The organism is Acinetobacter sp. YH12249, from assembly GCF_013417475.1.
Lineage (GTDB): Bacteria > Pseudomonadota > Gammaproteobacteria > Pseudomonadales > Moraxellaceae > Acinetobacter.
Genome location: NZ_VPDX01000001.1, coordinates 115,343 through 230,685, shown reverse-complemented (window position 1 = coordinate 230,685; position 115,343 = coordinate 115,343). Strand labels below are relative to the sequence as shown.

Sequence of the window (115,343 nt, the reverse complement as noted above, 5' to 3'; positions counted from 1 at the left end):
TGTTCAGACCTGCGATATAACCCAAGATTGCAGCAGATGCAGTATTCACATCCACACCGACCGAGTTCACACAGTCTTCAACCACTGCTTCAAGAGTTTTTGCCAGACCGGTCTGGTTTACATCATGCTGGTACTGACCTACACCAATGGACTTAGGATCGATTTTCACCAGTTCTGCTAATGGATCTTGCAGACGGCGTGCAATTGATACTGCACCACGGATCGATACATCCAGTTCAGGCAATTCCTGAGAAGCCAGTTCAGATGCTGAATAAACAGAAGCACCCGCTTCTGAAACAGAAACACGAGTCAATTTCAGGTCGCCATTTGCAGCCATCATTTCAGCAATTAACGCTTCAGTTTCACGGCTTGCTGTACCATTACCGATTGCAATCAGGTCAACATTGAATTCGCGGCAAAGACGTGCCAATTCAGCCAGTGAACCTTCTTTATCATCTTTCGGTGCAAATGGGTAAATGGTGCTATGTGCCAATACATCACCTGATTCATTCACCACTGCCAGTTTTACGCCAGTACGGATACCAGGATCTACGCCCAGTGTCGTACGTGCGCCTGCAGGCGCAGAAAGCAGTAGATGACGCAGGTTTTCAGCAAAGACCTGCATTGCTTCAGCTTCAGCAGCCAGACGTTTTTCAGTCAATAATGAATGTTCGATCGTTGGACGAACTTTACCAAGCCAGAACAGTTTCGCAGTTTGCTTTAAGAAATCCTGACGAGATTGCGGCTGAATGGTATCCAGGTTGTATTCAGTTTCAATACGTGCCAATGGTGCATCATCTTCACCATCTACTTTAAGGCCCAGTACATTTTCCTGACGGCCACGTAGCATTGCCAATAAACGATGAGAAGGTACCTTGTTCAGATTTTCAGAGAAATCGAAGTAATCACGGAATTTTTTACCAACTTCTTTTTTCTCTTCGCTAGCGACCAGACTTTTCAGCACGGCAGTTTTAGCAAACATTGCTTTAAGCTCAGTGGTCAACGCAATATTCTGCGCCCAGTCATCAATCACGATATGCTGGATCGCATCGAGCTGACTTTCCTGATCTGGATAATCTTCATGGCTAAAGCCCGCCAAAGCTTCTGCTGGATCCACGGCTTCAGTAAAGATTTTTTCTGCAATCGGACCTAAACCAGCTTCTTTGGCTTTAAACGATTTGCTGGTACGTTTTGGACGGTATGGTGCGTAAATTTCTTCTAGGGCATTTTTAGTTTCTGCCGCATTCACCCGTGCCAATAAATCATCAGATAATTTATTTTGTTCTTTTAGTGATTCGATCACCTTTTCACGGCGTTCATACAAATCACGCAAATACGATAAACGTGTATCGAGCTGGCGTAGTTGCGTATCGTCTAAGCCCTGCGTTACTTCTTTACGGTAACGTGCAATGAAAGGAACGCTGGCACCCTCATCAATCAGTTTGATGGCAGCTTCTACTTGATTTGGACGTACGGCAAGTTCTTTTGCCAACTGCTGAACTAAGTCAGTCATCGTGTTTGATCCCACAAGGATAAGTACTAAATGGCATGATTATAAAGACCAGGTCTATAAAATCCACCATTGTTTTTATTAATTTATATAAGCTTCAGATAACCGTATACGATCGTTTTCCAGTTTTTCCACTAAAGTTTGCATGAACTTTGCATTTTATTCTTGTTCCGGGACGATTTTTTTCGCATATAGATGTATATATTTGGTATCTATGTCTTGATTTTAACTGCAATATTTGATGCTTTAGAGCATAGTCAATTAATAGTAATGAATCGTATACTCAAAGCATATTTCATTTTTTGTTTATGACGACAATAAAGAATAAAGGAGCACCTCATGAGTTTAGTGGTACCTGCTGAAAAACCCGATGCTGTACATACCGAAACCGACCGGGTCGAGCGCATCCTGGTTGTCGATGATGATGTGCGTCTGCGTACCCTGTTACAACGTTTCCTTGAAGATAAAGGCTTCGTCGTTAAAACTGCGCACGATGCTACCCAGATGGATCGACTATTACAGCGGGAACTGTTTTCTCTAATTGTGCTCGATTTTATGCTGCCTGTAGAAGACGGCCTCAGCATCTGTCGTCGCCTACGCCAGTCGAATATTGATATTCCAATTATTATGCTTACCGCACGTGGCAGCGATTCGGATCGTATTGCCGGTCTGGAAGCCGGTGCAGATGATTACTTGCCTAAGCCATTTAATCCAAATGAATTACTGGCACGTATCCGTGCAGTTTTGCGTCGTCAAGTTCGTGAAGTTCCAGGTGCTCCTAGCCAGCAAATGGAAGTGGTATCCTTTGGCCCATGGTCACTGGATCTGTCGACACGTACCCTGACTCGTGAGGGCCAGGTAGTGACCCTGACCACTGGTGAATTTGCGGTATTGAAAGCACTGGTTCAGCATCCACGTGAACCTTTAACGCGTGACAAACTGATGAATCTGGCACGTGGCCGTGAATGGGGTGCGATGGAACGTTCAATTGACGTTCAGGTATCACGCTTACGTCGTTTGATTGAAGAAAACCCTGCCCGTGCGCGTTATATTCAAACCGTTTGGGGTGTCGGTTATGTGTTTGTTCCAGATGGTGCTGAATAATTTTCTTATTAGAAGAAAGTAAAATATTCGTCCGTCTATCAATTTAGTTTTTAATTACGTGACAAATTCATTCGCAACTGTTTGAGGCAGGAGGTATTCATCTCTAATGTTTCTGCGATAAATTGATTACTTGCCGCAATTTGACGAGTTTTGCGAATGAAAATGGTTTTGCCTACTTTTGCCGAAACAAAAGTAGGTCGAACCGAAGGTTTTAACCTATATCTAAATTACAGATGGTTTGACTCCGGTGTGATAAGGCCTTTTAATCAACTCATAATAATTTGCTGAAGTCATAGCACAGGATTGCTCAGTGAAACTCGACCCCATCGACCCACAAAAATTTACCGATTTTGTCAGCTACTCAGAAAAAAAACGCACCCCTTGGGAACGCTTTCTGGACAAAATCAAACCGCGCTCTGCAGCAATGCGAACCACTGTACTGGTGGTCTTTGTGGTCTGTTTCAGCCTGTTCATGTCAATCTGGTTTTTCTGGCGCACACTTTATTTACCTGAAATTCAGCAACACGCGCGTTATCTGGCCATGGAGCTGGAAATTCTCAATAATCCGGACCTGCGTCTTTATCATAAAGAACAGGAAGTCGATATTGATACCTGGCTCAAAAACCGGATCGGAATCGAATATGTCACCAATCCGGCTGAATATCCGAATGTAAAAGACAAGGTCATTGCCGAATTCTTTACTAACCAGATTGAAACCAAACTGGCCAAAGAATTAAGAATCGAACAGGCAACCGTTTATTTTCAGTTCAAGCCAAGTCCACGCATCTGGATTCAAACTCCAGAAATGAATGGCAACTGGGTACGTGAGCCTCTTAAAACCTATGCCAACTATAGCCCTGAACTGATTCTAGGCTGGCTGCTTGGTACGCCACTCATTGCCGGAATTATTATCCTGACCCTGGTGCGTCAGCTGAACCGCCCTTTACGCCGCTTGCAGAATGCAGCAAACAGCTATAGTAAAAATGGTTCCGCTCCTTATCTGGATACCAATCATGGTCCGCTGGAAATCCGTCAGGTGAATCATGCCTTTAACCAGATGATTTATACCTTGGATCAAACCGAGCGTGATCGTCGAATCATGCTCGCGGGGATTTCACATGACCTGCGTACACCGTTGACCCGTATCCGTCTTAGCGCAGAAATGATGCCGGATGAAGACTTTCTCAAGGAAGGCCTGATTTATGACGTCGAGGATATGGATGCCATTCTGAACCAGTTCATTTCCTATATGCGGGATGGTTCCGATGAAGAGCTGCAAGAAACCAATGTCAATGTGCTGTTGCAGGAACTGGTCAAGCAGTTTAAGCCACTTGATATTCGCTTTACACCTCAAGAGATACCGCTGGTTGAGGTACGCAGCATGTCGCTGAAACGCCTGATTGGTAACCTGATCAACAACTCAAAACGCTATGGTGCGGAACCGATCGAGCTGGCTGCCTATGTGCAGGACCATAAACTGATGATCAGTGTGGCCGATCATGGTGAAGGGATTCCAGAAGACCAGATTGAAGCACTGATGCAACCCTTTGTTCGTGGAAATTCTGCGCGTACCGTACAAGGCAGTGGTCTGGGTCTGGCCATTGTCAAGCGTATTGTTGATATTCACTCAGGTGAGCTGCATATCCAGAATCGGCCTGAAGGCGGTCTGGAAGCCATTATTGCCTTACCTCTGAAATCAGCGGATTCAGAGGCGCCCGCTGCCCCAACCACCTTGGATAAAATTCGTCAAACGCTCACTGATCACTTCTAGTAAGTGATCATAAAAGCAACAAACGACTTTTTAGTATTTCTATATAATTCATTTTAATTTTTAATAATTCAATCATTTAAAAAACATCATTTTTCATTATACCTACATTTAGCTAAAAAATTAGACCTTAGCCTAACACCTATGCAAAATACATTTTTTGATCGGTACAATCCGTATCATTATTTAAGAATTTATGAGAGTTGAAATGTCTTTAGATCGTATCCGTTTAGCCTCCCTACACAACAAAGTCATCAGCCCTGAACAAGCTGCTGAATTCATCGAAGATGGTATGACTGTGGGTATGAGTGGCTTTACTCGCGCTGGTGAAGCGAAGGCGGTTCCTTTAGCTTTGGTACAACGCGCAAAAGCAAATCCACTGAAAATCACGTTGATCACAGGTGCATCACTCGGTAACGATTTGGACAAGCAACTCACTGAAGCAGGCGTATTGGCACGTCGTTTACCATTCCAGGTAGATAGCACTTTACGTAAAGCGATCAACAAAGGTGAAGTGATGTTCATCGATCAGCATTTGTCTGAAACCGTTGAACAGATGCGTAACCAGCAGTTGAAAAAACCTGATGTGGCGGTAATTGAAGCGGTTGCGATCACTGAAGATGGCGGCATCATTCCAACAACTTCTGTAGGTAACTCTGCAAGTTTTGCAATTTTTGCTGAGAAAGTGATTGTTGAAATCAACACGAATTTAAGTCCTGCATTTGAAGGCTTGCACGACATCTACATCCCGACTTACCGTCCAACACGTCAAGCAATTCCATTGACTCAAGTGGATGAGCGTATCGGTACACATGCAATCAATATTGATCCTTCAAAAATCGTGGGTATCGTATTCAACAATGAATTGCATGACTCTCCATCAACTGTAACTGCACCAGATGATGAGACTCAATCAATTGCTAACCACTTGATCGCTTTCTTTGAAAAAGAAGTAGCTGAAGAGCGTTTACCGAAAAACCTTGGTCCTCTTCAAGCAGGGATCGGTTCAATTGCAAACGCAGTATTGACTGGTCTGAAAGATTCAAACTTCGAAGACTTGATCATGTACTCAGAAGTACTACAAGACTGTACGTTTGAATTGATCGATGCCGGTAAAATGAAGTTTGCTTCAGGTTCTTCTATTACACTTTCTGCTAAATATGGCGAAAAAGTATTTAACAACCTTGAGCACTACAAAGACAAACTTGTATTACGTCCACAGGAAATTTCAAACCATCCTGAACTGGTACGCCGTTTAGGTATTATCGGCATCAACACTGCACTTGAGTTTGATATTTACGGTAACGTGAACTCAACTCACGTATGTGGTACCAAAATGATGAACGGTATTGGTGGTTCAGGTGACTTCGCGCGTAATGCCCACTTGGCGATCTTCGTAACCAAATCAATCGCGAAAGGTGGCGACATCTCTTCTGTAGTGCCGTTTGCTTCACATATCGACCATGCAGAACACGATGTTGATATCCTTGTGACTGAACAAGGTCTTGCAGATCTTCGTGGTCTGGCGCCACGTGAACGTGCTCGTGCGATCATCGACAACTGTGCCCACCCAATGTACCGTGATGCATTAAATGACTACTTCGACCGTGCATGTGCGAAAGGTGGCCATACCCCTCACCTGCTTCGTGAAGCATTGTCTTGGCACTCTAACTTTGAAGAAAATGGTCATATGCTTGCAGTAGAAGCTGCAGTCAAAACTGCTTAATTGACCGCTTCAGAAAACGCCCTACGGGGCGTTTTTTTATGGGAAAAATAATAAATAAACGAGGACAAATCCATCTATAAAAATCTAATCAGCTTAACTTCCTAAATATTTTGAATGATTAAACTGCACTTAGTCTGGATGCAGGGCTTTAAATTCCAGTTCTTCACCCTCATACTTCTAACAAGACAAAGATTAGAGACATGACATGCGCGTAGATATTTGGTCAGATGTGGTCTGCCCTTTTTGCTATATTGGTAAAAAACGGCTGGAAGCTGCTGCAAAGGAAAGCGGAATTGAACTTGAAGTCCATTGGCATAGTTTTCAGCTAGATCCTGAAGCGCCAGTCCGTCAGGAAGTTTCCAACTCTGAGCGTTTGGCACAAAAATATGGCCGTTCAGTGGCAGAAGTTGAAGACATGCAGCGCAATATCGCAGCCATGGCCAAACAGGAAGGCATTGAATTTAACTGGGAAGGTGCCAACTCTGGCAATACCTTGAATGCGCATCGCATCATTCACCTGGCACAAAGCAAAGGCTTGGGCAATGAAGCTCAGGAAGCTTTTTTCTACAGCTATATGACGCAAGGCCTGCCAATTGGTGAACGTGAAACGTTGGAAGATGTCGCGGCGCGTATTGGCCTGAACCCGGTTGAAGTAGATGATTTACTCGACTCGGATGAGTTTGCGGACTTTGTTAAATTTGACCAGGAAGTAGCACGTGACCAGCTCAAAGTTACCGGTGTTCCTTTCTTTGTATTTGATCAGCGCATTGCTTTGGCAGGTGCTCAGCCGAAGGAAGTTTTCTTGCAAGTTCTTGAAAAAGCTTTAGAGGAACCACAGCAACAGCCAGCAGCTGATCAGTGTTCTACAGATGCTTGTGATGTTCCGGCAAAGCCTGAATAAAAACTAAATCAAATCAAAAAATCCCCATTCAAGATGGGGATTTTTTTATGAATGATGTGAATTATTCAACCAGAAAACTGATCTTTAGATTGACACGATATTCGGTAATTTTATTGTCATTAATCACGACTTTCTGTTCATTGATCCAGGCACCTTGAACATTTTTAATCGTCTCTGTGACTTTCGCGATGCCAGTCTGAATTGCATCCTCAAAGCTTTTACTACTGCTTGAATTAACTTCTACCACTTTTGCAATTGCCATGATTCAACACTCACTCTGTGAAGATAGAAGCATTCATCTTAGTCGATTTAAATTTCTCTACAGCTCCTAGCAAACAAGTAATAGCAAAAACTTACAGGGAATGAACAAATACTGATCTGCCCTTACTGCTTTAAAAAAAATTTAAATCTGGATCTCTAGTTTTAAATAATCAACAAATAAATGTTTGCTTAAAAGCTTCTAAAACATCTAAAAAATGTATAAAAAACAATCCAAAACCATCTAGAGCAAATATTCTAATATATTGTTTTATAGAGTATTTTATCTAAATTTAGTTGCTTTTCTTGCCGATTTGATCATTTTTTATTAATTGCCATTTGATATTATTTTTCACGTGATTTAAGACTAATTTTTTCCTTGTTCAAGCTCTTGAACATCCAGATATCAAAAGGTCATGTTATGAAAACTGTTAAATTTTTATGCGCAGCAACTGTGATGGCTTTTTCTCTACAAGCTTCAGCACAAATGGCTCAAGTGGTTTATCTTCCAGATTTCCCTGTAAGCAAAGCACCAGTTGAAACTGTAGCTACAGATACTGCAACTGCAGAAACTGAAAAAGCGGCTTAAGTCTTTAAGCAAAATCTCCCAGCAGGCTGAATTATTCAGCCTGTTTTTATTTCAGGGCTTCAAAAATCTAACTCGTTCTTCTATTTAGAGAGCATTAAAAACCTCATTATTTTTTATTTTATTTTGATTTCGTTCACTTTTTATTCAAAAACAACTACCAATTTCGCTTAAAAAATACTCAAAATAATCAAGTATTTTGCCAATCAAATGCTTATAATCAAAACCTGATCTTTTATGGATTTCAGACTTTCTTGTTATGAACCAGCTTCAAGCATTAATACAGGGAAAAATTTCTCCGCAGGCAATTTCTGTGGATTTTTTGATTGAAATGGCTGAGCGTTATCCAGATCCCAACTCTACCGAATATAAATTGGTAGAACTTGCGGTCAATATGATCATGGCCAAGTCACTGGATAAAGCACTCAAATATATCTAGAGAGCTAAAATGAATGCTTTAGAAAAAGCAAAGTTAATTAAAGAATTAAATGAATTGGGGCAGCAACTAGAACATAAATCCCTCAGTTTATATGAAGCCGCCCGAACCAAAAAACGGCTCCAGGATATTTTTCATCTCTGTGATGAACCTGTTTTTAAAAATCAGATTTTAAGTTTTAAATCCCGTGTCCAGCCTGAGCTGGCAGCACATCAGTTTGCGGCGAGCACCGAGTTTCATCACTGTTATCGCGGTTATTTTAAGAATCCTGTCCAGCTGCAACAGGCACTCACTGCACATTCAGAAACAGGCTGGGCCTTTTTGCATCAGCCACAACAAGGCTGGCAAATCTGGCTGGGTCCTGTAGAGCAAACTGATTTTTTACATAGTGAATGGGATGAATTAGCAAATTGCCATCACTGGCTTTTGCAGCAACAGCAACAAGACGCATATTTTCCTCTCGATCCCCAACTGGATATTCCGGCTTTATCTGTTCAGGATGCCGAATTCAATACGCTTACCCTAGAAATCGCGCGTTATCATCAGGGCAGTTTGCAGATCCAGACCAAGATCACTGCACCTCAATTGTCTAAAACAATTAAACCTGATTTAGACAGAGCAACTAGCGAAACAGAAGAAGCTAAAACAGCTGAGCTGTCTATAGAAATAGACAACACGGATAGTTCATCCTCTATTTTGATAATAGATGAAAATATTAATTTTCCTGAATCTATACAGCTAGGTAAATTCTCTGCCCTGCTGCATCCCTTAGAACATGCTGGAGCGACTATACGGCGTCTCTGTGCCCTAGAATTACAACCGACTGTCTCCCAACCGGCCGATCTGGAAATAGCGCTATATTATGCCGAGGAAGAGCACTGGCAGGCACGTCCTGTTTATCTCTCCATGCAGACCGATCAGCAAGGGCAAGGTCTGAAATATCTGATGCTCTTAGGCGCACCGAGCCTCTTGCAGGCCAATTCCTGTATCCAGCACTGGGGCACGCAACGTGGACGGCGTTGTATAGAGATAAAATCCATATCATGGGCAGCTTTAGGTGCCTGTCTTGATCAGATAGATCTTTTCAGTGAAATATATCTGCAACAAGCCGAAACGGTCTGGATGCCTGAGGAAAGCTATGCCTATATTCCGGCTCGGTGTATTCATCAAAAGAAATTTATTACTTTTGAGGAAGCACCCGCTGATTTTTCTACTCCAATTTTATTACTACAGGAACATCAGAAAATTCGGGTGATTCATGGAGAACGTCGCCTGGCATTGTCCGATCAGGAAATCGCTTATCCTTATTTAATGCTCAAACGAGATAAGGATTTGAATTGGCAAAAAATTCATCAAATTGTTTTAGGATTGTCACAGCCGGTACGGGTTTTAGATCTTTATATGGCAATTCAGGCACAAATCATTAAATAATTGATGTAGTTATGTAGTTTATCCTTGCTTTTTTTCCTTATTTTTTAGAAAACTAGCGCAGTAAATAAAATACGATAAGAGCAAGAATCAACTCATGCGAATAAACCAAATTACTCGAATCTTATTGCTATCACTTGGCGTGGGATTAAGTAGTAGCCCAGTTTGGGCAGAAGCATCTCCTACAGAACCTGCAGAAACAGAACAGCCTACAGGTACAGGTACAGGTACAGGTACAGGTACAGGTACAGGTACAGGTACAGGTACAGGTATTTTAGATCAGATTCCACGCTTGATCGATGCCACGCCTACGATTTTACCTGAACAGTCAGACGAAGCGATGGTACCCACCACCGAAGAAACAGAAGATAAATCTTGGGCTGACAAAAAGCAGAAAAGAATCCGTGAATGGGCAGACCGCACCGCACATAAGATTGATAACTGGTTTGGCCAGACCAACCCGGATGAGCCAGCAACTGCGACTTTGCGAATCATCCTGGATAATAGCTGGGACAAATATGAAAACTATGAAATCAAGCCGAGGATTCGAGGAAAAATCAAGCTTCCAACCTTGGAACAAAAGTTAAGTCTGGTCTTTGGTGATGACAGCCTGGATAACGAACTGGATAGCAATGTCGCAATTACCAATGAAAATCCTGGCAATGCCCGGGATAAAAATCTGGATATTCGCCGTACCCGTGAAAACAACAGCTCGTTTGCACTCCGCTGGTCAGAATTTTCAAATGGCCTACCTTTCGATAGCGATCTGGATCTGGGGGTACGTTCTGGGGATGATATCTATGTACGGGCCAAAATCAGCAAAGAATGGGCGATGCAGAATGACTTCTCTTTTCATGCCGAACAGATTTATCGCTATGGATTGCAGAGTGAAAATTATTTGCGGACCAACCTGGAACTGATCCATGCTCGTCCCAATGAGGCCTTTTTTTCCAATCAGTTAAGTTTAACCTATGCAGATGAGCAGGAAGACGATTTGACCTGGGACAACTATACCTTCAGACAGCATCAATTTTTCCAGGGCAACCGCTTTAACTATGGCATCTATACGGGCGGCTATCTGGATGATAAAGATTTACGCTTAAATCGCTGGGGACCTTATGTGTCCTGGAGACAGCCTTTCTTACGTGAATGGTTCTTTGTGCAAGGCGACCTGAACTATCTGAATGATGACCGACTGGACCGAAGCCATTATCTGGGTGCGATGGTACGTCTTGAGGCCATTTTCTAAATTTGAACAAATCCGAAACTATAAAAGCCCATAAAATATGGGCTTTTTAATGTCTGAATCCAATAAGTTTTTATTGGCGGTGCTCAACCGTTGTAAAGGCAATTCGATCACTACGAATCATACGTTTTTGCTGCAAAGAAGGCTGTTCCATCTGTGGCATATTCCATACCGCGCGGTCGGTACGCTGCATTCGTTTTACTTTTGGCGCTTCTTTTTTCATGGGTGCCTGAAAACTAATACGATCGCTACGAGTCACTTTTTTGGACTCAGTATCGGCCAGTGTGGCTACGCTCATTGACATCAGAATGATTGTACTCAGACTCATCATCAGTGATTTTTTCATGGGAGAATTCTCTTAACTTAATAATCGTTATTATAAATTAATATTTTAATTATTATCTATTTTATAGATTTAAAACTTAAAGGTATTTTTTTATTCTGGCTATCGCTTTTTTAAATCATTAAAAGGGAATTCAAGCTTTAAAAGCTAAATTCAGAACATAAAAAATCCCTCCGTAGAGGGATTTTTGAAATATAAAAATTAACCCAACAATAGGCTGTTAATACGTTTTACATACTCAGCCGGATTTTCTGGTAGACCACCTTCTGCAATCATCGCCTGATCAAAGATAACATTGGCCAGATCATCAAACTGGGCAGAACCTTCCAGTTTTTTCACCAGTGGATGTTCCGGGTTGATCTCCAGAATCGGCTTCACATCAGGTACAGGCTGACCTGCATCTTTCAGCATACGGATCAGTTGTGGAGAAAGCTCCCCTTCCCCTGTGACCAGACAGGCTGGTGAATCAACCAGACGAGTTGTTACACGCACCTCTTTCGTTTTATCTTTCAGAGAATCAGTCAACTTTTCAACCACAGGTTTGAACTGTTCAGCAGCAGCTTCGAGTGCTTTCTTCTCTTCCGCATCTTGTAGATCACCTAGATCGACTGCACCCTTAGATACGTTTTGCAATGGCGTACCATCAAACTCATGCACGAAGTTCATTGCCCATTCATCGACGCGCTCTGACATCAGCAATACTTCAATGCCTTTTTTCTTGAACACTTCCAGTTGCGGTGAGTTTTTCGCAGCATTCAGGCTTTCAGCAGTAATATAGTAAATCGCTTTCTGGCCTTCCTTCATGCGTGCTTTATAGTCCGCCAATGAAGTGCTCACCTCATCATTGGTCGAAGTTGCATAGCGCAGCAGTTTCAAGATGCGTTCGCGATTACCGAAATCTTCACCCAGACCTTCTTTCAGCACCGCACCAAATTCGCGGTAGAAAGTTTTGAAGTTTTCCTGATCTTTTTCATCTTCAGATTTTGCCAGATTATCCAAAGTGGTCAGAATACGGCGAGTGTTACCTTCACGGATGGTTTTCACATCACGGCTTTCCTGCAGCAATTCACGGCTCACATTTAATGGCAGATCGGCACTGTCTACCACGCCCTGTACAAAGCGCAGATAGTTTGGAATCAGGTTATCCGCATCATCCATAATGAAGACACGTTTCACATAGAGCTTGATGCCGGCCTTGGCTTCACGAGTGAAAATATCCTGTGGTGCCTTGCTTGGGATATAAAGCAGTTGGGTGTATTCAGTACTACCTTCAACACGGTTATGCGCCCAAGCCAATGGTGCAGCAAAATCATGAGTCAGGTTTTTATAGAATTCGGTATATTGCTCTTCAGTAATCTCAGATTTATTCCGAGTCCACAATGCGCTGGCCGAGTTAATCGCTTCCCACTCATCGGTCTTCACATATTGACCGCCTTTTGGTGTTTCACCTTCAGCAGATTCTTCTTCCTGCCAGACTTCTTTTTGCATCTGGATTGGCAGGCTAATGTGATCTGAGTATTTATTGATGATCTGTTTGACTTTATAGCTTTGCAGATAATCCAACGCATCTTCACGCAGATGCAGGATAATATCGGTACCACGACCTTCTTTAGTGATCTGTTCAACTTCGAATTCACCAGTACCGCCACTGATCCAGCGCACCCCTTCTGAGGTATCCGTACCGGCACGACGTGATTCTACAGTAATCTTATCAGCCACAATAAAGCCTGAGTAGAAACCGACACCAAACTGGCCAATCAGCTGAGCATCAGCTTTCTGATCACCCGTCAGTTTTGACATAAAGTCTTTGGTACCAGATTTGGCAATTGTCCCCAAATTTTCAATGGCTTCTTGCTGGCTTAAACCGATCCCGTTATCTGAAATGGTAATAGTTTTATTTTCTGGATCGAGGCTGACACGTACGCGGAGGTCAGGATCATTTTCATAATATTCAGGATGGTTGATCCCTTCAAAACGTAATTTGTCACACGCATCTGAAGCATTAGAAATTAATTCACGCAGGAAAATTTCAGGATTTGAATAAAGTGAATGGGTCACAAGGTGCAGTAACTGCGCTACCTCAGCCTGGAAACTGTGTTTTTGTACGCTTAAATCGCTCATGAATCACTCCTATTATTTTAGATACAGATGTTAACTGTTGCCTATATGAATGGAGTGAGTTCAATAATTTTCAATAGCCTTAAAATAATTTTTTCGCAAAAAATATTTTTATGGCTTTCATTTTTATCAGTTTAATTGATGGGATGGACAAGACTTAATAAGGTCCCATCTTATAGATACGATCAAAATGCAGATCCAGCTGCTGCTGACGCATATTATAGACCTGACTCAAGCAGGATACAGATTCCTGACAGCGGTCACGAAATTGTAGCCATTTCACCTGATCGCGTTGAATCACCGAACGTGTTCCCATCGGCACCATACGGCGCAAGATGTTATAGCTGGTACTCATTTTGACATCAGCGTCATTCAGCAAACGATGTTCACAAATTGTTTTCTCAGTCGCGGTTGTCGCTTTCTGACAATTAAAACTGGCAGCATAACTCTGTGAAATAAACAGCGTGCTGAAGATCAAAAGGCTCTTCGACAAAAAACTCATGCTTTGATCTTCCTTATTATTAAGTCGTATTCAATTAATATTTACTTTATTCGTTTTAATATATTTGAGTATTGCCAATCTGCTCAATTTCAATACGTTATAAATCGTTGTTATTTTGAAAAAAAGCCCCATGCAGGATGAGGCTTTTGGAAAAAATGAACCAAAAAATTGGAGCTTAGAATTTATAGCTATAACCGATCGTATAAACCCAAGGATCGATTCCAAATTCACCTAAATTAATTTTTGTCCCATCAGCAGTCTTTGCTTCCAGATCTGTATCTAAGTCTGCATAACGTGCATCAACAAATACACCCCAGTTTTTTGCATCCGCTGGCTGGAAGTTAAAGCCGACTTGGCCAGCTACCCCATAAGCAACATCTGCATCAAGCTTTGCTACACCTAATGCGTCTTTTGCAGTTTGGCTAAATTCTTCATCCCATGGAATGAATACTGTAGCACCTACACCGATATATGGAGTAAAGCGGCTTGAATTTTTAAAATTATATTTGGCTGTAATCGTTGGTGGTAGATGTTTTAATGATGCAATTTTCACATCACCCGCCATCTCAACATCATGTTTAAATGGGGTAGCCAATAATAATTCGGCTGAAATATTGTCATTGAAGAAATATTCGACTGAAGGAGTAAAATTGAGTTCGCTACTTGCTTTAGCATCTTCAACTACACCAGGAATCAGGTCAGTTTCCTGAGTAGGCGCTAATACAGAAGCCCCCACTTTCACTTGCCATTGCCCTGCCATCGCAGATGCTGAAAGACCCATTAATGCAATTAGAGCTACTTGCTTTAACATTTTAAAATACCCCCAAGGGAAGAATAATTATTAAGAAAATATTTCTTAATTAATAATAAACACGGCTTAAATTAATATGCAATAGAGATTATAAAACTAATTTTTATTTATTATTTAAGTATATGTAATTATTAAATATTTATTTTAAATTGACTATATTGGTTGGCTTTAAATACCCAGTAAATTAATCAGATTAAAATAATAATATTCAGAGTAAAATAATCAGGTTTATATTAATTTTTTATTTAAATATATATTTTAAATACATCTTATAATTTATTTTAAATCTAGGCAAATCTGCTCCGATTTATATCAGAGCAGATTAAAATGAACTTACAGAACCATGGCTGCAATCCAGCCAAAAATGATAAGCGGAATATTAAAATGAATGAAGGTTGGAACCACACTATCCTTCATATGGTCATGCTGACCATCCATATTCAGACCGGATGTTGGGCCTAAAGTTGAATCTGATGCTGGAGAACCGGCATCGCCCAAAGCAGCCGCAGTCCCAATGATCGCAATAGTTGCTGCAGGACTAAAACCAAATTGAATACAGAGCGGTACATAAATAATCGCCAGAATCGGAATGGTAGAGAATGATGAACCGATACCCAGAGTAATCAGCAGACCAATCAACAACATTAAAAAGGCGGCAAGTGCCTGGCTATTACCAATCCAGTCAACCGACGCTTCAACCAGCGCAGGAACCTGTCCTGTTGCCTCAATCACGGCAGCAAAACCTTGCGCGGCAATCATGATAAAGCCAACCAGGGCCATCATACGCATACCGGTGATGATCACATCATCTGCTTCTTTCCATTTAAAGATTCCGGCACAACTCAAGATTGCGACACCGACCAGACCGGCAAGAATCATGGAATCTGAATAGAGCTGTACCACAAGAGTTGCAATCACCGCGATCGCTGCCATCCAGATGGTCAGTTTGGCAATTTGCGGTTTCGCTGATTTTTGTTCTACACCCAGTTCAGCAGAGATACTTTGCTGCTGTTCCACATGGATATCTTTATAGAGACGCGGCTTACGGTAGCTGATAAACATGGCCACCAGCAAACCCACGAACATACCTGAGACCGGAATCGCCATCGCAGCGGGAATCTGGTCATAAGTAATCTCAAAGCCATAAGGTTTACCAAAGGTATTGATGTTATGGCCCAGAATATCATTCAGGAAGATGGCACCAAAACCGACTGGAACCAGCATATATGTTCCCACCAGACCAAAGGTCAGCAGACAGGCCACCAAACGGCGATCCAGCTTCAGATGGTTAAATACCAGCAATAATGGTGGAATCAGAACCGGAATAAAGGCAATGTGTACCGGAATCACGTTTTGTGAGAAAACGGCAGCCAATGCCACTGTACAGAAGATCAGATATTTAACCTTGTTCTGTGCCTTTTCTGATGCCTCACCTTTTAAGGTGGTAATCATTTTATAGGCCAGCAAGTCAGGCAAACCGGAACGTGCCAAGGCCAAAGCAAAAGCACCCAAGATGCCATAAGCCAAGGCAATTTTAGCGCCGCCGCCCAGACCATTGTTAAATGCATCTAAAGTTCCCTGGAGGCCAAGACCTGCCAGCAAACCACCCGTAACAGCACCAATGACCAGGGCAAAAACCACAGGTACACGTGCCAATGAGAGTCCAAACATGACTCCAATAGCAGCAAGAATTGCGAACATAATGAATTGGGAATGAGAGAAAACGGCTATTTTATCAGAAAATCCGGATAAAAATTCTTCCACTTATCCCTTGCCGAGTCACGTTCCCAATCTCCATATTAAGTAGTTGCTGTTAATTTCTGCTGAATAAAATTATGAATCAGATGAGCCACCTGTTCCGGCTGGCTTAGGATAGCCCAGTGATTGGCATTCAGTTCTACCCGGGAAAAATCTTCCACCCATTTTGGCATTTCATCAATCAGATCCGGACCAACAAACTGGTCCTTTTTGAGCACAATTGCCTGTACCGGACAGATCGCAAAACGCTGTCTAGGTCGAGATAAACGCGGCAAAAAGTTCGCCCGATACAGATTGACGCCATATTTTCCATCTTTGACAATATTCTGGTTTAGCGGCAGATTTTCCTGCTGTTCCAGCTGACTGATCATTTTGCCCCAACGTTCTGCATTAAAGAAATTCCATGCGGTAGGTGCTATAAAAGGCAGCTGGAATACCGCGATATACCAAGACTTGGTCATCTGTTTAAAAAACTTGGCCTTATACTGTTTAAACTGTTCACGCATCCAGAAAGCAGCATGATCCAGACATGGACCTGACATGGTGCTAAAAGACAAAATCCGGCCTTTAAATTTAGGTTCGGTGACTGCTTCCCAAGCCTGGATTGACCCCCAGTCATGAGCCGCAAGGTGGAAAGCTCGTCCTGGCAAGACCTGATCGACCACTTGCTCTAAATCTGCACACAGACGTTCCAGACGATAATCCCGAATTTTCTTGGGAACGCTGGAGTCTCCTGCTCCGCGCACATCATAGGTCACCACAAAATAATCCTGAACGAGGTGAGAAATTACCGCTTCCCAAACATCCTGATGGTCAGGATAACCATGAACCAGCACCAAAGCCGGTCGCTCAGGCTCACCCCAGGTTTTCACATAGAGACGTTGATGATCGCTGGTATCTACCCACTGGCTATGTCTTTGCATAGATGTATCCTTATTCGCTGATTGACTCTTTTATTGTTGAAATAGGCACGATTTATCAATGCCAGCTTATTTTTGTTGTTCTAGTATGCATACAAGACCAGAAAAAAGAATATCCGCATGAGCCTATTACGAAAAATTCAGCAACTGCCTTTATTATCCAAATTTATCCTGAATCGCTATGCCCCTTATCGTGGAGCAGGCATTGTCATTGATGAAATGGACTTTGCCAATTATCACGTTCGCGTGAAAATGCCACTGACTCGCAAGAATCAGAATATTGTGGGAGTACATTTTGGTGGCAGCCTGTATTCCATGGTCGACCCTTTTTATATGTTATTGCTGATGCATCATCTTGGTCCGAAATACATTGTTTGGGATAAAAGCTCTACCATTCAGTTTCTGGCGCCAGGACGCGGAACAGTCTATGCTGACATCCGGATTTCCAAGCAGGAAGTACAAACAGTAAAAGAACTGGCAGCTAACCATAGTCCGGTTTATCGCCAGTATCAGCTTAATATTTATGATGATTCCGGTGTGCGTATCGCTGAGGTACAAAAGACCGTTTATATCCGCCTTAAACAGAGCAAAGGCAAGCCTCGAGAAGCTAAATAACGAAATTGAATAAACTAAAAGCGCCATTGAGGCGCTTTTAAATCGATCTGGAGGATAGTTCTGTCGATTAACGACGACGGTTATTCTGTTCGATCGCTGCACCAGCACCACCACCGATGGCACCACCAATTGCAGCCCCACCTGTACCGCCAAAGATGCTTTTACCCACTGCAGAACCTACAGCACCACCGACACCACTATAGGTCGCATTACGGTTTGAACCACCTTGAGCTTTACTACCGACTGCTGCACCGGCACCACCGCCAACTGCTGCACCAACACCACCACCTACTCTGTTACCTACACCACCACCCACTGCACCACCGAGCGCAGCTGCGCCAATACGCTGATCTTTAGCAGACATATTTTCACAGCCTGCCAACATAAAAGTGGAGATAGTTGCAACAGCCATTACGCTCATTAACTTTTTCATGATCTTGGCCTTCCTTCGTGCTTTGACTTAAGATTAACCTGATTTTAAGGAGCGATTCATAACAAGATGTTAAATCTTGAAACCCTCATGATTTATTTTGTAAAGAGCGCATGAAAGATCATGTTTTATTGATGATTTCTCCATATTTAGGACAAGTAACCACCAGATAATCTGATCTTTTCTAGCGATATAAATATGAATAATTTTAGGAAATAAAAAAGCCACCCGAAAGTGGCTTTTTAAAATGATTTAGCGGCTAATTACAGACCGTTAAATTCATCGCTGAATGCTTGGCTCAACGCCTGGTCTACATCAGAGAAGTCATTGTGCAATTCAAATTCTGCAGCTTCTGCTTCCTGACGACGACGTTCTAAGTGGTAAGCCAGACCTGTACCCGCTGGGATCAGACGACCGACAACTACGTTTTCTTTCAGACCGCGCAGATCATCTTCTTTACCTGTTACAGCCGCTTCAGTTAACACACGAGTGGTTTCCTGGAACGATGCAGCAGAGATGAACGAGTCAGTAGAAAGCGACGCTTTGGTAATACCCATCAATTGACGTTCAAACTTCGCAGGGAACTTGTTCTGCGCAAGAACAGCTTGGTTCTCTTGCATCACACGGATGTAATCCACTTGTTCACCTTTGATGAAGCTTGTATCGCCACCGTCAGTGATGTCCACTTTACGCAGCATCTGACGTACGATCACTTCAATATGCTTATCGTTGATTTTTACACCTTGCAGACGGTAAACGTCCTGAACTTCGTTCACGATGTAGTTAGTCAACGCCACTTCACCTTTCAGACGTAAGATGTCATGCGGGTTCTGTGGACCATCAGAAATAGTTTCACCACGGTTCACATGTTCGCCTTCGAACACGTTAATGGTACGCCATTTCGGAATCAGCTCTTCGTAGATCTCAGAACCATCATCCGGAGTAATCACCAGACGGTTTTTACCTTTGGTCTCTTTACCGAAGCTTACAACACCTGACACTTCTGCAAGGATTGCGTGTTCTTTCGGTTTACGCGCTTCGAACAAGTCAGCAACACGTGGCAGACCACCGGTAATATCACGAGTACGTGAAGATTCTTGTGGTACACGACCAATTACGTCACCCACACCAATTGTTTCGCCATCACGGACAGAAAGAATAGTGTTTTGTGGCAAGAAGTAGAACTGTTCGCCGCCATCTACTGTGTCAAGCACAACAGCTGGACGTAAATCTTTACCAGAAGCAGGACGTGCTGTTACAGGCAAGATTTCAACAGTGGTCATACCCGTTGCATCATCAGTTTTCGATGTTGCAGTTACACCATCAGCGATCTGGCTGAAGCGAACTTTACCGGCAACTTCTGTTACCAGTGGATGTGTATGCGGATCCCAAGTCGCTACGATACCGCCTGCTTCTACAGCTTCACCATCTTTCAGCAAGATAGACGCACCGTATGGCAGTTTGTAACGTTCACGTTCACGGCCTAAGTCATCTGCAATACCGATTTCACCTGAACGTGAAGTTGATACCAAGTGACCTTTGGCATGTTGTACAGTTTTTACGTTATGGAAACGTACAGTACCTTTATTACGAACTTGTACGCTGTTTGCAGCAGAAGTTCGGCTCGCAGCACCACCTACGTGGAAGGTACGCATGGTTAACTGTGTACCCGGCTCACCAATTGACTGAGCAGCCATAACACCCACAGATTCACCTGGGTTTACCAAGTGACCGCGTGCAAGGTCACGACCGTAACATTTCGCACAAACACCGAAAGTAGATTCACAAGATACCACTGAACGTACTTTAACTTCATCGACACCTTGCTCTTCCAGGTAGTTTGCAAGTTTTTCATCGATCAATGTGTTACGCGGCAGAATAACTTCTTCAGTACCCGCACGTTTCACATCTTCAGCAACTACACGACCCAGTACTCGAGTACCCAGGTTCTCGATCACGTCGCCGCCTTGAATGAACGGAGTCATGACAAGACCAGACAACGTACCACAATCCGGCTCAGTGATAACCAAGTCTTGCGCAACGTCTACCAGACGACGAGTCAGGTAACCAGAGTTCGCTGTTTTCAGTGCTGTATCGGCCAAACCTTTACGCGCACCGTGTGTTGAAATGAAGTACTGAAGTACTGTCAAACCTTCACGGAAGTTCGCTTTAATTGGTGTCTCAATGATCGAACCATCCGGTTTCGCCATCAGACCACGCATACCAGCCAACTGACGAATCTGAGCTGCAGAACCACGGGCACCAGAGTCAGACATCATGTAGATGCTGTTGAATGATTTCTGTTTCTCGTCTTCACCCTGTTTGTTCTTAACAGTTGTGAATGACAAGTTGTCCATCATCGCTTTCGCTACCTGGTCGTTAGTACGCGCCCAGATATCGACCACTTTGTTATAACGTTCGCCGGCAGTTACGAAACCTTGTTCGAACTGTTGTTCAATTTCACGAACTTCAGCTTCGGCTTTACCGATAATCGCTTGTTTTTGTGGTGGAATGACCATGTCTTCCATACCAACAGAAACACCAGAACGAGTCGCTTGGCGGAAGCCAAGGTACATCAATTGGTCCGCGAAGATAACAGTGTCTTTCAGACCCAGTTTACGGTAGCAAGAGTTGATTAACTTAGAGATGTTCTTTTTAGTCATCTCAACGTTAATTTGCTGGAAGTCCATACCTTCAGGCACAACTTCCCAAAGCAGACAGCGACCAGGAGTCGTATCTACGATAATCGTTTGCTGTTCACGTTCGCCGTTTTCGTTGATCACGGTTTGGTGTACACGTGCTTTCACGCGAGCGTGCATATCTACCTGACCAGTCGCAAGCGCACGGTTCACTTCGTCAGTATCCGCGAACACCATGCCTTCACCTTTGGCATTTACTGCATCACGAGTGATGTAGTAAAGACCCAAGACAACGTCCTGAGACGGTACGATGATTGGCTCACCGTTCGCTGGAGACAGAATGTTGTTAGTCGACATCATTAACGCACGAGCTTCTAACTGAGCTTCAAGTGTTAATGGTACGTGTACCGCCATTTGGTCACCGTCGAAGTCGGCGTTGAACGCAGCACATACGAGTGGGTGAAGACGGATCGCTTTACCTTCAATCAGAATAGGTTCAAATGCTTGAAGACCTAGACGGTGAAGGGTCGGCGCACGGTTCAACATCACTGGATGTTGACGGATGACTGATGCCAGTACGTCCCAAACTTCTGGAGTTTCGCGCTCAACCATTTTCTTCGCAGCTTTAATGGTTGTAGCCTGACCAGATGCTTGCAGTTTCGCAAAGATAAATGGCTTGAACAGTTCAAGCGCCATTTTCTTAGGAAGACCACATTGGTGTAAACGCAGGCTTGGACCTACGGTAATTACCGAACGACCAGAGTAATCGACACGTTTACCCAACAAGTTCTGACGGAAACGACCTTGTTTACCTTTGATCATATCTGCCAAAGATTTAAGCGGACGTTTGTTCGAACCTGTAATTGCACGACCACGACGACCGTTATCCAGCAATGCATCTACAGATTCTTGCAACATACGTTTTTCGTTACGTACGATGATATCTGGAGCCGCAAGGTCAAGAAGACGTTTCAAACGGTTGTTACGGTTGATCACACGACGGTAAAGGTCGTTCAGGTCAGAAGTCGCGAAACGACCACCTTCAAGTGGTACAAGCGGACGAAGATCTGGTGGAAGTACAGGAAGTACGTTCATCACCATCCATTCTGGCTTGTTGTTCGAATCGTTGAATGCTTCCATCAATTTCAGACGTTTAGAGGCTTTTTTAAGCTTAGTTTCTGAAGTTGTGTTAGGGATTTCTTCACGAAGACGCGCAATTTCAGCTTCAAGATCGATATCTTTAAGCAAGTCTTGAACCGCTTCTGCACCCATTTTCGCAGTGAATTCATCACCGTGTTCTTCTAACGCATTGAAGTATTCTTCATCGTTCAGAAGTTGGTATTTCTCAAATGGAGTCATACCTGGGTCAGTTACAACATAAGATTCGAAATACAATACGCGTTCGATATCACGTAGCGTCATATCTAATAAAAGACCGATACGGCTAGGCAATGATTTCAGGAACCAGATGTGCGCAACTGGAGAAGCCAGTTCGATGTGACCCATACGCTCACGACGAACTTTCGCAGTTGTTACTTCAACGCCACATTTTTCACAAATGACGCCTTTGTATTTCATACGCTTGTATTTACCACACAAGCATTCGTAATCTTTTACTGGACCAAAGATTTTGGCACAGAATAAACCGTCACGTTCTGGTTTGAACGTACGGTAGTTAATGGTTTCTGGCTTTTTAACTTCACCATGAGACCACGACTTAATCATTTCTGGTGACGCAAGACCAATACGGATGCGATCAAACTCTACAGGAGCATGACCGTCGGAATCCGTCTTTTTGCGCATGATATCGAGCAAGTCTTTCAATTTTTTTCTCCGTGTGTCGAGGAGATTTTCACTTCCCGACTGGGTCACAAATATTGTTTTTTACTGAAATTCGGGAATCTCAAGAATCCCCCTAAATCCCCCTTTATAAAGGGGGATTTTCTCCCCTCTTTCTTAAAGAGGGGTCGGGGGAGATTTCTTAGTCACCATTTTTCAGTTCAATGTTGATACCTAAAGAACGGATCTCTTTGGTCAATACGTTGAACGATTCAGGCATACCTGGGTCCATATAATGGTTACCATCTACAATGTTCTTATAGATACGGGTACGGCCTTCAACGTCATCCGACTTCACAGTAAGCATTTCTTGAAGCGTATATGCTGCACCGTATGCTTCCAGTGCCCAGACTTCCATCTCACCGAAACGCTGACCACCGAATTGTGCTTTACCACCAAGCGGCTGTTGCGTTACTAGAGAGTAAGAACCAGTAGAACGCGCATGCATCTTGTCGTCAACCAAGTGGTTCAGTTTCAGCATGTACATGTAACCTACAGTTACAGGACGGTCGAAACGTTCACCAGTACGGCCATCATACAATACAGTTTGACCCGTACGTGACAAGCCAGCAAGCTCAAGTAATTCTTTGATCTGACCTTCTTCAGCACCATCAAATACTGGAGTTGCCAGAGGAACACCTTTACGCAAGTTACCAGACAGTTTCAAGATTTCTTCATCAGTCAGGCTGTCAAGATCTTCTTGCTGACCGCCAACCTTATTATAAATCTTGTCTAGGAAATCACGCAGTTCAAGAACTGTACGCTGTTCTTTCAGCATCTTATCGATTTGATCGCCAAGACCTTTAGCAGCCATACCCAAGTGAGTTTCCAGAATCTGACCGACGTTCATACGTGATGGTACACCGAGCGGGTTCAGTACGATATCTACTGGTACACCATTGGCATCGTGCGGCATGTCTTCAACAGGCAGGATGTTAGAAACTACACCCTTGTTACCGTGACGACCCGCCATCTTATCACCAGGCTGGATACGACGTTTAACGGCCAGGTAAACCTTAACAACTTTCAATACGCCAGTTGTCAGTTCGTCACCTGTAGAAAGTTTGCGTTTTTTCTCAGCAAATTTCTCATCAATTTCAAGGCTCTTCTCTTTTAAGAACACTTGAATTTGAGTTAAACGTTCAGCAATTGCTTCATCACTTGGTTGGATATCAAGCAGATCAACCAGCTCTAAACCCGATAACAATTCTTCAGACAGTTTGTCACCGCGTTTAGTAGTACCGCCACCGTTAGATTCCTGACCTTTCAACAGACGGACAATACGTTCGCGTGCTGCTTCTTCGAAGATTTTGTATTCTTCTTTCAAGTCTTTACGGTAAGCATCAAGCTGAGCTTTTTCAATTGCCTGAGCACGTTCGTCTTTCTCAAGACCGTCACGTGTAAACACTTGAACGTCGATCACAGTACCTTTAGTACCCGATGGAACACGTAAAGAAGAGTCTTTTACGTCAGCCGCTTTTTCACCGAAGATTGCACGAAGCAGTTTTTCTTCAGGAGTTAACTGAGTTTCACCTTTAGGCGTTACTTTACCTACCAGGATGTCACCCGCGGTCACTTCAGCACCGATGTAAACGATACCTGACTCGTCCAGTTTAGAAAGCGCTGCTTCACCCACGTTCGGGATATCGGCAGTAATTTCTTCAGCACCCAGTTTGGTATCACGTGCAACACATGAAAGTTCCTGGATGTGAATAGACGTTAAACGGTCTTCTTGAAGAACACGCTCAGATAACAAGATCGAGTCTTCGTAGTTGTAACCGTTCCAAGTCATGAACGCTACACGCATGTTTTGACCCAATGCTAGCTCACCACCATCAGTTGATGGACCGTCAGCCAGAACGTCGCCACGACCTACTTTATCGCCCAGGTTCACAAGAACTTTCTGGTTGATACAAGTGTTCTGGTTAGAACGTGTGTATTTGATCAGGTTATAGATATCTACACCTGCTTCGCCTGCAACCATTTCGTCTTCGTTGACACGAATCACGACACGCGAAGCGTCAACAAATTCAATACGACCACCACGTTTCGCGATTACACATACACCAGAGTCATGTGCTACGTTCGCTTCCATACCGGTACCAACCAGTGGTTTGTCAGCGATTAACGTAGGAACAGCCTGACGTTGCATGTTCGAACCCATCAATGCACGGTTGGCGTCATCGTGCTCAAGGAACGGAATCAGTGATGCTGCTACAGATACAACCTGTTGAGCAGATACGTCCATATGCGTCACTTTTTCAGGAGGCATACGTACGAATTCACCTTGGTGACGTACAGAAACGAATTCTTCAGACAGGTTGCCGTCTTTATCTACTGCAGAGTCGGCCTGTGCAATCACAGTACCTACTTCTTCAATCGCAGACAGGTATTCAACGTCATCAGTTACGCGGCCATCAACCACTTTACGGTATGGAGTTTCCAGGAAACCGAAGTTGTTACATTTGGCGTAAACAGACAGAGAGTTGATCAAACCAATGTTTGGACCCTCAGGAGTCTCAATTGGACATACACGACCATAGTGAGTTTGATGTACGTCACGTACTTCGAAGCCCGCACGTTCACGAGTCAAACCACCAGGCCCAAGTGCTGATACACGACGCTTGTGGGTAATTTCAGATAACGGGTTGTTTTGGTCCATGAACTGAGACAACTGGCTTGAACCAAAGAATTCTTTGATTGCAGCAGCCACTGGCTTCGCATTGATCAGGTCTTGCGGAGACAGATTATCAGTTTCAGCTTGAGACAAACGTTCTTTAACAGCACGTTCTACACGAACCAGACCTACACGGAATTGGTTCTCAGTCATTTCACCCACAGAACGAACACGACGGTTACCCAAGTGGTCGATATCGTCGACTTCACCTTTACCGTTACGGATTTCTACTAATGTTTTTAATACATCAGTGATATCTTCATTCGAGAGAATGCCTTCAACTTCGCGTGACTTCTGATCAGTACCCACTTCGTAAGGACGACCCAAACGACGGTTGAACTTCATACGGCCGACTGGAGACAGATCATAACGCTCAGAAGAGAAGAACAGGTTGTTGAACAGGTTCTCAGCAGCTTCTTTTGTTGGTGGCTCACCTGGACGCATGACTTTGTAGATTTCTACAAGTGCTTCATCACGGCTTACTGTGGTATCAGCACGTAATGTATCCGCAATGAATGGACCACGGTCGATATCGTTAGTGAACAGGATGTTGAACTGTTTCACGCCGCCTTCTGCAATTTTCACCATAATTTCATGGCTTAGAACAGTATTGGCTGCAATCACATCACCATCTTTCAGTGGGATGTCTTCAGCAGTGATACGTTCGTACAGGTATTCATCAGGAACAGAAAGCTTCTCAAGACCAGATGCTTCCATTTGACGTACATGACGTGCGTTAATACGTTTACCTTGTTCAACAATGACTTTGCCGTCTTTGTCAGCAATGTCGAACTGTGCCATTTCGCCGCGCAGGCGCTCTGGAACAAGGTCAATCTGGTAGCTACCCATGTCCAGATACACAGGTACTTTCTCGTAGAACATGTCGAGAATTTGTTCGTTGGCATAACCCAGCGCACGAAGCACCACAGTCGCAAGCAATTTACGACGACGGTCAATACGTACGTAGACCAGGTCTTTGGCATCGAATTCAAAGTCTAACCATGAACCACGGTAAGGAATGATACGAGCTGAATAAAGGACTTTACCGCTTGAGTGAGTTTTGCCTTTATCGTGGTCAAAGAATACGCCCGGTGAACGGTGCAATTGCGATACGATTACACGCTCGGTACCGTTAATGACGAAAGTACCGTTGTCTGTCATAAGCGGCATTTCGCCCATGTAGACTTCTTGTTCACGTACGTCTTTGATTGATTTAGTTTCGCGATCTTTCAGGATCAAACGAATTTTTACGCGCATTGGTGCTGCATAAGTTGAGCCACGAAGGATACATTCGCGTACATCAAACTCAGGCTTACCAAGACTATACTCAACGAATTCTAAAGCAGCATTGCCAGAATAACTTTCAATAGGAAAAACTGAACGAAATGCGGCTTGGAGACCGATATCTTCGCGGTTTTTTGGTGATTTGCCATCTTGTAAGAATGTTCTGTACGAGTCGACTTGAATCGCGAGCAGGTACGGAGCATCCATGACGCTAGGCAATTTACCAAAATTCTTACGGATCCGTTTCTTTTCGGTATATGAGTATGCCATCTGGAGTCCTCGGAAAGTGTAAACCAAGCCCGCCTGCAGAACGGGCTCAGAAGGAATTACGCTGGCCGATATGGCCACCACTCTTTACAAATGCTGCAATTTTTAGTGGTATTAAAACGCTTAACAATATTTTTTTAATGAAAAATATTGGTAAGCGTTTGTTCATTATGTTTATTTTTAATTTGTATGAATTTTATATCATGCAAACAAAAATCGAGCCGATTATTGTAACGCAAAAAGGCTGATGACCCAAGAGCCATCAGCCAATTTTTGGAGCCGATTATAAAAAAACCGGCTCCTTTAAGAAATTACTTAAGAGTAACTGTAGCACCAGCTTCTTCAAGTTTTTTCTTAAGCTCTTCGCCTTCTTCTTTAGAAACGCCTTCTTTAAGAACTGTAGGTGCGCCTTCAACCATGTCTTTAGCTTCTTTCAAGCCAAGACCAGTAGCTTCACGAACTGCTTTAATTACAGCAACTTTGTTACCACCGAAAGAAGTCAACTCAACGTTGAATTCTGATTGTTCTTCAGCAGCAGCAGCAGCGCCAGGAGCAGCAGCAACAGCAACAGCAGCAGCAGATACGTTGAATTTCTCTTCGAAAGCAGAGATTAGTTCAACAAGTTCAAGAACAGTTTTTTCTGCAACTGCGTTTAGGATTTCTTCGTTAGTTAAAGCCATGAGAATAACTCCAAATGGAAATTGAATGGTGTGGAAATAAATTTAAGCTTATGCAGCTTCTGACTCGTTTTTCTCTTTGAGCGCAGTAATAAGGCGACCCAATTTCGAAATAGGAGCTTGAAGAACGTTTGCAAGCATAGTAAGCGCTTTTTCTTGGTTCGGAAGGTTCGCGATTACGCTAACTTCAGCACCTTCGTAAACTTTGCCATCAAATGCAGCAGCTTTAAGTTCGAATGCTTTGTTAGTTTTTGCGAATTCTTCGAACAAGCGTGCAGCTGCACCCATGTCGTCTTCAGAAGTCGAGAAAGCTAAGATTGTTGGGCCAACAAGGCTGTCGTTCAAGATATTGAATTGAGTATCTTGAAGAGCGCGTTTAGCCAGAGTGTTACGCACGATACGTGTTTTAACACCTAGTTTACGAGCTTCAACACGAAGAGCAGTTAATTGCTCAACTGTTAAACCTTGGTAGTCAGCAACAACAGCGGCAAATGCAGTAGAAGCAATTTCACTTACTTCAGCTACGATCTGTTTTTTGCCTTCAATAAGAAGAGCCATTGTAAAACCTCCTAACGGTGATTTATGTGCCTGATCACAAGCACACTCCCAATTCGTGAATTCATCTCTGAAATCACACGCGGAGGATGAACAAATCACACCACCGCGTCTACGCAGGCTGGAGTATTAAGAGGAAAGCATAAAACTCCCCTCGCCTGAGGTCTTTGACGCTGATAAATTTACATTTATCAATTCAAAGTCTGCCTAAGTTCGCAAGTAGTCCGAAACCGGTTTCTTCTTGCGTAAGTTTTAAAGCAGTGCTTTAAAACTTACTCAGGGCTTTAAAATTCTGTATAAGTTTATAACTTATTTAGAAACGTTTGCTACATCAACGATCAGACCAGGACCCATAGTAGAGCTTAGAGTGATCTTTTGAATGTAAACACCTTTAGAAGTAGCAGGTTTTGCTTTCTTAAGGTCAGCTACAAGAGCTTCAACGTTTTGACGAACAGCTTCAGCAGAGAAACCTACTTGACCGATCGCAGCGTGGATAATACCTGCTTTGTCTACACGGTAACGCGCTTGACCAGCTTTTGCATTTTTAACTGCAGTCGCAACGTCAGGAGTTACAGTACCCACTTTAGGGTTTGGCATTAAGCCACGTGGACCAAGAATCGTACCCAGTTTACCAACAACGCGCATTGCATCAGGAGCAGCAATCACTACGTCGAAGTCAAGGTTTCCGCCTTGGATGCTTTCAGCAAGATCGTCGAAACCAACAACGTCTGCACCAGCTTCTTTCGCAGCTTCAGCAGCAGCGCCTTGAGCAAATACAGCTACGCGTACAGTTTTACCAGTACCTGCAGGAAGAGTAGTCGCACCACGAACAACCTGATCAGATTTACGAGGGTCAACACCCAGGTTTACAGCGATGTCCAAAGATTCTTTGAATTTCGCAGCTGGAAGGCTAGTAAGAACTTCTACAGCTTCTTCTAAAGTGTAAACTTTCTGTGCTTCTACAGCAGCAGCAATGGCTTTTTGACGTTTAGTTAACTTTGCCATGTCTTATAGCTCCACTTCCAAGCCCATAGAACGTGCAGAACCAGCGATGGTACGTACACGCGCGTCTAAATCAGCACCAGTTAAGTCTGGTTCTTTAGTAGTCGCGATTTCTTCCAATTGAGCACGAGTCAACTTACCAACTTTAGTTTTGTTAGGTACAGAAGAACCCTTTTGGATACCAGCAGCTTTCTTAAGAAGAACAGCAGCAGGTGGAGTTTTCATGATGAATGTGAACGACTTGTCGTTGTACACAGTGATCACGACTGGAATTGGTAGACCAGCTTCAACTTTTTGTGTAGCAGCATTGAATTCTTTACAGAATGCCATGATGTTAACACCACGTTGACCTAGTGCAGGACCAATCGGTGGAGATGGATTCGCTTTACCAGCTGGAACTTGCAGCTTGATATAGCCGTCAATCTTCTTAGCCATTTCAAATTACCTCTGGGTGCAAACGCCGTTAGGCTCCCCAATGATTTCAAGTAACGATACCGTTACAACAACAATGCCTGATTTGCACGCAAATCAGGCGTTTTCAACCCGAACAAATTAAACTGTTTTTTCGACTTGGCGAAATTCCAGTTCAACCTGAGTTGGTCGGTTAAATACGTTAATCGTCAGCGTTAAGCGTGACTTGTCGTAAAGCACTTCTTCCACTACACCTTTAAAGTCAGTGAATGGACCGTCAATTACGAGTAATTCTTCACCTGGTTCAAACATGGTCTTAGGACGCGGTGCTTCACCAGTATTGCGTACACGTGCAAGAATTGCATCAGCTTCTTTTTGCGTAATTGGAGCCGGTTTTTCAGCCGTACCACCAATAAAACCAAGCACTTTTGGACACTCTTTCACGATGTGCCAAGTGTCATCGTTCATTTCCATTTCGACTAATACATAACCAGGAAAGAACTTACGCTCTGATTTACGCTTCTTGCCATCCTTCATTTCTACCACTTCTTCGGTAGGAACAAGGACTTCACCAAAGCTATCGGCAACAGCGCTACGCTGGATTCGATCATTAAGCGAACGCATCACTTGTTTTTCATAACCTGAATAGGCATGAATAATGTACCAACGTTTCATAGCTCTCTTACCCGATAATAAACTTCATTAACCAGCCTAAAACATAGTCAAAGCACCATAGAACAATGGCTGCAATCACTACAACAGCAAGGACTTGCCAAGATGTGGTCACAGTCTCTTGTTTGGTAGGCCAGGTCACTCGACGTAACTCGATTCGTGCATCCTTAAGAAGACGAACAAAGCCTTTGCCTTGATGGGTGGCGTATAATAAACCGAATGCCACAACGATACAAGCCAAAATTACCCCAACGCGCACCCAAATATCATTCGCAGGCGCCCAGTATGCAGGTAAATATTGGTTTACCATCATAGCACCGACCAATAAAATCAAGGCGATAACCCATAGAACAATGTCTAATGGAGAACCAGAACTTACATCTACAGCAGGATTATTTCTTTGAGGAATTGCCGCTTCGCTTAATGCGTCGCGTGATTTATCATTCGACATTTTTGTACTCGTCGTAGGTTTCGCGACTTATTATATGACCAGTTTTGCCGACATCAAGCGTCTTTTGAAAAAACTTGGCAGGCCAGGAGGGACTCGAACCCCCAACATTCGGTTTTGGAGACCGACGCTCTACCAATTGAACTACTGGCCTGTAGATAAACTGGAGCCGAAACTCCAGCTTATTTTCTATTCTATGATTATGCAGTTACTTTAGCAACTACACCAGCACCAACTGTACGACCACCCTCACGGATCGCAAAACGTAGACCTGGGTCCATTGCGATTGGGTGGATCAGTTCTACTGACATTTCTACGTTGTCACCAGGCATAACCATTTCAACGCCTTCTTTCAAAGAAATCGCGCCAGTTACGTCAGTTGTACGGAAGTAGAACTGTGGACGGTAACCGTTAAGGAATGGAGTATGACGACCACCTTCGTCTTTAGAAAGTACGTATACTTCTGCATCGAATTTAGTGTGCGGTTTGATAGAACCTGGTTTAGCAAGTACTTGACCACGTTGTACGTCTTCACGTTTAGTACCACGAAGCAAGATACCACAGTTCTCACCAGCACGACCTTCGTCAAGAAGTTTACGGAACATTTCAACGCCAGTTACAGTAGTCTTAACTGTGTCTTTGATACCCACGATTTCAACTTCTTCACCAACTTTGATGACACCAGTTTCAACACGGCCAGTTACAACTGTACCACGACCAGAAATTGAGAATACGTCTTCGATTGGCATCAGGAATGCTTGGTCGATTGCACGTTCTGGTTCTGGGATGTAAGAGTCAAGAGCTTCAACAAGCGCAACTACTGCTGGCTCGCCGTATTGGCTGTCATCACCATTAAGTGCAAGAAGAGCAGAACCACGGATTACAGGAGTATCATCACCTGGGAAGTCGTAAGTAGAAAGAAGTTCACGAACTTCCATTTCAACCAGTTCAAGAAGCTCTTCGTCGTCTACAAGGTCGCATTTGTTCAAGAATACAACGATGTAAGGTACACCTACCTGACGAGAAAGCAGGATGTGTTCACGAGTTTGTGGCATTGGACCGTCAGTCGCAGCACATACAAGGATCGCGCCGTCCATCTGAGCAGCACCAGTAATCATGTTTTTAACATAATCGGCGTGGCCCGGGCAGTCTACGTGAGCGTAGTGACGAGTTGGAGAATCGTATTCTACGTGTGAAGTATTAATTGTAATACCACGTGCTTTTTCTTCTGGTGCAGAGTCGATTGCAGCGTAGTCTTTCGCTTCACCACCGAATTTTTTAGCACATACAGTTGCAATCGCAGCTGTTAAAGTTGTTTTACCATGGTCAACGTGACCGATTGTGCCCACGTTAACGTGTGGCTTATTACGTTCAAACTTAGCCTTAGCCATGTTAATCTTCCTCGTTTACGTCGAACACAATTCTGAGTAAAACCCAGCTCCGACATATCGTTTAAAAAAAATCAAACACCAAATACTTGAAAAGCAGACTAAATAGCCTGCTTTTGAAATATTTTTGCAACCACGTTGCCAAACTGTAATCTGGAGCTCTTATCGAGATTTGAACTCGAGACCTCTCCCTTACCAAGGGAGTGCTCTACCACTGAGCTATAAGAGCAAATATTAGCACTTCAAACAATGGAGCGGGAGACGAGGATCGAACTCGCGACATGCAGCTTGGAAGGCTGCCGCTCTACCAACTGAGCTACTCCCGCACGATGTTGGTACTTACCACTTTGAAGTCTTAAAATTGGTGGTGAGGGAAGGATTCGAACCTTCGAAACTTTCGTAGCGGAGTTACAGTCCGCCCCCTTTGACCGCTCGGGAACCTCACCATTTTTACACTTACATCAGTGTCGTTCTTTACTTCGCACTCCAAACTCTCTAAGATGGTGCCGGCACACGGATTCGAACTGTGGACCTACTGATTACAAGTCAGTTGCTCTACCAACTGAGCTATGCCGGCGTTTCTTAGTGTTTCGTACGTTTCGTATCGGAACGGTGTGCAGTTTAGCAAAACTCAGAATCCATGCAAGTGTTTTTTTCAAAAAAAACGCCAAAAACTCACAAAATCAATCCGTTTGATGATAATTCAACCGCTTTGATCACTGCACGAGCTTTTATTTGGGTTTCATTCCATTCTGACTCAGGATTTGAGTCCGCAACCAGCCCTGCTCCAGCCTGAACATAGACCTTATTTTCACGAATCACGCAGGTACGAATGGCAATCGACATGTCCATTTCACCATGCCAGCCTAAATAACCAACAGCGCCGCCAAAAATTCCGCGTTTCACTGGCTCAACTTCGTCAATAATTTCCATGGCACGGATTTTTGGTGCACCAGAAAGTGTTCCAGCCGGGAAAGTTGCCTTAAAAACATCCAGCGCATCCACATCATCCTGCACTTCACCTTGTACATTCGACACAATGTGCATCACATGCGAGTAACGTTCGATCACCATTTGATCAGTGACTTGCACTTTACCGATTTTGGATACTCGACCGACATCATTTCGGCCTAAGTCAATCAGCATTAAGTGCTCGGCAATTTCTTTTTCATCAGACAGTAAATCTTTTTCCAGTGCCAGATCTTCTTCCTTGGTCTTGCCACGTGGACGCGTACCCGCCAGTGGACGAACAGTCGCAATGCCATTTTCCAGACGTGACAGAATTTCAGGTGAAGAGCCGACAATATGGAACGGCGTATTGTCTTCTAGGGTCTGCCCTTGCACGAGGAACAGGTAAGGTGATGGATTAAGATGACGTAATGCGCGATAGACCTGTAAAGGCTCACCATCGAAATCAGAAACCATACGATGGCCTGGAACGACCTGCATCACATCTCCGGCACGGATGTATTCTTTGACCTTTTCAATAGAGGCAATGAAGTTGTCATGCCCAGTTAAAGACTCAAAATGCGGTGCTGTATGTTTTTCTGCTTTCAGGCTTACCGGTGTCGCCAGAATATTTTCCAGCTCATCCAGCTGCTGCTGCGCTTTTTCATAAGCCGCCGGATCAGCTGCATCGGCATGTACAATCAGGAATAGGGTATCTTTCAGGTTATCAAATACGATGACCGTCTTGGACAGCATCATCCAGATATCTGGCAAGCCTACAGGGTCGGCTTCAGGCACATTTTTTAGCTTAGGTTCGATATAACGTACTGAGTCATAACCAAAGTAACCGACAAGACCACCGGTAAAGCTTGGTAAGGCTGGAAGTTCTGCCTGGGTCGGTACTTTAAACTGTGCCTGAAAGTCACGGATATACTGGAATGGATCGGCACAGTGCTGTTTTTCAATAGAGCCATCTGGATGTTGAACAGTAAGTTCACCCGCATTACAGGAGAATACAGTGGATTCACCCAGACCGATAATTGAATAGCGCGCCCAGTTTTCTCCCCCTTCCACAGATTCGAACAGATAAGCCTGTTGGTGCTGTTTTAGACGGGCAAAGATAGATAAAGGAGTATCCGTATCGGCCAGACGCTGACGGTATACAGGAATCAGGTTATAGCCTTGAGATGCAAGTTGCTGGAATTGAGCTGAAGTTGTCATTCGGTTTTTCTCTTTAAATTGGGGTTACTCAGTATGAAAATGGAATTGAACTGAGCGACGCCATCGAAAAACCTTACAACTATTCATCTTATTTCCTTCGTACCCTATTTAAGCAAGCAACTCACGTAGATCATCGACAATTTCTTGAGGATCACAGTCTGCTATATTTTCACCATGATTATAGCCATAGCTGACTACAATACAATCTATACCCGCACGGCGTGCAGCTTCAATGTCATTGACCGAATCACCAATCATCAGTATCTGATCTTTGGTCACGCCATAATGTTCTACACAATGCAACAACTGACGCGGATCTGGCTTACGCTCGGCAAAGCGATCACCACCAATCGTGTCATCAAAGTATTGCGCCATTTCCAGAATATCCAGAATACTGCGTGCCGGTTCTTCTGGTTTATTGGTCACACAGATCAGTTTTTTATCGTTAGCCTTACCCCATTCCAGAAACTCGATAATTCCGTCAAATGGCTTGGTATCTACACAAGGATCGGCATTATAAATTTCCAGGAACGTCGCAAGTAATTCCTGATGCTGGGCGGGTAATACTTCTCCCACCAAATGCTGGAGTACGCTTTCACAGAACTTGGACGTTCCTTTACCGATCCACACCCGTACCTGCTCCTCAGTCACCAGGGGTAGCTGCAAGACATTCAGGCTCATATTCATGGCTCGATACAGATCATGGGCTGAATCCACCAAGGTACCATCCAGATCGAATAAAATCAGCTTACGTTGTTCCAGTTGTGCAATTGACATCCTGCCCCTCATTTTCTTTATTTGCAGCCATAAAAAAGGCATGCGTGATGCATGCCTCGATTGTAACCAATCATGGGCTTATTTAAACAACACCCAGGCGATAATCGCCAAAATAATCAGAACGATTAGTGAAATCAGTCCAATAGATGCATTTTTCTGTGCTTCTTTTTCCTGCTCTACACGAGAAACAGGCTGTTCCACCGGAATCGGTGCGGGTTCTGGCTTAACCGAGCTCAGGTCTACCCCTTCAGCAATAGGCGCAGGTTTTGGAATACCGACATTGGTCGGCATACCATCACGGGTCAAGTTGACTGAAGCATCACGCTCTTTCAATTCTGGAATGCCCTGCTCATTCATCTGCTGGGCAGGAGTTTTCTCAACCGTTTCGATTTCTTCAACCACTTGCTCTGCTGTTTCTTCAACTTCTGGCGCCACTTCAACAGGAGCTACAGGTTCAAGAACCAGAAATTTCAAGCTGGCAAACTGGACCACATCATCCTGCTTTAACTGCGTTTCCTGCTCAATACGTAAATCATTCACAAAAGTGCCATTAGATGAGCCTAGATCCTGTACCCACAGTGCATCGTCTTTCAGCAGAAAAGCAGCATGCTTACGCGAGATTTCCGCGGCCTGCAACACAATATCAGCTGCCTGATGACGCCCCACCAGCATGTCACGGTCGATCGCTATTTCCTGTCCAGTCAAATCATCGGTAATTGCCTGTATTTTCCAAGTCATGAAATCTACTTCTCTATTCTCTTTGACATTATCATAACATGCTGTATGCAAATGCGAATGGCCTAGCTTTTGGGTCTAAGTGTGGTTGTTGTAACGGTATTTCTACTTTTTTCAACCTGCTGGACTGGCTGCTGTACCACTTGTCGCTGAATCCCCGGCTCAATTGCTACCGGTGTAGCTACTGCTGTAGCTGACGGCGTTGGTGCTGGGGCACTTGGGACATTCTGGTAGGTCGAATTCGTCAGTGGTGTCTTGGAAACTGGAATACGCTGCTGATACACATCTTCAACACTTTCCGGCAGCTTGGCAAAATTACCGTCTGAATCGAGTGCCAATTGCAGGCTATAGAGTTGACCATAACGTTGCTGCGTCAGTTTACGCACTTCATTTTTATCCCCCACAATCGTTGGATGGATAAAGATCAATAAGTTACGTTTCTGATTAGACTTACCTTCAGCGCGAAATAAGCGTCCTATACCTGGAATCGCTCCCAGACCTGGAACAGCCTGACGTCCATACGTAGTATTATCCGAGATTAAGCCACCGAGTACGATGGTTTGCCCATGTTCAGCCAGAATCGAAGTTTTAATTGCACGCTTGCTGGTCACCAAATCCTGTGCTTGTCCACGATCTCGATTGACCGCAGAGACTTCCTGTTCAACTTCCAGACGTACCGTACCATCTTCACCAATGTGCGGTACGACTTTTAAGGTTACGCCGACATCTTTACGCTCAATGGTGGTATAAGGATTAGCCACGCCTGAGCCACTGGTCGAAACCGAACCGGTCACAAAGGGCACATTTTCACCCACGACAATATAAGCTTCCTCATTATCCATGGTCACAATCGACGGCGTAGATAACAGGTTAGACTTGGTCGTTTCTTTTAAGGCCTGAATCATCGCGCCGTATAAACGGCGTGAACCATCACTGCCTTCACGGTAATCACCAATCACCAGTGAACTGCCTGCACCGACAGTACTCGCCGCACCTGCACCACCGCCAGTCAGATAACCTGCTGCAATATTTTTCAGACTGGTGCCAAAATTATCAAAATTGATCAGACCAATTCCGCTGCTGATATCACCTAAGGCCCATTGCACACCCAGCTGATCTGCATCTGTCCCTTCTACTTCAATAATTGCAGCTTCAATCAGAACCTGTTGACGGCGTACATCTAACTGACCAATGGCAGATTCGATTTCACGCATCAGTTGCGGGTCAGCCTTGACCACCAATGAATTTTGTGTGGCATCTGCAATGATGCTGACGCCATTGGCATTAAAGCTGCTAATCCCGCCCTGCTCGGTTTTCATGCCAGTATTGAGCTGAATATTGGATGCGGTTGAGCTGTTTGAGTTAGTAGTACTGTTGGTATTCAGGTTATTAGTCGAATTATATGAAGACGAGCTGGAAGAAGAATTATCCAAACCCATATTGACTGCCTGCCCTGTCACTAATCCCTGCAAAATTTCCGAAAGATTCTTGGCACTGGCATATTTCAAACGGAAGACTTTTAAGCCACCCAGACGGTCTGCTGCAGGTACATCCAGCGTTTCAATAATCTGACGAATACGCTTACGTGTCGCTGGATCCCCTTTAATCAGAATCCGGTTAGTACGCACATCTGCCATGACCCGCACCCGTGAACCACGCAAATCTTTAGCTGCACCTGTTGCTGCCATAGAGTCAATCAGCTCGATCATTTCTTCGGCCTGACTGGATTGTAGGCTAATGGCTTCAATATCGTTCTGGCCTGTGCCATCCAGATTACGGATGATGGTTTCCAGCTGATAGATATTAGTGGCTCGGTCCGACACAATTAGTGCATTGGTGCCCGGAACGGCAGCCAGATGGGCAAACTGTGGCATTAACGGACGCAGGGCTGGAATCAGGTCATTCGGATTGGTATTTTCCAGCCAGATCACGCGAGTAACAATCTGGTCACCGGTCGCACGATGACGAGCATCATAGGGAATCCCGGAGCTTTTAACATTGCTGTCTGGTACCAGCTTGATGGTATTTCCTGAAGGGATGGCCACTACACCATTGACATTCAAGACGCCTAAAAACAGGTCATAAACTTCATTTTTATTCAGTGGCTTGTTGGAAATGACCGTGACATTGCCTCGAACCCGTGGGTCTACCGCAAAATTTTTACCGGTAATATCCGCCACTTCATTAATGAATGCGGTTAAGTCTGCATCCCGGAGATTGATTTTCCAGGTTTGCGCATAACTTGCCGTACTGACCATAGCAACCAATGGTGCGGCCACACAGAATGCCCATGCTGATTGATTATTATTAAATAAAGCCATAAACTTTTGTGTTTCCTAACCCTATGCGTGATGACACATCACTTCAAATCCTGTTGTATGGTCATCACCTGATCACCACGTTTTATTTCTAGTTTGACCTGACCTTCACGTCGAGCCTGTTCCAGTAATTGTGCTTCGGTTTGTCCCTGTGACAGGGTCTGACCATTCAAAGACAAAATCCGGTCTCCCGGTCTTAATCCCAAGCGATTACGCAGTGCAGCCGGTGTCCGTGAAGTGACTTCATAACCACCCTCTGCTGCACTTACCCCCATATTCTGTAAGTACTGGTCCTTATTTTCCTGCATCTGCTGGATGGCCCGATTGATTTCACTCTGTGGCGAAGGTTGTTCGGGCATACCACTTTCCGTATGCATCGGAGGCATCGGATTTGAAGATGCTGAGGTATCCGGCACGATTGGCTGGTTTAAACCATTTTCCAACCCTTTAAACAGGATTTCTTGGGTCGCACCGCTTGATTTACGCAAAATCACCCGGTCCCAATACACTTCAGCCAGTGTAAAACCGCTATTCCCCAATACTTCTCCGACCCGATAACGGTCAGACTGGTCATTAATTTTCAAGACTGCTGAAGAGTTATAGCTTGGGCTCGCCACCACAACCCCCTGCAAGACAATATTGGCAGTTTCAACAGTGTTCGCTGCGTAAGTATTTTCCTGAAATAGTGAAAAGGCACTTATATTTGGCACTTGAGCCTGTTGTGACCCCAGTTCTACCTGATCAATCTGCATCGCTTGTGGAGGAGCCACCAGAAGCCAGAATAAAGCAGCCAATTTCCAGCATAGATACAGAATCAGCAGAAACAGTAAAATTGGAGCAATACGCTCTGTCTGTTTCAGATCAATGTTTTTAAAATAATCGAGTGGGCTTGCCATCAGTTAAAGCCCCCCATCAAAGGCTGACGGGTACTAATCACATAAGTATCCAGCCCAGCTTTACCGGTATAAGAAGGAGCATTAAGTAAAAAGCGTTGTGTCAGCTGAATATCCAGCATTAAGGTTGGATCCAGTTTAATATTCAACATACGTTGATCACGATTGTCACGTACATCCAGCAGCAGCTGCCCATTCTCATCGGATAACTGACCACTCAGAACCGGTACATTCATGCGCTCCTGACGCTGAGCAAACGTGTAAATCAGTTCACCACCGCTCCATTGCATCTGACCGTCTACATGACTAAAGCCTTGCTCTTTTTTATATTTAAAATCGAGTTCTTTAAACTGAATCGGGTTGGTAGGCCATTGCCAGTCAGCAATCTTCTTTAAAGTTTCAGGTGCAAGCTGTCCCTCAAGATTTTTAACGGTTAAAGTTTTATTCAAGCCATAGCCCATCACACCCGAAAACTGGGTATTACCGCTATGCAGATCAATATTTGCCCCTAATCTCAGCAACAACAGGTCCAAAGGACGAACCTGCCAGTTCAGACTTCCCCGAAGATTACCTTTTTTCCAGTCCGCACTTCCCTGCCAGATATTCCCGCTTACATTATGCAAGACCTGATTATTTTTATAAAATTTTGAAATTAACCAAGCTGCAGGAACTTGCAGAATTACAAAGACAAAAAAGGCTAGAATTGCAAATATCAACCATTTTAATGTTTTCGGCTTATTGCTCATCCCGCCACGACCAACCTATCCAATCGAAACCCCTAAATTTATAGTTTTGTCATTTTATAATCACATTATGCACACTTTTTCTCTGACGCCAATTCATAGGCATAAAAAAACCAAGCAGGATGTGCTTGGCTGATCAATCACAGGCCGTATGCATAACAGCCTGATGATGAATAATGCGGCAGAAGGATTAGATCACGAAATCTTCCAGTTTTGCGCCTTTCTCTAATTCAGCAACTAACCAGCGTGGCTGTTTACCGCGACCAGTCCAGGTGTCTTCCGGATTGCTTTTACTGCGATAACGTGGCTCTACGGACTTACGTGCAGTTTTTTTACGTTTAGAAGCACCAAATTCAAGAAGCTGTTCAATCGTTAAGCCTACTTTGTCGGCAATATCCAATACCTGATGATAAGCATCTTCAATTTCCTGATCTTTTTTCAAAGCAATTAAAGACTCAGCTTCTGCTTGTAAACGTTTTAACTCTTCAACTGATAAATTTGTAATGTCTGGCATCATGTTCTCCAATAAATAGCATTATTTCTTTTAATAAATAACGAACCCATCATATTTATATTAAGTGTAATATTCAATATAAAATTTTAAATGTATAACAATAAACTTAAGGGCCATTACAAAATTAATCATTAAATTAGAGATAAAAACTCTAATATTAAATTTCATGTTGTACAGTTAATTCTAGCGATTTTATTTTTTCTCGAATATGTTCAGGTATTTCAGTTTTCTGCATATTTTTATTTATACATACAATTACTGCTTCTGAAGTGGCCACGATACTTTGCTGCTGTTCACTCCATAATAAATAATGCATTCTGACTGCACTATTCCGAATTTCATCAATTCGTGCCGCCACTTTTAATTGATCTGGATAAACTACAGGTTTTAAATAACGGCATTGATTTGAAGCCACTACTGTTAAAATATCTTCATCAAAAATATTTAATTTACCCAAATAAGCCAAACGGGCACTTTCTATATAACGGTAATACATCGCATTATTAACATGCCCAAACGCATCCATGTCTCCCCATGCAACAGTTTGCGAATAAATCACCGGATATTGTTGTAATTCTGACATTATTTCCTCAAATTCTGATTTCGATAAAATTAACATTCGATTCAAATACGGCATTTAACTGCTGTATTAAATCATCTCTTCCCTGCAATACAGATTTAATTCTCAAATAGCTCATGCGGATGTCATCTGGATAGAGATCCAGCAATTGCTGAGCTTCTTCTACCCGGCCAGTTGCCTGTAGAATATGCCATTTGGCAAAACTTAATATTGGCAGTGCAGTATATTTTGCATCCCAAGCTGAGATCTGCTGCTCAATATCTGCATAATCTGGAAACTGCTTTAATAACTGCTGCTGGAACCATAAATAAAATACATCCTGATTAAATTGGAGTTCCAGTAAATGTTTAGCAAGGCTTTCATGCTCAACACTCATTTCCGGCATTCTAAATAACAGTTTCAACCATAATAGCTTGACTTCATAGTCACGGTTAAATATGTCCTGTTTTAAATCTAGATAACGTTGTTTTAAATATTCCAAATCGTCTTCAGTAGCCTGGTCATAAGCTATTAATAATTGCTGCAGCCATATTTTTTTTACTTCTTGGTCTAAATGTCCATATTTGGTTGAACGTAAATATAACCAGGGAAACTGTAAGGCGAATTGCCCCCATAAAGCATTTAAACGCTGCTCATAAGCGGTTTTGACCCGTCTTAACCAAGGAGATAACTCATGCTGATTTAAAAATTCTAGGTGAGTTAATGCCTGCTGACCATCCTGCTGCGATAAATAGATTTCAATCCGCTGTAATTCTGCCAGTTCAAATGCCATAGGATTAGACTGATTTAAACTACTCAATGCTTCGCTATATTGTTGCTGTCCCCAGGATAATCGGGCATCAATAATATGCTTGAGCAATCCTGACTGATTAAAAGACTGCTGGATAAAATCCCGTTGATCCTGTGCAGCATTTAATAACCAAACCACAGCTAACTGCTCATAAGGATGCAGGCGGGCAAAGCTGAATACCGTTTCATGTTTACGCCGTTTAAAGCTGAGATAACGCTTGGTCGCATACCACAGCATATGCATCATGAAGCTGATTACGATAAGCAAGCCCACCAGAAACCAGAAAGTGGTCTGGATCTGTAGTTCGCGCCAATACAGATAGACATAGCCCGCACCATAACCATAGCTCAGTACACTCAAGATCGCTAAGCCCAGCAAACCAACCAGTAAATAAGCAAGTAAAATCTGTTTCATAAGCAATTAACCGATCAGGGTACGCGTATTGAGCTGAGGAGTAGGCGTTTGAGGTGCTGCCTTAATTTGCTCCAGTCGTTGAATCCATTGTTTGCTTTGCGCATCCGGAAGTTGAGCCAATACCTCGATCACACTTTTCAGGGCTTGCTGGAAAGCTACCTGCTGTCCTTGTTGCGCACTATTTTCTGCAATCAGTAAACGCAGCTGAGCTTCTTTTAAGACCAGATTACGCTGCATTAAGACTGCACTCGGTTTCTCGACTGATTCAATCTGAATCCAGCGCTGCCAAAATGAGCTTTGGGCTGTAGCGCGGTGCTGATGCTGCACCTGGATTTCCTTTTCCATCTCAATATCAATCTGTTGCAGTAATTCTTTTAATTTATTCTGTTGTACTAAACGATTGTTGATGAACTGCTTAAGGACTTCCCGATCCTTGTCAATCGCCTGATTCAGGCTACCCAGAAGAGCAGGTGCCAGTTCTAGATGTTCAAGCTGATTGGATAATTGGTTCAACTTTTCCATCGCCATTGCATATTGTTGCTGCTGCAAGGCAAACTCAACCAGATCCAGATATTGCTCAACTAAAGGTAGATCATCCTGCAAGTTAGCCCTAGGAGTATCCTGAACTATCCCCTTGTTCGGTGTTTCAGGGTTTGCTGCTTGGCCCGTAGCAACCTGACGTTTTAAGGCCACCAGCTGATCATTCAGATTGGCATTCTGCTGTTGCAGCTGCTTAAAATTCTGGGTCAATTCAGTCTGTGCTGAATTTAAGCCAAACAGGTCATAGCTCAGCTTGGCAATCCACGCCAAGCTCAAGATGAAAAAAACAATGAATAATTTTTTCATGCGTTTCCTAGTACATCAGTAGCTGCTGCAAAATCGTCGATCCGCTTAAGTCCTCTAACTGAGCGAATTGAAAACCAGCCTGATGTTGCTGTTGATATTCCCCAAGCATGGCAGCCAAACGCGGCCCCAAAACCAAATACAATGCCCGATTGATGAGATGCGGATACGGCTGCATCAAGGCTAGCCAGTTAAGCCAGCTCGCTTCACTGCTGACCAAGACTGCATAACGGGGATTAGCTTCAAGGCTCGTCAAATGTTTAGCTAATATCTCGGAAGTCACTGGCGGACACTGACGATCATATAAAATGAAATTCAATATATGAATTTGCTGATCCTTTAAATGCTGCATCATAAACTGACGCCCACCTTCACCTCGCCAAAAGGCGACAGTTGATCCGGTAGCTAACTGCTGTAGCACAGGCAATTGCAGCATCCCTTCCGAAGTCTCCACATCAGGCACATAACTCTGGATACCGAAGCTTGCTAAAGCCCGCTCGGTAGCTTTACCCACAGCGACCCACTGGACACTTCCAAGATCATGCAATGATAGGCCTGCCTGCTGCAAATATTGCATGCCAATTTGGGCAGCGGTCGGACTCACTACGACAATCAGTTTTGCTTGGGGTAGCTGCCTAAATAAACTGGCTAGCTCATCCGTATAAGGCTGCTGTACCAGTTCTAGCAAGGGCAACTCTATCACCGGAATTTGCGCTGTCTGTAGAGCTTGCGTTAAATTTGCAGCACGATCACTCGGACGGGTATTAATGAACAACATTATTTTGAATAAAGGGCTTTCAGTAACTCGCCTGCACCCTGATCTAGTAGATCTTTGGCCAGCTGCACGCCCAATTGCTCTGCATCTGCCATGGTTCCACTTTGCTGTGCGCGTAGCAAAGTTGCGCCATCTACGCTACCGACCCGGCCTTCAATCGAAATGACACCTTCATTTAAAGTGGCATAGCCTGCGATTGGCACCTGACAGCCACCTTCCAGATAGGCATTAAAGGCACGTTCGGCACGGACACAGGCATCAGTTTCTACATGTAACAGAGGCTGGATTAAATCTAATACCGCTTGATCTCCACTCCGGCATTCCAGGCCCAGTGCACCCTGTCCTACTGCGGGTAAACTTACTTCAGGCACAATACTATGACGAATACGATCTGCAAGGCCCAAGCGTTTTAAACCGGCACTGGCCAGGATGATTGCATCATACTGACCTGCATCCAGTTTGGATAAGCGTGTACCCACATTACCGCGTAAATCGATAATCTCAAGGTCCGGACGCTGTTTTAAAATCTGGGTTTTACGGCGCAAGCTGGAAGTTCCAACTTTGGCACCTTGAGGCAATTCGTCAAAACTGGCATAAGTATTTGAGACAAAAGCATCCAGTGGATCTTCACGTTCACAGATGACTGCCAAAGATAAGCCTTCAGGCAAAGCCATTGGCACATCTTTCATTGAATGGACTGCCAGATCAGCACGACCATCTAGTAAGGCTGCTTCTAATTCTTTTACAAATAAGCCCTTACCGCCAATTTTAGCCAATGGCGTATCAAGAATTTTATCACCCTGTGTAACAAAAGTGACTAACTCGACCTGAAGTCCAGCATGCAGGTCCTGTAAGCGTGCACGGATATGTTCCGCCTGCCAGAGCGCAAGTGGACTTTGTCGAGTAGCAATTTTTAGGGTCTTCATAAATTTCAATAAACAGTCAATGAGAACAATAGTCTAAACTTAACCTGCTCACTTGAAAATGCAAGCGAATTTATACAAGTTTCAATACTGGTCCAGACGAACTCATTGATCCGTTTAGAGTTTCTGAATCCGTTCCCGCAAGAATGGCAAATGACGCCGGCTGACCGCCAGACGCTCTTCCAGTTCACGACAACGCACCTGATACTGGCCGGAACTCACCACTTCCAAGCCTTCCAGATAGTGAACCGAAACCAGTGCATTACGGTGAATCCTGATGAACTGATGTCCAAACTCCTGTTCCAACTCCTTCAGGGTTTCATCAATCAGGACACTGCCGTTTTTATGGCGTACGGTCACATATTTTTGATCCGCCAGAAAATAATAGATATTTTCAACTGGCACCAATTCGACCCCGCGATAGGTCTTTGCCGCAATTTGATGGCGGCTGATATTGATTTCTTCCATATTTTCTTTTTGTTTTAGTTGGCTCATTTGAGCTTGGGTAAGTTTAATTAGATGCTCTAAAACCTGTGCCAATTCCTGTTGCATCACCGGTTTAAGCAGGTAGCCGTCTGCATTAGACTTGAATGCATCCAGCGCGTGTTGGTCATAGGCCGTACAAAAGACAATAGCCGGCATCGGGTCGAGCTGACGCAAATGCTGCGCACAGGTCAAACCATCCATTTCAGGCATTTGAATATCTAATAAGATGACATCAGGTTCATGCTGGTGAGCCAGATCAATTGCTTGACGACCATGCGTAGCTGTTGCAACCACATCATGCCCCAGTTGAGAGACTAAACGTGATAGTCGCTCGACAGCCAAAGGCTCATCGTCACAAATCAGGACGTCCATTTCTCCTCCTTAATCCAGTCAACATTATTCATTTGATTATAAGTTAACTGTGATTTCCTTGATTTCTTTTTATTTATAGCGATATTGCACAACCGTGGTAAACACCCCTCCACCGGCGAAAGTTTGAAACGTCATCGTAGGTCCGTAATAAGCTTCCAGACGCTGTCTGACATTTTCAATTGCAATACCATGTCCCTTTTTTAATGTTTTATTATCCTGCGTATAGGGGTTTGTTATGATGATATTAATTTGATTTTGCAAGATTTCAATCAATATGCTTATGGTACTCTTTGTCAAAATTTTTTCAACTCCATGGAAAATACTATTTTCCACTAGGGGTTGTAAAGTCAATAATGGAATTTGGACTTGTGAGTATAAGTCTTTGTTTTCTAATTTCCATTCGACCTGCAAACGCTCTCCCAGACGAATCTGTTCAATCTCCAGATAGCGCTGGCAGAGTTCAATTTCTTCCTGCAACTTGACCAGCTTCAATTCCTGAAAACTGGCCCGAAAAAGACGGGACAAATTCAGCAACATTTGTTCGGCTTTGTCCGGGTCAATACTGATCAGGCTAATCACGCTATTGAGACTATTAAACAGAAAATGCGGATGAATCCTGGCCTGCATGGCCTGAATCCGTGCATGTAATTCACTGTGCTGCTGCTGCGCCCATTGTTCACGCAAATACAGATAGCGAAAACAGAACATGCCTAACAGGATACCAAAACTCAGATGTAGGCCGACCTGATCCAGTGCGACTGCCAGACTCAGTCCCTGAAAATTCAAATTGCTGCCAAAATAAGTCAGCACATTCAGACTGGTCGTAGTTACCAAAACAATCGCCTGTAATAGCAAAAATCCGCAGATTAATGCCAGCTTAATCCCCATACGTTGAAAGTGCTGATGAAAAAGCTCGACTAGCGCTGCAAAACATAACAGTATCCAGTTGATATACAGCATATATTGAAGTAGATCTGCCAGATTAAGCGCCTGCCAGGACTGTGCTTTTGCCAAGGCTAAGACCATGGCCAGCACATTGCCGCCAATAAACATTTCCAGCAAATAGTGCAGCTTGCCGATCTGGCTAAAAAAATAAGAGCTTTGCACTGATCCGGTCGGAGATGTAAAAGATTGATCGACTTGGACTTCGGCAACGGGCTTTGAATTTGTTATACTCTTTTTCGTTCTACTGCTTTTAATCTGATTGAGCCGACATGACCACATCTTCTAATTCCTCAAATCCATCACAAGCCCAGACTTCGGGTATGTGGGGCGGTCGTTTCTCTGAAGCGACTGATGCTTTTGTTGCTGAATTTACAGCATCTGTTCAATTTGACCAACGTTTTTATAAACAAGACATTGCAGGCTCGATTGCACATGCAACCATGCTGGCAAAAGTTGGCGTACTGACCGAACAGGAACGTGATGACATTATCGAAGGTCTGACTGCCATTAAAGCAGATATTGAAGCAGGTAACTTCGAATGGCGCATTGACCTTGAAGATGTGCATATGAACATTGAGTCGCGCCTGACTCAGCGTATCGGCATCACCGGTAAAAAATTGCATACGGGCCGTAGCCGTAATGACCAGGTTGCCACAGATATCCGTCTGTATGTCCGTGATGAAATTGATGCCATCCTGGAATTACTGAAAAAATTGCAAAAAGGCATCCTGGGCCTGGCAGCTAAAAACACCAATACCATCATGCCAGGTTTTACCCATCTGCAAACTGCACAGCCAGTGACTTTTGGTCATCACTTGATGGCTTGGTTTGAAATGCTGGTACGTGACTCTGAGCGTCTGATTGATTGCCGTAAACGTGTTAACCGTATGCCACTCGGTTCTGCTGCTCTGGCAGGTACGACTTACCCGATTGACCGTGCTTATACTGCTGAGCTTCTAGGTTTTGAAGCTGTTGCTGAAAACTCACTTGATGCTGTTTCTGACCGTGATTTCGGTATTGAATTCAATGCTGCGGCATCTTTAATTATGATGCACCTGTCACGTATGTCTGAAGAAATGATCCTATGGACATCGGCTCAGTTCAAGTTCGTAAATATTCCAGACCGTTTCTGTACTGGTTCTTCGATCATGCCACAGAAGAAAAACCCGGATGTACCTGAACTGATCCGTGGTAAAACCGGCCGTGTATATGGTGATCTGATGAGCTTGTTGACCCTAATGAAAGGTCAACCGCTTGCTTACAACAAAGATAACCAGGAAGACAAAGAACCATTATTTGATGCGATCGATACGGTTCGTGGTTCATTAATGGCATTTGCTGACATGATTCCTGCTCTAGTACCAAATATTGAAATCATGCGTGAAGCAGCGCTTCGTGGATTCTCAACGGCTACTGACCTGGCAGATTATCTGGTAAAAAATGGCGTGGCTTTCCGTGATGCTCATGAAATTGTGGGTAAAGCGGTAGCTCTGGGTGTACAGGAAGGTAAAGACCTGTCTGAACTGACACTTGAGCAACTGCAACAGTTCTCTGATCTGATTCAGGCAGATGTATTTGAAAAAGCTCTGACTTTAGAAGCATCTGTGAATGCACGTAATCACATCGGTGGCACTGCACCTGCACAGGTTGAAGCTGCGATCGAACGTGCGCATGCTCGCCTAGAGAAACTTTACGCTTAATTGCTTTCGCTTTAAATTGGAGTATTGATATGTCTCGACAAGTTTTTTGCCGTAAGTATCAACAAGAAATGGAAGGTTTAGACTTTGCACCATTCCCGGGTGCAAAGGGTCAGGAACTGTTTGATACGATATCTAAACAGGCTTGGCAAGAATGGCTGAAACACCAGACCACGCTGATCAATGAAAAGCGTTTAAACGTGTTTGAACCGGATGCGAAAAAGTTCCTTGAAGAACAACGCGAGAAGTTCTTTAACAATGATGAATCATTGGAAAAAGCTGAAGGTCTAAAGCCTGAAGAAAAATAAGGCGCTGCCTTATTTTTCTTCAAGACAAGCACCGAAGGTGCGCGTAGGTCAACATTTGAAAAGCTCCATAAACGGGGCTTTTCTTATATCAAAAGCACTGCTCCGCCACGCCGCAAGACAAGCAGCTATGCTGCGCGTAGGCTTTAAAAAGAATCTCCGTTATGGGAGATTCTTTTTTATGTACTGCTCTAAAAATTACTCAAGACAAGCGAAGCGCGTAGTTTCAAATGTCAAAAAAGAGCCTGACAAGGCTCTTTTTTTTATGAATACTGCAAGAGCTAAACTGCGTTTTAACTAAGCAAGACAAGCGCATAATTTTACTTGTCAAAAAGGAAATCTATGAAAGATTCCCCTTTTAGTTTAAAGCTCTACTCTTTTTGTTTTTTACACAAGACAAGCAGCTATAAGTTCATAGAATAAAAAAACTCCTTACATGGAAATTTTTTTATCTAAGCTCAAGCTTTTCTCTTACGTAAATTAAGCGAAAGGTATCACTTCAAATGCTATAAAAAAGTAACCTATAAAAAGAATTCCCTTTTTAATTTGAAAATTACTTCTTCATCAGATCATGAGTTAAATACCTGACAAGAGACTCCTCGGATATTCTTTTTCTATAGATACTCTATTTCTCTTAAAAGCACTCTAAAAACTATTTTAACTTTCATGAAATCGAAAATTATTGACCTAAAAAACAGGCTCAAAACCTGTCATTTTCCTACCGTGTTTTTTAAATTTAAGCAGCCATTATCTTACTGAAAAGCAATCAGATTTGTATCAAAATAATCAATTGTAAATTTTGTATACATTGCTCTCACAAAACACAACATTCAGCTACAAGAAACCACATGATTTTGTGGAAGGTGCTCCCTATAATGACCAGCAAGAAGATGAGATATCTTTGAATAACTATAATAATAACTGAGAAATACCCCCGATTTCATCCCAGTTCTTCCCCCAAAGGCTGGGTATTTTTTTGCCTGCTATTTTTATATTTCCTATTTCAGCTATAAAAAAAAGCCCCTTTAAGGAGCTTTTATTGATTAAGGCTGTTTCAGATATGGCCAGGCTGCTTTTAGATAAATAAACATTGACCATAAGGTCAGTACCACAGCTGTATATAGCAAAGCATAAGCCAGCATTTCTAGCGGTGGCCAGTTCAGCAGGAAAACCGTAATTGCGATCATCTGGAACGCGGTTTTGTATTTACCCACTGTCGACACCGCCACACTGGTACGCGCACCGAGTTCAGCCATCCATTCACGTAAAGCTGAAACTGTAATTTCCCGTGAAATAATCACAATCGCTGCAAAAGCCATCGAGATCGAAGGTTGCCATTGCACTAAGACAATAAGCGCAGCAGCGACCATCAACTTGTCTGCAACTGGATCCAAAAAACGACCAAAAGCAGACGTCTGATTCAGAGTACGCGCCAGATAACCATCAAACCAGTCAGTGACTGCAGCCACTACAAAAATTGTCGTTAAGATAATATGCCGCGTCACATCAGGACTGGTTTCATTAAATCCCATTGCCGGTGGCCAATATGCGACCAATAAAAAAACCGGAATCAGGATAATACGAGCCAAGGTCAAGATATTTGGAATATTCAGGATACGACCTGTAGTCATAGACACCGCCAATTGTTCCCCTCATGTACGATGAAAATGCACACTTTTTTCGAGGTTTAATCCATCATTAATACGCTTCACTTTATACGAATTGACTTGAAGTGTCACTAGGCAAACACCGTCACTGTCTGTCTGGCCATCGCAATCAGCCGATTTTCTACATCCCACAGATAGGCATGTTCTGTTGAATAACCGTCAGCCGCATGGTCGGTAATCACTTTATATTTAAACCAATCATGTAGCTGATGCTGCACTGGATGCACATAGGTTACAGTCCAGGTCAGGCTGCTCGCTGGGGCCAGTGTCTGAAACATCGGTAACACCCCAGGTGGCCAGATGTCAAAAATGGCCATCAGGTCAGCTAATTGAAATTCACGGTCAGAATGTTGATCTGGATGGAAGCGGCACCAGCCTTCAAAATCAGGACGTACACTTGAACTGCACGGCAGATTCAAATCCGCCCATCTGAGTTCAAAATGATCAAAACACTTTGGAAGCTTGAACTGTGCAGGAATCTGGAACAGGGTTTCAGGAGGAGCATAATCCGGAGCCTGGATTTCCTGATGTACCTGAATGCTAGAATCGCGCGCTACGCCGAAACTGGCAATCAGAATGCTCTGAACAGCCTCATCCTGCCATAGACGCACTTCGATGGTAGTGACCGATTTGCCTTCACGCAGAATTTCCGCAGTTAGGCGTGCTTTGCCTTCCTGTACCGGGCCAACAAAAGTCACACTGGTACTCAGCAAACGTTTAGTAGGATCATTGATTATTACCACGGCTTTTTGCATCATGACTGCAGCTGCAAGTCCACCGTAGATGGTTCTTCCTTGTCCCCAGCCTGGCGGCATTTCAATCCATTCTTGCTGCGCAATTTGTGCGTACAGTGTTTGCAAAGACATATCGATCCTTCAACTTTGTCTGATGAACCGATATATTGCTGGAAAAATCTATGAATAGAAATGACCTTTGACTCGAAGGTCAATGTGCATTTTTGCACTTGTAATTGATATAAAACGATTACTCATGCAGAACTTTATAAATCATCCGGGCCATGACCGAACCCAGACCCGGTACCAGTTGCAGATCTTTTTCTGAAGCTTTAAGCACACCCTGAATCCCACCAAAATGGGTCAATAAATCACGACGGCGCTTCGGCCCTAATCCTGGGATCACTTCCAATACGGATGAACCCCGTTTTTTATCGCGTTTGGCCCGATGGCGGGTAATGGCAAAACGGTGAGCTTCATCACGTACCTGCTGGATCAGATGCAGGGCCTTATGATCTTCTGGAAGCTGGATCTTGCTGCCATCGGTAAAATGCAGGGTTTCCAGACCCGGCTTACGCCCTTCGCCTTTAGACACACCGACCATAAAGGCATCCAGCCCAAGTTCCTGCATGACTTCCATCGCCATATGCAATTGCCCTTTACCACCGTCAATCAGCAGCAAATCTGGCAGCATGGCTTTTTTATAACGACGGGTTAAGGCCTGACGCATCGCGGCATAGTCATCACCCGCCTGAATATCATTGATAGAAAACTGGCGATAATCGCGTTTGCGCGCGCCTCCACTATCAAAGACTACGCAAGAAGCAACCGTATCTTCACCCATGGTATGCGAGATATCGAAACACTCAATCCGATCTACCGGCCGTCCTACGACCTCCTCTAACTGATGGAAACGTTCATTCAGCTCAAAGTGATTGGCCAGCTTGCCCTGAATGGCATGTTGCACATTCATCTGTGCAAGTTCCAGCCATTCGGCACGGGTTTCCCGAACTTTGGATTTGATCTGAATTTTCTTGTCAAAATGTTGAGAAAGTGCGGCTTCCAGCTCCTTCCGATCTGGCATTTCAATATTTACGATCAGTTCAGAAGGAATTTCATCGGCAACCTGGAAGTAGAAGTTGGCAATAAAATCCGAGAGCATTTGTCCCAGATCGTCACTCAGCATATCCGGAAAATAGCCTTTACCGCCGAGCATCTTGCCATTACGCACATGCATGATCTGCACACAAGTTACTCCTGCCTGGTAGGCAATCGCCAGAATATCTGCCTCACCTTTGACTTTATAAATCGCCTGCTGGGCCTGTACGTCACGCAGTAATGCCATCCGGTCACGATAAAATACCGCCTTTTCAAATTCCAGATTTTCTGCGGCTGCTTCCATCTTGGCAATCAGTTCCTGATTCAACTCTTTGGTATCGCCTTGCAGGAAGCGAATCGAATTATTGACATCTTCCTGATAATCCTCAGGTGAAATCAGGCCGACACAAGGGCCGGAACAGCGCTTGATCTGATATTGCAAACAAGGTCGAGTACGATTGGCAAAGAAACCATTCTCACAGGAACGTACATTGAATAATTTTTGCAGAATAACCAAAGTATCGCGGGCATTGTAAGCACTCGGATAAGGTCCAAAGAACTTGCCGACCTGATGTTTGCCCTTGCCACGACCGCTGGCAATCCGCGGATAGGGCTTGTCTACAGAGACAAAAATATAGACATAGGATTTGTCATCACGCAGCATGATGTTATACGGTGGACGATGCAGCTTGATCAGGTTTTGCTCTAGCAATAAAGCTTCAGTTTCTGAACGCACCACCAAGGTCTGAATGTCATAAATCCGTGCCACCAAAGCTTGAGTCTTGGGATGATCAAGGGTTTTGACAAAATAACTAGATACCCGATTTTTCAGGTTCTTGGCTTTTCCCACATATAAGAGTTCGCCATCTTTGCCATACATCCGGTAGACCCCGGGTAAGGTGGTCATATTGGCCAAGATTTTTTCAATATGAGGGCGTGCGTTCTCGTTCACCTAAAACCTATTTTTCACCTGCAATATGCAGATATATGTGATGTTTAATGTGTCATTTTCAAGCGATGACACAAAATTCACCCGAACTGTCATCGAAAGTGAAACAGGTTATGCCCAGACCGCCGTATTTATAAGCAACCCAATATGGTCTGATTGCTAAAAGCTATAAGTCGCCTGAACTAACTTTGCTATGCTCGACAGGTTCAATCTCGAGATGATCCAAGATGACAAGTTCCCAATCCGGTATTCATGTTGTGCAACCTGCCACTTCTAGCCATAGCCAGTCTGAGCGTGACCGTTTAATTGGGAAACCGCGTTTTCATTTTGAACCTCTGGCTGTGATGCAGTTGCTACGGGAACGGATCATCGGTCAGGATGCCGCCTTAAATGAAATTGAAAAAATGCTGCATGTGGTCAAGGCTGACTTTTCCAGTCCTGAACGTCCGCTTTCGGTTACCTTAATGCTTGGCCCGACCGGTGTCGGCAAAACCGAGACCGTGCGTCTGATTGCCGAAGCAATTTATGGCCGTCCTGATGCTTTCTGCCGGATTGATATGAATACTTTGGCGCAGGAACATTATGCAGCTGCCCTGACTGGCGCGCCTCCGGGTTATGTGGGCTCTAAAGAAGGCCATAGCCTGTTTGATGAAACCGCTATTGCCGGAAGCCATACCCGTCCCGGCATCATGCTGTTTGATGAACTGGAAAAAGCCAGTACTGAAGTGATTCGTGGTCTGATGAATGTACTGGATACTGGTCGACTGACGTTGACTGCTGGTACCAAAACCATCGATTTTCGTAACTGCATAATTTTTATGACCAGTAATGTCGGTGCACAGGCCGCGCAACAATATCTGGAAAAACTCAGCTATCTGCCGCAAAAAATGCAACAATTATGTCTGAAAAAAGTACCGACCCAGCAGATCATTGAAAAAGTCATGCAGCGCAAGTTCGATCCCGAATTTTTAAACCGGATTGACCGTACCTTGCACTATCAGGCCGTCCAAAATGATACCCTGCCACGACTCGTTGAGATTGAGCTGGATAAATTAAATCAACGTCTGCAACATCAGAAACGACAGATTCACCTCACTGATGCAGCCAAGGCCCATTTTTATCAGGGTCATGACATCCGTTATGGCGCCCGTCATCTGGGCCGAAAAATACGGACTGAACTGGAACCCATCTTAGCGATTTATTTCCTGAACCATCCAGAACAACTGCAACTCCATCTGGACTGCATTAATGGTCAATTGCTAGTTCAGCCTCAAGCCTCCGATTCCAATTAAACTGTTTGATGTGCTTGAATCGCCTGAATCAATGCATCCGGGTCTTTAGGTGAAATCAGGACATACTTTTGTTGATCTGCCAGCATATAGCTAACTTTTAAACGCTTGAAAGACAAAGCAGGTGCAATTTCTGAGTGATCTGTAGGCTGGATATTCTGAATCGAACCAAGCGGAATTTGCCAGGTCAGCCACAAGCTTTTGATAATCAACTGCCCATCCTGCACGATATAACGGGTACTCCAAACCGGCCACCAGACCAAGAGGATTGTGAGTATATAGACTGCGGTATGCACCGGATATTGAGCCATCGTCCCTTTGGCCTGCATGGTCAGTAATAATTGCAATAACAAACCGCTCATACAGATCAAAAATGCCAGCAGCCACCAGTCTTTTTTGGAACGAAATACACGCATCATCTTCCCCCTATTTTGTTTTATCTTACACAAAATCAGAATGATGTGGTGAATCTCTGCAAGTAATAAAAAACGCCCATGTGGGCGCTTTATTTTTTATGTTGCAGCTTAGGCAAACAGATAAGGACGAATAAAGATCAGGAAGAAAATACCCAGCATCAGGAACCATTTCAGGAAATAGTACAGCTGGCGGTTCTGTGCTTTTAAAGCTTTGGCTTTTACCCGGAGTTGATAGACATAACCAAAGACTTTGTTTAAGCCACCAGTCTGATCCCCAACCTCATTCGGTGAACTGGCTGCTGTCATCACTTTTTTACCAAACCAGTGATTGAAGCGTTCCATCCAGCGGGTTTTTAAAGGTCGCTCGACATCAGCAAAGAAAATGATCCGGTTCTGGTCAGTCTTGTTTTCGGCATAATGAATATAGGTTTCATCAAATACCACGCTCTCGCCGTCGCGCCAGGAATAACGCTGACCATCGACATCGATAAAGCAGCGGTCATCATTCGGGGTCATTAAGCCCAAGTGATAACGCAATGAACCGGCATAAGGGTCACGATGACGGACCAAACGGCTATCGGGTGCCAGCTCGGTAAACATGGCCGCTTTAATGGTAGGCAAAGTTTTGAGCAAGGCGGTAGTTTTTGGGCAGAGTTCTGCTGCAGAGGGATGCGCCGAGTCATACCATTTTAAATAGAAGCGTTTCCAGCCAGTCTTAAAAAATGAGTTAAACCCCAGGTCATCATATTTGCTCGAAGCCTTGATCCCGCCTTTCTGATAGAGTGCCTGTGCTTCGTCACGAATCATTTCCCAGTTTTCATCCAGCACTTTTAGGTCTTTAAAATGCTGCGTATCGATATAAGGCTGATTCGGTACGCGTGAAAAGGCGTACATCAGAAAATTGATCGGTGCAAACAGGGTCGAATGGTCAAAAAACTGGCGATAAAAAGAATGCCGAACTGTGCCACGTCGCTGAATATATAACGCTGAGATGACAAAGATGGCCAAAATAATCCACTTAAGCATATCAATACCCAAAAAATCCTAGCCCTAAAAAAGAACGGGGAAAAATAAAAAAGTCACATCTGGGCCGCATTATAACAAAGCTGCTTTTGCTCTCCCTACCCGCTTGTAGAACACAGCGTTGCATACATTTTCTTACATCCGTATCGAATAATTTGAATCTCAATTGACTATTTTGACCAAAACACCACACAGCAAACATTCCCTATCTGGTCAATTTACGTTATAAAAACAGCGCGACAGCAATAAAAAAGTGAAATTGAAACAATAACTTCATTACACTGCGATAACGGTTCACTGTATTCCGGACATGACAACACCTTGATTGAGCGATGAAAATTGATGACCCTTGCGTCACGGCTTGATACAACTTGTGTTGTTCTTTTTGGATATAGTTATCGTAAGATTAGCGAAGTAAAAAAGTGCGCGGGAAATGCGCGCTTGCTTCACAACATCAACTTAGAAGTCCTCCAAAATAAAGGAGATCAGGGCATGATCCACGCTGGCAATGCCATTACCGTCCAAATGCTTGAGGACGGAATTGCAGAATTCCGCTTTGACTTACAAGGTGAGTCGGTTAACAAATTCAACCGTGCAACGATTGAAGATTTCAAGGCTGCGATCGACGCAGTTTCCGCTGCTGACATTCAGGGTTTAATCGTGACTTCAGGCAAGTCTACATTTATTGTAGGTGCTGACATTACTGAGTTCGGCGATAACTTTGCTCAAGGCGAACAGGCAATTGTTGACTGGGCACTACCAGTTCATGAAATTTTTAACAGCTTCGAAGACCTGGACATTCCTAAAGTTGCCGCGATTAACGGTATGGCACTAGGTGGCGGTTTCGAGATGTGCTTAGTCTGTGACTACCGTGTGATGTCAGAACAGGCGCAAGTCGGCCTGCCTGAAATCAAACTTGGTATCTTCCCTGGTTTCGGTGGTACGGTTCGTTTAAGCCGTCTGATCGGTATCGACAATGCAGTTGAATGGATGGCCATGGCTACTCCGAAAAAACCGGCTGCTGCACTGAAAGATGGTGCTGTTGATGCGGTTGTGGCTGCAGACAAACTGAAAGATGCTGCGATTGACCTGTTGAAACAGGCAATTCACGGTCGTTTAGACTGGCAAACAAAACGCCAGGAAAAACTGGATCCAATCAAGCTGAACATGCTTGAGCAAATGATGGCGTTCAATACGGCGAAAGGTGCGGTTCTTGCAAAAGCAAACCCTGCTCAATACCCAGCGCCAAAACTATTGCTTGATTCTCTTCAGGCAGGTGCAAGCTTACACCGCGATGAAGCGTTAAAAGTTGAAGCTCAAGGCTTTGCGAAAGCTGCGGTAACTCCACAAGCAGGTGCGTTAATCGGTCTGTTCCTGAACGACCAGGTTGTGAAGAAAACTTCTAAGAAATATGAACAAGGTGCACATCCAGTGAACCAGGCTGCCGTTCTAGGCGCAGGGATCATGGGTGGTGGTATTGCTTACCAGGCGGCAAGCAAAGGCACTCCAATCATCATGAAAGACATCGGTAACCAGCAACTTGCACTGGGTATGTCTGAAGCAAACAAACTGCTGACCAAGCAGGTTGAACGCAAGAAGATGAAGCCGGCGCAAATGGGTGAAACCCTTGCTCGCATCCGTCCTACTTTAAGCTATGACGAGTTTAAAGAAGTCGACATCGTGATCGAAGCAGTAACTGAAAACCCGAAAGTGAAAGGCATCGTATTGAAAGAAACTGAATCTAAAGTACGTGAAAACACAATTATTGCGTCGAACACGTCTACGATTTCAATCACGCGTCTGGCTGAAAATCTGGAACGTCCTGAAAACTTCGTCGGTATGCACTTCTTTAACCCGGTACACATGATGCCACTGGTAGAAGTGATTCGTGGTGAGAAGACTTCTGCTGAAGCGATTGCAACGACTGTTGTTCTTGCTCAGAAAATGGGTAAAACACCAATCGTAGTGAATGACTGCCCGGGCTTCCTGGTAAACCGCGTACTGTTCCCTTACTTCGGTGCATTTGACCTGTTACTGAAAGATGGTGCTGACTTCCAGCAAATCGATAAAGTGATGGAAAAATTCGGCTGGCCTATGGGTCCTGCTTACCTGATGGACGTGGTTGGTATCGATACTGGCGTTCACGGTGCAGAAGTGATGGCTGAAGGCTTCCCGGATCGTATGAAACCTGATTTCAAAGGTTCGATCCAAGTGATGTACGAAAACAACCGTCTGGGTCAAAAGAATGACGTTGGTTTCTACAAATACGAACTTGACCGTAAAGGCAAAAAAGCCAAAGTGGTTGATCCAACCGCATACGAACTTGTGGCATCTGTTGCAACTGCTGAAAAACGTGAATTTGATCCTCAAGAGATCATTGACCGTATGATGCTGGCTTTCTGTAACGAAACTGTTCGTTGCCTGGAAGACAACATTGTTGCAACTCCGGCTGAAGCAGATATGGCGATGATCATGGGTGTAGGCTTCCCTCCATTCCGTGGTGGTCCATGCCGTTATATCGACCAAACTGGTGTAGCTGAGTATGTTGCACTTTGCGACAAATACGCGCACTTAGGTAAGGCTTATGAAGCGCCGCAATCATTGCGCGACATGGCTGCTAACAACAAAAAATTCTACGGTTAAGGAGTGACGTGAATGGCTACTTTAAATCCACGTGACGTTGTGATTGTTGATGGCGTACGTACTGCCATGGGCAAATCGAAAAACGGTATGTTCCGCAATGTACGTGCCGACAGCATGTCAGCTGAACTTATCCGTGCGTTGATGGTTCGTAATGAATTCGATCCGAATGAAGTCGAAGATGTGATCTGGGGCTGTGTGAACCAGACTCTGGAACAAGGGATGAACATTGCGCGTAACATCGCATTGTTAGCTGACCTTCCTAAGACTGTTGCAGGTCAAACGGTTAACCGTCTGTGTGGTTCTTCTATGCAGGCAATCCACACTGCGGCTGCACAGATTGCGACTAACCAGGGTGATATCTTCATCATCGGTGGTGTAGAGCATATGGGCCACGTAGGTATGATGCACGGCATCGACCTGAACCCTGCTGCATCTAAGCACTATGCAAAAGCATCAAACATGATGGGCCTGACGGCTGAAATGCTGGGTCGCATGAACGGCATTACTCGTGAAGAACAGGATGCGTTTGGTGTTGAATCTCACCGCCGTGCCTGGGCTGCAACTGAAAATGGTCTGTTCCAGAACGAGATCGTAGGCATTGAAGGTCATAATGCTGACGGTTACAAAGTTCTGTGCGATATCGATGAAGTGATCCGTCCGGATGCCAACATTGAAACTTTCCGTGCTTTGCGTCCAGTATTCGATCCTAAAGGCGGTACAGTGACTGCTGCAACATCTTCAGCATTGTCTGATGGTGCATCTGCAATGCTGTTAATGTCTGCTGAACGTGCTCAAGCGCTTGGTTTGAAACCACGTGCTGTGATCCGTTCTATGGCGGTTGCAGGTTGTGATGCTGCGATCATGGGTTATGGCCCTGTTCCAGCAACTCAAAAAGCATTGAAACGTGCTGGTCTGACCATTGAAGACATGCAAACTGTAGAGTTAAACGAAGCGTTTGCCGCACAAGGTCTGTCTGTTCTTAAAGGCTTAGGTCTATACGAGAAACAGGACATCGTGAACTTGAGCGGTGGTGCGATTGCATTGGGTCACCCATTGGGCTGTTCTGGTGCGCGTATTACTACTTCCCTACTAAACATCATGGAACAGCAAGATACTCAAATCGGTCTTGCAACGATGTGTATCGGTCTGGGTCAAGGTATCGCGACAATCATCGAACGTGTTTAATTCTTAAATAATTCGAGACAGAAAACCCCGCTTATTGCGGGGTTTTTTAACAAGTAGTGAACTCTTCATCACTAAATGCTGTAAAACTAGTTGGCCAAGGAGCTTTCAATTCACATAAAATTTTAAACTGAGATGGTGCATCTTTATTAATCTTTTCAATAGAAATCTCAATTTGTTCATCGTTTAAATAGTTTCTAAGATTTTTTAAATCCTTGCATAAATAATGAGGTAAATAACCTACTTTCATATTATCTTCTTTAAGAAGAATCGTAGCATCAGGATTAATATCATTAAACTTATCTATTTGATAATTTAATCGATCATGAACTTTCAATTCAGTAAGTTTCGCTTTCTCTTCATCATTAAGATAATTAATACTACTTACAAAGAACTTGATACGATAGAAACCATCTTCATTCTTAGGAATATTTACAATCCTAAAATGATCTGTCTTTTTCTCCCCACCAGAGATAGCCAATAGTTCTAAGTAATCTTTAGATTCTGCTGATAAACCAGACCACTCAAACATACTGTCATGCTCTGGACGACTTTCTGGAATTAACCTATTTCTAAAAAAGCTAAACAAGCGTGGTGAAGTATAACTTTTCGAAGTATCTTGCATGCTTGGAAAAGATGAAAACTTCTTATGTTGCGCTCCCTTAGTATATTTTAAAATATAATTAAGAGAGTCGTCTTGAGTCAGCTTTGCAACAGGATGCCACATTCTTGTGCCTGTTGAATCTTGCCACATTACGAATACACTTTTCATGATGACAATTACTCACTTACTCTAGTTTATAAGTTAGGACTTAAAGCTAACAAATTTGATTTGTTGCATTGAATCAATTTAAATGTGAAATCTTTGGCAACCTGAGTCATTAATTCCTCTGGCACTCTAGATATTAAAAGACGAATTTCCTCATCATCTAACTCTTTTAATATTTTTAGCCAACTTTTCGCTGCTTCTCTTTCCATTAAAGCATATTCATTAAAAGCATCAAGTAGCTTAATACGACTGTCTATTTCTCGATTTAAGAACCATGATTTAGCTTTAAGAACGAATTGAGAAACTTGTTGTCCTCTATCCTTTGAAGTAAGTCTTTTTGTTCTCATCTCATCACTAATATTTCTAGCTAGACTGGCACCATGATCATAACTAGGAGCCAAGTGATTGACACCTTTTACTGTTATTATTGCTCCCCAATTTTCATTATGTCTGTCTTGATTTGAAATTAAAGCATCAAACATTAAATAACCTATAAAAAACTCACTTGCAGTTTTAATATCTTTTAAGCTACTAAAACCAATAGGTTTATTAATAACTGTATTTAACATTATTTGGTGAACATCATCTACGTATTGAATATTAGGATTGTTGCCATCTTCAGAGCTAACAAATGTTTCGAGCAATTCATTCCCTAGAATGAGTTGTTCACCACGTTCAGAAATAAAATTCTTAGTAATAACTCCTCTTTTACCCTTATAAACAGCCAATTCATAATGAGCATGAGGTAATCCTAATAAAGCTGCTAATTCACAAGCTATTTTTTCTGCCCAATCTTCACCTAACCGAATACCATTATTAGATTCAACACTCTTAAATAAGAATTCTTCACCATCAGAGGAATACCAAAATTTACTTTTTGTTCCTAAAGGTTCTAAAAGATCTGATTCCACATGAGAAATATCGTAAATTTCATAATCTTCTAATGCTTCTTCCATGTTACCCCAAGTTAATTATTAAAACTGAATTTGAAATTTTTACTGCGACACCCATTGTCGTAATTCTTCTTTCATAGGTATTTGATTTAATCATATATGTAGAGTTTAAAACTGAAAATAGAAATGTTATCCCTTTGTAAATTTAGTTGAATATTCAACCAATAAAAACTTATCCATCAGCCACTTATATTTGACAGGCGTATCATAACCTCACATTTCTCTCCTTTATTTATGGGGTTATGCATGAAAATGCTTAAAACACTTCTAGCAACTGCAATCGTTGCAACTTCAGCTTCTGCTATGGCTTCTGCAACAGTTTCTCCTGTTGCTGCAATGAAAGAACAAGCAAAAACTGTTGCCGCTCAAACTGCTCAACAAGCAACTGCGCCTGCACAAGCAAAAGTAGCGACTGCGACTGTTAAAGCACAAGACTCTGCTGCCAAAGCTACTGCTGAGAAACAAGCGGCTGTCGCTAAAGTAGAAGCAACTCAACAACAAGCTGCTCAAACTAAAGAAGCAGCAAAAACTGAAGCGGCTCAAAAAGTAGAAGCTGCAAAAGCTGCACCTGCAGATATGAAAAAAGTAGCGGATTCTAAAGTAGAAGCCGTGAAAACCGATGCAGCTGTAAAAACTGCTGAAGTAAAAGAAGCAACTGTAGCAAAAGCTGAAGAAGTAAAAGCAGCACCTGCCGAAGCAGCTGTAAAAGCCGAGAAAAAAGGCTGGTTCTCTTGGTTTAAAAAATCTGCTTAAGATATTTTAAATCCATAAAAAAAGATGTCCGAGTGGCATCTTTTTTTATTTTTAGCTCTTTCAGATTTAAAGCCAAAAATTTAAAGACCTATAAATCTCTTATTCAACTTTTTGGGCTAGCATGGTCGCAAAATGCTGCTTGATCCGGTTGCCCTGTTCATCTACACGATGTAATTCACCGACATTTTCATTATATTTCACCAGATTCCAGCCTTCATAATAGGTACTGAGCTGCTCCGGCTTAAAACTAAATGGAAAGTCTGGCTGTACCGGAATATCATCGGTATCCATCGCACAGACAATCAGGTTATAACCGCCCGGCACTGTCGCCTGCTGCATCTGTGCAATAAGTGGTGGAATGGTATCGGCCTGCAGGAACATCATCACCACTGTACAGCAAATGAAGTCATATTGACCCTGAATACTGGGGTCAAGATTTAAATCCCGTTGCTGAACCTGAATATTCCCGATTTCTTCATTCTGAATGATCTGTCTTAAGGTCTGTAGACTATTTTCATTCACATCCCAGGCGTCGACTTCAAAACTGTTCTGACTCAAATACAACGAATTGCGGCCTGAACCACAACCGACATCCAGCGCACGACCACCCTTTAAATACGGCATAGCCGCCAGAATTTCCGAATGGGTCGGGCTTAGCTGATATTTCTTAGTGAAGTAATCCTCAGGTTTGCAGTAAAAACGCAGCTGACATTCTGCATCTTCACTAGCCGCAACGATCTTATGCCAGACCTGTGGCTCAATGAACGGCGGTTGCTGCTCTGGCGTAAATACATGTTCAGACTGTACATGACCTGACGGATCCAGCATGGCAAAATGCAGCTCACCTTTAAGAACGGTCAGCTTTGCCCAAGTGCCTGCTTTGGTATTGTGTGGCTGCTTGAACCCTTGTGGGATAGCTTGCTGCGTCCAGACCGGAAATTCTTTATAACATTTCAATTGTTGCATAAAAGATTGTGCTCCCTCTTCTCGCTTTCCGTCTGCAAGCATGCTTCTGGATATTCATTTTTCTCAAGCATAGCTGGTTCTATTACAGATGAGAACTGGTACATCTTTGATGTAAGCAATGCAACAAGACTAATTCTGACAGAAAAACATCATGTCATTTAGAGATAAGAAATCATAAGATCCTTATACTTAGAGTTTGTTCTCTGCCTCTTTAAGTGCCTGCTGATCCACTTGAGTCATTTGCTGGTTGAGCTGCACTATTTCCTGATACAGCTTATTGAATTGCTTTAAGGGTGCATCTTCATAGAACATAAAGGTCTGATTTTTCTTTTCCCATTTATTGTTTTTCAGCACCAGAAATAACTGGTCTGCTTTGGCCAGACTCTGTTTTTCAATTTCAAAAATTGCATGGGCATTATCCTGCTGCTGATTGGCTTTCAGATTATCTGCCAGCTGCTGACGATAACGGTTTTTAATATCCAGCTGTTTCACCTGCTCTAACTGCTGGGTTGCCCGCTGCTGAATTGTCTGTTCATAGCTATCGACAATTTCATGCACGCGCTTCAGCATGGCTTCAGTTTCTTTATAGTCTTGAGCCTGATCTTTGGCTAAGCGGTCAATGTCCAGAAAACGATCCCAGTTCGCTGCTTTGAGGTCACGTAAATACTGATTACGAGCCTCGGCACGATCACGCATCTGACCCAGAATAAACTGGGCCATTACGGCATAATCTCCATCCAAACGATCATCTTCCAGATCAATCTGAATCGGTTTAGACCAATCCTGTGCCTGTTGCAAAATAGATCCAGTTTTTTCTTCCAGTACCGTTTCATATTCTTGCAAATCGGCCTGCTGTTTTTGCTCTACAGAATTTTGATAAAATAACCAGATCAAAATTGCCAGTACCACTCCAGCGATAATCATAAAAACACGGGGCATCTACACGCTCCAGGTCTGTCATCCAGATCTTGTTGATTTTTTACACTATGCTTATTTTTCCAGCATAATTCAAGACATAGAGCTTTTCACATTTGTGAACGTGCTTCCTCAATACTGAAAAAATGAATCCAGTAAAAAGCCTGAAGAAAGGAAATAAGTTTTCAGACTTCCTTTCTTCATGACGTGATCTGGCTATACCGAAACTGACTGACCTGATCAGCCTGACCCATCGGATTGTGTGCTAGCGCGAACCAAAAGGCAGACTGAGCTCAAGCCGATTCGGATCAAACTGCTCCCTGACGATCTGGACATTGGTTGCATTCCGGTCAATGCCAAAAGGTTGCAAAATCACATAGATTCCATTTCTTGGATCTGAGGACTGCAAGCCTTGCGCTACTGCCAGTACATATTCCCGGAACACAGTAGGCAGACTGTCCAGATCTGGATTAGGCGCTGCTGCCCCTACGTCAATATTTGCAACGACATCACCATCGACACTATAAGCCTGGATATCGCGTTCAATTTTCATCAGGCGCATCTGCAAAGCCTTACGCTGGCTGGCACCTTCCTGATAAGGCGTTATTTCCGTCACAGCACGCATTTCAGGCTCTGCCATGACAGTTAAGGTGGGAAGTACCGTTGCTTCAGAATGAGCAGGAGCTGCATGACTCAGTACAGGGAGAGTAAAAGCAGTACAGGTCAGCATCAGGCCCAAGCTTTGAATGGATTTTAGGAGATTCATCTTATTACCCCTCGGTTGGAAAAGGGAAAGCGTCAGATTAAATCTTACAAGTAATACAGCTTCTTATTGTTAAGTTTGATAAACGGTCAATCGAATCCATTACACCCTCATAAAGCCAACCAGCAAATCAGGAGTAAAGCTCCTAAAAAATATGAATTATTCAGAAGTTAGATTTAAAAAAGCAAAAATCCCCAATATGGGGATTGATTTGCATTACTGGCTCATCCTTTAAGGAGATCTTGGAAATTGCGCTACAGGAGATGGATTGTTGTAGTTTTCTAATAAGCCCAGATTCACCTTGTCCAGATTAATCTGTAGTTGAAGACCGCGTCCTGGTTGCAAGCTGCTGCTACGATCGATCCCGACATTCTCCAGCAGTGTATACAGCCCTTGGGTTGGATCACCAGATTGTAAGCCCTGGGCAATGGTCATCACATACTGTTGCAGTGCAGGTGACAGTAAACTCAAATCTGGAGCTTGGGTCGGCTTAATATCGAGGTTTGCCAGCACATTTGGATTGACCATAAAATTTTCTGCATCCTTAGTTCCCCGGATTACCTGATGCTGCAAGGCAAGACGATTGGCTTCATTCTCAATAAACGGGACATAGCCAGTCTCATTACTCATTTCAGGTTCAGCCATAATGGTCATCGTCGGTAAGGTAAGTACCGGTTTCTGTTCTTCTGCATGTACTGCTATGCTCAATGTACCTAACAGAATCCCAAATAAAGATGTTTTTAGACTATTCATGGGCTTTCCCCCTACTTCAAATTTCACAACCTGAGTGCCTTTATCGGTTGCTAAAGTCTGTATTTAATTATCTATTAGATTACCTTGATTATTTTGAGAACTCATTCCTGCTCAGATGAATGGCAAAACAAGTTAATTCTTAGGCTGAATCAAAAATCACAGGCGAAAAAAAACCTCAAACATTGTTTGAGGTTTTTTCGAATATGGTGGCGAGACCCAGGATCGAACTGGGGACACACGGATTTTCAATCCGTTGCTCTACCAACTGAGCTATCACGCCGATGCGGTGTATTAAGCCGTATCTGGACACATTAGTCAATCGAAATTATGAAAAAAAAGATTGAGTGTCTGAATTTTGGCCTAAAAAAAATCCCTGATGGGATCAGGGATTGAAAACTTTAAAACCGTTTTGAATATGGTGGCGAGACCCAGGATCGAACTGGGGACACACGGATTTTCAATCCGTTGCTCTACCAACTGAGCTATCACGCCGATGTCGCGTATTAAACAGTTTCAGCTCTTAATCGTCAAGTACATAACGTATAAAAATCATCAAATGTTTACTTTTCCATCGATTTGCATGTTTATACAGCAATATTTTCAGCAAATACCTGACTAATAAAATAAATTGAATCCGGTATTTACAAAAAAAGCAGCCCGAAGGCTGCTTGAAATTTATCTATATTTAAATTTTTTCAAGATTTGCCAGACATCGGTGAATGGCCCCGCATCCCGGTACGAATGCTTTTACTCCTTTTTCCTCTTCCATGCGGCATGCCTCACTCACCAGCCTTTCTGCAACCCCGCGTCCACGGTTGGCCGGATGCACCACAATATTTTCCAGGGTCCGGCTTTCGCCTTGTCCCGTGCACCAGATGGCGCCGATGATTTTGGTGTTAAATTCTGCGGTATAAAGTAAGGTATACTGTGCAAGGTTTTGCTCTAGATGTTCAATGGCATCTGCCCCATCACTAAATTCAGGGCTAGTGTCATACAGTCGCTCAAGCTGGCTGCGCACTTCGTCGTTTTCTAGAGAAGTATAAGCATGTACGGTAATAGGCATTGATAAACCCTCCTGAGCAATCTAATATGCGGTGACGTCGTCACGGCGAAAATATTTTCTACATCAATCATTTTGACGTATTTGAGGAACGTGTCTATGACAGATCGTATCAGTGAAGTGGTAAGAAATACCAACGAAACCAAAATTCGAGTTCGTTTGAACCTCGATGGTACTGGTCAAGGCACTTTAAACACTGGTATTCCATTTTTAGATCATATGATTGATCAAATCAAGCGACATGGTCTGTTCGATATTGATATTCATTGTGATGGAGATCTGGAAATTGATGACCATCATACCGTAGAAGACTGTGGTATTACCTTAGGTCAGGCCTTCGCTCAGGCTTTGGGTGATAAAAAGGGCCTACGTCGTTATGGACACTTCTATGCGCCGCTTGATGAATCTTTAAGCCGTGTCGTGGTGGATCTGTCTGGCCGTCCGGGTCTGTTTATGGACATTCCATTTACCCGCGCCATGATTGGCCGTTTTGATGTAGACCTGTTCTCTGAGTTCTTCCAGGGCTTTGTCAACCACTCGCTGATGACTGTACACATTGATAACCTGAAAGGTAAAAACAGTCACCACCAGATCGAAAGTGTATTTAAGGCGTTTGCCCGTGCACTGCGTATGGCATGTGAAGTTGATCCACGTGCTGCGAATACTGTTGCTTCAACCAAAGGTACCTTGTAATGACCCGTATTGCCCTTCTTGACTATGGCATGGGAAACCTACACTCAGCAGCCAAAGCACTTGAACACGTCGGTGCAACGGTAGATGTAACCAATGATCCAAAACTGATCGCCCAAGCCGACAAAATCGTTTTTCCGGGTGTAGGTGCAATGCGTGACTGTATGCAAGGCATGCATGAAGCTGGAATTGATGAAGTCGTACGTAATGCCGTGTTCAACAAACCGGTATTGGCCATCTGTGTCGGTATGCAGGCCCTGATGCAACGTTCCGAAGAAAATGGCGGTGCGGATGCACTGGGCATTTTTGCCGGTGAAGTCAAACACTTCCCGGAAATGGCAGGTTTAAAAGTACCGCATATGGGCTGGAACCAGGTACATCAGGCCGATCCAAGCCATCCAATGTGGAAAGACATTGCTCAGGATGCACGTTTCTATTTCGTGCACAGTTACTATGTGGAACCACAAGATCCAAGCATCGTGGCAGCGACCTGTAACTATGGTATTGATTTCTGTACTGCCCTGCATAAAGACAACCTGTTTGCGACCCAGTTCCATCCGGAAAAGAGCCATACTGCAGGCCTTCAATTGCTAAAAAACTTTGTGGATTGGAATATCTAATCCAATACATTCAAAAAGCTCGCATCATGCGGGCTTTTTTATGGGCTACAGCTTAAAATTTTATTTTTGAAAAATAATTCACATCCAAGCTTCCTTCTCTAAGGTATGCTCTATTCAACCTGAATATTCATCAATGGAAGATGCTTTAATCATGGATACCCAGCTTAACGATATTCTGCCGAGTAAAGAGGCAATAGCAAATTTTCCACCTTTTCAAAATATCGCGCCTGAAAATATTGTGGTGATTAACAGCATTCAGCAATGTGAAGCTCTACGCGAAGAACTTGGGCAGATCGCAGTCTTTGGTCTGGACACTGAGTCTAAACCGACCTTCAAGGTTGGTGAAGTGTCCACTGGTCCGCATCTGATTCAGCTGGCCACTCTGGAAAAGGCCTACCTGTTTCAGATGAATGCTGCCATTTGGGATTTTCTGAAACCGATTTTTGCCAATCGTGACCAGATTAAAGTTGGTTTTGGCCTGAAAAATGATGCGCATCTCTTCCGTAAAAGAGGCATTGAGCTAAATAGTGTCATTGAACTGTCAAAGTGCTTTGGTGCGTTCGGCATTAAAAATCCTCTTGGATTAAAAAATGCGATGGCTTTGCTATTTCAGGTGAATTTTCCTAAATCGAAACGGGTTACGACATCGAACTGGGCGAAAAAACATCTCAGTCAGGCACAGATTGAATATGCGGCTGCAGATGCCTATGCACCTTTACTGGTCTTTGAAGAATTGCTGCACCGTGGCTTGGGACCCAAGGAAGTTCCCAATACTTCACTAAAATTGAAAATTCGCCCGCATTCAAAAATTTGAACAAACAGAAGATCAGTTTTCTAGCGAAATATCATTTTGATATCAGACTCCATCAGGAGTATTGCAAAGAATAAAAAAATTGAAGAATAAAATCCTGTCACTCCAGCATATCTTCAGACAGGTTTTCTTTTTTCATACCGTTTAAGAGTTAGAAATTTCGACTTTATTTGCTAAGATGAACTCACTGAAATTCATTCTAAAGATTGAGCAAGGAGCGAAAGCATGCTGATCATCCCTGCAATTGACCTGAAAGATGGCAAATGTGTCCGTTTAAAACAAGGTCGTATGGAAGACGATACTGTATTTTCTGACGATCCAGTGGCAACAGCACAGCATTGGGTAAATGAAGGCGCTCGCCGCTTGCATTTAGTAGATTTAAATGGTGCTTTCGCAGGTACACCGATTCATAAGCCAGTGGTAGAAGCCATTGCCAAATCACAGCCAGAATTGCCTATCCAGATTGGTGGCGGAATCCGCTCACTGGAAACTATCGAGCATTATCTGGAAGCAGGTGTATCTTTTGTGATTATTGGTACAAAAGCAGTGCAAAATCCTGAATTTGTAGAAGAAGCATGCAAAAAATTTGCAGGCCACATTATTGTGGGCATCGATGCCATGAACGGCATGGTAGCCACTGATGGCTGGGCGAATGTGACTGATGTAAAAGCGACTGATCTGGCAAAACGTTTTGCGGATGCTGGCGTGTCTAGTATTGTTTATACCGATATTGCCCGTGATGGCATGATGCAGGGTGTCAACATCGAGCAAACCGTACATCTGGCACAATATTCAGGTCTGCCTGTGATTGCTTCAGGTGGCGTAACCAATATGGATGACGTGCGTAATCTGAAAGATCAGCCTGGCATTTTAGGTGCGATTACCGGTCGTGCGATCTATGAAGGCACTTTAAATCTGCGTGAAGCACAATTATTGCTGGATGAACAAGAAGCGCTATAATAGCATCTGCTGAAAAAGAGGTCTGTGGACCTCTTTTTTTATTGTTCAATTTTTTTGATCCTCTCTCCCATGTCAACATCCGTTTCCCAAACTCCCTCTATCTGGAGAACTAAAGTTCCTCAACTTGCTCTGATCCTGATTACCATCATCTGGGGTGGCAGCTTTATCACTGTACAATATGGCCTGAATTTCAGTAGTCCGGTGATCTTTGTCGGATTACGCTTTGCAGCGGCGGCAATTGCCGTAACTCTGCTGTCGCTGAAGCACTTGAAAGGCATGACGCTTAAAGAAGTGGCAGCGGGTGCCATCATTGGGGCTGTGATTGCGATCGGTTATGGAACACAAACGGTGGGCTTGCAAACGATTAGTAGCAGTGAATCGGCCTTTTTGACTGCGCTATATGTTCCCTTAGTGCCTCTAATGCTGTGGCTGCTATTTCGTAAGAAACCACATTTTATGACCTGGGTCGGTGCCCTGTTTGCCTTTCTTGGCTTGGTCTTTTTAACCGGTAATGGCTTTGGTGCCATTCAGCTGAATTTTGGTCAGGCTTTGACTTTGCTCGGCTCGATTGCCATTGCGCTTGAGATTATTTTTATCAGTCATTTTGCTCCGAAGGTGAATACTCGGCGTGTCACCGTGCTACAACTCATTTTTGCCTCGCTATTTTGTTTTCTGATGGCACCGATGCTGGGTGAATCACAGTTACCTGACTTCCATTGGCATCTGGCAGGTATTTTGGTCGGTCTCGGTATTGCCAGTGCCTGTATTCAGCTAGTGATGAACTGGGCGCAGGAAATGGTAGATCCTTCTCAAGCTGCGATCATTTATGCCGGTGAACCGATCTGGGCAAGTTTATTTGGACGTATGGCGGGAGAACGTTTGCCTGCGCTGGCACTTCTAGGCGGATTGATGGTGGTACTTGGGGTGATTGCCAGCGAATGGAAACCCAAGTTTTTCAGAAAAGAAAAAATAGAAGAATTGAAGGAAGATCTTTCCTAAGGTCATGAGCTCCCCCTCTTAGAAAAGGGGGGAGTTTTTTATCTAGAGAAATATAGCTAATCTTATTTGGTATACATCGGTCGATTGTCATTCAGACGCATAATACCGCGAATCGCGCGATAGACAATCCAGATCCAGGAAACAAAAACCACAACCAGACAGAAAGTAGATGCACCAAAAGCGACGCCTGCAAACAGGTCCGGATCTTCATGGGTAAAGAACAGGAATAGGAATGGTACAAAGGCCACAATATTCCAGAACAGATACCACCAGAAACTGCGGATTTGCCAGGTAAAGTGACTTTCAAAAATCGAGCCTCGTACATCCGAGCGCTTCACATAGTTAATAATCAGTGCAATCACTGCCAGCAAGCCACCACTAAAAATGGCCACGATATATAAGATATAAAGAATCAGGGTTAGCGTGCGATTTGAGTCTTTATCAATTGAATAGTTCATCTACGCTCCTGTGGTTGTTTCTAGATATTCAGGCTGTTAAAGGGAGAAATCAGCCATATAATCAAAATGATGTTAAAAGCTATAGTACAAAAATAAATTTGCCGGAAGGGTTGTTTTTGTGTTTTATGACGTAATTTTTGCTGTGCCAGCCAGGCTGCCGGCCACCCTCCTAGAAATGCCACCAGATGCAGGGTATTTTCTGGAATACGGCGATTGCCCAGTTGTGCCGCTTCCTTATCCTGGGCATATAGCCAGTAACTGAGAACATTCATCAGGCTCACCAGTAACAGGATCATTCCACTCAACAATCCGGCTAAACTGAGTCCCGCCAGTACCAAAATATAGGCCACAGAAGCAACCTGCATCGGCTGTAGTTTTTCTGGCTGGCTTCGGCCTGATGTTTTAGTTTTTGTTTTTGCCGTTTTGGTTTGTGATGCTTTCAGGTACATAACCTGCTGGGCACGATAACGTCCCTGCTCATCTAGAATCACCAGATAATCTAGCGCACAACCAACAATTGGCCGTGGACCGGGACGGGCAAAATCTTTGATATGCAAAAACACGCGATCTTTGGCCGGATCATTGGGCTGAATAAAGCCATAGCCTTTGTCATCAAACCATTCTACCAAACGTCCCTGATCGCGCATTTTGCCTGTTCCTGTTTATTTTTAATTTAAGCTGTCACAAATTTTAAACGTTCAATCAGCATGTTACGCATCTCTTCCGGATTTTTTTGCAGAATATCTTCACCGGTGCGGCCTTCAGCAGCATTTTTCTGTGCCACCTGTAAACGCATCATCCAGAAACGGCCCGCAGCCATTGCCAGGTAAAGCTCCAGACATGATTTTTCATCCTCAGTCAATGGACGCACAGTTTCATAGGCTTTTAAAAAGGCATTGGCCTTTTCTGCATTTAAAGTAACTTCCGGATAATTGGTACAGAAGTCATTTAAAGTAATTGCAATATCAAACAGGAATTCATCTTTATTCAGCTCGTAAAAGTCCAGAATACCTTTCAGTTGGTCACCCTCAAACAGGGTATTGTCACGGAACAGATCCGAATGGATAAAGCCACGTGGACGATCCGGATATACTGCGGTTAAAGCTTCATACAGGCCCAGAAGTTTACCCAGTAAGACTTTATCTGCTGCGTTCAGGCTCGGTTTAATTTCCTGTGCTACGTTATACCAGTAGGCATGGTCACGGACAAAGGCACGCTCAAGTTTAAAATCTTTCAGTGCGACATGCATTTTGGCCTGAGCAATGGCAATCGCTTCCGCCTGCGCAACGGTAGATGGCATCGGATGCTCGCCCATCATGCGTGGTGCAATTTGTGCCGGCTTATTTTTTAGCGTATGAATGGCTTTGCCTGAGTGGGATAAAGGCACAGGTACGGCCAGACCTGCCTGCCCCAAATGCTGCAAGACCGGCACCAGTTCTCCGGCGGCCTGTTCATCCATATCTTCAAAAACGGTCAGCACATATTGCTGGTTTTCGCAGACCAGAAAATAGTTCGTATTCTGGATACCTCCTTGAATGGGAATCAGATCAATCACCTCAAGTCCATAAGGTGCTGCGAAATCCTGAACTTCCTTTAAAGTCAAAGTGGTATAAACCGACATAGAAAACCTGCGAAAAAACTTACATATTTTTGCTAGAATACCGTTTCCATCTACCAAGGTGTAGCGCTTGCGTGGGTGAGTTTCATAATCGGCTGTAATAATTGGAAAAATTTATGCTAGCTAAACGTATTATTCCTTGTCTGGACGTCGACAACGGTCGCGTAGTCAAGGGTGTTCAGTTCCTTGATATTCGTGATGCGGGTGACCCGGTAGAAGTGGCACGCCGTTATAATGAACAAGGTGCCGATGAAATTACTTTCCTTGATATTACCGCTACACATCATGGACGCGACACCACTTACCGTACCGTTGAGCGTATGGCTGAATCTGTATTCGTACCGCTTACCGTAGGCGGTGGCGTGCGTAAAGTCGAAGATATTCGTCTACTATTAAATGCAGGTGCGGATAAAGTCAGTATTAACTCGGCAGCAGTCTTCAACCCTGAGTTTGTACAGGAAGCCTCACAGCGTTTTGGTGCGCAATGTATCGTAGTAGCGATTGATGCCAAAAAAACTGGCGAGAATAAATGGGAAATCTTTACCCACGGCGGACGCAAACCGACTGGTATTGATGCACTGGAATGGGCAGAGAAAATGGCCAGCTATGGCGCAGGTGAACTGTTAATTACTTCCATGGATGCCGATGGCACCAAAGCAGGTTATGACATTCCCCTCATGCGCGCCATCAATGACCGCGTCACTGTGCCAACGATTGCTTCAGGTGGCGTAGGCAATTTGCAGCATCTGGCTGACGGGATTATCCATGGTGGTGCCGATGCAGTACTTGCCGCCTCTATTTTCCACTTTGGCCAGCATACCATTCCTGAGGCCAAGGCTTATCTAGCTGCTCAAGGTATTGAAATGCGTCTTTAAACGACAGCCTTCAAATGAAAAAGAGCGTGAATATCACGCTCTTTTTTTATGCATTATTCTTAGAAATCATTTAAATTCTGGACAAAAAAAAGGAGTCTTGCGACTCCCTATAAAAACCAAGAAGAACTACAGCACTTGGTATCTTTGACATTTACAATATAACTCAATCTGTATGCAGGTTGATAAGACTTTCAATCATCAACAGACGCAAATATAGGTGAAATCCTGAGCGCAATATTGACAATATATGCAGAATTTATTGACAAATCACGACAGGGTTAACCAAAGTGAGAAATGGTTAACATTTTATGTGGCAGATTACTCGAATTTTAAGTTATTTAATCACGATCTTTAGCCCATTTAGCCGGGAAATAACGCTGGGTTAAGTGGGTTAAGCGCATAGAGATCTGTTCCGGCAAGACAATACCAAGGGGATTTTTCTCCTGTAAATCTGCTGAGGAAATCACCCGGGTTCCCATTAAATAATCATACCAGGGCTTGGTTACACACCAGTTGGCGTCTTGGTTACTATTCATATGGTGATCATAATGCCAGGGAATTTTTTTTCTGGCCCATTCTGGCTCCAGATGTGCTCGCCGATGCATATAGAAATAATTGCCTGCACTATACAGCGTGGCCAAAAACATACCTTTGGACAAGGGATAAAAAGCCAGCCCGAATACGCTTGCTGCGACGGCCAGTGAACCGATTTCATTGCGGATTCGCCAGTTTTTCAAACCTTCCACATAGGCATAATCAGAAAATCTGGTCTTGCGAACTTCACGATGATGTTCCCAATGTGAACGCATGCTGTCCGGCACTGGGCTATAACGCGTCTGCCCTGCTCGATGCGTACCATGCAGCACATATTTATGCGCAAACCATTCAAAGCCATTGGCTACGACCAGTCCTGCTAGAAAGCCTTTCCACATGATCTTTTCCTCCCTGTTTGTTTACACTATAGGTCAAACAAAGGGCTAGATATTGACCGATAATTTCAATATCATTGACAAAAAACGACAGAACAAAAGAATTAAAAAATGCACGTTCCCCAAGATTATGTCGGTTCGGTATATGGTGGTTTAGGACATTTGCTTTTGGACTATTACCAGCTCAAACAACTGGACATCCCCAAGAAATTATTTGCGATCCAGAACCTGGAGCGTTTTGATTATATTCTCTGGCGCGATCTGCTCAGCCAGCTGGACCAGGAGTTGCAGCGGCCGGCACTCGGCCTGGAAATCGCGCAACTGGTGCAGGCCAAACATCTGGGTATTATTGGCTATCTGGCATTATCCAGTGAAACGCTGGGCGAAGCCTTTATGCGTTATCATGACTATCATCGCCTGATCTATGATGGCAGTCCTTTACAGGTCAGTCTGGATCGAGATTACCTGTCCATTTCCTGGAGCGAGATTCCGTTTAAAGTGAGTACGCAACTCACAGATGAGATTGCTATCGCGCTCATGACTGAATTTATTCGCTCAAGCATTCTTGACCAGCATCAACTGCATCTGCATGAAGTCCATTTTCAGCATCCGGTCAATAAAAATATTGCGGTCTATGAACAGTATTTCCGCTGCAAGGTCCGTTTTGGACAGGCCAAAAATCAGGTATTGATTCCTGTGAGTGAAATGTCTACGCCTTTAAAGAAAGGTGATCAGACCTTACAGAAATTACTGATGCAACAGGCAGAAGCGGTGCTGGAAAAACTTCCGAACTCCACCCAGATTGATCAGCGCTTGCAACAGGCGATTCTGGTGGGTCTGCAGAAAAATATGTTCCAGATTGAACATATCGCCAAACAGATGAATTTTTCTGTACGTCAGCTACAACGTTACCTGCAAAAACAGGGTCAGACCTATCAGCAGCGTATGCAGGAAATCCGCTGCATGATGGCCATGCAATATCTGAAAGACCCTCATCTGAGTCTGCAGGAAATCAGCATGCTGCTTGGCTATTCTGAGCAGAGCGCATTTCAGCGTGCCTTCAAGCAGTGGACGGCTCAAACACCACAACAATGGCGCTCAGAATATCTAAAAACCCAGGTGCAGGAAAAATTTCTGGACTATCCTGCTACCGCAAAGATTAATGTCCCATATCAGATTTAAAAGTTTGAATAAAATAAAAAAGCTCCTCATCAAAGGAGCTTTTTTCTAGCCAGAATAGTGATTAAGAAATTTCTATAAAAATGGATTTTCAATTTCATCTGCATCATTGCGTTCAATTTTTTCTGGCAGATCCGGTGTTTCTTCAAGTTGCTGCACAATATCATTTAACAGTGCCTGCAAGACTTTGGCTGCCTTGAGACCAGCCTGGTCTTTAGTAATTTGCAGATTGCCATACAGACTGACACGGTCCAGATCATTCTCAACTGTCAGATCATGAATCGCATGCGATTCGGTTCCATTTTCAAATGCTTTAAACATTAATTTCTACTCTGTTTTATTATTTTTACTCACCTGTCTTCAGCATGCTACCTGAAGCCTGCTTTTTACAGCAAGCTCCTTTTCACTATTTCAGCAGCTGCAGGATGTATTGCAGTAAGGCCTCAATCAGCTGTTTAACAATCGTGTCCTGGGTATCATGATCGATCCCGTTCTTATTAACTGATGAGCTGGTATTGCTTGTACTGGCTGAACTTGAGGCTAACGGTTTGAACTCACGCTGCAGTTTTTCTAGATCTTCTTTCGGCACATCTTCAGTACACTGGCTTTCTGCATCCCAATTCGAATAGGCAATTTTCTGGTTGGCCTTCACAGCATTTGCAGTCAACGGCAGATGATAGGTATTGCGTTTCTGTTCTTCAGTTAACTGAGGAAACAGGTTAATGCCAAGCTGCTCTTCCAGATAGCAGACACTGACAATGCGAACCTTGAGCGAATTATCATTAGGTGCATAGTAGGCACCAATGGCACCAGTTTTCGGCATGTAGATCGCTTTATACACGGCAGTTGGTACAATTACACCCTTGCCAATAGTTTTCAGCTTTTTGGCAGCAAAGACCGGCCCGGTCACTACATATACGTCCTGCTTCTGCTTGGTCACAATGGCACGGGTTGCTTCTTCCAGCTCACGCCAAACCTGCTGATTGTTCTTTGGTGCCTGCGGGACCATATTGGCCAGCGAGAAACTATCAGACTGTGCAGCTTTATTTGGCATATCTGCATTTGGCGCCATATGGCCACGGTCATAGCCTGAACCACGATAGTCAGCCAAAGTCGCACGATGAGCAGTACTCAGTCGTGTTTCTTCATGGAAGTTGTCTTCACGTGGAATTTTCTGGCTCAGACGCTTCGGTGTTAATGCCTCCGCCACCCATAGTGGCGTTTTGGATACGCCAGAATACCCCACATTAAAGCCATTGAAACACAGTGAATAACTGTCTTTTTTCAGGCTGTCTTTCATCAGGTAAGGCGGAATATCCCGGTAAAACTGTTCCAGACAGCTCGAATTCGATGTAGAAGGCAAAGAAATCCACTGACTGATTTTCTCCTGGCCAAACGCAATCGCGAAACTCCCGGAAGCGACCATTGCCAGGATCACTTTCACGCTATTTTCATTAAAAAACTGAAAAACTGAATTCTTCGACTTACGCTGCTTCTTTGCCATGCTACACGTGCTTTTAAGATCAAAATCGGGGATTTTGCGAGCTTAACAAGCCATGTATATGAAGTATATCTTACCCTCTTTATTTGCCTAATAATTACACAATCCACCCCTATATTCTTAAATCTTGTAACAAAGTGTCGTTTTTTTAGTGAGCTTTCAGCGCGGTTTTTTAACCTTTAAGTAGCTTTGATTGTGACCTCGTCTTGAGTGTGCAAAGCTATTTGACTACTCAAATTACGTACAATTATTAGCAATGGAGTTAATTTATGAATTCCAAACTATCTAAGTTATTAGGTCTCGGAATATTTACAAGTGTGATCAGTGCCGGCGCATTCGCTGAGCCTCCTGTACAAGCGGGTGAAACACTTGAAAGCTTGTCTAAAGCTAAAATTAGTACCACTGTAAATGGTCAGCAAGCCTCACTGGAAAGCCTGGTGAATTCTGGACAGATCCGTCTGGTAAACCAGCCAATGTCTGCACCCGCTCAGCCAGGCCAACAGCCACAACAATCAATGCCAAATCAGCCAATGCCAACACCAGGCATGCCTGATGCACCTGTTGCACAACCAGAAATGCCGGATACCAATCCAGCTCCAGCCAATCTTGAGTCTGAACCAGCAGCCCCTGCTACAGAACAGGAAATGACTATGGGTGAAGCTGTAGAGCAACCAGCTCTTGAAGAACAGCAAGCTGCTGCACCTGAAGCGGCTGCGATGACTGAGCAAACTGAAATTGCAGTAGAAGCTGAAGCTGATCCTGCGGTAGATGCACCTTTAAACGCCGCCCCTGAAATGCCGGCTGAGACAGAAGCAACAGAACAATAATTTGTTATAAAGCTTTCTAAATTTCTCTCCCCTAAAAAACCAGAGCCTCGCTCTGGTTTTTTTATTTTTACATCTCGATCTGGCTACCCAGTTCAACTACCCGGTTGGTCGGAATCTGGTAGAAGTCGCTGACCGGACTGGTATTACGCTGCATGGAAACAAACAGTTTTTCCCGCCAAGGTGCCATTCCCTCTCCCACCGTATGCATAATCCGTTCCCGGGAGATAAAGAAACTAATCTGCATCAGGTCATATTCAAAGCCCCATTCTGCATACGCATGCTGCAATGCTTCCGGAATATTGGGCTGATCCTTAAACCCGTAATACATTGTCACTCGATAAAAATGCTCACTGAGTTTTTCCAGTTTAATCCGTTCTTCATCGCCTACAAAAGGAATATCTCGGGTAATAACCGTCACTAGAATATTGCGCTCATGTAGCACCTTGTTGTGCTTGATATTGTGCAACATCGCATGCGGCACAATGGTCGGGGTTCCGGTCAGGAAAATCGCTTCACCCGGCACAAACTTGGTGCCTCCCCCAATTGAGATACTCTTAATAAACAGGTCAATTGGTAGCGCATCTTTTTCCAGACGGTTCAAGACCAGTGCACGACCATCTTTCCAGGTCATCAGAATCGTAAATAATGCCGCCCCGAGCAGGATCGGCACCCAGCCACCTGATGCAATTTTTAAAGAAGTTGAGGCTACAAAAACTAGATCCAGCATCAGGAATGGTGTGGCAAATAACACTACTTTCCAGATTGGCCAGCGCCAGAAACCATAAGCCAGAATGCTGATTAAAATGGTACCACACAGCATAGTCATGGTGACTGCGACCCCATAAGCACTCGCTAAGCGGGCACTATTTTCAAAGAGTAAAATCAGAATCACCACGGAAATAAACAGCATCCAGTTAATGAAGGGCAGATAAATCTGACCACGCTCTTCGGCTGATGTGTGCTTTACGCTCAGACGCGGTAAATAGCGCAGTTGAATGGCCTGATTCACCATAGAGAACACCCCGGTAATGACGGCCTGTGAGGCGATCACGGCAGCTGCCGTTGCCAGACCAATCATTGGATATAAGCCCCATTCCGGAAGCAGCATATAGAAAGGATTTTCCAGTGCTTCAGGACGGCGCAGCAATAATGCGCCCTGCCCAGCATAATTCAGTAACAGACAGGGTAAGACAATAATGAACCAGGCCAGACGAATCGGCAGACGACCAAAATGCCCCATATCGGCATAAATGGCTTCACCTCCGGTCATGGTCAGAATCACGGCGCCCATGGTCAAGAAGGCTATAAAAGGCTGATCGACCACAAAATGATAGGCCCAATATGGATTCACCATGGCCAGTACTGTCGGGGTCTGGATAATGCTCCACAAACCAAAACCACCAATTGACAGGAACCAGAGTAAGGTCAGTGGACCAAAAAATTTACCCATGGTTCCGGTACCATGACGTTGCAGTAAAAAGAGTCCCGCAATAATCCCGATTGATAAAGGCTCTAACCATTGATTAAATACAGGTGTGGCAATACTCAGCCCTTCAATCGCAGATAATACGGAAATCGCCGGGGTAATAATTCCGTCACCAAAAAACAGCGATGCCCCAATAAAGCCGAGCGCAATCAGGTAAATTTTCTTGTCATCAGAAATACGTGTGGTTCGCAAATTGAGAGCCAGCAAGGACATGATCCCGCCCTCACCGTTGTTATCGGCACGCATGATAATAGTGACGTATTTGAAGCTCACCGTCAGCATGATGCACCAGAAGATCAAGGACAAAATGCCCAACACCGAAGCTTCACTAATGGCAAGGTGCGACGTCAGGAAACATTGGCGTAGTGCATACAATGGACTGGTTCCAATATCTCCAAAAACAACCCCAAGCGCAGCCAGCGTAATTACCGGGAGAGCTGCTTTCTGTGCAGTGCTTTGCATATATCGTCTTCGTTTTTAACAAGCATTTTTGCGAATCATAGCATTGCGCTCAAAGTTTTTCCGCAAATCAATTGTTTCAAGCTTGGCAGACTGGCTTTTTTTCTATATCATCCACGGCCATGGTGAGGTGTCCGAGTGGCTGAAGGAGCACGCCTGGAAAGTGTGTATACGTTTATAGCGTATCGAGGGTTCGAATCCCTCTCTCACCGCCAAATATCATTATCATGTCGCCACATGATGTCTCAAAAGGTTTAAATCTAAAGGGTTTAAGCCTTTTTTGTTGCCGAAATTATTAGGGAATGGATTAAAAATAAAAGAATAACTATACAAGTTACATAAATGATGCTGGATGGCTATTGAATGACACTGAGGAATATTCGAGCATGATCTTATCTTGGTAAAAAATGATGGATCGCTATGAAAGATGATGAAAAACCCCTAAATTTTAATGATGATAACGAGCCTCTGGATTTCGAAGATGAAGAGTTCACTGACGATAAAAAAGAGGACGAAATGTACAATCCGATCACCAAGGATGGATCAAGTGTAGATCCTGCGGATGATGGTACACGTCATCTTCGTCCTGAAGATGGTGATCCGCTAGAAGTCGAGCCTTAAGCCCTAGCCCAATTTTATATTGGGCTTTTTTTATAGTCTAAAACCTTAAAAGTGAGCATCTTGGACAGATGAATTGAAAAAGGATAATTCATTTTACTGGTTATTTTTGAGATGAGTATTGCTTGCCTTTTCTTTTGATAGATTTAAAGATGTAAGGATATAGGCTGGGATATATTGAAATAAATTCTCTGGATAAAACCATGATATATCCATTTTTATTACTTTCTTAACTTTATGTTCTTCTTTTAGTTTATTTATATGATGGAGACTAAAACTGGCATAAAAATAGCTTAATTTAATTGTCATCATCGCTATGTTATGGTGGAATCAAAACAGGATAAAAGGAGAATAAAAACCAAAAGATAGAAAACGTTATTGCTTGAGTCTTCCTTATTTGGGTTAGAAAAAAGTGGAAACACTGCTATTCGGAGAGTGGACATGAATAACAGCGCAAACTACATGAAACAGATAAAAAATGCCAAACGCGGTGGTTATACCCCGACCATTGCCAAAGACGTCAACAAACATAAGATTCAAAAAGCCCTAAAACTAATTGAACAGTGGAGAAGTCTCGCTCAAGAACTCAAACCTCAAATGCAGTTTGATATGGCCTTTACTTTAGAGGAATGCGCACAAGACCTGGATCGGATACTCAAAAGCAGATAATTCCCTTTTAACTCATTCATAATAGATTTTAAATATCAGACCTTTAGCCTTGCCCATATCACTGATGTGGGCAATTTTATGATTTAAATGTTATGCCTGAGTGAAGATGATTCAATGATCAGTAATAAAAAATTGGTTATAAGATTGAACGGTTATTTTTTGGCTTGCGCCCTTAGGAAAAATCTGTAAAATGCACTCCACAACGCCGGCATAGCTCAGTTGGTAGAGCAACTGACTTGTAATCAGTAGGTCCACAGTTCGAATCCGTGTGCCGGCACCATTTTCTTAGCCTCGCTTTTTAGTGAGGCTTTGATGTTTCTGGGCTTGGTATTTTTATATAGCTGTTCTTTTGCCTTGAATATTCAGATCGCCTGCGCTGTCACCTGTACATATCGCACGATCCCATCCTGATATAACTTTCGACAAAGCTTTGCCGTCATCCGGATTTTAAACTGATCCAGTCTTTTGCCTTTTTGTTTCAATTTCTTTGAATTTAAATTCTGATTTACATAATCAGCAAAACCTGAAAATACCGCTTCGGACAGATCTTCAATCTGAATATTCTTAAATTCAAAATTTTCCAGACAATGATAAAGCTCATTTTCCGACATCAGGTTTTTTAAATCGACATCGGCGGATTTCAGCAGAAACTGATATTTACGCTTTTGCAGCGCATTCAAGCTGTCCCATTTTTCCGACAAGATCAGATGATGAAAGCCAATCCGTGCATTGGCGTTCAATACACTGCGTACCTGATCTAGAAGTTCGGGAACGGAACTATGATAGGCAGCATCCAGACACAGCACCACATCAAAGCGCTGGGAAAAATGCATGTCTTTTAAACGCAGGAAAGAAGCCGGATAGATGGCATTGAGATTAGGTAAATGTTGCTGAATATTCGCCACACAAGCAGGCTGAAGTTCTACACCGGCCAGATATTGCACCTGATAGTGTTGCTGCCAGTGCAACAGGCTGGCACCCTGGCCACAGCCCAGATCCAGCAATTTATCCTTTGAATTTAAACCGACCGTTTCTGCCAAACGGTCGGCCAAAGTTCCACAGGCAGCTACATAATTCTGCTGCCCTGCCCACCAATAACCCAGATTGCTCCAGGGCAACTGTGACTGATCTCCCAGCAACGATGCATCAATTGCATATTTATGTTGAGGAAGACGCTGACGAAGTGCCTGAAACCATTGCATCAATCAATAACCGAGTTGGGGTGCTACCTCGATCTTAGGTTTAAGTCCTTCAAATGGCAACGGTGCCCCCATAATTGCGGCAATTTTCATAGCAGAAGTCACAGCAGATTCCAGAATTGGCAAACCATCCGATGACCACGAACCGCAGTAGAACACTTTACGGTTCATTTCCAGATGACGATGCTGTAATTCCTTATTGAGAGCGATGGTATTGGCATCTACTACCGCACGGGTCAAGGTCACTGATGAAATCACTTTTTTCGGATCAATCTCAGTCACAGGGCGCCAGGTCTGGAATACCGGTGATTTACCCACCAGACTCGGTTCAACCGCATTCAGCCAAACCGTAAATTGCTGACGGGTAAACTTGCGATCCATCATATAGCTGAGTACAGCCCAATCCTTACGCTTTGGTGGCATCACGCTGCTATCGCGGTGAATGACCAATTCACCCTGTTCAAATTTGAATTTCTTTAACAGCTCGATATCACGGCCAAACTGTTCATGATCCAGGAATTCATCAATATGATTGGTTGGTGTCGCCACCACGACGCGATCGAAGGTTTTCGACAGACCCGCTGCATTTTCTACCAGTACTTTGTCGCCCTGCTCTTTCACTGAGACAATTGGTGCACCACTTTCAATGTGAATGCCTTCAATCAGTTTGTCTACCAAAGCCGGAGTACCGCCCTGCATACGTAACAAGGCATCACCATCCGTTAGCTGACGCAGGAAAATCAATAGCGGTTTGGCTGGCCATTCACCAATAGTTTTCGGGTTACAGGTACAGATGGTATACAGCACCGGCATCACCGCACCATGCCAGAACACTTCTTCAATCTCATTGCGATTGATAAATTCTGCCAGGCTGATGTCCTGATTTTTGGATTTAAAGAATTTTGCCAAGGCTGTTTTGAGTTGCAGCAAACCTTTAACCAGACGCCAGCCATATTGCTGGATGCCTTTGCGGTTATTGATAATCGGAATATTACCGATCCGGCTACGTGATGTGGTTAGCCAGGTTTCTACCCGGTCTTCAAACAGCCAGCTACAGGCCATATAGGTACGTACCGGGTAAGTTTTAATGCCCAGATGAGTCGCCAGACTTAAGGTATTTTTCCACAGATAAGGATTCATCACACGTAAAGGTGCGTCAATGAGGCCTCCTTCAAATTCGAGACTATGACTGTCCATGCCGCGACCTTGAAGCGCTTCAAAAATAGTAATGCGATGTCCTGCGTCCTGAAGAATTCTGGCAGTAGCCAGTCCAGCCATGCCACTACCAATTACTGCGATATCCAATCTGATCATCCGTCATTGAAAAACTAAAAGAAATTATGAACCATGCTTTCAGCAAATAGGTTATTAAAATCTTCCAGAATACTTTTTTTTCGTAAGTCTAGGTTAACGCAACTTTACAAATAAATTACATTTTTTGAATAGCAAAAAACGTCTTTATATAGAGTGACTTAAACTCTCGTCATATTTAAATATTTAAAAATAAATCTTTAAAAAACAAATGGCTTAATTAACCGATTTTTTAATCATCGGTTTACAAAGACTGCGAAATACCCTATAATATGCAGCATAAGAAAGAGATAAATTCATAGAGATAAACAAAATGAATTTATCCCAGAAACTCGTAAAAACGACAAGAAATTCCAGCGCATTAGAAAAAAAGCCTCTGCTTGTGCAGAGGCTTCTTTGTTTTAAGACTGACTGTATTATTCGGCCTGTACCGCGATTTCACCAAATTTACCCTGATTAAAATCTTGAAATGCCTGAATAATTTCTTCCTTGGTATTCATCACAAATGGGCCATAGCCTTGAATAGGTTCATTCAGCGGCTCACCGGTCAAGAGCAGAAATTTAGTGTCCTGATAGGCCTGTAGCTGAATTTCAGGATCATCATCGCGCGCAAACATGACAATAGAGCTATCCAGGACTTTTTGACTGCCATTTACCACCAGCTCACCCGCCAGTACAACCAGCAAAGCATTATGTCCGAGAGGTACATGTAACGTAGTTTCATACTCTGCTTTTAGCTCGCCGTCCCAGACATTTACCGGACTAAAGGTATGCGCAGGGCCATAATGACCTCCGAATTCTCCGGCAATCACCCGAATATGTCCTGCACCTTCATTCATTTCAATCCGTGGAATCTCGGCTGCAGTAATGGCCTGATAACGTGGTGCAGTCATTTTGTCTTTGGCTGGCAAGTTGACCCAGAGTTGAACCATTTCAAACAGACCGCCCTTTTGAGCAAAATCTGGGGAATGAAATTCTTCATGCACCACTCCGGCACCCGCTGTCATCCACTGCACATCGCCGGTCTGAATCGTACCGCCACCGCCACTGGAGTCCTGGTGGGTCACTGCACCCTGATAAGCCAAGGTTACAGTTTCAAAACCACGATGCGGATGCGAACCTACACCATGCTGCTCAGTAGTCGATGCAAAATGATACGGCGCTGCATAGTCCAGCAGTAGAAATGGACTAATGGCCTGCCCCAGACGATCATAAGAAAACAGGTTTTTCACCGGGAAGCCGTCACCGACCCAGTGCATGTTTTGATTACGGTAGACACCAATGACTTTTTTCATCTTTTACTCCTATATACAATAGGATGAACATGCAGCCATTGTATGCTTTACAGGCAGTACTCGATACTAGGCTACTGAAATGCAGTATCCCAAATATAAGACAATAGTAGGTTTAAATCATGAAAATTGTCACCAATAAATACAGAATTTTATTTTAATTTTCCCATTATTCTATTTTTGAGATTAACTGTCCCGGAGCTTAGACTTAATTTGTCCTATTTTTATCTCTAACATGCAATCACCGCATGTCGCCATCAGTGGCTGATCTGCTCACCTGATTTCATTAGAGGAAAATAAAAATGGCAAAACCCTATGTGCGTTTAGACAAGGACAATGCAGCTGTATTGCTGGTCGATCATCAAACTGGCCTGCTATCGCTGGTACGTGATATTGACCCGGACAAATTCAAGAACAATGTGCTGGCACTGGCTGCAGCGGCAAAATATTTCAATCTGCCAACGATTCTGACGACCAGTTTTGAACAGGGTCCAAATGGTCCCCTAGTACCTGAATTGAAAGACATGTTCCCGGATGCACCGTACATTGCCCGTCCTGGCCAGATCAATGCCTGGGATAATGAAGACTTTGTCAAAGCAGTAAAAGCTACAGGTAAGAAACAGCTGATTATTGCTGGTGTCGTGACTGAAGTCTGTGTGGCCTTTCCTGCTCTGTCTGCACTGGAAGAAGAATTTGACGTATTCGTGGTGACTGACGCTTCAGGTACCTTTAATCATCTGACCCGTGACTCGGCATGGAATCGTATGTCTCAGGCGGGTGCGCAGTTGATGACCTGGTTTGGCATGGCTTGTGAACTGCACCGTGACTGGCGTAATGATATTGAAGGTCTGGGTACTTTATTCAGCAACCATATCCCAGATTACCGTAACCTGATCAATAGCTATAACCAGAACACAACACAGAAATAATCTGCTACAACTTAAAAAAGCGGCCCATGGGTCGCTTTTTAGTATAAAAATCAAATGAGATTTTGCTAGAAAATATATAGCCCAAGTCAGATTTCCCCTATGATGGATATGGCATAAACACAGGGCGATTGAGGTGAAACGTGCATTCTTTTGATGACTATTATTATTTCTACCTAGTGGTAAAGCATGGTGGTTTTAGTGCAGCCAGTGACGCCTCTGGCATCACCAAGTCCAAACTCAGTCGTCGTATTCTGGAACTGGAAGCACGTTTTAACGTTACCCTGATTCAGCGTTCAACCCGGCATTTTAAAGTGACACCACTTGGTCAAGAATTTTATCAGGAATGTGAAAAGCTGATTCAGCAGGTGGAATGTGCCCATAGTGTCCTACTCAAGCAGAAAAGCGAACCGCAAGGTTTGGTCAAGCTCAGCTGCCCTTCAGTGATGATGCGTTTCCAGATTCGCCAGTTACTGAATGAATTCTTAAAAGCCTATCCGCAAGTACAGGTCGAAATGGAAATCACCAGCCGCCGCGTCGATGTACTGCATGATGATATTGACCTTGCCATCCGCACCAACTTTGAGGCCAATGAAGATTCCAGCATCGTGGTTCGGGATGTGATTAAAACTACGCATTGTCTGGTCGCCAGCCCGGAACTGCTCAAGAGTCAACAGCTACAATATCCAACTGAAATCAATAATTTTCCTACTATCGTTCTCGGCACTCAAAAACAGCATTATCAGTGGCATCTATATCACACGAATAACAAGGAACAAATGGATATTCCACTGGAACCGCGAATCAAAAGTAATGATCTGGCTGGTGTGTATTATTCTGCACTGGATGGCTTGGGCATTGCCGATCTGCCTTATTTAACCGTGGAAGAAGATCTGAAAGTAGGTCGCCTGATTCACATCCTGCCAGAATGGTGTTCCAATATAGGTACTGTCCAACTGGTCTATGTCTCACGCAAAGGCCAGCGTCTGGTCATGGAAAAACTGATTGAACATCTGGTTGAAGGCTTGCGTGCTGCGGCAGAAGGTCATAGAGGTTATACCATTTAAGTTTATTATTTCAATTCCGGTAGACAATAAAAAACCCAGCGCTGAGGGCTGAGTTTTTTCAACTTCGATAACGTGTTATCGAATTAGATTTTACCGACCAGGTCAATTGAAGGAGCAAGAGTCGCTTCACCTTCTTTCCATTTTGCAGGACATACTTCACCTGGGTGAGCGTGTACATATTGAGCCGCTTTTACTTTACGAAGCAGTTCTTGTGCATCACGACCGATACCACCCGCGTTGATTTCAACGATCTGGATTTTACCGTCTGGATCGATCACGAAAGTACCACGATCCGCCAGACCATCAGCTTCAATCAGCACTTCAAAGTTTTTCGCCAAAGTCCAGGTTGGATCGCCGATCATTGGGTACTGGATTTTACCAATTACGTCAGAGGTGTCATGCCAAGCTTTGTGCGTGAAGTGCGTGTCTGTAGATACTGAGTAGATTTCTACACCCAGTTTCTGGAATTCAGTATACTGATCAGCAAGATCGCCTAATTCTGTTGGACAAACAAATGTGAAGTCAGCAGGATAGAAGAATACTACAGACCATTTGCCTTTCATATCTTGCTCAGACACTTCAATAAATTGACCATTGTGGTAAGCAGTTGCGTTGAATGGCTTAACTTCAGTATTGATTAAACTCATAAGTCTATTCCTATCTATTCGTGAAAGTGTGTGTTCATTTGATGTAGTTAAGAATACGCAAAAACCACCGATAGGTAAAACCGTAATTTTTCATAAAAATTATCGGCTTTTCAGATTTATAATTCCTTTTATTTTTATCTTTCTGATTTGTTTAATCGATTTTGACGGTTTTACTTTCTTGAAAATGCTGTATAGATTGCCAGGCCGATTTTGCTAAGGCTGCCGCATAGTATTTAGGGCAGGTTTGAACTCGACCAGATAACCAGCTCCGGCAATAACTTTCAGTGGGTCCAATGATCAGTGACATAAGCAGTTCTAAGGGAACAGCTTGTAATTGCCCGATATCTGCCTGCTGAGCCAGCCATTGCTTTAATTCCTGATTGCGCTGCTGATTCGACTGCTGTAACTCCTTTTTGAAATCACTGCTTTGAACTGTATGATGCGCGGCATAAAGAAAGCGGGCAAAATCAGGATACGCTACGACCCAATCGATATAACTCTGAATCACCGCCTCTATGCCTTGTTCAATACCCTGAACTTGTGACAGAGCCTGCAAACGCTGCTTTGACTGATCTGTGAGCGCTGCAATATACAGTGCTGCAATGATCCCCTCCTTGTTTTTAAAATGATGATAGATCGCCCCGATACTGGTATCGGCCTGATCACGAATCATTTCAATCGTAGTCGCAGCAATGCCTGTACGCAGAAATTCTGTCAATGAGCATTCCAGAATCTGACGTTTGAGTAAAGCTCGTCTTCCCTTAAAAATCCTTTCCAGCAATTCCATGTTTTGCATCTTTAATATTTAAATCCTCTCTATTTTTAAAAGCAGGCTGGCAGCCTGATGTCTGGTTTTTGTCAGATGCGCCAATACAGAATAATATTCTGTATGAGAATATTATTCTGATTAAAAAATAATATACAGGAAGTTATAAATGAGCCAAGCCCTAAAAATCTGGAAAAGCTTAGAAAATAAGCCAGCCGGTAAATATCTTTTTTCTAAATTACTTTGTCTAAAAGCACCTTATTTCGGCAGTATTTCTCCATTGTTTGAAGATTTAAAGCCTGGTTATTGTGCAGTGAGCATTAAGAAACATCGTGCCGTACTGAATCATTTAGGCACTGTACACGCGATTGCCATGTGTAACATGGCTGAACTGGCAGGCGGTACCATGACCGATGCAACCGTTCCAAAGACCCATCGCTGGATTCCTAAAGGCATGCAGGTCGAATATGTCAAAAAAGCTACTACTGACTTGGTTGCGATTGCGACACCCGCCGAGCCTAACTTTATATGGAATGAAGGCAGCGATTATCTGGTCAATGTAGAAATTAAAGATACTACAGAAGAAGTTGTGTTTCGGGCGGTGATCACCATGTGGGTCTCAGTGAAAAAATAGAAGAACCCAGATATGAAAAACCCGCCAAATGGCGGGTTTTGATGATGATTTGCCTTTCTAATGTCGGGATTAGAACGGAAGATCATCATCCAGATCGGCTGCAGGTGCTGCTACTGGAGCAGGTGCAGACTTCGGCGCATAACCACCCTGGTTATTTTGGTTATTGTTGCCATAACCACTGCCCTGATTATTGTTAAAACCGCCTTGCTGAGGCGCTGAGCCATAACCACCTTGTGAATTATTGCTATAACCGCCACCCTGGTTATTGTTATTAAAACGTGGCTGGTTAAACCCGTTATCGCCCTGCTCGCCTTGTGGACGACCAGAATCCAGCATTTGCATTTGCTCACCACGGATTTCCGTTGTGTAGCGTTCTTGACCGCTTTGATCTGTCCATTGACGGGTACGTAATGAACCTTCGATATAAACTTTAGAACCTTTGCGCAGATATTGCTGTGCAATTTCACCTAAACGGTTATGCAGCACAATACGGTGCCATTCGGTTTGCTCTTTACGTTCGCCCGTATTTTTATCAGTCCATGAATCGCTGGTTGCGATAGAGAATTGAGTGAGAGAACCACCATTTGGGAAAGTTTTGGTCTCAGGATCTCGACCTAAAGTACCAACTAAAATGACCTTATTAACACCACGCATCAGACGTACACTTCCTATTTATTTCTATATTTTACTTTATAAGAGTTATGTTTAAATGGCTACCTCTTTACCTAACAAGTGCGTTAATTGTTGTCGCGAAACATCATCAACCTGCTGTTTATCGACCTTGACAAAGGCGACTTGCTGTTCAGACATGACCACAACCTCTTCAATACCACGAATCGCCAAAAGTTGAGAAGTCCATTCATCTGTTTGTTTACTCTCTGGCAGACGAAGCACGAGCGATGAAAGATAGCGTGGTTGAGCCAACCCAAAACTCATGAGCAGCCAAATTATAGCAATTGCCGATAAAATACTCCAACCGAGCGAAGTGTTGTTGAGTAACAACAATTGTCCACCAATGATCCCGCCAAAAAACGCACCCAGGAACTGACTGCTGGCATTCACGCCCATCGCAGTGGCTTTGGATTGAATCGGGGCTGCTTTGGATAGCCAGGAGGGCAGTAAGGCTTCCATGACATTAAAAGCAATAAAGAATAATCCCAATCCACCGATCAGCACATATTTAGACTCAAAACCAAAAATCATGATCAGCAGACCCAGGATAATACCGCCAATCGCTGTCAGGAAAATGCTGCGCATCTTGCGGTATTTTTCTGCCAGTACAATGCTTGGGAAGGCAAAAAACAAGCTCACGACCAGCAGCGGCAGATAGACCCAGCCATGGCTCGATAATGGCAGTTCAGCAACTTCAATCAGTTGCGATGGCACATAAATAAACATCGCTGTAAGTAGCAAATGCAGGGTAAATACTGAAATATGCAGACGGTTCAGGTCTCCCATTTTCAGGACCTGTTTTAGCTGCTCTACATAACCTTGCTGAAAATTTTTATGATGACGAGTGACTTTAGGAACCATCAACAGCATCGCAATCGCAGCCAAGCCCATTACGGTAGTCACCCAGAACAGACCAGAAATGCCGACCAGTCCTGTCACCCACGGCCCCATGGTAAAGGCCACCACAAAGGACAGGCCGATACTCATGCCCATCACCGCCATGGCTTTCATGCGGTTTTCTTCACGGGTCACATCAGCCAATAAGGCCATTACCACTGCTGAAACTGCCCCACCACCGGCAATCGCACGACCAATGATCACGCCATAAATGGTGTCAGACATTGCAGCAATCGCGCCACCTAGAGCGAATAACAACAAGCCTAAAACCACCAGTGGCTTACGGCTATAGCGGTCCGCGATCAGGCTAAACGGAATCTGCAAAATGGCCTGTGTCAGGCCATAAATACCCACCGCCAGACCAATCAGTGCCGGCGTAGCATATTCATATGACTGCCCTGCTACAGAGAATACAGGGATGATCATAAACAACCCCAGCATGCGCAGTGCGAAAATACTGCTCAGGGCAAAGGTCGAGCGACGTTCTAAGGCATTCATCATAAAGTCTGGCGATCGAGTTAGTTAATCTTGATGCGCAGATTATAGGCCATTCCGCTCAAAGGAATGCATGAATTTTATTTGAAATAAAGATGAGGACTATCTGAAAAATAAAAAAGCGTAGCCGGAGCTACGCTTCTGTTCAGCGATCACAGGACTATTTGCCTGCTTTTAATAACTGACGCTTGGTATATTGGATTGAAGCAATGACTGCCCAGATAATGAAAGCCACACCGATTAGACCAGTTACCACTTCAGGGATATGTACACCGGTACTGCTTGCCAGCATGATAAATGCCAGAGCACCAATCGCATAGTGTGCGCCATGTTCCAGATAGATATAGGCATCCAGCGTGCCTTTATCGACCAGATAAATAGTCATGGAACGTACGAACATCGCACCGGTGGCCAGGCCTAACATGATGATTACCACGTCAGACGTAATCGCAAAGGCACCGATCACACCGTCAAAACTGAAAGATGCATCGAGTACTTCCAGATAAAGAAAACCACCAAAGCCGGCTTTTACCACGCCAGTCGGTACACCTTCAGCATCGTGACGAACGGCATTACCCTCTTCGTCTACTTCCGGTTCCCCGCCCAGCATATGGCTTAGGACCTGTACCCCGATATAAATCACGATCCCCCAGATCCCGGCCAGAATAACATCCAGACGTTTTGCTTCTTCGACCTGAAAATCCATGATTAACAAGGCAATCAGGGTAATAAAGACTGACATCGCCGGAACATTCGCCAGATGCGCCAGACGGCGTTCCAGCATTCGAAACCAGTGGGTGTCTTTTTCTTCATCCAGGAAGAAGTTCAGAAATACCAGCATCAGGAAGGCACCACCAAAGGCAGAAATCTCGGCATGATGTGCCATCAGTTTGGCCGAATATTCTTTGGGTGCATTTAAGGCGAGCTGCACCACTTCCATAAAGCCCATATCCGCAGTCACGGCCACAATGACCACCGGGAAAATCAGGCGCATCCCGAAAACTGCAACCAGAATCCCGACCGTCAGGAAAATCATTTTCCAGAAATGATCCCAACCGCGCAGGACGGATGCATTGACAACCGCGTTATCAAACGACAACGACACTTCCATAATCGCCAGAATAGCGGTAATGGTCAGTGCTGTGAACATGGTTTGCAGGCCCGCTTCCGGACCATGGGTAAATCCCCAATAAGCAGACAAACCAAGGCACACGATCGAAAATACGATTGAGAAACCAAAATGTTTCAACATATATATCGACCTTAGATAAATTTCATTAAATGCATTTCTTTAAACGTAGAGAAATACTAAGACTCAAAGTTGTCCCAATTATGAAACTTTTGCCGCCTAAACCAAAGCACTTCCTGAACCATTTTTAGGTATTTTCTGCTTTTCAGATTTGCTGATCTTTTAAACAGATTCATCTTTGCTATAGTGCTGGATGTTTTGACTTCAACTGCTAAGGATTTCAGTATGGGTTTCTCTCAAGACGTATGGCAACGTAATCTCGGACTTTATCAAAAGACATTGGCGCTGCCTTTTAACCAGCAACTGGCGCAGGGGACATTAAGCCGTGAAGCTTTTAGTCATTATGTAATTCAGGATGCGCATTATTTACTGGCCTATGGTCGTGCACTGGCAGTCTGTGCAGCCAAAGCTTTTGAAGCAGATGACGTGATCCAGTTTAGTGAGGCCGCTAAAACTGCCATTGTAGTCGAACGCAGCCTACATGATGGCTTTATGCAGGATTTTGGCATCAGCAAAACCCAATTTGAAAATACACCTTTGACTCTGGCCTGCCATCATTACACTTCTTATTTACAGGCAACGGCCTGGGCAGAAAGTTATCCGGTGGTTCTAGCTGCCCTTTTGCCATGTTTCTGGATCTATGCAGAAGTGGGTAAGGATATTGTCGATAAGGCAGCGCCGAATAATCCGTATCAGGCCTGGATTGATACCTATGCCGGTGAGGATTTTCATACAGCGGTACGCAATGTAATTGCTACTGTGGATCGGGTGGCAGCGCGGGTCGATGCCGATACTCTGGAAAAAATGCATCAGGCCTATACCCATGCAGCACGTCTGGAATGGCTGTTCTGGGACAGTGCTTATGAACAGCGCCAATGGCCGGGTCTGGATGATTAATTTTAGTTTCTATTGACTACGCCCTGTCCAATGCAGGGCTTTTTTATTTTTAAACCAAACCCTAAATGATGGAAAGTGAAGCTAATTTTGATGTCATTATGCATCATGAAATTTTATCTATTAGATGTTTGGAAAAGAGCAAATCTAATCTACGTTTTCCCCCAGTTGCTTTAGTACTGATCTTTTGACCAATATCCGACACAACTTGACGTTTAAAATACTTTTATTTGCACTTGAACATTTTTCATTCGGTATCATATAAAGGTTTTTGATGAATTTTCTAGGATCATTGCATGAGCCAAAGTCACATCCGTATTCGAGGTGCACGTACCCATAACCTGAAAAATGTGAACCTTGATATTCCACGCGACAAGTTTGTGGTGATTACGGGACTGTCTGGTTCAGGTAAGTCCTCATTGGCATTCGATACGTTATATGCGGAAGGTCAACGTCGTTATGTAGAATCTTTGTCTGCCTATGCGCGTCAATTCCTTTCGCAAATGGAAAAGCCGGAAGTTGATTCGATTGAGGGCTTAAGCCCGGCCATTGCTATCGAACAGAAATCGACTAGCCACAACCCGCGTTCGACTGTAGGTACCATTACCGAAATCTATGACTATTTACGTCTGCTCTATGCACGCGTAGGTACACCTTACTGTCCGGAACACGACCTGCCTATGGTGGCACAGACCGTAACTGAAATGGTCGATGCGGTTAAAGAACTGGAAGAAGGCACTGCGCTGTTATTGTTAGCGCCTGTCGTGCGTGAACGTAAGGGTGAGTACACAGCGTTATTTGAGCAACTGCAAAGCCAAGGCTTTGTGCGTGCACGTGTCGATGGCGAGATCATGGAAATTGATCCACCACCCGAGTTGGACAAAAAGAAAAAACATACTATTGAAGTCGTGGTTGACCGCTTTAAGGTACGTGATGATCTCGGTAACCGGATTGCAGAAAGTTTTGAAACTGCACTGCGTCTCGGTGGAGATATTGCGATTTTGTCCTGGATGAAAGGTGAAAATGATGATCGCGTATTTTCTGCCAAACACTCCTGTCCGGAATGTGACCGCGCTGTGGCAGAACTGGAGCCACGCCTGTTTTCATTTAACAATCCCTTTGGTGCCTGCCCGGTCTGTGATGGTCTGGGTACCCGCAGCCATTTCAGTGCGGACAAACTGATTCCCAATCAGGAAGTCAGCATCAGCCAAGGTGCGATTCGTGGCTGGGATCGTCAGCGTCCGTATTATTATGGCATGCTGCAAAAAGTAGCCGAGCATTTCGGTTTTTCTCTAGAAACGCCTTGGAATGAACTGGATGCCAACACCAAGAAGAAATTCCTTTACGGTACCGGCAAAGAAAAAATTGACCTGAGCTATATTGATGAACGTGGTCGTCGTCATAACCGGGTGATGCCATTTGAAGGTATCTTGCCGCATCTGGAACGCCGTTACCGCGAAACTGAAAGCAATTATGTGCGTGATGATCTGGCGCAGTATCTATCCAATGCCGCTTGTGATGCTTGTGATGGTTCACGTCTGAATGAAATCTCACGTAATGTGAAAATTCTGGACAAGACCATTGCCGACGTTACCCGTATGTCGATTGGCGATGCCGAGAGCTATTATCAGGGCATTAATCTGGAAGGTGCGCGTGGTGAAATTGCGGACAAGATTTTCAAGGAAATCCGTGAACGCCTGCACTTCCTGGTATCTGTCGGTCTGAACTATTTGAGTCTGTCCCGTTCTGCCGAAACCTTGTCTGGTGGTGAAGCACAGCGTATCCGTCTGGCTTCACAAATTGGTGCTGGCCTCATGGGTGTGATGTATGTGCTGGATGAACCTTCGATTGGTCTGCATCAGCGTGATAATGATCGCCTGTTACAAACCCTGATTCGTCTACGTGACCTCGGTAATACTGTTTTAGTGGTCGAACATGATGAAGATGCAATTCGTGCTGCAGACCATATTATTGATATTGGTCCGGGTGCCGGTGTGCATGGCGGTCATGTGATTGCAGAAGGAACTTATCAGGAACTCGCTGAAAACAAAGATTCCCTGACCGGTAAATACCTGTCTGGCAAACTGAAAATTGAAGTACCGAAAAAACGGGTTCAGCCACCGAAACCGGAAGAACAGATCAAATTGATGGGTGCTGCCGGGCATAACCTGAAGAAAGTCGATCTGACCATTCCTTTAGGGATCATGACCTGTGTTACCGGTGTTTCAGGTTCTGGTAAATCTACGTTGATTAACCGGACTCTGTTGCCACTGGCAGCGACTCAGCTGAATGGTGCAACCACGCTAACTGCTGAGAAGTTTGACTCAATTGATGGTCTGCAATTTCTGGATAAAGTGGTTGATATTGACCAGAGCCCGATTGGCCGTACGCCACGTTCGAACCCAGCAACTTATACCGGTTTGTTTACTCCAATTCGTGAACTGTTTTCACAGACTCCGGAAGCCAAAGCGCGTGGTTATACCGCTGGCCGTTTCTCGTTTAACGTGAAAGGCGGACGCTGTGAGGCCTGTGAAGGTGATGGCATGATTAAGGTAGCGATGCACTTTCTGCCGGATATGTATGTGCCGTGTGACGCCTGTCATGGCAAGCGTTATAACCGTGAAACGCTGGAAGTGAACTACAAAGGCAAGAATATTTCTGATGTATTGCAGATGACCGTTGAAGATGCCATGCATTTCTTTGATGCGATTCCAGTGATTCATCGTCGTCTGGAAACCTTGCATCAGGTTGGTCTGGGCTATATCCGTTTAGGTCAGTCAGCGACGACCCTTTCTGGTGGTGAAGCACAACGGGTAAAACTGGCACGTGAGCTGGCCAAACGGGATACCGGTAAAACCCTGTATGTCCTGGATGAGCCAACCACTGGTCTGCATTTCCATGATATTGCCAAGCTGCTGGACATCCTGCATGAGCTACGCAATAAAGGGAATACCATTGTTGTGATTGAACATAACTTGGATGTGATCAAGACTGCAGACTGGGTGGTAGACCTTGGGCCTGAAGGTGGTGCGGGTGGCGGTATGATTATCGCGGAAGGTACTCCGGAAGATGTCGTGAAGGTTAAAGCTTCACATACAGGGAAATTCTTAAAGCCGTTATTGAAGTAATTTTATTCTCTCCAATCCTCCTTTGAAAAAGGAGAGAGTGCCCCTCTTTGAAAAAGAGGGGGCTTTTATTTTTGACTATGCGATTGAGCGAATATTTTCAGCCAATTGTGCCAGCGCTTGATCATCCGCCCTTCGAGCATCATGCGATGAAATATAGCCCTCATAAGCATCAAAATACTTATCGACTGAAGAATTAATTGGCTGCCATTTTTCATGGGTATTTTTAGTCTGATGCATTGGAAATAGCTTGGCATGCACATGATCGACACCAAATCCCTCGAACACCATTGCTGTTCGGCCAACGTCATCAAAATAACGATCCAATTTTAGGGCTACCTGCTTGGTATATAAAACTAGATTTGTCAGCACCTGGTCACTCAGTTCAAAGGCATAGCTGGAATAATGCTGTTTTGGAATCACTACGCTTGCGCCCAATGTATTGGGAAATATAGTAAGAAACGCCATAAAATCATCATTTTCATCTATTAAATGACATGGCAATTCCCCTTTTACCATTTGACAGAAAATACAATTTTTACTCATTTTAAGATCCCCTAAATTTTTATATTTTTTAAAAACTTCAATGAAATTTACTTTATTTTTTAACAATATAAATTATAAAATTATGACTCTTCAGACTGTTTAGCTTAAAAAATTCAGTTAAGTGGTTTAAACCTCAGCCACCACATTACGTCCTTTGGCTTTGGCCTTAAATAACGCCTCATCGGCCTGTTCCAGTAAAGCAAACCATGACTCTGCACCAATCGCTACCCCAATACTCACCGATACATGAATATCTTCATCAGCTGCGGTCAGAATAGAATGTTCAGCGACTTCGGTCCGGATTTTATTCGCCAGCATGAAAGCATGCTGCATCTCGATATTTTCAATCAGGACCAGAAACTCATCACCGCCATAGCGAACCAGCAGATCCGAAGCACGGACATTGGCTTTTAAGCGTTCTGCAACCAGTTGAATAACCTGATCACCAATAATATGCCCATATTGATCATTGACCTGTTTGAAGTGATCAATGTCGATAATCATCAGGCAGGTTCGCTTAAACTGGGTCGGATGCGTTTCCATAAAACGGATATATTCATCGAGCGCAAAACGGTTAGCCAGTCCAGTCAGGGAATCGGAATGGGCAATATTTTTCAGTCGAAATTCTAATGCTTCACGCTCTTGCAGCATATGCTGCAGTTTTTGAATTGCTGTAAATAAGGATTCAGTAGGCCGGTCTGTTTTTAGTTTTGATGGTGCTTGCTTCCGTTCAGACCCAGTGGACAAATCAAATAAAATTTTACGTGCGCGAATTAAAGGAATAAAGATGCGTTTACGCGCAAAAATCATGGTCAAAATTGCCGTAATCAGGGAAATTCCAGATAAGGCCACTGTCCAGATCAAATGATTCAGACCATGGCGCATTTCCTTAATAGCCACATCTTTGGTGTATTGCAGTAAATAGTTCTGCAAATCAATCACTGTTGTAAATTTATCTACAATAGCTTCAGTCAGCTGGGTTCCAGTTAAATAATAAGGACGCTGCTGGCGGCTATCTTCAATCAGTCGCTCCACAATCGGTAAACCTTGCTGAATAAATTCAGTGCCGACCCGTTGATGTAAACGAATAAACTCATCAGTTTTGTCCTGAACAGGCTGTAGCGTATCAATGATATCCCAGAGATAACGTACCTGATGCTGGACTTGTAAGGAACGGGTAATGTTTTGCTCTGGAATGTGGGTTCCAAATGTCACATGAGCCATAACATTTGACGCTACCCGACCCGATTGATCCCTGAGATCAGATAAAAACAGGATTTCACTCATGTAATTATCCAAACGGGCAGATGGCGTAGCAGAGGCAATCACTACTCCTTTCAGAATTTTACGGCTGCTATCCCAGGCAGTAAACATGGCGAGAATAGCCTGATCCATTTCCTGTGCAGTACGTTCCGGGCGAGGTATTTGAGTATAGAGATCGACCTGCTGACGTCCATTCTGCAAGCTCGGTTTCAATTCAGATAAAAGTTGCTGGCTTAGGTGATTAAAACCCACCTGATCGAGTGCCTGAGCCGTGATCTGCATCTGTTGATCGACTTCCTGACGGTAATCACTTAACTCCTGCTGATGTTTGGCAAATTCCTCAACCGAGCTGGGCATTACTTTGTTGGCGCGTGCCCGTTCACGGGAGATTTTATTGGCGAGATCGGTGACCTGTTGTAAGGCATCAAGCTGCTGATAGGTTTGTTTTGATTTTAAATAATGTTGAGTACTATCAATAATCAAGGGAATACAAATACACAATAAACATAAAATAATGATCGACATCGACCAGTACAGATGTTTGCTGATTTTCTCAGAGCGCAAAGTATTCATCTTGATTTTTAGTCCTTCACATGGATCAAGAACTCCCCATTTAATAGTAGATAGATTATACAAATAAACGTCTACTCATCATCAATATTTCTTCCCAATTACTTTGATTTTCAGAAGGTTTTTCTTATGTTCTTAAAGGTTTTAGCTCTTTATATTTTCAGGATTTTCCATCTATTATCACTAAAACATAAATAGGAATGAAAATTTCATAATTTAAAATATAAGAAAATTAAAAAACTCGCTTTCTGAACTATTTACACGTGCAACAATTAGGTGCATAATGCACCGCATTAGGGCGAGTTAAATTATTCCTCAGCAGATTTTTTGATTTACCCGCAAATTTTGGCGAAAAAACCTCAATTCTTTATAGAAATTGAGGTTTTTTTTTGCAATTTTATAAAATAAGGCTAGTTTTAAATTGAATTAATGCACCATTAATGTGCATTTAAGAATCATCTTTGACGGCTTTCTATACTTGTTTTTTTAATCTTCTTTTATGAAGTAATTCGTAAACTGATGCTTCTAAAAAATTCAGGCAAAAAAAAGCCCAACCTTGGGGAAAGCTGGGCCGATAAAAACAAAAATATGTGGAGAATCAGTCAAATTATCATGTAAAAACATGAACTCTAACCTGATTTTTTTATTATCAGTCAATTTGGTAACAATGTAAAGCACATTAATTTACTAGGATTTATGACATATCACAATTTATAGACAAAACAGTGAAATACATCACATTATAACCCTGATTTTGTCGCTAAACCGATCAATTCTTTCATAAATTTGTTTTATATTATAGTTTTTACGTCTTTATTAAATGCAGTGTAATAAGTGTGATTATTACCATGATAAATAAATTGGTTTTTTGAATTAAAATCCATTATTCAAATTAATTAAACAATCAAGAAATCCTTTATTAATTCATTTTCCTGATTAGTTCTAACAATTTTTTCTGTATACAAGATTGTTATTAAAGATTTTTTTCAGAATTAAAAGATTTCTTATTTATGTGAATGCTATACAAAATCAATACAATGATTTTGCACAAAAAAATAGCGATTTCAAATCAGATTGACTTAATAAATTGTTACAATACAATACGTTTCTGTTGTACATCTTTTGTAACAAAATGGTAAATATCATGAAAAAACTCGGTTTAGCCACTGCTTTATTATTAGCCATGACCGGTGCTCAAGCATATCAATTTGAAGTTCAAGGTCAGTCAGAGTACATCGACAACACTGCGAATGACAAAGACTTCACTGGCGCTGTTCAAGGTACTTACTACTTCAAAGATGTAGACGCTTCTAAAGGTCCTTTAGCTGAAGCTGCTTTCATCAACCAGGCATCTAATGTTTCTGCTGCTTATACATACGGCGAAAACGGACAAGAATTTGGTGATCGTACTGTACACCATACTTTTGGTGCAAAAGGTGAAGCTTACATCCCAACTAAAGTTGTTCCTGCTTATGCAAGCGCTTCTTATAGCCATACTATCACTGATAGCAAAGCTGGTAACCCAGATGACAATGGCGACCGTTATGCATTAGAAGTAGGTGTACTTCCTATTCCTAACTTCCTGGTAGCTGTAGGTTACACAAGCGTTGCAGACCAAACTTCTTATGACGCTTTCAACATGTTCAACAATGGCGTTGCTAAAGCTGCTATTGAGTCTCAAACAATCGCTGAAGACCAAGATGCAATCACTGCTCGTACTAAATATGTAGGCGCAATTGACGGCACTAACATGTCACTTGGCTTCGAAAGCGGCTTGGTTTATGGTGAAGATACTGCTTACAACCTAGGTACTACTTTGTACATCAACCCTAAATTAAGCGTTGGTGCATCTTATATGGAATCTAGCTACGCTAACTCTCCAGACAAAGCTTGGGGCGCAAACGTAAACTACTTCATCACTCCAGCAGTTGCTGTAGGTGCTAGTTATGTGAACTCAAACTACGAAGCAAATCTTGCTCAAAATGCTGTAGTTCGTGATACACAAACTGTAGGCTTAAATGCTAAATTCCGTTTCTAATTTCTGAATTAGTGACTGAGTAAAAAAAGGACGCATCAGCGTCCTTTTTTATTGGATCAAATATCTATTCCGGAGAACGGACCAGACTTAAAAAATGCAAATGGCGTTCATATTGGTCAATAATGTCCTGGATCAAATCTTCCTGAGTCCATTCCATCACATCATAATTTTGCCCCCCTTCCCTTAAAAAGACTTCTGCCTGATAAGATTGCGGAGAATCTGCATCCGGCATAAAGCTCGGTGCTAAAGTCTGGGTAGCAATGACCTGATAAATAAAGTTCATTTCATTCTGATGATCGACACGTAACTCGATCCCATCTTCCAGTTTAAAGATTTTCACCTGGATGTGACGACGTTTCAGTTCAGCCTGAAAACTGTTAAAGGCTTTACTGACCATCGTATCAATATAATCACGTACTTCATTATGCGTATGCGGATAATGCATAATTAAACCGAGTCGCTGTTGCCAGCTACGTGGGTTCTGAATGGCCCGTGGGGTAATACGCGCAGCTTGTAGCGCATGCATTTTCGTTACATCCAGATGCAGGGCCTTAATCAGTCCCCAGCAAATCAGCAGCATAATGAATGTGAACGGTAAGGCACTCATAATCGTAGCCGACTGCAGGGCTTCCAGCCCGCCTGCCAGTAACAGAATGATGGCCAATAAAGCCATTAACACGGTCCAGAACAGACGCTGCCAAGTCGGTGAATTCTCGGTTTTCGCCGTGAGATAATCCGTGACTAATGATCCAGAATCTGCTGAAGTGACAAAGAACAGGATAACCAATACCGTAGCAATAATACTGGTCACTGAATTAAATGGCAGATTACCTAAAAATTCGAACAGCGCTACAGAGGAGTCACGTTGTACTGCCTCAAGCAGATTAGTATTGGCTTCATGCATGATACTGAATAATGCAGCATTGCCCATAAAGCCCATCCAGATCAGGGTAAATCCGGTAGGAATCAGTAGAACCCCAACAATGAACTCACGGATACTGCGGCCTTCGGATACTCGGGCAATAAACATCCCGACAAATGGCGACCAGGAAATCCACCAGGCCCAATACATAATGGTCCAGCCACCAATCCAGCCACTAGGCTGATAGGCATACAGATTAAAGGTCATACTGAACAGGTTTGCAACATACTGGCCAGAGTTTTGAATGGTGGTCTGCAGAAGATAGATGCTTGGACCGGTAACAAAAACAAAGATGAGTAGCAGTAAGGCAAGCAGCAGATTCAGTTCAGCTAGGCGTTTGATGCCCTTATCCAAACCAAAAAATACGGACATTGATGCCATTACAGTGACGGCAATAATCAAAATGACCTGAGTACTGGAGGTCTGCTCAACTCCAAATAGGTAATTCAGACCCGAATTAATCTGAGTCACCCCAAAACCTAAAGTTGTCGCAACCCCAAATACTGTCCCTAAGGTGGCAAAAGTATCTACCCCGTCTCCGATTGGGCCATGAATCCGGTTACCGATCAATGGATATAAGGCAGAGCGAACTTTTAAAGGCAGGTTATGTCGATACGCAAAATAGGCCAATGACAGACCCACAATGGTGTAAATCGCCCAGGCATGCAGGCCCCAGTGGAAGAAGGTCACGCGAATAGCCTGCTGTGCGGCCAGTACAGTTTCCGGGTCACCAGCAGGCGGTGTGACATAGTGCATAACCGGTTCGGCAACACCGAAAAACATCAGGCCAATTCCCATACCTGCGGTAAACAGCATGGCAAACCAGGATGCCTGGCTGTATTTTGGCTGACTATGGTCGGGCCCGAGTTTGATTTTCCCCATATCAGACAGGGCAATATAAATCAGAACAATCAGGAAGATCGCCACGGAGAGGACATAAAACCAGCTAAATGAAGTGGTAATCCACGCATTCATTTGCTTGGTCAACAGGTCGAATGAATCAGGTGCCAGTATTACCAGTCCCAAAAAAATGGCGATAATCACCACTGTACTAATAAAGACATTCGGATTGATATTGGCAAACCAAGATGAAGGTTTGGAAGGCATAGATCCCCCATTTTTTTTAATAGATTGAATGCCGGGAGGCTTGAATCATTATTGATAAGTAAAAACATTCTGATCGAGAGAATTACGATCAAAGATACGTTTTGGACCTTAAGATTTTAAAATATTCAGGAAAATAAAGCCGTTAAGTTACTGTAACCAAGCTATGCAGCTCTGTACGTTCTATTCCTCAGGCTTTCTATGCTTATGTTGTATATGAGTCTGTTTAGGAAGACGGGAAATATACTGTAAGGCAATCAGACGGGAAACAATCAAGGCCAGATACATTACCCCGACAAACATTTGGATAATGGCAAGCATCCGTGCGACCGGACTGACCGGCATCACATCAGATAATCCTGTAGCAGACTGCACACTAAAGCTCAGAAAGAGCAGATCCAGCCACGGCTGATAAGCTTTTAGATCTGGGTCCGAAAAGCTGTAAGGTACCCATAACTGGCAAATGCTATAGAGAAAAGCAAAGCCCCAAGCCAGCAATGTGAAAACTGCTCCCGCTGCAAATAGTTCGTCTTTGGTCAGATAACGGTCATGAAACATATAACGTAACAGGCCATACGCTGCACTGAAGTAGGCACTGGCTTCAAACAGATGCGCGACGATCATGATCCAGGTATAGCGCAGCCCCAACACAATTAATGACGAAAAGAAGATGGCCCCTGCGACAAAGATGAGTCCCAGAATGGTAAACATCGGAGTCTGACGAATTACCTTGGCAATCACCAGCAAGACCACCACCCCCAGCATCCATGTACCCGCGCGATAAGAAACGCTGTCATAACTCAGTATCGACAGGATCAGAATCAGTAACTGCAGGCATAGCAGCCAGGCAGAAGGCAGATACTTAAAATGGGTCCAGAATCGTAGCAGGGAGTGCTTCATGAGATTTGTCTTGATGTCCTATCGCGCATCATTATTGTTATCGCTGGCTTAACATAGCATGATCTAGCTGATGGTTAGAAACAGGATTGTATAAAAATCATTGAAATCTCAGTTAAAAATAGCTGTATTTAATTTTAGATAAACTATCCCAATGTCTTCTTCATTGGGTAGCTTACGTATTTATAGCTATAAAAAAAGCCCCCATCAGGAGGCTTTTTTAGGACATCAGATCTTAATGATCAGATGCACCTGAGATTCCAATACCTGTTTGTGAGCGAACAAACTGTGCATCGAAAGCTTTGCGTTCTGCCTGTGCTTTCACTGAGCGGTCTGTGATGGAGAAGAACCAGCAGCAGAAGAAAGACAATGGCATTGCAAATAATGCAGGACCATTAAATGGAACGACTGGTGTATCTGAAATCGCGAAAGTATCTACCCAAACGGCTTTAGACAGTACAATCAGCACTACCGCAGTCACCAGACCAACCACGCCACCAATTACAGCACCACGTGTAGTCAGGCCTTTCCAGAACATAGACAGTACTAGTACCGGGAAGTTGGCACATGCGGCTACCGAGAATGCCAGACCCACCATGAAGGCAACGTTTTGCTTCTCGAACAGGATTCCCAGAATCATCGCAAAGATAGCAAGACCAAGGGTCGCAATTTTAGACATGCGCAGTTCAGATTCAGGCGTAGTACGGCCTTTCTTGAATACGTTTGCATACAAGTCATGTGAAATTGCTGAAGCACCTGACAAGGTCAAACCTGCAACTACCGCAAGAATGGTTGCGAATGCCACTGCAGAAATGAAGCCCATGAACAGGTCACCACCCACAGCATCTGCCAGGTGAACCGCAGCCATGTTGTTACCACCCACCAGCTCTAGCTTGCCTGTGATTGCCATTTTCGCAACATCCAGGAACTGCGGATTATTTGCTACATATAGAATCGCACCGAAACCGATAATGAAGGTTAACAGGTAGAAGTAACCGATAAAGCCTGTTGCAACAACCACTGATTTACGCGCTTCTTTGGCATCTTTGACCGTGAAGAAACGCATCAGGATATGTGGCAGACCTGCTGTACCAAACATCAGCGCCAGACCAAGAGAAATCGCATCGACCGGATTCGAAGCCAGATTACCTGGACCCATAATCTTGGTTGCATCTGCAAGGCTCAGGTCATGTACTTTAGAGTAAACCTGAATCGATTGTTCAAACATATTGGTGAAACTAAAACCTACGCCTTTCATGACCATGAAAGCCATAAATGTCGCACCAGATAACAGCATCACGGCTTTAATGATCTGTACCCAGGTCGTTGCCAGCATGCCACCGAAGATTACATAAGCCATCATCAGCAGGCCAACAATCACTACAGCAATGTTGTAGTTTAGACCGAAGAGCAATTTGATCAACTGACCTGCACCCACCATCTGTGCGATCAGGTAGAACGCCACCACAACCAGTGAACTTAATGCAGCCAGAGTACGCACCGGTTTTTCTTCCAGACGGAACGACACTACATCAGACAGGTTGAATTTACCCAGGTTACGCAAACGTTCTGCCACCAGGAATAAAACGATTGGCCAACCCACCATAAAGCCTAGTGAGTACAGCAATCCGTCAAAACCGGACAGGAATACCATCGCGGAAATACCGAGGAAAGATGCTGCAGACATGAAGTCACCAGCAATGGCCAGACCGTTCTGGAAGCCAGAAATCCCGCCGCCGGCAGTATAGAAATCATTAGTATTTGTGGTTTGTTTGGCAGCCCATTTGGTAATAAATAAGGTTGCTCCAACGAAAATCACAAACATGATAATCGCGTGCCAGTTGGTCGCTTGCTGCTCCGCAGCACCCAGATCTGGTCCAGCAAATGCCATTGCCGAGCTGAGCAAGGTCAGCGCTGCAGCAGCAAGCGCTTGATATGAAATCCCTTTCATCTTAGTGTTGCCCCTTTTCTTTTGTAATCGCTTCCACTTCCTGAATTGCTTCTCTGTTCAGCTGATCAAGTTTGTTATTGGCAATGTAGGAATACACCCAGCACAATATAAAAGACAAAATAATGATACCGATACCTAGAGGTACACCCCAGGTCGTTACACCGCCAGAAATTGAAGACAATAGAAATTCTTTGTTGTAGCCAACAAGCAACATGAAACCGACATAGACAAATAGCATGATGCCGGTTAAGGTCCAGCTCAGCGTACTTTTTCTACGTACCATTTCTTTGAATTTGGGATTCTGTAGAATTCTTTCTACTTGTGCCTCATCCATAGTTACACTCCTGTAGCCCCACCATGGGCTTACTATTTTTTAATTCGAATTATCACTGTTGCAAAATAACAACATTTAGAATGACTTGTAATTTAGACTTTGGTCGTTAAAAAATGATCAATTTAAACTGCTGAGTGCATGATGCGGTATCATAGCGTCATGCACAGTACACATCAGGCTATATGAACAGTTGGCTCATCATAGGGGTGCTCGCCCTCTATATCACTTTACTCTTTACTTGCGCTTTCTATGGGGAAAAACATGCCAGCCGGCTGAGTACCCGTGGCCGCATGCTATTGTTTAGTTTAACTTTAGGCGTCTACTGTTCTTCCTGGACATTTTATGGCGCGACCGGTGCTGCGGTTCGTGAAGGAATTATTTTCCTGCCGATCTATCTTGGTCCCCTGCTCTTTGTCGCGATTGGTTACGATATCTGGCGCCGTCTGGGACGGGTACGCCAGCATCATGCGATTTCCTCTATCGCCGACTTCGTCGCTGCACGTTATGGTAAGAGTGGGCCTCTGGCTTCGCTGGTCACCATTCTGGCGGTGATTGCCATCATTCCCTATCTGGCTTTGCAGTTACGTGCAATTGCCTTGAGTGCGGCGGTCATTCTGGAACCTTCAGCCGGGATTGCCAGTACCACCAATAGCGTACTGTTCCTGACTGGCGTCCTGGCGATTCTGGCGATGATTTTCGGTACCCGGCAGATTGCCAACACCGAACAGCATGGCGGTCTGATGCTGGCTGTCGCCTTTGAGTCTTTTGTTAAGTTATTTGCCTTGCTGGCCGTAGCCTGTTTCTTTATTTTTGAAGCACCAGAAAATCTGCCTCAGATCAGTAGCGATATTCAGTCAACCTTCCATGATGTACAGCTGTTTGGCGTACCGGAAAGTTTCTGGGTACAGACCCTGTTGGCTGCACTGGCGATTATCTGCTTGCCACGTCAATTCCACGTAGCAGTGGTTGAATTACGGGATGAAAAACATATCCGTGGTGCACGTCGCTGGTTTGCCATTTATCTGATTCTGACCACACTGGCAATTATCCCGATTGCCAGCTGGGCACTGCATGCGGCTCCCCAATATTTAGCGATTCCAGATGTCGCGGTACTGTCTTTACCGCTTAGCTATAATCAGGACTGGCTGACCTTATTGGCCTTCTTAGGCGGTTTCTCGGCTTCGACTGGTATGTTACTGGTGTCTTCAGTAGCCCTGTCGATCATGCTGAGTAATGACCTGATCATGCCAGCGCTCTGGCGGTTAAACCTGATCTCACGGCATGACAAGCGTTTACCACTGGTACTGAAATTTACCCGCCGGATCTGTATCCTAGCCGTGATGTTGATGGGCTTTCTGTTCTTCAACTTTTTTAATGATATTGACCAGCTCTCAGTCTTTGGTCTGCTGGCCTTTAGTGCCGTGGCACAATTCGCCCCTGCCCTGATTGGTGGTCTGTATTGGCGTGGCGGGAGTAAGCAAGGTGTATATGCTGGCCTGCTGACCGGTTTCGCTTTATGGTCGTATACCCTGCTATTACCAACGATTTTGCGCAGCCTGCCAGAAGCCTATCAGCAGTTCAGCCAGAGTTTTCTGGAACAGGGTCCTTTGGGCTGGAACTGGTTACGTCCTGAAGCCCTGATCGGTTTCGAATCTTTTGATCCTTTAACGCATGGTGTGGTCTGGGCACTAGGTCTGAACACATTCCTATATATCTGGGTTTCCCGGATGTTCCGTCCAAGTGTGGCTGAACAGATTCAGGCGGAAAGTTTCTTCTACTATGAAACCAAGCCGCTTCCTTCTCAAAGTCCATCTACTGATGTCAGCTACTCGCATCAGGATGTGGCCCGTTTAAAAGTTGGTGACCTGATTACGCTGGCCAAGCGCATTACCGGTGAAGGTCCAACCATGCAGGCCTTCCAGCAGTTCTGTGCTCAAAATAGTGTGGAACTGAATGAAAATAGCAGTGCCAATGGCATGTGGTGGCGTTTTACTGAGCAGTATCTGGCCGGTACCATTGGTGCAGCCTCGGCACGTACCCTGCTGACTACCGCGATGGTGAATAATGGCCTGGCCCTCGGTCAGGTGGCGAATATTCTGGATCAGGCCTCACAATGGCAGCGTTTTAACCAGAACCTGATCATGACCATGATCGACCATATGACCCAAGGGGTGAGTGTGGTTGATGAAAATATGTGTCTGGTCGCCTGGAACAACCAATACCTGAAACTGTTCGACTATCCAAAAGATATTGTTTATGTCGGCTGTCCAATCGCTGACCTAATCCGTTATAACGCTGAACGCGGTGAATGTGGTCCGGGCTCGGTCGAAGAACATGTGCGTAAACGGATTCACTGGATGCAGGTCGGCAGTGCGCATGAATTTGAACGGATCCGTAAAGATGGCCGCGTGATTCAGATGCGGGGTAACCCAATTGAAGGCGGTGGTTTCGTGACGACCTTTGCCGATATTACTGCCTTCCGTGAAAATGAAGCATTACTGGAAGCCCGGGTTCAGGATCGTACCCAGCAGCTCGCTGATGCCCTGTCTGAACAGCAACTGGCGCGTGAACAAGCCGACAAAGCCAATATGTCCAAGAGCCGCTTTATTGCTGCCGCCAGTCATGACCTGTTACAGCCAATGCATGCTGCACGTCTGTTCAGTACGGCGCTGGAGCAAAGTGTACAAAGCGAAGAAGATCGCAAGACCCTGCAGCAACTGGATCGTGCCCTGCATGGGGCAGAAAGCATGCTCTCAGCTCTGCTGGATATTGCCCGACTGGAGGGCGGTACGATTCAGCCGAAACGCCAGGCTTATCCACTGCATGATTTATTAAGTGATCTGGAACTGCAATTCAAATCCATTGCGGCACAACGTGGCATCAAACTGCGAGTGCATGATGCCCAGTTCTGGATTGACACCGATCCACAATGGATTCGCCGGATTATCCAGAACTTTGTCAGCAATGCCCTACGTTATACCGCCAAAGGTAAGGTCGTGGTCGGTGTACTGCGTTCTAGCAACCGGCCAAATCATATCCGGATCGGGGTTTGGGATACCGGTCCCGGTATTGCTGAAGAACAGCGCATCAAGCTGTTCCAGGAATTCGAGCGTTGTGGCCATACTTCGCCTTGGGGTGAACAGGGTCTGGGGCTTGGTCTCGCCATCGTGCAACGTATGACTGGTCTATTGGATTATCCAGTTCATGTTTCTTCCGAGCTGGGCAAAGGTTCCTGCTTCATGATTGAAGTGCCACTGACCGCAGCACCGAAAGTCGTTGCCGCCCCTGTTCAGGCTGTGCCGTTGAAGTCCAAGGCCTTTAAGATTCTATGTTTGGACAATGATGAAACCATTCTGGAAGGCATGTCGACCTTATTGACCAAATGGGGCTATCAGGTCTTTAAAGCCACCGAACCAGAACAGGCAGCCGAAATGATCCAGCAGGAAAATATTCAGGTCTGGCTGGTCGATCAGCATTTAAATCAGGATAAAATCGGTCTGGACTTTATTCTGGAACATCTTAGTAGTGATATTCCGGTAGCATTGATTACTGCAGATTCTGATCCGGAACTGCCACAGCGCCTGAAGGATTTAAATATTGTCCTGCTGAAAAAACCGTTGAAGCCTGCTTCACTCCGTTCCTGGTTATCCGGTCTGAAAATCTCGGGCAGCTAGAACTTTTTATTTTCATCTCAATGCCCATTTTAATGATTTAAGATGGGCATCTTTTATACTGAATAAATACCTATCTTTACCTGACTGGCAAAAAAATTGGCCAATGTGCCAAAAGCACCAAATTTCACATAATTCTTGCTGATAAATTGCTCAAAATTATCATTTCAGCATTCTCTATGGCAAAAGCCACCAAATCTATTAATATACATGTGTACACCTAGTTACAATTATTTAAGTAATTGTTTTAAATTAATTTTTAATCCTATTTTATGGCAGATAGAACTTTGGTCGTATTTTTAATACAACAAGCTTAGTTCTAAAAATAGACAATATAAGAAACGATCAGTTTCCATCTGACAATGCCTAAATCCTTTTGGCAGCTGGTCTATTTGCACTGCTAGATAGGAGTTATAAAAATGAAACTCGATGAATCGATTGCTCAGCTTCCCGCACAGACTCAGCAATTCCATCGCCAATATGGTGCTAATGCCTTATTACCCAGCATCGACTGGGCACAAATGTTTAAATACAGCAAACTCGACGATACCCAGATTCAGGCACTTGAAACCCTGTATCAGCATGCGGTTCCTTTAGCCCTGCAAGTTTTTGATGAACTGCATTTTGATGTCTTTGAACCTTATGCCTACAAACCGCAAGGTTTAGGCTTATTTGAACGTCTGGCTGAACAGGAAAACAAGCTGATTGAATCTCTGGAAGCGGAAGCCGAAGATTTGCCAGCAAAAACCCGCCATCAGATCTGGAGTATGCTGCTGCGTGGTGGTGCCGTACTGGTCTTTAAAGCGTGGCTCGGCAAAGTGAAAAATGAAGAAGATTGCCTGGATACCACCCAGTTTGATGAACTCTCTGACTTGCTCTTTATCAAAACCTGCCCGCATGAACTGGCAGAGCACCTACAGGTCGATCCGAATAGCACAGACGAGCATGTATTCCTGATGTATGAAGATGAAGTTTATCTGGACCGTTTTAACAGTCTGGAAACTGCTGCCCTGTTTGTAGACTTGGGGGTTTATGATGCAACTTTCCTGAGTCTGCGTGATGACCGCGTGGCAGAATACCTGATCTCCAAAGGCTATGTCACTCAAGAACAGATTGATGAATTGCAGTCCGCATTGAATCCAATGTTCTGTACCGATGTCACCCAAAAACAGGATTATATTGCTTAATCTGGCAATATTCTCATAATAAAAAAGACCTCAATTGAGGTCTTTTTTATTTTGTAAGCTGTATCACTTACATTTTCTTTTCTTCAATATTCAAGGCATTAATAGCAAGCACCGCCTGGGTACGGTTTTGTACACCCAGCTTACGGAAGATTGCTGTTACGTGCGCTTTAATCGTGGCTTCTGAAACATCCAGTTCATAAGCAATCTGTTTGTTCAGCAAGCCTTCGGCCACCATCATCAAGACACGGAACTGTTGCGGTGTCAGTGACTGAATCCGTTCTGCCAATGCAGTTTCATCTGCAGCACGCGGATCGAAATTCATGTTGGCTGGCAGATTGGGTGGTAACCAGATTTCCCCTTCGAGGACTTCACGAATCGCTTCACCAATATGGCTTGGATGCGCAGATTTTGGAATATAGCCCATCGCACCATGTGCAATCGCACGCTGGATAATGCTGGCTTCTTCGTGAGCAGAAACGACAATAATTGGAATCGAAGGATATTGGGCGCGAACGTGGACCAGAGCAGAAAAGCCCGATGCACCTGGCAGGTTTAAATCCAGAAGGACAAGATCAGGCTCAGGACCATTTTCTAGACGTTCATAAAATTCATTGACTGCTGCAGTTTCATGAATCTGCGCTTGTGGCAGACTATAACGAACAGCTTGGATCAGAGCATGACGAAACAGTGGATGATCATCAACGATTAAAATATTCATAGGACGTGAGAGAGATCTTGTGCACAGTAGCTCCTATTCTAACCACACAAGCCAGTTTATGGATATGCAAGATCGCCAATTTTTTAAATAATGTGGAGTTTTTCTTTAATTTTTTTAAATTTTGGCTTATTTCAATAATTCTTTAATTCTCATCACTTTTTTATATATGATTTATTCCTATTCTGCATAGCTTATCTTTATTCAATATAAATATAGTTATCAGTTATTTATCCAGCTCTCTATGTTTCAGAAGCAAATTTTCTGCTTATATAGAAAAATCAGATAACTTTTCAGCATTTCGTTATTTTACACCTACTGCGGCAATCGGGATTAATAGGGCCATTCCGAGCTTAACTATTTTTAGGTACTTCACATGTCCCATTTTTCCGAGCAAAAACCTTTAAACATCGTGGCTGTTTCTGGCGGCCTGAATCACCCATCTAAAACCGAAGCACTGGTTCAAGCCATTCTGGATGAACTGGGTGAAGCGACGCCAATCAATGTACATTTCATCAAGTTCAGTGAAATTGGCCAGCTTTTAGGTGGTGCAATTTACCGTAACCAGCTACCGCAACGCGTGCAGGATGATTTGGCAGCTGTTGAAGCAGCAGATGCCCTGATTGTCGGTACGCCTGTTTACCGCGCTTCATTTACGGGCCTGTTCAAGCATTTCTTTGACTTCGTAGAACAAACGGCGCTGGTAGATGTACCGGTTCTTTTAGCAGCTTCTGGTGGTAGTGACCGTCATGCGCTGGTTCTTGAACACCAATTACGCCCATTGTTCAGCTTCTTCCAGGCACAAACTCTGCCAATCGGGGTGTATGCCACAGATCGTGACTTTACGCCTGAATACACCATTCACAGCGAATTACTCCGTGCCCGTATTACCCTGGCAGTGGCTCGTGCCCTACCAATCCTTGAATGGGCGCCAGCAAAGGGGCAGCGTGCTGAGGTTATTAAAGAAAAATCTCAGCAAGCCAACCAGAACCTAGGCATCAACAAGCAAATCGAACAGGAAGAAGTTTTACCTTCAGCTGCAGTACCAAGTCTGGATGCCGCAGAATCCCGTTTGCACAGCAAGAAAGTGCCAAAGACTCAAGTGGCTTAATAGCCGCTTCATTCAGAGGGTAATAAAGATGTCTCAAGATAAAAATATTGTATTTGCTTACTGGGTTCCAAATGTCAGTGGCGGTCTGGTGGTCAGCGACATCGAACAGCGTACTGATTGGAGCTACGACTATAATGTCCGTCTGGCGCAAACTGCTGAGAAAGCAGGTTTTGATTATGCCCTGACCCAGATCCGTTTTACTGCGGGCTATAACGCTGAAAACCAGCATGAATCAGTGAGTTTCAGTCACGGCATTCTGGCGAAAACTGAACGTTTAAAAGTGATTGCCGCAATCTTGCCGGGCCCATGGAAGCCTGCGCTGGCAGCGAAACAGCTGGCAACCATTGACCATCTCACCAATGGCCGGATTGCGATTAATGTCGTAAGTGGCTGGTTCCGTGGCGAGTTTGATGCAATTGGTGAAGAATGGCCGGAACATGATGAACGTTATGCACGTTCAGAAGAATTTATTCGCAGCCTGAAAGGGGTCTGGACTCAAAACAATTTTAGTTTTGATGGTAAATACTACCAGTTCAAAGACTATACCTTGAGTCCAAAACCGCTACAGAAACCGCATATTGAAATCTTCCAGGGGGGAAGTTCCCGAGCAGCGCGCGATATGGCATCTCGCGTGTCTGACTGGTACTTCACCAATGGCAATACGCCGGAAGAGCTGAAAAAACAGATCGATGATATTCGTGAAAAAGCCAAAGCGAACAATCACTCTGTGAAAATTGGTGTGAATGCGTTTGTGATTGCACGTGATACCGAAGAGGAAGCGCAAGCAGTACTGCGAGAAATCGTGGCCAAGGCCAATGTTCAGGCGGTAAAATCTTTCGGTGAGGCAACGCGTGAAGCGGGCGCAGCCAGTAAGGAAGGTGAAGGTAACTGGGCCAAATCTACGTTTGAAGATCTGGTGCAATATAACGATGGCTTCCGTACCAACCTGATCGGGACGCCAGAGCAGATTGCAGAACGTATCATCGAACTGAAAAAAGTCGGTGTTGATCTGGTTCTTTCAGGCTTCCTGCACTTTATTGAAGAAGTAGAATATTTCGGTGAAAAAGTCTTGCCACTCGTGCGTGAACTGGAAGCGCAGCAAGCTGAACAGCAACAAGAAGAACAAGAAGCTGAGCTCGTTTAAACTATAATAATGCTCAGCATAACGATTCATTCCCTCAAGGCTCGGCTTGAGGGATTTTTTTTGTGCAACACAGTGTTCTCGGCATAGAGATAGCCGCCTGCTTCATTCTTGACTAGAATGAAGCCAAACTCGATGAGATAGAAATTTAAATTATGTATACCGGTATCGTACAAGGCTTGGAAAAAGTCGTGGATATTCGCCAGGGCAATGGCTTCATTACCATTATCGTGAGCAACGAAAATCAGTTTTTTCAGGATGTCTTTATTGGCGCCAGTGTTGCGATCAACGGCGTCTGCCTCACCGTAACGACTATTGATCAGAAGCTAAACCAGATTCACTTCGATATCTCCGATGTAACCCTTGCCCTCACCACCTTAAAATCTCTTCAAGTAGGTGATGAAGTGAATGTCGAACGCTCTGCCAAAGTCGGTGCAGAAAATGGCGGGCATAATCTGTATGGGCACATCGAAGGCACAGCAATCATTAAAAATCTGGAACATCGGGGTGAAACCTACCATATCGATATTCAGATCCCGGATGGCAATATCAAATACTTTTTCCTGAAAGGGTTTATTGGTCTGAACGGCTGCAGCCTGACCATCAATCGCGTCGATCGCGCCAATAGTGAAATTTCGATTGATCTGATTCCCGAAACTTTGCGTCTGACCACCTGGAAAAATGCCAAAGTAGGTGATGAAGTCAATTATGAAATTGACCAGACCACGCGTACCTTGGTGGATACCTTAGAAAATATTCACCAGCGTTAAATGAAAGAGCCGCTTATACCATAGGCGGTTTTTTAACTGATCATTCTGCCCATATCTACGTTTCTATACAGAATTTTCAGGTGGAATGAATAAAATAATCTGATTCCGATTCAGAACGTTATTCCCATGCAGTTGATCTGGTTCCGCCAAGACCTCCGTATACATGACCATGCCGCACTCTGGCATGCTACTCAGCAAGGACCTTGCATTGCGCTAGCAGTCCTCTCTCCCGAACAATGGCAACTGCATCAGGATGCCCGGATCAAAATTGATTTTTATCTGCGCCGGCTCAAATATTTAAAACAGCAGCTACAGCAACTGAATATCCCGCTGATCATATTGAATATTCCTTTGTGGGAAAATTTAGCGCCAGAAATATTGAATCTATGTCAAACCCTGAAAATTGAAAGCTTGCATGCCAATATCGAAGTTGGCGTCAATGAACTGGAACGTGATGCTCAGGTACAGCAATTACTGCAACAGCAGCAAATCAGGGTCGAGTTCTATCATGATCGCATCCTGTTTCCCCTTGGCAGTATCCGGAATCAGTCTAATCAAGCCTATCAGGTCTATAGTGCCTTTAAGAAAAAATGCTATGAGCGGCTAATTCTGGATGTACCCGCCTGCTATCCAGAGATTGAAGCTCAAGATCCAATCCAATTATCAACTAAGCTCCCCAATGTTGATCTTGAAAAATTCTCAGCGGATTATGTGGTAGA

105 protein-coding genes and 9 tRNA genes (2 of these 114 running past the window's edge) are annotated in these 115,343 nt (G+C 43.8%); 41 read left to right on the top strand and 73 right to left on the bottom strand.

Translation table 11 applies throughout. The features are described from left to right. Positions 1–1,513: the 5' portion of a Tex family protein gene (locus FTV25_RS01125; protein ID WP_180002533.1), read on the bottom strand. 839 nt of this gene lie to the left of the window's left edge; the window shows 1,513 of its 2,352 coding nt (coding positions 1–1,513); its start codon is at positions 1,511–1,513; the stop codon falls past the left edge of the window. Between the two features lie 336 nt (positions 1,514–1,849). On the opposite strand from FTV25_RS01125, the gene ompR reads away from it, so the two are divergent. The 4 genes from ompR (at position 1,850) to FTV25_RS01105 (ending at position 7,009) form a co-directional block, all read left to right on the top strand. Further along, positions 1,850–2,614 carry a two-component system response regulator OmpR gene (gene ompR, locus FTV25_RS01120; protein ID WP_004781707.1) on the top strand — a complete coding sequence of 255 codons (765 nt, stop codon included), beginning with the start codon at positions 1,850–1,852 and terminating at the stop codon, positions 2,612–2,614. A gap of 310 nt (positions 2,615–2,924) precedes the next feature. After that, positions 2,925–4,385: an ATP-binding protein gene (locus FTV25_RS01115; protein WP_180002532.1), complete on the top strand. Its 1,461-nt coding sequence runs from the start codon at positions 2,925–2,927 to the stop codon at positions 4,383–4,385. A 205-nt stretch (positions 4,386–4,590) separates the two neighbouring features. After that, positions 4,591–6,108 (top strand): acetyl-CoA hydrolase/transferase family protein, encoded by a 1,518-nt coding sequence (locus FTV25_RS01110; RefSeq protein WP_159123434.1) that lies wholly within the window; start codon positions 4,591–4,593, stop codon positions 6,106–6,108. Positions 6,109–6,313: 205 nt separating this feature from the next. Beyond that, complete coding sequence (locus FTV25_RS01105) at positions 6,314–7,009, top strand: DsbA family oxidoreductase (RefSeq protein ID WP_159123435.1); 696 nt, start codon at positions 6,314–6,316, stop codon at positions 7,007–7,009. A 61-nt stretch (positions 7,010–7,070) separates the two neighbouring features. Here FTV25_RS01105 and FTV25_RS01100 read toward each other — a convergent pair whose 3' ends face one another. Then, on the bottom strand, positions 7,071–7,271 hold the full coding sequence (locus FTV25_RS01100) for a dodecin family protein (RefSeq protein WP_005232506.1): 201 nt from the start codon (positions 7,269–7,271) through the stop codon (positions 7,071–7,073). A gap of 417 nt (positions 7,272–7,688) precedes the next feature. Here FTV25_RS01100 and FTV25_RS01095 point away from each other — a divergent pair, with 417 nt between their 5' ends. The 4 genes from FTV25_RS01095 to FTV25_RS01080 all read left to right on the top strand — a co-directional run bounded on the left by FTV25_RS01095 (position 7,689) and on the right by FTV25_RS01080 (position 10,966). Next, entirely contained in the window at positions 7,689–7,856 is a 168-nt protein-coding gene (locus tag FTV25_RS01095; RefSeq protein ID WP_004781698.1) for a hypothetical protein, read from the top strand. A gap of 256 nt (positions 7,857–8,112) precedes the next feature. Continuing rightward, on the top strand, positions 8,113–8,292 hold the full coding sequence (locus FTV25_RS01090; RefSeq protein WP_004781696.1) for a hypothetical protein: 180 nt from the start codon (positions 8,113–8,115) through the stop codon (positions 8,290–8,292). Between the two features lie 9 nt (positions 8,293–8,301). Next, complete coding sequence (locus tag FTV25_RS01085) at positions 8,302–9,720, top strand: hypothetical protein (RefSeq protein WP_180002531.1); 1,419 nt, start codon at positions 8,302–8,304, stop codon at positions 9,718–9,720. A 94-nt stretch (positions 9,721–9,814) separates the two neighbouring features. After that, the gene (locus FTV25_RS01080; protein WP_180002530.1) at positions 9,815–10,966 is read left to right on the top strand and encodes a hypothetical protein; all 1,152 of its coding nucleotides are present in this window, start codon (positions 9,815–9,817) and stop codon (positions 10,964–10,966) included. 70 nt (positions 10,967–11,036) lie between these two features. Here FTV25_RS01080 and FTV25_RS01075 read toward each other — a convergent pair whose 3' ends face one another. The 6 genes from FTV25_RS01075 to FTV25_RS01050 form a co-directional block, all read right to left on the bottom strand. After that, positions 11,037–11,309, bottom strand: coding sequence for a hypothetical protein (locus FTV25_RS01075; protein ID WP_180002529.1), 273 nt, complete (start codon positions 11,307–11,309; stop codon positions 11,037–11,039). Between the two features lie 198 nt (positions 11,310–11,507). Further along, positions 11,508–13,427 carry a molecular chaperone HtpG gene (gene htpG / locus FTV25_RS01070; RefSeq protein ID WP_180002528.1) on the bottom strand — a complete coding sequence of 640 codons (1,920 nt, stop codon included), beginning with the start codon at positions 13,425–13,427 and terminating at the stop codon, positions 11,508–11,510. Positions 13,428–13,581: 154 nt separating this feature from the next. Then, positions 13,582–13,926 (bottom strand): lysozyme inhibitor LprI family protein, encoded by a 345-nt coding sequence (locus FTV25_RS01065; RefSeq protein ID WP_034170983.1) that lies wholly within the window; start codon positions 13,924–13,926, stop codon positions 13,582–13,584. Between the two features lie 175 nt (positions 13,927–14,101). After that, positions 14,102–14,737, bottom strand: a complete 636-nt coding sequence (locus FTV25_RS01060; RefSeq protein WP_034706934.1) for an OmpW family protein — start codon at positions 14,735–14,737, stop codon at positions 14,102–14,104. 333 nt (positions 14,738–15,070) lie between these two features. Continuing rightward, positions 15,071–16,438, bottom strand: a complete 1,368-nt coding sequence (locus FTV25_RS01055; protein ID WP_159123440.1) for a Na+/H+ antiporter family protein — start codon at positions 16,436–16,438, stop codon at positions 15,071–15,073. 98 nt (positions 16,439–16,536) lie between these two features. Next, entirely contained in the window at positions 16,537–17,418 is an 882-nt protein-coding gene (locus FTV25_RS01050; RefSeq protein WP_180002527.1) for an alpha/beta fold hydrolase, read from the bottom strand. A gap of 117 nt (positions 17,419–17,535) precedes the next feature. On the opposite strand from FTV25_RS01050, the gene FTV25_RS01045 reads away from it, so the two are divergent. Then, the gene (locus FTV25_RS01045; RefSeq protein ID WP_159123442.1) at positions 17,536–18,030 is read left to right on the top strand and encodes a DUF4442 domain-containing protein; all 495 of its coding nucleotides are present in this window, start codon (positions 17,536–17,538) and stop codon (positions 18,028–18,030) included. Positions 18,031–18,097: 67 nt separating this feature from the next. Here FTV25_RS01045 and FTV25_RS01040 read toward each other — a convergent pair whose 3' ends face one another. The 3 genes from FTV25_RS01040 to rpoB all read right to left on the bottom strand — a co-directional run bounded on the left by FTV25_RS01040 (position 18,098) and on the right by rpoB (position 27,169). Further along, complete coding sequence (locus tag FTV25_RS01040; protein WP_034170980.1) at positions 18,098–18,463, bottom strand: DNA transfer protein p32; 366 nt, start codon at positions 18,461–18,463, stop codon at positions 18,098–18,100. Between the two features lie 260 nt (positions 18,464–18,723). After that, positions 18,724–22,923: a DNA-directed RNA polymerase subunit beta' gene (gene rpoC, locus FTV25_RS01035; protein WP_004781676.1), complete on the bottom strand. Its 4,200-nt coding sequence runs from the start codon at positions 22,921–22,923 to the stop codon at positions 18,724–18,726. A 157-nt stretch (positions 22,924–23,080) separates the two neighbouring features. Further along, positions 23,081–27,169 (bottom strand): DNA-directed RNA polymerase subunit beta, encoded by a 4,089-nt coding sequence (gene rpoB, locus FTV25_RS01030; RefSeq protein WP_004781674.1) that lies wholly within the window; start codon positions 27,167–27,169, stop codon positions 23,081–23,083. Here rpoB and FTV25_RS01025 point away from each other — a divergent pair. Beyond that, the gene (locus FTV25_RS01025) at positions 27,163–27,414 is read left to right on the top strand and encodes a hypothetical protein (RefSeq protein WP_034170979.1); all 252 of its coding nucleotides are present in this window, start codon (positions 27,163–27,165) and stop codon (positions 27,412–27,414) included. The genes rpoB and FTV25_RS01025 overlap by 7 nt on opposite strands. Positions 27,415–27,477: 63 nt before the next feature. Here the strand turns inward: FTV25_RS01025 and rplL are convergent, their stop codons facing one another. The 26 genes from rplL to FTV25_RS00895 form a co-directional block, all read right to left on the bottom strand. Beyond that, positions 27,478–27,846, bottom strand: coding sequence for a 50S ribosomal protein L7/L12 (rplL, locus tag FTV25_RS01020; RefSeq protein ID WP_159123444.1), 369 nt, complete (start codon positions 27,844–27,846; stop codon positions 27,478–27,480). 48 nt (positions 27,847–27,894) lie between these two features. Continuing rightward, positions 27,895–28,401, bottom strand: coding sequence for a 50S ribosomal protein L10 (gene rplJ, locus FTV25_RS01015; protein ID WP_004781671.1), 507 nt, complete (start codon positions 28,399–28,401; stop codon positions 27,895–27,897). Positions 28,402–28,707: 306 nt separating this feature from the next. Then, on the bottom strand, positions 28,708–29,403 hold the full coding sequence (gene rplA / locus FTV25_RS01010) for a 50S ribosomal protein L1 (protein WP_004781669.1): 696 nt from the start codon (positions 29,401–29,403) through the stop codon (positions 28,708–28,710). 3 nt (positions 29,404–29,406) lie between these two features. Then, positions 29,407–29,835, bottom strand: a complete 429-nt coding sequence (rplK, locus tag FTV25_RS01005) for a 50S ribosomal protein L11 (RefSeq protein ID WP_004781668.1) — start codon at positions 29,833–29,835, stop codon at positions 29,407–29,409. A gap of 117 nt (positions 29,836–29,952) precedes the next feature. Further along, positions 29,953–30,486, bottom strand: coding sequence for a transcription termination/antitermination protein NusG (gene nusG / locus FTV25_RS01000; RefSeq protein WP_005232530.1), 534 nt, complete (start codon positions 30,484–30,486; stop codon positions 29,953–29,955). Positions 30,487–30,493: 7 nt separating this feature from the next. Further along, positions 30,494–30,934, bottom strand: a complete 441-nt coding sequence (gene secE / locus FTV25_RS00995; RefSeq protein ID WP_179991968.1) for a preprotein translocase subunit SecE — start codon at positions 30,932–30,934, stop codon at positions 30,494–30,496. A gap of 75 nt (positions 30,935–31,009) precedes the next feature. Further along, a tRNA-Trp gene (locus tag FTV25_RS00990) sits at positions 31,010–31,085 on the bottom strand. Between the two features lie 46 nt (positions 31,086–31,131). Continuing rightward, a complete protein-coding gene (gene tuf / locus FTV25_RS00985; RefSeq protein ID WP_180002526.1) occupies positions 31,132–32,322 on the bottom strand; it encodes an elongation factor Tu in 1,191 nt (396 codons plus the stop codon). A 151-nt stretch (positions 32,323–32,473) separates the two neighbouring features. Beyond that, a tRNA-Thr gene (locus tag FTV25_RS00980) sits at positions 32,474–32,548 on the bottom strand. 21 nt (positions 32,549–32,569) lie between these two features. Beyond that, positions 32,570–32,645: transfer RNA gene (locus FTV25_RS00975), tRNA-Gly, on the bottom strand. A 36-nt stretch (positions 32,646–32,681) separates the two neighbouring features. Then, positions 32,682–32,765: transfer RNA gene (locus FTV25_RS00970), tRNA-Tyr, on the bottom strand. Positions 32,766–32,820: 55 nt separating this feature from the next. Continuing rightward, positions 32,821–32,896 (bottom strand) — tRNA-Thr (locus tag FTV25_RS00965). 98 nt (positions 32,897–32,994) lie between these two features. Further along, a complete protein-coding gene (gene trpE / locus FTV25_RS00960) occupies positions 32,995–34,488 on the bottom strand; it encodes an anthranilate synthase component I (protein ID WP_180002525.1) in 1,494 nt (497 codons plus the stop codon). 108 nt (positions 34,489–34,596) lie between these two features. Continuing rightward, positions 34,597–35,265 carry a phosphoglycolate phosphatase gene (gene gph / locus FTV25_RS00955; RefSeq protein WP_180002524.1) on the bottom strand — a complete coding sequence of 223 codons (669 nt, stop codon included), beginning with the start codon at positions 35,263–35,265 and terminating at the stop codon, positions 34,597–34,599. Positions 35,266–35,343: 78 nt separating this feature from the next. Then, positions 35,344–36,003 carry an FHA domain-containing protein gene (locus FTV25_RS00950; RefSeq protein WP_180002523.1) on the bottom strand — a complete coding sequence of 220 codons (660 nt, stop codon included), beginning with the start codon at positions 36,001–36,003 and terminating at the stop codon, positions 35,344–35,346. A gap of 62 nt (positions 36,004–36,065) precedes the next feature. Then, positions 36,066–38,321, bottom strand: coding sequence for a type II secretion system secretin GspD (gspD, locus tag FTV25_RS00945; protein ID WP_180002522.1), 2,256 nt, complete (start codon positions 38,319–38,321; stop codon positions 36,066–36,068). Between the two features lie 38 nt (positions 38,322–38,359). Continuing rightward, positions 38,360–39,214 (bottom strand): type II secretion system protein N, encoded by an 855-nt coding sequence (locus FTV25_RS00940; RefSeq protein WP_180002521.1) that lies wholly within the window; start codon positions 39,212–39,214, stop codon positions 38,360–38,362. After that, positions 39,214–39,957: a type II secretion system protein N gene (gene gspN, locus FTV25_RS00935; RefSeq protein WP_180002520.1), complete on the bottom strand. Its 744-nt coding sequence runs from the start codon at positions 39,955–39,957 to the stop codon at positions 39,214–39,216. Before gspN ends, FTV25_RS00940 begins: the two co-directional genes overlap by 1 nt. Before the next feature lie 187 nt (positions 39,958–40,144). Continuing rightward, positions 40,145–40,471, bottom strand: coding sequence for an H-NS family nucleoid-associated regulatory protein (locus FTV25_RS00930; RefSeq protein ID WP_079281036.1), 327 nt, complete (start codon positions 40,469–40,471; stop codon positions 40,145–40,147). Between the two features lie 154 nt (positions 40,472–40,625). Continuing rightward, complete coding sequence (locus FTV25_RS00925; protein ID WP_180002519.1) at positions 40,626–41,051, bottom strand: thioesterase family protein; 426 nt, start codon at positions 41,049–41,051, stop codon at positions 40,626–40,628. Between the two features lie 7 nt (positions 41,052–41,058). Continuing rightward, a complete protein-coding gene (locus FTV25_RS00920; protein ID WP_180002518.1) occupies positions 41,059–42,252 on the bottom strand; it encodes a heme biosynthesis protein HemY in 1,194 nt (397 codons plus the stop codon). A gap of 6 nt (positions 42,253–42,258) precedes the next feature. Beyond that, positions 42,259–43,098 carry a hypothetical protein gene (locus FTV25_RS00915; protein ID WP_180002517.1) on the bottom strand — a complete coding sequence of 280 codons (840 nt, stop codon included), beginning with the start codon at positions 43,096–43,098 and terminating at the stop codon, positions 42,259–42,261. A 7-nt stretch (positions 43,099–43,105) separates the two neighbouring features. Further along, positions 43,106–43,873 (bottom strand): uroporphyrinogen-III synthase, encoded by a 768-nt coding sequence (locus FTV25_RS00910; protein ID WP_180002516.1) that lies wholly within the window; start codon positions 43,871–43,873, stop codon positions 43,106–43,108. Beyond that, on the bottom strand, positions 43,873–44,796 hold the full coding sequence (gene hemC, locus FTV25_RS00905; protein WP_159123732.1) for a hydroxymethylbilane synthase: 924 nt from the start codon (positions 44,794–44,796) through the stop codon (positions 43,873–43,875). The genes FTV25_RS00910 and hemC overlap by 1 nt, the downstream gene beginning before the upstream one ends. A 114-nt stretch (positions 44,797–44,910) precedes the next feature. Beyond that, a complete protein-coding gene (locus FTV25_RS00900) occupies positions 44,911–45,651 on the bottom strand; it encodes a LytTR family DNA-binding domain-containing protein (RefSeq protein WP_005232557.1) in 741 nt (246 codons plus the stop codon). Between the two features lie 69 nt (positions 45,652–45,720). After that, the gene (locus FTV25_RS00895; protein WP_159123731.1) at positions 45,721–46,875 is read right to left on the bottom strand and encodes a sensor histidine kinase; all 1,155 of its coding nucleotides are present in this window, start codon (positions 46,873–46,875) and stop codon (positions 45,721–45,723) included. On the opposite strand from FTV25_RS00895, the gene argH reads away from it, so the two are divergent. Genes argH through FTV25_RS00880 form a run of 3 tightly spaced genes read left to right on the top strand, consistent with a single transcriptional unit; the run spans position 46,866 to position 48,899 of the window. Further along, a complete protein-coding gene (gene argH / locus FTV25_RS00890) occupies positions 46,866–48,296 on the top strand; it encodes an argininosuccinate lyase (RefSeq protein ID WP_051065353.1) in 1,431 nt (476 codons plus the stop codon). The genes FTV25_RS00895 and argH overlap by 10 nt on opposite strands. A 29-nt stretch (positions 48,297–48,325) precedes the next feature. Beyond that, positions 48,326–48,601: an oxidative damage protection protein gene (locus FTV25_RS00885; protein ID WP_004781637.1), complete on the top strand. Its 276-nt coding sequence runs from the start codon at positions 48,326–48,328 to the stop codon at positions 48,599–48,601. 37 nt (positions 48,602–48,638) lie between these two features. Beyond that, positions 48,639–48,899 (top strand): hypothetical protein, encoded by a 261-nt coding sequence (locus FTV25_RS00880; protein ID WP_166136805.1) that lies wholly within the window; start codon positions 48,639–48,641, stop codon positions 48,897–48,899. Positions 48,900–49,641: 742 nt separating this feature from the next. On the opposite strand, the gene pgsA is transcribed toward FTV25_RS00880, so the two are convergent. The 3 genes from pgsA to uvrC all read right to left on the bottom strand — a co-directional run bounded on the left by pgsA (position 49,642) and on the right by uvrC (position 53,049). After that, positions 49,642–50,229: a CDP-diacylglycerol--glycerol-3-phosphate 3-phosphatidyltransferase gene (gene pgsA, locus FTV25_RS00875; RefSeq protein ID WP_004781631.1), complete on the bottom strand. Its 588-nt coding sequence runs from the start codon at positions 50,227–50,229 to the stop codon at positions 49,642–49,644. Between the two features lie 107 nt (positions 50,230–50,336). After that, on the bottom strand, positions 50,337–51,131 hold the full coding sequence (locus tag FTV25_RS00870; RefSeq protein WP_180002515.1) for a thioesterase family protein: 795 nt from the start codon (positions 51,129–51,131) through the stop codon (positions 50,337–50,339). A 118-nt stretch (positions 51,132–51,249) separates the two neighbouring features. Continuing rightward, complete coding sequence (gene uvrC, locus FTV25_RS00865) at positions 51,250–53,049, bottom strand: excinuclease ABC subunit UvrC (RefSeq protein WP_180002514.1); 1,800 nt, start codon at positions 53,047–53,049, stop codon at positions 51,250–51,252. Between the two features lie 224 nt (positions 53,050–53,273). Between uvrC and FTV25_RS00860 the strand changes: the two genes are divergently transcribed. Beyond that, complete coding sequence (locus tag FTV25_RS00860) at positions 53,274–54,338, top strand: AAA family ATPase (RefSeq protein ID WP_180002513.1); 1,065 nt, start codon at positions 53,274–53,276, stop codon at positions 54,336–54,338. Here the strand turns inward: FTV25_RS00860 and FTV25_RS00855 are convergent. Continuing rightward, a complete protein-coding gene (locus FTV25_RS00855) occupies positions 54,335–54,751 on the bottom strand; it encodes a PH domain-containing protein (protein ID WP_159123727.1) in 417 nt (138 codons plus the stop codon). The two genes, FTV25_RS00860 and FTV25_RS00855, sit on opposite strands and share 4 nt — an antisense overlap. A 108-nt stretch (positions 54,752–54,859) precedes the next feature. Continuing rightward, positions 54,860–55,777, bottom strand: coding sequence for a lipid A hydroxylase LpxO (gene lpxO, locus FTV25_RS00850; RefSeq protein ID WP_166136817.1), 918 nt, complete (start codon positions 55,775–55,777; stop codon positions 54,860–54,862). A gap of 489 nt (positions 55,778–56,266) precedes the next feature. On the opposite strand from lpxO, the gene fadB reads away from it, so the two are divergent. Next, entirely contained in the window at positions 56,267–58,417 is a 2,151-nt protein-coding gene (gene fadB, locus FTV25_RS00845; protein ID WP_159123725.1) for a fatty acid oxidation complex subunit alpha FadB, read from the top strand. Positions 58,418–58,429: 12 nt separating this feature from the next. Next, positions 58,430–59,602 carry an acetyl-CoA C-acyltransferase FadA gene (gene fadA / locus FTV25_RS00840; protein WP_180002512.1) on the top strand — a complete coding sequence of 391 codons (1,173 nt, stop codon included), beginning with the start codon at positions 58,430–58,432 and terminating at the stop codon, positions 59,600–59,602. A 46-nt stretch (positions 59,603–59,648) separates the two neighbouring features. Here the strand turns inward: fadA and FTV25_RS00835 are convergent, their stop codons facing one another. Both FTV25_RS00835 and FTV25_RS00830 read right to left on the bottom strand, forming a co-directional pair. Then, the gene (locus tag FTV25_RS00835; protein WP_180002511.1) at positions 59,649–60,371 is read right to left on the bottom strand and encodes a HipA N-terminal domain-containing protein; all 723 of its coding nucleotides are present in this window, start codon (positions 60,369–60,371) and stop codon (positions 59,649–59,651) included. 26 nt (positions 60,372–60,397) lie between these two features. After that, positions 60,398–61,324 carry a HipA domain-containing protein gene (locus FTV25_RS00830; RefSeq protein WP_180002510.1) on the bottom strand — a complete coding sequence of 309 codons (927 nt, stop codon included), beginning with the start codon at positions 61,322–61,324 and terminating at the stop codon, positions 60,398–60,400. 243 nt (positions 61,325–61,567) lie between these two features. On the opposite strand from FTV25_RS00830, the gene FTV25_RS00825 reads away from it, so the two are divergent. Beyond that, the gene (locus FTV25_RS00825; RefSeq protein ID WP_159123721.1) at positions 61,568–62,074 is read left to right on the top strand and encodes a hypothetical protein; all 507 of its coding nucleotides are present in this window, start codon (positions 61,568–61,570) and stop codon (positions 62,072–62,074) included. Positions 62,075–62,173: 99 nt separating this feature from the next. Here FTV25_RS00825 and tehB read toward each other — a convergent pair whose 3' ends face one another. The 7 genes from tehB to FTV25_RS00790 all read right to left on the bottom strand — a co-directional run bounded on the left by tehB (position 62,174) and on the right by FTV25_RS00790 (position 66,534). After that, entirely contained in the window at positions 62,174–63,040 is an 867-nt protein-coding gene (gene tehB, locus FTV25_RS00820; protein WP_180002509.1) for an SAM-dependent methyltransferase TehB, read from the bottom strand. A 189-nt stretch (positions 63,041–63,229) separates the two neighbouring features. Then, positions 63,230–63,979, bottom strand: a complete 750-nt coding sequence (locus tag FTV25_RS00815; protein ID WP_180002508.1) for a hypothetical protein — start codon at positions 63,977–63,979, stop codon at positions 63,230–63,232. 241 nt (positions 63,980–64,220) lie between these two features. Next, complete coding sequence (locus FTV25_RS00810) at positions 64,221–64,721, bottom strand: hypothetical protein (protein WP_180002507.1); 501 nt, start codon at positions 64,719–64,721, stop codon at positions 64,221–64,223. Between the two features lie 228 nt (positions 64,722–64,949). Beyond that, entirely contained in the window at positions 64,950–65,471 is a 522-nt protein-coding gene (locus FTV25_RS00805) for a hypothetical protein (RefSeq protein ID WP_179991949.1), read from the bottom strand. Positions 65,472–65,675: 204 nt separating this feature from the next. Next, a tRNA-Phe gene (locus tag FTV25_RS00800) sits at positions 65,676–65,751 on the bottom strand. A gap of 136 nt (positions 65,752–65,887) precedes the next feature. Further along, positions 65,888–65,963: transfer RNA gene (locus FTV25_RS00795), tRNA-Phe, on the bottom strand. Between the two features lie 193 nt (positions 65,964–66,156). Beyond that, positions 66,157–66,534 (bottom strand): GNAT family N-acetyltransferase, encoded by a 378-nt coding sequence (locus FTV25_RS00790; RefSeq protein ID WP_004781604.1) that lies wholly within the window; start codon positions 66,532–66,534, stop codon positions 66,157–66,159. A gap of 96 nt (positions 66,535–66,630) precedes the next feature. On the opposite strand from FTV25_RS00790, the gene hisB reads away from it, so the two are divergent. The 5 genes from hisB (at position 66,631) to FTV25_RS00765 (ending at position 70,611) form a co-directional block, all read left to right on the top strand. Next, complete coding sequence (gene hisB, locus FTV25_RS00785; RefSeq protein WP_005232589.1) at positions 66,631–67,224, top strand: imidazoleglycerol-phosphate dehydratase HisB; 594 nt, start codon at positions 66,631–66,633, stop codon at positions 67,222–67,224. Further along, positions 67,224–67,841, top strand: coding sequence for an imidazole glycerol phosphate synthase subunit HisH (gene hisH / locus FTV25_RS00780; protein ID WP_004781601.1), 618 nt, complete (start codon positions 67,224–67,226; stop codon positions 67,839–67,841). Before hisB ends, hisH begins: the two co-directional genes overlap by 1 nt. Before the next feature lie 133 nt (positions 67,842–67,974). After that, positions 67,975–68,655 (top strand): 3'-5' exonuclease, encoded by a 681-nt coding sequence (locus FTV25_RS00775; protein ID WP_373683614.1) that lies wholly within the window; start codon positions 67,975–67,977, stop codon positions 68,653–68,655. A 222-nt stretch (positions 68,656–68,877) separates the two neighbouring features. Further along, positions 68,878–69,612, top strand: a complete 735-nt coding sequence (hisA, locus tag FTV25_RS00770; RefSeq protein ID WP_005232592.1) for a 1-(5-phosphoribosyl)-5-[(5-phosphoribosylamino)methylideneamino]imidazole-4-carboxamide isomerase — start codon at positions 68,878–68,880, stop codon at positions 69,610–69,612. Between the two features lie 69 nt (positions 69,613–69,681). Then, entirely contained in the window at positions 69,682–70,611 is a 930-nt protein-coding gene (locus FTV25_RS00765; protein WP_180002506.1) for a DMT family transporter, read from the top strand. 62 nt (positions 70,612–70,673) lie between these two features. Here FTV25_RS00765 and FTV25_RS00760 read toward each other — a convergent pair whose 3' ends face one another. Genes FTV25_RS00760 through FTV25_RS00750 form a run of 3 tightly spaced genes read right to left on the bottom strand, consistent with a single transcriptional unit; the run spans position 70,674 to position 72,690 of the window. Continuing rightward, positions 70,674–71,069, bottom strand: coding sequence for a hypothetical protein (locus tag FTV25_RS00760; RefSeq protein ID WP_004781593.1), 396 nt, complete (start codon positions 71,067–71,069; stop codon positions 70,674–70,676). Between the two features lie 20 nt (positions 71,070–71,089). Continuing rightward, positions 71,090–71,716, bottom strand: coding sequence for a DUF1294 domain-containing protein (locus FTV25_RS00755; protein ID WP_034170207.1), 627 nt, complete (start codon positions 71,714–71,716; stop codon positions 71,090–71,092). Positions 71,717–71,742: 26 nt separating this feature from the next. Next, positions 71,743–72,690 (bottom strand): homoserine kinase, encoded by a 948-nt coding sequence (locus FTV25_RS00750; RefSeq protein ID WP_180002505.1) that lies wholly within the window; start codon positions 72,688–72,690, stop codon positions 71,743–71,745. Positions 72,691–72,803: 113 nt separating this feature from the next. On the opposite strand from FTV25_RS00750, the gene hisF reads away from it, so the two are divergent. Continuing rightward, on the top strand, positions 72,804–73,562 hold the full coding sequence (gene hisF / locus FTV25_RS00745) for an imidazole glycerol phosphate synthase subunit HisF (RefSeq protein ID WP_004781588.1): 759 nt from the start codon (positions 72,804–72,806) through the stop codon (positions 73,560–73,562). Between the two features lie 338 nt (positions 73,563–73,900). Here hisF and FTV25_RS00740 read toward each other — a convergent pair whose 3' ends face one another. Next, entirely contained in the window at positions 73,901–74,494 is a 594-nt protein-coding gene (locus tag FTV25_RS00740; RefSeq protein WP_180002504.1) for a hypothetical protein, read from the bottom strand. Between the two features lie 108 nt (positions 74,495–74,602). Here FTV25_RS00740 and FTV25_RS00735 point away from each other — a divergent pair, with 108 nt between their 5' ends. Next, on the top strand, positions 74,603–75,673 hold the full coding sequence (locus FTV25_RS00735; RefSeq protein ID WP_180002503.1) for an AraC family transcriptional regulator: 1,071 nt from the start codon (positions 74,603–74,605) through the stop codon (positions 75,671–75,673). 72 nt (positions 75,674–75,745) lie between these two features. Here the strand turns inward: FTV25_RS00735 and FTV25_RS00730 are convergent, their stop codons facing one another. Together FTV25_RS00730 and FTV25_RS00725 are read right to left on the bottom strand one after the other, a co-directional pair. Beyond that, a complete protein-coding gene (locus tag FTV25_RS00730; protein ID WP_180002502.1) occupies positions 75,746–75,991 on the bottom strand; it encodes a hypothetical protein in 246 nt (81 codons plus the stop codon). 85 nt (positions 75,992–76,076) lie between these two features. Next, complete coding sequence (locus FTV25_RS00725) at positions 76,077–77,174, bottom strand: DNA/RNA non-specific endonuclease (RefSeq protein ID WP_180002501.1); 1,098 nt, start codon at positions 77,172–77,174, stop codon at positions 76,077–76,079. A gap of 266 nt (positions 77,175–77,440) precedes the next feature. Between FTV25_RS00725 and FTV25_RS00720 the strand changes: the two genes are divergently transcribed. After that, the gene (locus FTV25_RS00720) at positions 77,441–77,998 is read left to right on the top strand and encodes a hypothetical protein (protein ID WP_180002500.1); all 558 of its coding nucleotides are present in this window, start codon (positions 77,441–77,443) and stop codon (positions 77,996–77,998) included. Between the two features lie 67 nt (positions 77,999–78,065). Here FTV25_RS00720 and FTV25_RS00715 read toward each other — a convergent pair whose 3' ends face one another. After that, complete coding sequence (locus FTV25_RS00715) at positions 78,066–79,946, bottom strand: potassium transporter Kup (protein WP_180002499.1); 1,881 nt, start codon at positions 79,944–79,946, stop codon at positions 78,066–78,068. A 121-nt stretch (positions 79,947–80,067) separates the two neighbouring features. On the opposite strand from FTV25_RS00715, the gene FTV25_RS00710 reads away from it, so the two are divergent. From FTV25_RS00710 to FTV25_RS00695, 4 genes are all read left to right on the top strand, one after another. After that, a tRNA-Ser gene (locus FTV25_RS00710) sits at positions 80,068–80,158 on the top strand. A 205-nt stretch (positions 80,159–80,363) separates the two neighbouring features. Continuing rightward, positions 80,364–80,564, top strand: coding sequence for a hypothetical protein (locus FTV25_RS00705; RefSeq protein WP_180002498.1), 201 nt, complete (start codon positions 80,364–80,366; stop codon positions 80,562–80,564). Between the two features lie 438 nt (positions 80,565–81,002). Next, a complete protein-coding gene (locus tag FTV25_RS00700; protein WP_004781576.1) occupies positions 81,003–81,230 on the top strand; it encodes a hypothetical protein in 228 nt (75 codons plus the stop codon). Between the two features lie 204 nt (positions 81,231–81,434). Beyond that, positions 81,435–81,510 (top strand) — tRNA-Thr (locus FTV25_RS00695). An 82-nt stretch (positions 81,511–81,592) separates the two neighbouring features. Here FTV25_RS00695 and FTV25_RS00690 read toward each other — a convergent pair. The 3 genes from FTV25_RS00690 to FTV25_RS00680 form a co-directional block, all read right to left on the bottom strand. After that, on the bottom strand, positions 81,593–82,432 hold the full coding sequence (locus tag FTV25_RS00690; RefSeq protein ID WP_180002497.1) for a cyclopropane-fatty-acyl-phospholipid synthase family protein: 840 nt from the start codon (positions 82,430–82,432) through the stop codon (positions 81,593–81,595). A gap of 3 nt (positions 82,433–82,435) precedes the next feature. Further along, a complete protein-coding gene (locus FTV25_RS00685) occupies positions 82,436–83,743 on the bottom strand; it encodes an FAD-dependent oxidoreductase (RefSeq protein ID WP_125279600.1) in 1,308 nt (435 codons plus the stop codon). 413 nt (positions 83,744–84,156) lie between these two features. Continuing rightward, complete coding sequence (locus tag FTV25_RS00680; protein WP_180002496.1) at positions 84,157–85,035, bottom strand: pirin family protein; 879 nt, start codon at positions 85,033–85,035, stop codon at positions 84,157–84,159. 299 nt (positions 85,036–85,334) lie between these two features. Here FTV25_RS00680 and ycaC point away from each other — a divergent pair, with 299 nt between their 5' ends. Beyond that, positions 85,335–85,961 carry an isochorismate family cysteine hydrolase YcaC gene (ycaC, locus tag FTV25_RS00675; protein WP_180002495.1) on the top strand — a complete coding sequence of 209 codons (627 nt, stop codon included), beginning with the start codon at positions 85,335–85,337 and terminating at the stop codon, positions 85,959–85,961. A 140-nt stretch (positions 85,962–86,101) separates the two neighbouring features. Beyond that, positions 86,102–87,025 carry a LysR substrate-binding domain-containing protein gene (locus FTV25_RS00670; protein ID WP_180002494.1) on the top strand — a complete coding sequence of 308 codons (924 nt, stop codon included), beginning with the start codon at positions 86,102–86,104 and terminating at the stop codon, positions 87,023–87,025. 83 nt (positions 87,026–87,108) lie between these two features. Here the strand turns inward: FTV25_RS00670 and ahpC are convergent, their stop codons facing one another. Both ahpC and FTV25_RS00660 read right to left on the bottom strand, forming a co-directional pair. Further along, positions 87,109–87,672 (bottom strand): alkyl hydroperoxide reductase subunit C, encoded by a 564-nt coding sequence (gene ahpC, locus FTV25_RS00665; RefSeq protein ID WP_004781568.1) that lies wholly within the window; start codon positions 87,670–87,672, stop codon positions 87,109–87,111. Between the two features lie 151 nt (positions 87,673–87,823). Further along, positions 87,824–88,468 carry a TetR/AcrR family transcriptional regulator gene (locus tag FTV25_RS00660; RefSeq protein WP_180002493.1) on the bottom strand — a complete coding sequence of 215 codons (645 nt, stop codon included), beginning with the start codon at positions 88,466–88,468 and terminating at the stop codon, positions 87,824–87,826. Between the two features lie 139 nt (positions 88,469–88,607). Between FTV25_RS00660 and FTV25_RS00655 the strand changes: the two genes are divergently transcribed. Next, positions 88,608–89,072 carry a hotdog fold domain-containing protein gene (locus tag FTV25_RS00655; protein WP_166136870.1) on the top strand — a complete coding sequence of 155 codons (465 nt, stop codon included), beginning with the start codon at positions 88,608–88,610 and terminating at the stop codon, positions 89,070–89,072. Positions 89,073–89,141: 69 nt separating this feature from the next. Here FTV25_RS00655 and ssb read toward each other — a convergent pair whose 3' ends face one another. The 3 genes from ssb to FTV25_RS00640 all read right to left on the bottom strand — a co-directional run bounded on the left by ssb (position 89,142) and on the right by FTV25_RS00640 (position 92,388). Continuing rightward, on the bottom strand, positions 89,142–89,726 hold the full coding sequence (ssb, locus tag FTV25_RS00650) for a single-stranded DNA-binding protein (protein WP_159123705.1): 585 nt from the start codon (positions 89,724–89,726) through the stop codon (positions 89,142–89,144). 51 nt (positions 89,727–89,777) lie between these two features. Next, positions 89,778–91,142, bottom strand: a complete 1,365-nt coding sequence (locus FTV25_RS00645) for an MFS transporter (RefSeq protein WP_159123704.1) — start codon at positions 91,140–91,142, stop codon at positions 89,778–89,780. 154 nt (positions 91,143–91,296) lie between these two features. Continuing rightward, positions 91,297–92,388, bottom strand: a complete 1,092-nt coding sequence (locus FTV25_RS00640; protein WP_180002492.1) for a DUF475 domain-containing protein — start codon at positions 92,386–92,388, stop codon at positions 91,297–91,299. A gap of 222 nt (positions 92,389–92,610) precedes the next feature. Between FTV25_RS00640 and tenA the strand changes: the two genes are divergently transcribed. Together tenA and uvrA are read left to right on the top strand one after the other, a co-directional pair. Continuing rightward, the gene (gene tenA / locus FTV25_RS00635; protein ID WP_180002491.1) at positions 92,611–93,282 is read left to right on the top strand and encodes a thiaminase II; all 672 of its coding nucleotides are present in this window, start codon (positions 92,611–92,613) and stop codon (positions 93,280–93,282) included. A gap of 293 nt (positions 93,283–93,575) precedes the next feature. Further along, on the top strand, positions 93,576–96,407 hold the full coding sequence (gene uvrA, locus FTV25_RS00630) for an excinuclease ABC subunit UvrA (protein ID WP_004781551.1): 2,832 nt from the start codon (positions 93,576–93,578) through the stop codon (positions 96,405–96,407). A 75-nt stretch (positions 96,408–96,482) separates the two neighbouring features. Here uvrA and FTV25_RS00625 read toward each other — a convergent pair whose 3' ends face one another. Next, positions 96,483–96,950: an HIT family protein gene (locus tag FTV25_RS00625; protein ID WP_166139514.1), complete on the bottom strand. Its 468-nt coding sequence runs from the start codon at positions 96,948–96,950 to the stop codon at positions 96,483–96,485. 126 nt (positions 96,951–97,076) lie between these two features. Next, positions 97,077–98,786 carry a GGDEF domain-containing protein gene (locus FTV25_RS00620; protein WP_180002490.1) on the bottom strand — a complete coding sequence of 570 codons (1,710 nt, stop codon included), beginning with the start codon at positions 98,784–98,786 and terminating at the stop codon, positions 97,077–97,079. A 1,141-nt stretch (positions 98,787–99,927) separates the two neighbouring features. Between FTV25_RS00620 and omp33-36 the strand changes: the two genes are divergently transcribed. Further along, positions 99,928–100,821, top strand: a complete 894-nt coding sequence (omp33-36, locus tag FTV25_RS00615) for a porin Omp33-36 (protein ID WP_180002489.1) — start codon at positions 99,928–99,930, stop codon at positions 100,819–100,821. A 64-nt stretch (positions 100,822–100,885) separates the two neighbouring features. Here the strand turns inward: omp33-36 and FTV25_RS00610 are convergent, their stop codons facing one another. The 4 genes from FTV25_RS00610 to FTV25_RS00595 all read right to left on the bottom strand — a co-directional run bounded on the left by FTV25_RS00610 (position 100,886) and on the right by FTV25_RS00595 (position 106,029). Further along, entirely contained in the window at positions 100,886–102,850 is a 1,965-nt protein-coding gene (locus FTV25_RS00610; protein WP_180002488.1) for a choline BCCT transporter BetT, read from the bottom strand. Positions 102,851–103,030: 180 nt separating this feature from the next. Next, positions 103,031–103,747, bottom strand: a complete 717-nt coding sequence (locus FTV25_RS00605; RefSeq protein WP_180002487.1) for an ion channel — start codon at positions 103,745–103,747, stop codon at positions 103,031–103,033. Positions 103,748–103,979: 232 nt separating this feature from the next. After that, positions 103,980–105,695, bottom strand: coding sequence for a cation acetate symporter (locus FTV25_RS00600; RefSeq protein ID WP_180002486.1), 1,716 nt, complete (start codon positions 105,693–105,695; stop codon positions 103,980–103,982). A gap of 1 nt (position 105,696) precedes the next feature. Next, entirely contained in the window at positions 105,697–106,029 is a 333-nt protein-coding gene (locus FTV25_RS00595; RefSeq protein WP_004781535.1) for a DUF485 domain-containing protein, read from the bottom strand. A 182-nt stretch (positions 106,030–106,211) separates the two neighbouring features. Here FTV25_RS00595 and FTV25_RS00590 point away from each other — a divergent pair, with 182 nt between their 5' ends. Both FTV25_RS00590 and FTV25_RS00585 read left to right on the top strand, forming a co-directional pair. Continuing rightward, positions 106,212–109,703, top strand: a complete 3,492-nt coding sequence (locus FTV25_RS00590; RefSeq protein WP_180002485.1) for a PAS domain-containing hybrid sensor histidine kinase/response regulator — start codon at positions 106,212–106,214, stop codon at positions 109,701–109,703. A 416-nt stretch (positions 109,704–110,119) separates the two neighbouring features. After that, complete coding sequence (locus tag FTV25_RS00585) at positions 110,120–110,887, top strand: hypothetical protein (RefSeq protein ID WP_005232645.1); 768 nt, start codon at positions 110,120–110,122, stop codon at positions 110,885–110,887. 67 nt (positions 110,888–110,954) lie between these two features. On the opposite strand, the gene FTV25_RS00580 is transcribed toward FTV25_RS00585, so the two are convergent. Then, positions 110,955–111,605: a response regulator transcription factor gene (locus tag FTV25_RS00580; protein ID WP_004781530.1), complete on the bottom strand. Its 651-nt coding sequence runs from the start codon at positions 111,603–111,605 to the stop codon at positions 110,955–110,957. A gap of 373 nt (positions 111,606–111,978) precedes the next feature. Here FTV25_RS00580 and msuE point away from each other — a divergent pair, with 373 nt between their 5' ends. The 4 genes from msuE to FTV25_RS00560 all read left to right on the top strand — a co-directional run. Next, entirely contained in the window at positions 111,979–112,713 is a 735-nt protein-coding gene (gene msuE, locus FTV25_RS00575; RefSeq protein ID WP_180002606.1) for an FMN reductase, read from the top strand. 28 nt (positions 112,714–112,741) lie between these two features. Next, entirely contained in the window at positions 112,742–113,857 is a 1,116-nt protein-coding gene (sfnG, locus tag FTV25_RS00570) for a dimethylsulfone monooxygenase SfnG (protein WP_180002605.1), read from the top strand. A gap of 152 nt (positions 113,858–114,009) precedes the next feature. Continuing rightward, positions 114,010–114,624: a riboflavin synthase subunit alpha gene (locus FTV25_RS00565; RefSeq protein WP_125279183.1), complete on the top strand. Its 615-nt coding sequence runs from the start codon at positions 114,010–114,012 to the stop codon at positions 114,622–114,624. Between the two features lie 126 nt (positions 114,625–114,750). Next, positions 114,751–115,343, top strand: the 5' portion of a protein-coding gene (locus tag FTV25_RS00560; RefSeq protein ID WP_180002604.1) for a deoxyribodipyrimidine photo-lyase. Its footprint extends 817 nt past the window's final position; the window shows 593 of its 1,410 coding nt (coding positions 1–593); it begins with the start codon at positions 114,751–114,753; the stop codon falls past the right edge of the window.

Bases quoted from the DNA above. Each gene is read 5' to 3' on its own strand.
- ompR (WP_004781707.1), top strand. From the start codon at position 1,850: ATGAGTTTAGTGGTACCTGCTGAAAAACCCGATGCTGTACATACCGAA.
- FTV25_RS01110 (WP_159123434.1), top strand. From the start codon at position 4,591: ATGTCTTTAGATCGTATCCGTTTAGCCTCCCTACACAACAAAGTCATC.
- FTV25_RS01105 (WP_159123435.1), top strand. From the start codon at position 6,314: ATGCGCGTAGATATTTGGTCAGATGTGGTCTGCCCTTTTTGCTATATT.
- FTV25_RS01100 (WP_005232506.1), bottom strand. From the start codon at position 7,271: ATGGCAATTGCAAAAGTGGTAGAAGTTAATTCAAGCAGTAGTAAAAGC.
- FTV25_RS01095 (WP_004781698.1), top strand. From the start codon at position 7,689: ATGAAAACTGTTAAATTTTTATGCGCAGCAACTGTGATGGCTTTTTCT.
- FTV25_RS01090 (WP_004781696.1), top strand. From the start codon at position 8,113: ATGAACCAGCTTCAAGCATTAATACAGGGAAAAATTTCTCCGCAGGCA.
- FTV25_RS01085 (WP_180002531.1), top strand. From the start codon at position 8,302: ATGAATGCTTTAGAAAAAGCAAAGTTAATTAAAGAATTAAATGAATTG.
- FTV25_RS01080 (WP_180002530.1), top strand. From the start codon at position 9,815: ATGCGAATAAACCAAATTACTCGAATCTTATTGCTATCACTTGGCGTG.
- FTV25_RS01075 (WP_180002529.1), bottom strand. From the start codon at position 11,309: ATGAAAAAATCACTGATGATGAGTCTGAGTACAATCATTCTGATGTCA.
- htpG (WP_180002528.1), bottom strand. From the start codon at position 13,427: ATGAGCGATTTAAGCGTACAAAAACACAGTTTCCAGGCTGAGGTAGCG.
- FTV25_RS01065 (WP_034170983.1), bottom strand. From the start codon at position 13,926: ATGAGTTTTTTGTCGAAGAGCCTTTTGATCTTCAGCACGCTGTTTATT.
- FTV25_RS01060 (WP_034706934.1), bottom strand. From the start codon at position 14,737: ATGTTAAAGCAAGTAGCTCTAATTGCATTAATGGGTCTTTCAGCATCT.
- FTV25_RS01055 (WP_159123440.1), bottom strand. From the start codon at position 16,438: ATGTTCGCAATTCTTGCTGCTATTGGAGTCATGTTTGGACTCTCATTG.
- FTV25_RS01050 (WP_180002527.1), bottom strand. From the start codon at position 17,418: ATGCAAAGACATAGCCAGTGGGTAGATACCAGCGATCATCAACGTCTC.
- FTV25_RS01045 (WP_159123442.1), top strand. From the start codon at position 17,536: ATGAGCCTATTACGAAAAATTCAGCAACTGCCTTTATTATCCAAATTT.
- FTV25_RS01040 (WP_034170980.1), bottom strand. From the start codon at position 18,463: ATGAAAAAGTTAATGAGCGTAATGGCTGTTGCAACTATCTCCACTTTT.
- FTV25_RS01025 (WP_034170979.1), top strand. From the start codon at position 27,163: ATGCCATCTGGAGTCCTCGGAAAGTGTAAACCAAGCCCGCCTGCAGAA.
- rpoB (WP_004781674.1), bottom strand. From the start codon at position 27,169: ATGGCATACTCATATACCGAAAAGAAACGGATCCGTAAGAATTTTGGT.
- rplL (WP_159123444.1), bottom strand. From the start codon at position 27,846: ATGGCTTTAACTAACGAAGAAATCCTAAACGCAGTTGCAGAAAAAACT.
- rplJ (WP_004781671.1), bottom strand. From the start codon at position 28,401: ATGGCTCTTCTTATTGAAGGCAAAAAACAGATCGTAGCTGAAGTAAGT.
- rplA (WP_004781669.1), bottom strand. From the start codon at position 29,403: ATGGCAAAGTTAACTAAACGTCAAAAAGCCATTGCTGCTGCTGTAGAA.
- rplK (WP_004781668.1), bottom strand. From the start codon at position 29,835: ATGGCTAAGAAGATTGACGGCTATATCAAGCTGCAAGTTCCAGCTGGT.
- nusG (WP_005232530.1), bottom strand. From the start codon at position 30,486: ATGAAACGTTGGTACATTATTCATGCCTATTCAGGTTATGAAAAACAA.
- secE (WP_179991968.1), bottom strand. From the start codon at position 30,934: ATGTCGAATGATAAATCACGCGACGCATTAAGCGAAGCGGCAATTCCT.
- tuf (WP_180002526.1), bottom strand. From the start codon at position 32,322: ATGGCTAAGGCTAAGTTTGAACGTAATAAGCCACACGTTAACGTGGGC.
- trpE (WP_180002525.1), bottom strand. From the start codon at position 34,488: ATGACAACTTCAGCTCAATTCCAGCAACTTGCATCTCAAGGCTATAAC.
- gph (WP_180002524.1), bottom strand. From the start codon at position 35,265: ATGTCAATTGCACAACTGGAACAACGTAAGCTGATTTTATTCGATCTG.
- FTV25_RS00950 (WP_180002523.1), bottom strand. From the start codon at position 36,003: ATGACTTGGAAAATACAGGCAATTACCGATGATTTGACTGGACAGGAA.
- gspD (WP_180002522.1), bottom strand. From the start codon at position 38,321: ATGGCTTTATTTAATAATAATCAATCAGCATGGGCATTCTGTGTGGCC.
- FTV25_RS00940 (WP_180002521.1), bottom strand. From the start codon at position 39,214: ATGGCAAGCCCACTCGATTATTTTAAAAACATTGATCTGAAACAGACA.
- gspN (WP_180002520.1), bottom strand. From the start codon at position 39,957: ATGAGCAATAAGCCGAAAACATTAAAATGGTTGATATTTGCAATTCTA.
- FTV25_RS00930 (WP_079281036.1), bottom strand. From the start codon at position 40,471: ATGATGCCAGACATTACAAATTTATCAGTTGAAGAGTTAAAACGTTTA.
- FTV25_RS00925 (WP_180002519.1), bottom strand. From the start codon at position 41,051: ATGTCAGAATTACAACAATATCCGGTGATTTATTCGCAAACTGTTGCA.
- FTV25_RS00920 (WP_180002518.1), bottom strand. From the start codon at position 42,252: ATGAAACAGATTTTACTTGCTTATTTACTGGTTGGTTTGCTGGGCTTA.
- FTV25_RS00915 (WP_180002517.1), bottom strand. From the start codon at position 43,098: ATGAAAAAATTATTCATTGTTTTTTTCATCTTGAGCTTGGCGTGGATT.
- FTV25_RS00910 (WP_180002516.1), bottom strand. From the start codon at position 43,873: ATGTTGTTCATTAATACCCGTCCGAGTGATCGTGCTGCAAATTTAACG.
- hemC (WP_159123732.1), bottom strand. From the start codon at position 44,796: ATGAAGACCCTAAAAATTGCTACTCGACAAAGTCCACTTGCGCTCTGG.
- FTV25_RS00900 (WP_005232557.1), bottom strand. From the start codon at position 45,651: ATGGACGTCCTGATTTGTGACGATGAGCCTTTGGCTGTCGAGCGACTA.
- argH (WP_051065353.1), top strand. From the start codon at position 46,866: ATGACCACATCTTCTAATTCCTCAAATCCATCACAAGCCCAGACTTCG.
- FTV25_RS00895 (WP_159123731.1), bottom strand. From the start codon at position 46,875: ATGTGGTCATGTCGGCTCAATCAGATTAAAAGCAGTAGAACGAAAAAG.
- FTV25_RS00885 (WP_004781637.1), top strand. From the start codon at position 48,326: ATGTCTCGACAAGTTTTTTGCCGTAAGTATCAACAAGAAATGGAAGGT.
- pgsA (WP_004781631.1), bottom strand. From the start codon at position 50,229: ATGACTACAGGTCGTATCCTGAATATTCCAAATATCTTGACCTTGGCT.
- FTV25_RS00870 (WP_180002515.1), bottom strand. From the start codon at position 51,131: ATGTCTTTGCAAACACTGTACGCACAAATTGCGCAGCAAGAATGGATT.
- FTV25_RS00860 (WP_180002513.1), top strand. From the start codon at position 53,274: ATGACAAGTTCCCAATCCGGTATTCATGTTGTGCAACCTGCCACTTCT.
- FTV25_RS00855 (WP_159123727.1), bottom strand. From the start codon at position 54,751: ATGCGTGTATTTCGTTCCAAAAAAGACTGGTGGCTGCTGGCATTTTTG.
- lpxO (WP_166136817.1), bottom strand. From the start codon at position 55,777: ATGCTTAAGTGGATTATTTTGGCCATCTTTGTCATCTCAGCGTTATAT.
- fadB (WP_159123725.1), top strand. From the start codon at position 56,267: ATGATCCACGCTGGCAATGCCATTACCGTCCAAATGCTTGAGGACGGA.
- fadA (WP_180002512.1), top strand. From the start codon at position 58,430: ATGGCTACTTTAAATCCACGTGACGTTGTGATTGTTGATGGCGTACGT.
- FTV25_RS00835 (WP_180002511.1), bottom strand. From the start codon at position 60,371: ATGAAAAGTGTATTCGTAATGTGGCAAGATTCAACAGGCACAAGAATG.
- FTV25_RS00830 (WP_180002510.1), bottom strand. From the start codon at position 61,324: ATGGAAGAAGCATTAGAAGATTATGAAATTTACGATATTTCTCATGTG.
- FTV25_RS00825 (WP_159123721.1), top strand. From the start codon at position 61,568: ATGAAAATGCTTAAAACACTTCTAGCAACTGCAATCGTTGCAACTTCA.
- tehB (WP_180002509.1), bottom strand. From the start codon at position 63,040: ATGCAACAATTGAAATGTTATAAAGAATTTCCGGTCTGGACGCAGCAA.
- FTV25_RS00815 (WP_180002508.1), bottom strand. From the start codon at position 63,979: ATGCCCCGTGTTTTTATGATTATCGCTGGAGTGGTACTGGCAATTTTG.
- FTV25_RS00810 (WP_180002507.1), bottom strand. From the start codon at position 64,721: ATGAATCTCCTAAAATCCATTCAAAGCTTGGGCCTGATGCTGACCTGT.
- FTV25_RS00805 (WP_179991949.1), bottom strand. From the start codon at position 65,471: ATGAATAGTCTAAAAACATCTTTATTTGGGATTCTGTTAGGTACATTG.
- FTV25_RS00790 (WP_004781604.1), bottom strand. From the start codon at position 66,534: ATGCCTATTACCGTACATGCTTATACTTCTCTAGAAAACGACGAAGTG.
- hisB (WP_005232589.1), top strand. From the start codon at position 66,631: ATGACAGATCGTATCAGTGAAGTGGTAAGAAATACCAACGAAACCAAA.
- hisH (WP_004781601.1), top strand. From the start codon at position 67,224: ATGACCCGTATTGCCCTTCTTGACTATGGCATGGGAAACCTACACTCA.
- FTV25_RS00775 (WP_373683614.1), top strand. From the start codon at position 67,975: ATGGAAGATGCTTTAATCATGGATACCCAGCTTAACGATATTCTGCCG.
- hisA (WP_005232592.1), top strand. From the start codon at position 68,878: ATGCTGATCATCCCTGCAATTGACCTGAAAGATGGCAAATGTGTCCGT.
- FTV25_RS00765 (WP_180002506.1), top strand. From the start codon at position 69,682: ATGTCAACATCCGTTTCCCAAACTCCCTCTATCTGGAGAACTAAAGTT.
- FTV25_RS00760 (WP_004781593.1), bottom strand. From the start codon at position 71,069: ATGAACTATTCAATTGATAAAGACTCAAATCGCACGCTAACCCTGATT.
- FTV25_RS00755 (WP_034170207.1), bottom strand. From the start codon at position 71,716: ATGCGCGATCAGGGACGTTTGGTAGAATGGTTTGATGACAAAGGCTAT.
- FTV25_RS00750 (WP_180002505.1), bottom strand. From the start codon at position 72,690: ATGTCGGTTTATACCACTTTGACTTTAAAGGAAGTTCAGGATTTCGCA.
- hisF (WP_004781588.1), top strand. From the start codon at position 72,804: ATGCTAGCTAAACGTATTATTCCTTGTCTGGACGTCGACAACGGTCGC.
- FTV25_RS00740 (WP_180002504.1), bottom strand. From the start codon at position 74,494: ATGTGGAAAGGCTTTCTAGCAGGACTGGTCGTAGCCAATGGCTTTGAA.
- FTV25_RS00735 (WP_180002503.1), top strand. From the start codon at position 74,603: ATGCACGTTCCCCAAGATTATGTCGGTTCGGTATATGGTGGTTTAGGA.
- FTV25_RS00730 (WP_180002502.1), bottom strand. From the start codon at position 75,991: ATGTTTAAAGCATTTGAAAATGGAACCGAATCGCATGCGATTCATGAT.
- FTV25_RS00725 (WP_180002501.1), bottom strand. From the start codon at position 77,174: ATGGCAAAGAAGCAGCGTAAGTCGAAGAATTCAGTTTTTCAGTTTTTT.
- FTV25_RS00720 (WP_180002500.1), top strand. From the start codon at position 77,441: ATGAATTCCAAACTATCTAAGTTATTAGGTCTCGGAATATTTACAAGT.
- FTV25_RS00715 (WP_180002499.1), bottom strand. From the start codon at position 79,946: ATGCAAAGCACTGCACAGAAAGCAGCTCTCCCGGTAATTACGCTGGCT.
- FTV25_RS00705 (WP_180002498.1), top strand. From the start codon at position 80,364: ATGAAAGATGATGAAAAACCCCTAAATTTTAATGATGATAACGAGCCT.
- FTV25_RS00700 (WP_004781576.1), top strand. From the start codon at position 81,003: ATGAATAACAGCGCAAACTACATGAAACAGATAAAAAATGCCAAACGC.
- FTV25_RS00690 (WP_180002497.1), bottom strand. From the start codon at position 82,432: ATGCAATGGTTTCAGGCACTTCGTCAGCGTCTTCCTCAACATAAATAT.
- FTV25_RS00685 (WP_125279600.1), bottom strand. From the start codon at position 83,743: ATGATCAGATTGGATATCGCAGTAATTGGTAGTGGCATGGCTGGACTG.
- FTV25_RS00680 (WP_180002496.1), bottom strand. From the start codon at position 85,035: ATGAAAAAAGTCATTGGTGTCTACCGTAATCAAAACATGCACTGGGTC.
- ycaC (WP_180002495.1), top strand. From the start codon at position 85,335: ATGGCAAAACCCTATGTGCGTTTAGACAAGGACAATGCAGCTGTATTG.
- ahpC (WP_004781568.1), bottom strand. From the start codon at position 87,672: ATGAGTTTAATCAATACTGAAGTTAAGCCATTCAACGCAACTGCTTAC.
- FTV25_RS00660 (WP_180002493.1), bottom strand. From the start codon at position 88,468: ATGCAAAACATGGAATTGCTGGAAAGGATTTTTAAGGGAAGACGAGCT.
- FTV25_RS00655 (WP_166136870.1), top strand. From the start codon at position 88,608: ATGAGCCAAGCCCTAAAAATCTGGAAAAGCTTAGAAAATAAGCCAGCC.
- ssb (WP_159123705.1), bottom strand. From the start codon at position 89,726: ATGCGTGGTGTTAATAAGGTCATTTTAGTTGGTACTTTAGGTCGAGAT.
- FTV25_RS00645 (WP_159123704.1), bottom strand. From the start codon at position 91,142: ATGATGAATGCCTTAGAACGTCGCTCGACCTTTGCCCTGAGCAGTATT.
- FTV25_RS00640 (WP_180002492.1), bottom strand. From the start codon at position 92,388: ATGTTGAAACATTTTGGTTTCTCAATCGTATTTTCGATCGTGTGCCTT.
- tenA (WP_180002491.1), top strand. From the start codon at position 92,611: ATGGGTTTCTCTCAAGACGTATGGCAACGTAATCTCGGACTTTATCAA.
- uvrA (WP_004781551.1), top strand. From the start codon at position 93,576: ATGAGCCAAAGTCACATCCGTATTCGAGGTGCACGTACCCATAACCTG.
- FTV25_RS00625 (WP_166139514.1), bottom strand. From the start codon at position 96,950: ATGAGTAAAAATTGTATTTTCTGTCAAATGGTAAAAGGGGAATTGCCA.
- FTV25_RS00620 (WP_180002490.1), bottom strand. From the start codon at position 98,786: ATGAATACTTTGCGCTCTGAGAAAATCAGCAAACATCTGTACTGGTCG.
- omp33-36 (WP_180002489.1), top strand. From the start codon at position 99,928: ATGAAAAAACTCGGTTTAGCCACTGCTTTATTATTAGCCATGACCGGT.
- FTV25_RS00610 (WP_180002488.1), bottom strand. From the start codon at position 102,850: ATGCCTTCCAAACCTTCATCTTGGTTTGCCAATATCAATCCGAATGTC.
- FTV25_RS00605 (WP_180002487.1), bottom strand. From the start codon at position 103,747: ATGAAGCACTCCCTGCTACGATTCTGGACCCATTTTAAGTATCTGCCT.
- FTV25_RS00600 (WP_180002486.1), bottom strand. From the start codon at position 105,695: ATGAAAGGGATTTCATATCAAGCGCTTGCTGCTGCAGCGCTGACCTTG.
- FTV25_RS00595 (WP_004781535.1), bottom strand. From the start codon at position 106,029: ATGGATGAGGCACAAGTAGAAAGAATTCTACAGAATCCCAAATTCAAA.
- FTV25_RS00590 (WP_180002485.1), top strand. From the start codon at position 106,212: ATGAACAGTTGGCTCATCATAGGGGTGCTCGCCCTCTATATCACTTTA.
- FTV25_RS00585 (WP_005232645.1), top strand. From the start codon at position 110,120: ATGAAACTCGATGAATCGATTGCTCAGCTTCCCGCACAGACTCAGCAA.
- FTV25_RS00580 (WP_004781530.1), bottom strand. From the start codon at position 111,605: ATGAATATTTTAATCGTTGATGATCATCCACTGTTTCGTCATGCTCTG.
- msuE (WP_180002606.1), top strand. From the start codon at position 111,979: ATGTCCCATTTTTCCGAGCAAAAACCTTTAAACATCGTGGCTGTTTCT.
- sfnG (WP_180002605.1), top strand. From the start codon at position 112,742: ATGTCTCAAGATAAAAATATTGTATTTGCTTACTGGGTTCCAAATGTC.
- FTV25_RS00565 (WP_125279183.1), top strand. From the start codon at position 114,010: ATGTATACCGGTATCGTACAAGGCTTGGAAAAAGTCGTGGATATTCGC.